116 protein-coding genes, 1 tRNA gene, 1 other RNA gene and 1 riboswitch (2 of these 119 cut by a window edge) are annotated in these 115,343 nt (G+C 40.5%); of the genes, 79 read left to right on the top strand and 39 right to left on the bottom strand.

All coding sequences use genetic code 11. The features are described from left to right. The 13 genes from EOD41_RS09885 to EOD41_RS09825 all read left to right on the top strand — a co-directional run. Positions 1-623 carry the final stretch of a nucleotide sugar dehydrogenase gene (locus tag EOD41_RS09885; RefSeq protein ID WP_127704651.1) on the top strand. The gene continues 712 nt to the left of window position 1, outside the view, so the window shows 623 of its 1,335 coding nt (coding positions 713-1,335); its start codon lies beyond the left edge, outside the window; its stop codon occupies positions 621-623. A gap of 85 nt (positions 624-708) precedes the next feature. Next, positions 709-3,159 (top strand): SLBB domain-containing protein, encoded by a 2,451-nt coding sequence (locus EOD41_RS09880; RefSeq protein ID WP_127704650.1) that lies wholly within the window; start codon positions 709-711, stop codon positions 3,157-3,159. Positions 3,160-3,197: 38 nt separating this feature from the next. Then, entirely contained in the window at positions 3,198-4,259 is a 1,062-nt protein-coding gene (locus tag EOD41_RS09875) for a GumC domain-containing protein (RefSeq protein ID WP_127704649.1), read from the top strand. A 45-nt stretch (positions 4,260-4,304) separates the two neighbouring features. Further along, complete coding sequence (locus EOD41_RS09870) at positions 4,305-5,819, top strand: oligosaccharide flippase family protein (protein WP_127704648.1); 1,515 nt, start codon at positions 4,305-4,307, stop codon at positions 5,817-5,819. A gap of 6 nt (positions 5,820-5,825) precedes the next feature. Further along, the gene (locus EOD41_RS09865; RefSeq protein ID WP_127704647.1) at positions 5,826-7,010 is read left to right on the top strand and encodes an oligosaccharide repeat unit polymerase; all 1,185 of its coding nucleotides are present in this window, start codon (positions 5,826-5,828) and stop codon (positions 7,008-7,010) included. Positions 7,011-7,069: 59 nt separating this feature from the next. Beyond that, positions 7,070-7,834, top strand: a complete 765-nt coding sequence (locus EOD41_RS09860) for a glycosyltransferase family 2 protein (protein WP_127704646.1) — start codon at positions 7,070-7,072, stop codon at positions 7,832-7,834. A 9-nt stretch (positions 7,835-7,843) separates the two neighbouring features. After that, complete coding sequence (locus EOD41_RS09855) at positions 7,844-8,728, top strand: glycosyltransferase family 2 protein (protein ID WP_205780520.1); 885 nt, start codon at positions 7,844-7,846, stop codon at positions 8,726-8,728. Beyond that, on the top strand, positions 8,725-9,567 hold the full coding sequence (locus tag EOD41_RS09850; RefSeq protein ID WP_127704645.1) for a glycosyltransferase family 9 protein: 843 nt from the start codon (positions 8,725-8,727) through the stop codon (positions 9,565-9,567). Before EOD41_RS09855 ends, EOD41_RS09850 begins: the two co-directional genes overlap by 4 nt. Before the next feature lie 93 nt (positions 9,568-9,660). Continuing rightward, positions 9,661-11,004 (top strand): glycosyl hydrolase family 28-related protein, encoded by a 1,344-nt coding sequence (locus EOD41_RS09845; protein WP_127704644.1) that lies wholly within the window; start codon positions 9,661-9,663, stop codon positions 11,002-11,004. 2 nt (positions 11,005-11,006) lie between these two features. Continuing rightward, the gene (locus EOD41_RS09840; protein WP_127704643.1) at positions 11,007-11,921 is read left to right on the top strand and encodes a glycosyltransferase; all 915 of its coding nucleotides are present in this window, start codon (positions 11,007-11,009) and stop codon (positions 11,919-11,921) included. Between the two features lie 100 nt (positions 11,922-12,021). Next, on the top strand, positions 12,022-13,371 hold the full coding sequence (locus EOD41_RS09835) for a sugar transferase (RefSeq protein ID WP_127704642.1): 1,350 nt from the start codon (positions 12,022-12,024) through the stop codon (positions 13,369-13,371). A 166-nt stretch (positions 13,372-13,537) separates the two neighbouring features. Further along, positions 13,538-14,941, top strand: a complete 1,404-nt coding sequence (locus tag EOD41_RS09830) for an undecaprenyl-phosphate glucose phosphotransferase (RefSeq protein WP_127704641.1) — start codon at positions 13,538-13,540, stop codon at positions 14,939-14,941. Between the two features lie 99 nt (positions 14,942-15,040). Further along, positions 15,041-15,122 (top strand) — tRNA-Leu (locus EOD41_RS09825). A gap of 88 nt (positions 15,123-15,210) precedes the next feature. Here EOD41_RS09825 and EOD41_RS09820 read toward each other — a convergent pair. Both EOD41_RS09820 and EOD41_RS09815 read right to left on the bottom strand, forming a co-directional pair. After that, positions 15,211-16,161, bottom strand: a complete 951-nt coding sequence (locus tag EOD41_RS09820; protein WP_127704640.1) for a hypothetical protein — start codon at positions 16,159-16,161, stop codon at positions 15,211-15,213. Between the two features lie 239 nt (positions 16,162-16,400). Beyond that, the gene (locus EOD41_RS09815) at positions 16,401-17,033 is read right to left on the bottom strand and encodes a hypothetical protein (RefSeq protein ID WP_127704639.1); all 633 of its coding nucleotides are present in this window, start codon (positions 17,031-17,033) and stop codon (positions 16,401-16,403) included. Between the two features lie 283 nt (positions 17,034-17,316). Between EOD41_RS09815 and EOD41_RS09810 the strand changes: the two genes are divergently transcribed. Beyond that, positions 17,317-18,021, top strand: a complete 705-nt coding sequence (locus tag EOD41_RS09810; RefSeq protein ID WP_127704638.1) for a RibD family protein — start codon at positions 17,317-17,319, stop codon at positions 18,019-18,021. Positions 18,022-18,036: 15 nt separating this feature from the next. On the opposite strand, the gene EOD41_RS09805 is transcribed toward EOD41_RS09810, so the two are convergent. After that, the gene (locus tag EOD41_RS09805; protein ID WP_127704637.1) at positions 18,037-19,482 is read right to left on the bottom strand and encodes a TlpA family protein disulfide reductase; all 1,446 of its coding nucleotides are present in this window, start codon (positions 19,480-19,482) and stop codon (positions 18,037-18,039) included. A 133-nt stretch (positions 19,483-19,615) separates the two neighbouring features. Here EOD41_RS09805 and EOD41_RS09800 point away from each other — a divergent pair, with 133 nt between their 5' ends. Continuing rightward, positions 19,616-19,921, top strand: a complete 306-nt coding sequence (locus EOD41_RS09800) for a hypothetical protein (RefSeq protein WP_127704636.1) — start codon at positions 19,616-19,618, stop codon at positions 19,919-19,921. A gap of 63 nt (positions 19,922-19,984) precedes the next feature. Next, positions 19,985-20,599, top strand: coding sequence for an alpha-ketoglutarate-dependent dioxygenase AlkB family protein (locus EOD41_RS09795; RefSeq protein ID WP_240663319.1), 615 nt, complete (start codon positions 19,985-19,987; stop codon positions 20,597-20,599). A gap of 12 nt (positions 20,600-20,611) precedes the next feature. On the opposite strand, the gene EOD41_RS09790 is transcribed toward EOD41_RS09795, so the two are convergent. Then, positions 20,612-22,216, bottom strand: coding sequence for a serine hydrolase domain-containing protein (locus tag EOD41_RS09790; protein ID WP_127704635.1), 1,605 nt, complete (start codon positions 22,214-22,216; stop codon positions 20,612-20,614). Between the two features lie 144 nt (positions 22,217-22,360). Between EOD41_RS09790 and EOD41_RS09785 the strand changes: the two genes are divergently transcribed. The 14 genes from EOD41_RS09785 (at position 22,361) to EOD41_RS09720 (ending at position 36,135) form a co-directional block, all read left to right on the top strand. Further along, positions 22,361-22,888 carry a hypothetical protein gene (locus tag EOD41_RS09785; RefSeq protein ID WP_127704634.1) on the top strand — a complete coding sequence of 176 codons (528 nt, stop codon included), beginning with the start codon at positions 22,361-22,363 and terminating at the stop codon, positions 22,886-22,888. An 87-nt stretch (positions 22,889-22,975) separates the two neighbouring features. Then, positions 22,976-24,349, top strand: coding sequence for a dicarboxylate/amino acid:cation symporter (locus tag EOD41_RS09780; RefSeq protein WP_127704633.1), 1,374 nt, complete (start codon positions 22,976-22,978; stop codon positions 24,347-24,349). A gap of 175 nt (positions 24,350-24,524) precedes the next feature. After that, positions 24,525-24,971, top strand: a complete 447-nt coding sequence (locus tag EOD41_RS09775; protein ID WP_240663317.1) for a hypothetical protein — start codon at positions 24,525-24,527, stop codon at positions 24,969-24,971. 49 nt (positions 24,972-25,020) lie between these two features. Beyond that, on the top strand, positions 25,021-25,329 hold the full coding sequence (rplU, locus tag EOD41_RS09770) for a 50S ribosomal protein L21 (RefSeq protein WP_127704631.1): 309 nt from the start codon (positions 25,021-25,023) through the stop codon (positions 25,327-25,329). A gap of 53 nt (positions 25,330-25,382) precedes the next feature. Next, positions 25,383-25,811, top strand: coding sequence for a 50S ribosomal protein L27 (gene rpmA / locus EOD41_RS09765; RefSeq protein ID WP_127704630.1), 429 nt, complete (start codon positions 25,383-25,385; stop codon positions 25,809-25,811). Positions 25,812-25,962: 151 nt separating this feature from the next. Next, positions 25,963-27,123, top strand: a complete 1,161-nt coding sequence (locus EOD41_RS09760; RefSeq protein WP_127704629.1) for a chromate transporter — start codon at positions 25,963-25,965, stop codon at positions 27,121-27,123. 155 nt (positions 27,124-27,278) lie between these two features. After that, a complete protein-coding gene (locus EOD41_RS09755) occupies positions 27,279-27,914 on the top strand; it encodes a peroxiredoxin (protein ID WP_127704628.1) in 636 nt (211 codons plus the stop codon). A 112-nt stretch (positions 27,915-28,026) separates the two neighbouring features. Next, positions 28,027-28,224: a cold-shock protein gene (locus tag EOD41_RS09750; protein ID WP_127704627.1), complete on the top strand. Its 198-nt coding sequence runs from the start codon at positions 28,027-28,029 to the stop codon at positions 28,222-28,224. Between the two features lie 96 nt (positions 28,225-28,320). Further along, the gene (locus tag EOD41_RS09745; RefSeq protein ID WP_127704626.1) at positions 28,321-29,577 is read left to right on the top strand and encodes an MFS transporter; all 1,257 of its coding nucleotides are present in this window, start codon (positions 28,321-28,323) and stop codon (positions 29,575-29,577) included. 49 nt (positions 29,578-29,626) lie between these two features. Next, complete coding sequence (gene hemF / locus EOD41_RS09740; RefSeq protein WP_127704625.1) at positions 29,627-30,541, top strand: oxygen-dependent coproporphyrinogen oxidase; 915 nt, start codon at positions 29,627-29,629, stop codon at positions 30,539-30,541. Next, positions 30,538-30,948 carry a hypothetical protein gene (locus EOD41_RS09735; protein WP_127704624.1) on the top strand — a complete coding sequence of 137 codons (411 nt, stop codon included), beginning with the start codon at positions 30,538-30,540 and terminating at the stop codon, positions 30,946-30,948. The genes hemF and EOD41_RS09735 overlap by 4 nt, the downstream gene beginning before the upstream one ends. Positions 30,949-31,101: 153 nt before the next feature. Next, positions 31,102-33,735 (top strand): DNA gyrase subunit A, encoded by a 2,634-nt coding sequence (gene gyrA / locus EOD41_RS09730; protein WP_127704623.1) that lies wholly within the window; start codon positions 31,102-31,104, stop codon positions 33,733-33,735. 8 nt (positions 33,736-33,743) lie between these two features. Then, positions 33,744-34,880, top strand: coding sequence for a tetratricopeptide repeat protein (locus EOD41_RS09725; protein ID WP_127704622.1), 1,137 nt, complete (start codon positions 33,744-33,746; stop codon positions 34,878-34,880). Next, positions 34,870-36,135, top strand: coding sequence for a tetratricopeptide repeat protein (locus tag EOD41_RS09720; RefSeq protein WP_127704621.1), 1,266 nt, complete (start codon positions 34,870-34,872; stop codon positions 36,133-36,135). The genes EOD41_RS09725 and EOD41_RS09720 overlap by 11 nt, the downstream gene beginning before the upstream one ends. 96 nt (positions 36,136-36,231) lie before the next feature. Here the strand turns inward: EOD41_RS09720 and EOD41_RS09715 are convergent, their stop codons facing one another. The 5 genes from EOD41_RS09715 to EOD41_RS09695 all read right to left on the bottom strand — a co-directional run bounded on the left by EOD41_RS09715 (position 36,232) and on the right by EOD41_RS09695 (position 38,313). Then, positions 36,232-36,795, bottom strand: a complete 564-nt coding sequence (locus tag EOD41_RS09715; protein WP_127704620.1) for a DUF4256 domain-containing protein — start codon at positions 36,793-36,795, stop codon at positions 36,232-36,234. A gap of 4 nt (positions 36,796-36,799) precedes the next feature. Further along, a complete protein-coding gene (locus tag EOD41_RS09710) occupies positions 36,800-37,186 on the bottom strand; it encodes a DoxX family protein (RefSeq protein ID WP_127704619.1) in 387 nt (128 codons plus the stop codon). Then, positions 37,183-37,650 carry an SRPBCC family protein gene (locus EOD41_RS09705; protein ID WP_127704618.1) on the bottom strand — a complete coding sequence of 156 codons (468 nt, stop codon included), beginning with the start codon at positions 37,648-37,650 and terminating at the stop codon, positions 37,183-37,185. The genes EOD41_RS09710 and EOD41_RS09705 overlap by 4 nt, the downstream gene beginning before the upstream one ends. 7 nt (positions 37,651-37,657) lie before the next feature. Next, positions 37,658-37,981 carry an ArsR/SmtB family transcription factor gene (locus EOD41_RS09700; protein ID WP_127704617.1) on the bottom strand — a complete coding sequence of 108 codons (324 nt, stop codon included), beginning with the start codon at positions 37,979-37,981 and terminating at the stop codon, positions 37,658-37,660. 128 nt (positions 37,982-38,109) lie between these two features. Beyond that, positions 38,110-38,313, bottom strand: a complete 204-nt coding sequence (locus EOD41_RS09695) for a hypothetical protein (RefSeq protein ID WP_127704616.1) — start codon at positions 38,311-38,313, stop codon at positions 38,110-38,112. Positions 38,314-38,495: 182 nt separating this feature from the next. Here EOD41_RS09695 and EOD41_RS09690 point away from each other — a divergent pair, with 182 nt between their 5' ends. From EOD41_RS09690 to EOD41_RS09680, 3 genes are read left to right on the top strand one after another with little or no spacing between them, the layout of a single operon-like run. Continuing rightward, the gene (locus EOD41_RS09690; RefSeq protein WP_127704615.1) at positions 38,496-38,984 is read left to right on the top strand and encodes a PaaI family thioesterase; all 489 of its coding nucleotides are present in this window, start codon (positions 38,496-38,498) and stop codon (positions 38,982-38,984) included. Next, positions 38,981-39,433: a GNAT family N-acetyltransferase gene (locus EOD41_RS09685; RefSeq protein ID WP_127704614.1), complete on the top strand. Its 453-nt coding sequence runs from the start codon at positions 38,981-38,983 to the stop codon at positions 39,431-39,433. The genes EOD41_RS09690 and EOD41_RS09685 overlap by 4 nt, the downstream gene beginning before the upstream one ends. A gap of 13 nt (positions 39,434-39,446) precedes the next feature. After that, positions 39,447-40,070, top strand: coding sequence for an AlbA family DNA-binding domain-containing protein (locus tag EOD41_RS09680; RefSeq protein WP_127704613.1), 624 nt, complete (start codon positions 39,447-39,449; stop codon positions 40,068-40,070). 52 nt (positions 40,071-40,122) lie between these two features. Here the strand turns inward: EOD41_RS09680 and EOD41_RS09675 are convergent, their stop codons facing one another. Further along, entirely contained in the window at positions 40,123-40,407 is a 285-nt protein-coding gene (locus tag EOD41_RS09675) for a hypothetical protein (RefSeq protein WP_127704612.1), read from the bottom strand. A 93-nt stretch (positions 40,408-40,500) separates the two neighbouring features. On the opposite strand from EOD41_RS09675, the gene lepA reads away from it, so the two are divergent. Then, positions 40,501-42,288 carry a translation elongation factor 4 gene (gene lepA / locus EOD41_RS09670; protein WP_127704611.1) on the top strand — a complete coding sequence of 596 codons (1,788 nt, stop codon included), beginning with the start codon at positions 40,501-40,503 and terminating at the stop codon, positions 42,286-42,288. Between the two features lie 124 nt (positions 42,289-42,412). Then, positions 42,413-43,291 carry a bifunctional 5,10-methylenetetrahydrofolate dehydrogenase/5,10-methenyltetrahydrofolate cyclohydrolase gene (locus tag EOD41_RS09665; RefSeq protein ID WP_127704610.1) on the top strand — a complete coding sequence of 293 codons (879 nt, stop codon included), beginning with the start codon at positions 42,413-42,415 and terminating at the stop codon, positions 43,289-43,291. 101 nt (positions 43,292-43,392) lie between these two features. On the opposite strand, the gene EOD41_RS09660 is transcribed toward EOD41_RS09665, so the two are convergent. Together EOD41_RS09660 and EOD41_RS09655 are read right to left on the bottom strand one after the other, a co-directional pair. Then, a complete protein-coding gene (locus EOD41_RS09660) occupies positions 43,393-43,740 on the bottom strand; it encodes a Rieske (2Fe-2S) protein (RefSeq protein ID WP_127704609.1) in 348 nt (115 codons plus the stop codon). 1 nt (position 43,741) lies between these two features. Further along, positions 43,742-44,506, bottom strand: coding sequence for a hypothetical protein (locus tag EOD41_RS09655; protein WP_127704608.1), 765 nt, complete (start codon positions 44,504-44,506; stop codon positions 43,742-43,744). Positions 44,507-44,608: 102 nt separating this feature from the next. On the opposite strand from EOD41_RS09655, the gene EOD41_RS09650 reads away from it, so the two are divergent. Continuing rightward, the gene (locus EOD41_RS09650) at positions 44,609-45,232 is read left to right on the top strand and encodes a 7-carboxy-7-deazaguanine synthase QueE (protein WP_127704607.1); all 624 of its coding nucleotides are present in this window, start codon (positions 44,609-44,611) and stop codon (positions 45,230-45,232) included. A 37-nt stretch (positions 45,233-45,269) separates the two neighbouring features. Next, positions 45,270-47,171: an OmpA family protein gene (locus tag EOD41_RS09645; protein ID WP_240663315.1), complete on the top strand. Its 1,902-nt coding sequence runs from the start codon at positions 45,270-45,272 to the stop codon at positions 47,169-47,171. A gap of 94 nt (positions 47,172-47,265) precedes the next feature. Here EOD41_RS09645 and recQ read toward each other — a convergent pair whose 3' ends face one another. Next, positions 47,266-49,458 (bottom strand): DNA helicase RecQ, encoded by a 2,193-nt coding sequence (recQ, locus tag EOD41_RS09640; protein ID WP_127704826.1) that lies wholly within the window; start codon positions 49,456-49,458, stop codon positions 47,266-47,268. A gap of 230 nt (positions 49,459-49,688) precedes the next feature. On the opposite strand from recQ, the gene EOD41_RS09635 reads away from it, so the two are divergent. The 3 genes from EOD41_RS09635 (at position 49,689) to EOD41_RS09625 (ending at position 53,171) form a co-directional block, all read left to right on the top strand. After that, positions 49,689-50,774: a mannose-1-phosphate guanylyltransferase gene (locus EOD41_RS09635; RefSeq protein WP_127704606.1), complete on the top strand. Its 1,086-nt coding sequence runs from the start codon at positions 49,689-49,691 to the stop codon at positions 50,772-50,774. A 141-nt stretch (positions 50,775-50,915) separates the two neighbouring features. Next, positions 50,916-51,986 (top strand): NHL repeat-containing protein, encoded by a 1,071-nt coding sequence (locus EOD41_RS09630; RefSeq protein ID WP_127704605.1) that lies wholly within the window; start codon positions 50,916-50,918, stop codon positions 51,984-51,986. A 108-nt stretch (positions 51,987-52,094) separates the two neighbouring features. Next, positions 52,095-53,171, top strand: coding sequence for an NHL repeat-containing protein (locus EOD41_RS09625; protein WP_127704604.1), 1,077 nt, complete (start codon positions 52,095-52,097; stop codon positions 53,169-53,171). A 40-nt stretch (positions 53,172-53,211) separates the two neighbouring features. Here the strand turns inward: EOD41_RS09625 and rlmB are convergent, their stop codons facing one another. Next, on the bottom strand, positions 53,212-53,988 hold the full coding sequence (gene rlmB / locus EOD41_RS09620) for a 23S rRNA (guanosine(2251)-2'-O)-methyltransferase RlmB (protein ID WP_127704603.1): 777 nt from the start codon (positions 53,986-53,988) through the stop codon (positions 53,212-53,214). A 283-nt stretch (positions 53,989-54,271) separates the two neighbouring features. On the opposite strand from rlmB, the gene dnaB reads away from it, so the two are divergent. Continuing rightward, positions 54,272-55,831: a replicative DNA helicase gene (dnaB, locus tag EOD41_RS09615; RefSeq protein ID WP_127704602.1), complete on the top strand. Its 1,560-nt coding sequence runs from the start codon at positions 54,272-54,274 to the stop codon at positions 55,829-55,831. 152 nt (positions 55,832-55,983) lie between these two features. On the opposite strand, the gene EOD41_RS09610 is transcribed toward dnaB, so the two are convergent. Beyond that, a complete protein-coding gene (locus tag EOD41_RS09610; protein ID WP_127704601.1) occupies positions 55,984-56,328 on the bottom strand; it encodes a tetratricopeptide repeat protein in 345 nt (114 codons plus the stop codon). Positions 56,329-56,373: 45 nt separating this feature from the next. Here EOD41_RS09610 and EOD41_RS09605 point away from each other — a divergent pair, with 45 nt between their 5' ends. The 3 genes from EOD41_RS09605 to EOD41_RS09595 are packed head-to-tail and all read left to right on the top strand — an operon-like array spanning position 56,374 to position 58,732. Then, a complete protein-coding gene (locus EOD41_RS09605; protein WP_127704600.1) occupies positions 56,374-57,108 on the top strand; it encodes an electron transfer flavoprotein subunit beta/FixA family protein in 735 nt (244 codons plus the stop codon). 21 nt (positions 57,109-57,129) lie between these two features. Continuing rightward, complete coding sequence (locus EOD41_RS09600; RefSeq protein WP_127704599.1) at positions 57,130-58,107, top strand: electron transfer flavoprotein subunit alpha/FixB family protein; 978 nt, start codon at positions 57,130-57,132, stop codon at positions 58,105-58,107. Positions 58,108-58,132: 25 nt separating this feature from the next. Further along, positions 58,133-58,732 (top strand): bifunctional nuclease family protein, encoded by a 600-nt coding sequence (locus EOD41_RS09595; protein ID WP_127704598.1) that lies wholly within the window; start codon positions 58,133-58,135, stop codon positions 58,730-58,732. Between the two features lie 62 nt (positions 58,733-58,794). On the opposite strand, the gene EOD41_RS09590 is transcribed toward EOD41_RS09595, so the two are convergent. From EOD41_RS09590 to EOD41_RS09580, 3 genes are read right to left on the bottom strand one after another with little or no spacing between them, the layout of a single operon-like run. Continuing rightward, on the bottom strand, positions 58,795-59,370 hold the full coding sequence (locus tag EOD41_RS09590) for a DUF6580 family putative transport protein (RefSeq protein WP_127704597.1): 576 nt from the start codon (positions 59,368-59,370) through the stop codon (positions 58,795-58,797). 52 nt (positions 59,371-59,422) lie between these two features. Beyond that, positions 59,423-60,469, bottom strand: a complete 1,047-nt coding sequence (locus EOD41_RS09585) for a YncE family protein (RefSeq protein ID WP_127704596.1) — start codon at positions 60,467-60,469, stop codon at positions 59,423-59,425. A 9-nt stretch (positions 60,470-60,478) separates the two neighbouring features. After that, positions 60,479-62,428 carry a TonB-dependent receptor gene (locus EOD41_RS09580; RefSeq protein ID WP_164849912.1) on the bottom strand — a complete coding sequence of 650 codons (1,950 nt, stop codon included), beginning with the start codon at positions 62,426-62,428 and terminating at the stop codon, positions 60,479-60,481. A 148-nt stretch (positions 62,429-62,576) separates the two neighbouring features. After that, positions 62,577-62,771, bottom strand: a riboswitch (cobalamin riboswitch). A 128-nt stretch (positions 62,772-62,899) separates the two neighbouring features. Between EOD41_RS09580 and EOD41_RS09575 the strand changes: the two genes are divergently transcribed. Further along, positions 62,900-63,664, top strand: a complete 765-nt coding sequence (locus EOD41_RS09575; RefSeq protein ID WP_164849911.1) for an SRPBCC family protein — start codon at positions 62,900-62,902, stop codon at positions 63,662-63,664. Positions 63,665-63,714: 50 nt separating this feature from the next. Here the strand turns inward: EOD41_RS09575 and EOD41_RS09570 are convergent, their stop codons facing one another. The 5 genes from EOD41_RS09570 to thrS form a co-directional block, all read right to left on the bottom strand. After that, positions 63,715-64,383 carry a LuxR C-terminal-related transcriptional regulator gene (locus EOD41_RS09570; RefSeq protein ID WP_127704593.1) on the bottom strand — a complete coding sequence of 223 codons (669 nt, stop codon included), beginning with the start codon at positions 64,381-64,383 and terminating at the stop codon, positions 63,715-63,717. 123 nt (positions 64,384-64,506) lie between these two features. Then, the gene (gene rplT, locus EOD41_RS09565) at positions 64,507-64,851 is read right to left on the bottom strand and encodes a 50S ribosomal protein L20 (protein WP_127704592.1); all 345 of its coding nucleotides are present in this window, start codon (positions 64,849-64,851) and stop codon (positions 64,507-64,509) included. Positions 64,852-64,925: 74 nt separating this feature from the next. After that, positions 64,926-65,126 (bottom strand): 50S ribosomal protein L35, encoded by a 201-nt coding sequence (rpmI, locus tag EOD41_RS09560; RefSeq protein WP_127704591.1) that lies wholly within the window; start codon positions 65,124-65,126, stop codon positions 64,926-64,928. Positions 65,127-65,261: 135 nt separating this feature from the next. Further along, positions 65,262-65,831 (bottom strand): translation initiation factor IF-3, encoded by a 570-nt coding sequence (gene infC / locus EOD41_RS09555; RefSeq protein WP_127704590.1) that lies wholly within the window; start codon positions 65,829-65,831, stop codon positions 65,262-65,264. A gap of 1 nt (position 65,832) precedes the next feature. Next, positions 65,833-67,758, bottom strand: a complete 1,926-nt coding sequence (gene thrS, locus EOD41_RS09550) for a threonine--tRNA ligase (RefSeq protein ID WP_127704589.1) — start codon at positions 67,756-67,758, stop codon at positions 65,833-65,835. Between the two features lie 201 nt (positions 67,759-67,959). On the opposite strand from thrS, the gene EOD41_RS09545 reads away from it, so the two are divergent. Beyond that, on the top strand, positions 67,960-68,439 hold the full coding sequence (locus EOD41_RS09545) for a hypothetical protein (protein WP_127704588.1): 480 nt from the start codon (positions 67,960-67,962) through the stop codon (positions 68,437-68,439). Between the two features lie 4 nt (positions 68,440-68,443). Here EOD41_RS09545 and EOD41_RS09540 read toward each other — a convergent pair whose 3' ends face one another. From EOD41_RS09540 to EOD41_RS09530, 3 genes are read right to left on the bottom strand one after another with little or no spacing between them, the layout of a single operon-like run. Then, positions 68,444-69,172 (bottom strand): (Fe-S)-binding protein, encoded by a 729-nt coding sequence (locus EOD41_RS09540; RefSeq protein ID WP_127704587.1) that lies wholly within the window; start codon positions 69,170-69,172, stop codon positions 68,444-68,446. Between the two features lie 11 nt (positions 69,173-69,183). After that, positions 69,184-70,503, bottom strand: a complete 1,320-nt coding sequence (locus EOD41_RS09535) for an MFS transporter (protein ID WP_127704586.1) — start codon at positions 70,501-70,503, stop codon at positions 69,184-69,186. 20 nt (positions 70,504-70,523) lie between these two features. Beyond that, positions 70,524-70,844, bottom strand: a complete 321-nt coding sequence (locus EOD41_RS09530; RefSeq protein ID WP_127704585.1) for a YbjQ family protein — start codon at positions 70,842-70,844, stop codon at positions 70,524-70,526. A gap of 93 nt (positions 70,845-70,937) precedes the next feature. Here EOD41_RS09530 and EOD41_RS09525 point away from each other — a divergent pair, with 93 nt between their 5' ends. The 4 genes from EOD41_RS09525 to EOD41_RS09510 are packed head-to-tail and all read left to right on the top strand — an operon-like array spanning position 70,938 to position 73,124. Then, on the top strand, positions 70,938-71,465 hold the full coding sequence (locus tag EOD41_RS09525; RefSeq protein ID WP_127704584.1) for a hypothetical protein: 528 nt from the start codon (positions 70,938-70,940) through the stop codon (positions 71,463-71,465). A 45-nt stretch (positions 71,466-71,510) separates the two neighbouring features. Then, positions 71,511-72,008, top strand: coding sequence for an RNA polymerase sigma factor (locus EOD41_RS09520; protein WP_127704583.1), 498 nt, complete (start codon positions 71,511-71,513; stop codon positions 72,006-72,008). After that, on the top strand, positions 71,995-72,594 hold the full coding sequence (locus EOD41_RS09515) for a hypothetical protein (RefSeq protein ID WP_127704582.1): 600 nt from the start codon (positions 71,995-71,997) through the stop codon (positions 72,592-72,594). The genes EOD41_RS09520 and EOD41_RS09515 overlap by 14 nt, the downstream gene beginning before the upstream one ends. Beyond that, the gene (locus tag EOD41_RS09510; RefSeq protein ID WP_127704581.1) at positions 72,594-73,124 is read left to right on the top strand and encodes a GNAT family N-acetyltransferase; all 531 of its coding nucleotides are present in this window, start codon (positions 72,594-72,596) and stop codon (positions 73,122-73,124) included. The genes EOD41_RS09515 and EOD41_RS09510 overlap by 1 nt, the downstream gene beginning before the upstream one ends. On the opposite strand, the gene dinB is transcribed toward EOD41_RS09510, so the two are convergent. Continuing rightward, positions 73,125-74,309 carry a DNA polymerase IV gene (dinB, locus tag EOD41_RS09505; protein WP_127704580.1) on the bottom strand — a complete coding sequence of 395 codons (1,185 nt, stop codon included), beginning with the start codon at positions 74,307-74,309 and terminating at the stop codon, positions 73,125-73,127. Between the two features lie 68 nt (positions 74,310-74,377). Here dinB and EOD41_RS09500 point away from each other — a divergent pair, with 68 nt between their 5' ends. The 5 genes from EOD41_RS09500 (at position 74,378) to EOD41_RS09480 (ending at position 77,611) form a co-directional block, all read left to right on the top strand. After that, positions 74,378-74,965, top strand: coding sequence for a 2'-5' RNA ligase family protein (locus tag EOD41_RS09500; RefSeq protein WP_127704579.1), 588 nt, complete (start codon positions 74,378-74,380; stop codon positions 74,963-74,965). 78 nt (positions 74,966-75,043) lie between these two features. Further along, an RNA gene (gene ffs, locus EOD41_RS09495) (signal recognition particle sRNA small type) lies at positions 75,044-75,143 on the top strand. 75 nt (positions 75,144-75,218) lie between these two features. Further along, positions 75,219-75,878, top strand: a complete 660-nt coding sequence (gene fsa / locus EOD41_RS09490; RefSeq protein WP_127704578.1) for a fructose-6-phosphate aldolase — start codon at positions 75,219-75,221, stop codon at positions 75,876-75,878. 188 nt (positions 75,879-76,066) lie between these two features. Continuing rightward, a complete protein-coding gene (locus EOD41_RS09485) occupies positions 76,067-77,026 on the top strand; it encodes a YpdA family putative bacillithiol disulfide reductase (protein ID WP_127704577.1) in 960 nt (319 codons plus the stop codon). 6 nt (positions 77,027-77,032) lie between these two features. After that, on the top strand, positions 77,033-77,611 hold the full coding sequence (locus EOD41_RS09480) for a hypothetical protein (protein ID WP_127704576.1): 579 nt from the start codon (positions 77,033-77,035) through the stop codon (positions 77,609-77,611). Here the strand turns inward: EOD41_RS09480 and EOD41_RS09475 are convergent. The 3 genes from EOD41_RS09475 to EOD41_RS09465 are packed head-to-tail and all read right to left on the bottom strand — an operon-like array spanning position 77,580 to position 78,874. Then, positions 77,580-78,161, bottom strand: a complete 582-nt coding sequence (locus EOD41_RS09475) for a DinB family protein (RefSeq protein ID WP_127704575.1) — start codon at positions 78,159-78,161, stop codon at positions 77,580-77,582. The two genes, EOD41_RS09480 and EOD41_RS09475, sit on opposite strands and share 32 nt — an antisense overlap. A 54-nt stretch (positions 78,162-78,215) precedes the next feature. After that, positions 78,216-78,551, bottom strand: coding sequence for a Crp/Fnr family transcriptional regulator (locus tag EOD41_RS09470; RefSeq protein ID WP_127704574.1), 336 nt, complete (start codon positions 78,549-78,551; stop codon positions 78,216-78,218). Further along, positions 78,545-78,874, bottom strand: coding sequence for a hypothetical protein (locus EOD41_RS09465; RefSeq protein WP_127704573.1), 330 nt, complete (start codon positions 78,872-78,874; stop codon positions 78,545-78,547). The genes EOD41_RS09470 and EOD41_RS09465 overlap by 7 nt, the downstream gene beginning before the upstream one ends. A gap of 305 nt (positions 78,875-79,179) precedes the next feature. Between EOD41_RS09465 and EOD41_RS09460 the strand changes: the two genes are divergently transcribed. From EOD41_RS09460 to EOD41_RS09430, 7 genes are all read left to right on the top strand, one after another. Beyond that, a complete protein-coding gene (locus EOD41_RS09460; RefSeq protein WP_127704572.1) occupies positions 79,180-79,839 on the top strand; it encodes a GNAT family N-acetyltransferase in 660 nt (219 codons plus the stop codon). 23 nt (positions 79,840-79,862) lie between these two features. Further along, positions 79,863-81,059: an argininosuccinate synthase gene (gene argG, locus EOD41_RS09455; protein WP_205780519.1), complete on the top strand. Its 1,197-nt coding sequence runs from the start codon at positions 79,863-79,865 to the stop codon at positions 81,057-81,059. Positions 81,060-81,084: 25 nt separating this feature from the next. Then, positions 81,085-81,483, top strand: coding sequence for a cupin domain-containing protein (locus tag EOD41_RS09450; RefSeq protein WP_127704570.1), 399 nt, complete (start codon positions 81,085-81,087; stop codon positions 81,481-81,483). A gap of 37 nt (positions 81,484-81,520) precedes the next feature. Further along, positions 81,521-82,564 carry an N-acetyl-gamma-glutamyl-phosphate reductase gene (gene argC / locus EOD41_RS09445; protein ID WP_127704569.1) on the top strand — a complete coding sequence of 348 codons (1,044 nt, stop codon included), beginning with the start codon at positions 81,521-81,523 and terminating at the stop codon, positions 82,562-82,564. 112 nt (positions 82,565-82,676) lie between these two features. Then, a complete protein-coding gene (locus EOD41_RS09440) occupies positions 82,677-83,804 on the top strand; it encodes an aspartate aminotransferase family protein (protein WP_127704568.1) in 1,128 nt (375 codons plus the stop codon). 45 nt (positions 83,805-83,849) lie between these two features. Beyond that, positions 83,850-84,797, top strand: coding sequence for an N-acetylornithine carbamoyltransferase (locus EOD41_RS09435; protein ID WP_127704567.1), 948 nt, complete (start codon positions 83,850-83,852; stop codon positions 84,795-84,797). Between the two features lies 1 nt (position 84,798). Next, positions 84,799-85,407 carry an FMN-binding negative transcriptional regulator gene (locus EOD41_RS09430; RefSeq protein ID WP_127704566.1) on the top strand — a complete coding sequence of 203 codons (609 nt, stop codon included), beginning with the start codon at positions 84,799-84,801 and terminating at the stop codon, positions 85,405-85,407. Between the two features lie 31 nt (positions 85,408-85,438). On the opposite strand, the gene EOD41_RS09425 is transcribed toward EOD41_RS09430, so the two are convergent. Beyond that, positions 85,439-85,672 (bottom strand): hypothetical protein, encoded by a 234-nt coding sequence (locus tag EOD41_RS09425; RefSeq protein ID WP_127704565.1) that lies wholly within the window; start codon positions 85,670-85,672, stop codon positions 85,439-85,441. An 83-nt stretch (positions 85,673-85,755) separates the two neighbouring features. Next, positions 85,756-87,000: a cation:proton antiporter gene (locus EOD41_RS09420; protein WP_127704564.1), complete on the bottom strand. Its 1,245-nt coding sequence runs from the start codon at positions 86,998-87,000 to the stop codon at positions 85,756-85,758. Positions 87,001-87,313: 313 nt separating this feature from the next. Here EOD41_RS09420 and argB point away from each other — a divergent pair, with 313 nt between their 5' ends. Together argB and proC are read left to right on the top strand one after the other, a co-directional pair. Further along, positions 87,314-88,111, top strand: coding sequence for an acetylglutamate kinase (gene argB / locus EOD41_RS09415; RefSeq protein WP_127704563.1), 798 nt, complete (start codon positions 87,314-87,316; stop codon positions 88,109-88,111). Next, positions 88,108-88,923: a pyrroline-5-carboxylate reductase gene (proC, locus tag EOD41_RS09410; RefSeq protein ID WP_127704562.1), complete on the top strand. Its 816-nt coding sequence runs from the start codon at positions 88,108-88,110 to the stop codon at positions 88,921-88,923. Before argB ends, proC begins: the two co-directional genes overlap by 4 nt. 103 nt (positions 88,924-89,026) lie before the next feature. Here the strand turns inward: proC and gpmA are convergent, their stop codons facing one another. After that, a complete protein-coding gene (gpmA, locus tag EOD41_RS09405; protein WP_127704561.1) occupies positions 89,027-89,716 on the bottom strand; it encodes a 2,3-diphosphoglycerate-dependent phosphoglycerate mutase in 690 nt (229 codons plus the stop codon). Between the two features lie 121 nt (positions 89,717-89,837). On the opposite strand from gpmA, the gene EOD41_RS09400 reads away from it, so the two are divergent. Then, positions 89,838-90,419 carry an acetate uptake transporter gene (locus EOD41_RS09400; RefSeq protein WP_127704560.1) on the top strand — a complete coding sequence of 194 codons (582 nt, stop codon included), beginning with the start codon at positions 89,838-89,840 and terminating at the stop codon, positions 90,417-90,419. A 27-nt stretch (positions 90,420-90,446) separates the two neighbouring features. Then, positions 90,447-90,830: an SRPBCC domain-containing protein gene (locus EOD41_RS09395; RefSeq protein ID WP_127704559.1), complete on the top strand. Its 384-nt coding sequence runs from the start codon at positions 90,447-90,449 to the stop codon at positions 90,828-90,830. A gap of 72 nt (positions 90,831-90,902) precedes the next feature. Here EOD41_RS09395 and EOD41_RS09390 read toward each other — a convergent pair whose 3' ends face one another. The 4 genes from EOD41_RS09390 to EOD41_RS09375 form a co-directional block, all read right to left on the bottom strand. Further along, complete coding sequence (locus EOD41_RS09390) at positions 90,903-92,255, bottom strand: OmpA family protein (protein WP_127704558.1); 1,353 nt, start codon at positions 92,253-92,255, stop codon at positions 90,903-90,905. Positions 92,256-92,541: 286 nt separating this feature from the next. Beyond that, the gene (locus EOD41_RS09385) at positions 92,542-93,369 is read right to left on the bottom strand and encodes a maleylpyruvate isomerase N-terminal domain-containing protein (RefSeq protein ID WP_127704557.1); all 828 of its coding nucleotides are present in this window, start codon (positions 93,367-93,369) and stop codon (positions 92,542-92,544) included. A 7-nt stretch (positions 93,370-93,376) separates the two neighbouring features. Continuing rightward, on the bottom strand, positions 93,377-94,558 hold the full coding sequence (gene metZ, locus EOD41_RS09380; RefSeq protein WP_127704556.1) for an O-succinylhomoserine sulfhydrylase: 1,182 nt from the start codon (positions 94,556-94,558) through the stop codon (positions 93,377-93,379). A gap of 21 nt (positions 94,559-94,579) precedes the next feature. Continuing rightward, a complete protein-coding gene (locus EOD41_RS09375; RefSeq protein WP_127704555.1) occupies positions 94,580-95,008 on the bottom strand; it encodes an OsmC family protein in 429 nt (142 codons plus the stop codon). 146 nt (positions 95,009-95,154) lie between these two features. Here EOD41_RS09375 and EOD41_RS09370 point away from each other — a divergent pair, with 146 nt between their 5' ends. The 6 genes from EOD41_RS09370 (at position 95,155) to EOD41_RS09345 (ending at position 103,420) form a co-directional block, all read left to right on the top strand. Next, complete coding sequence (locus tag EOD41_RS09370) at positions 95,155-96,393, top strand: nucleoside recognition domain-containing protein (RefSeq protein WP_127704554.1); 1,239 nt, start codon at positions 95,155-95,157, stop codon at positions 96,391-96,393. A gap of 114 nt (positions 96,394-96,507) precedes the next feature. Then, entirely contained in the window at positions 96,508-100,695 is a 4,188-nt protein-coding gene (locus EOD41_RS09365) for a PKD domain-containing protein (RefSeq protein ID WP_127704553.1), read from the top strand. Between the two features lie 11 nt (positions 100,696-100,706). Beyond that, positions 100,707-101,726: a PorP/SprF family type IX secretion system membrane protein gene (locus EOD41_RS09360; protein ID WP_127704552.1), complete on the top strand. Its 1,020-nt coding sequence runs from the start codon at positions 100,707-100,709 to the stop codon at positions 101,724-101,726. 45 nt (positions 101,727-101,771) lie between these two features. Beyond that, complete coding sequence (locus EOD41_RS09355) at positions 101,772-102,164, top strand: hypothetical protein (protein ID WP_127704551.1); 393 nt, start codon at positions 101,772-101,774, stop codon at positions 102,162-102,164. Between the two features lie 20 nt (positions 102,165-102,184). Then, entirely contained in the window at positions 102,185-102,595 is a 411-nt protein-coding gene (locus tag EOD41_RS09350; RefSeq protein ID WP_127704550.1) for an OsmC family protein, read from the top strand. 279 nt (positions 102,596-102,874) lie between these two features. Next, positions 102,875-103,420 (top strand): hypothetical protein, encoded by a 546-nt coding sequence (locus EOD41_RS09345; protein WP_205780518.1) that lies wholly within the window; start codon positions 102,875-102,877, stop codon positions 103,418-103,420. Positions 103,421-103,474: 54 nt separating this feature from the next. Here EOD41_RS09345 and EOD41_RS09340 read toward each other — a convergent pair whose 3' ends face one another. Next, the gene (locus EOD41_RS09340; protein WP_127704549.1) at positions 103,475-106,288 is read right to left on the bottom strand and encodes a TolB family protein; all 2,814 of its coding nucleotides are present in this window, start codon (positions 106,286-106,288) and stop codon (positions 103,475-103,477) included. 119 nt (positions 106,289-106,407) lie between these two features. Between EOD41_RS09340 and hscA the strand changes: the two genes are divergently transcribed. Together hscA and EOD41_RS09330 are read left to right on the top strand one after the other, a co-directional pair. Then, positions 106,408-108,264, top strand: coding sequence for a Fe-S protein assembly chaperone HscA (gene hscA, locus EOD41_RS09335; protein WP_127704548.1), 1,857 nt, complete (start codon positions 106,408-106,410; stop codon positions 108,262-108,264). Positions 108,265-108,311: 47 nt separating this feature from the next. Continuing rightward, positions 108,312-108,950, top strand: a complete 639-nt coding sequence (locus tag EOD41_RS09330; RefSeq protein ID WP_127704547.1) for a hypothetical protein — start codon at positions 108,312-108,314, stop codon at positions 108,948-108,950. Here EOD41_RS09330 and EOD41_RS09325 read toward each other — a convergent pair. Beyond that, positions 108,943-109,503 carry a YqgE/AlgH family protein gene (locus EOD41_RS09325; protein WP_127704546.1) on the bottom strand — a complete coding sequence of 187 codons (561 nt, stop codon included), beginning with the start codon at positions 109,501-109,503 and terminating at the stop codon, positions 108,943-108,945. The genes EOD41_RS09330 and EOD41_RS09325 overlap by 8 nt on opposite strands. 105 nt (positions 109,504-109,608) lie before the next feature. On the opposite strand from EOD41_RS09325, the gene pdxH reads away from it, so the two are divergent. The 5 genes from pdxH to EOD41_RS09300 all read left to right on the top strand — a co-directional run. Then, positions 109,609-110,256, top strand: coding sequence for a pyridoxamine 5'-phosphate oxidase (pdxH, locus tag EOD41_RS09320; RefSeq protein ID WP_127704545.1), 648 nt, complete (start codon positions 109,609-109,611; stop codon positions 110,254-110,256). After that, a complete protein-coding gene (locus EOD41_RS09315; protein ID WP_127704544.1) occupies positions 110,253-110,750 on the top strand; it encodes an NADH-quinone oxidoreductase subunit C in 498 nt (165 codons plus the stop codon). The genes pdxH and EOD41_RS09315 overlap by 4 nt, the downstream gene beginning before the upstream one ends. A gap of 190 nt (positions 110,751-110,940) precedes the next feature. Continuing rightward, on the top strand, positions 110,941-112,065 hold the full coding sequence (locus EOD41_RS09310) for an NADH-quinone oxidoreductase subunit D (protein ID WP_240663343.1): 1,125 nt from the start codon (positions 110,941-110,943) through the stop codon (positions 112,063-112,065). A gap of 201 nt (positions 112,066-112,266) precedes the next feature. Beyond that, the gene (locus tag EOD41_RS09305) at positions 112,267-114,597 is read left to right on the top strand and encodes a DUF1553 domain-containing protein (RefSeq protein WP_127704542.1); all 2,331 of its coding nucleotides are present in this window, start codon (positions 112,267-112,269) and stop codon (positions 114,595-114,597) included. Between the two features lies 1 nt (position 114,598). After that, positions 114,599-115,343: the 5' portion of a DUF1501 domain-containing protein gene (locus EOD41_RS09300; protein WP_127704541.1), read on the top strand. 713 nt of this gene lie beyond the right edge of the window; 745 of the gene's 1,458 nt are visible here — the first part of the coding sequence; it begins with the start codon at positions 114,599-114,601; the stop codon falls past the right edge of the window.

Raw genomic sequence — 115,343 nt, 5'->3', positions numbered from 1 at the left:
TTGCCTTTGTTAACGAGCTTTCAAAAATATTTAACCTGTTGGGTATCGACAGCAATGATGTGCTTGAAGCCGCCGGTACAAAATGGAACTTTTTGAAGTTCAGGCCGGGACTGGTAGGAGGGCACTGTACGGGTGTCGACCCATATTATCTTGCACAAAAAGCACAGGAAGTAGGTTATCACCCCGAAATAATACTTGCAGGCCGCAGGCTTAACGATGGCATGGGTACCTACGTAGCCCTTGAGGTGATCAAGCTGATGGTGAAGAACGGTATTACGGTTAAAAATTCACAGATACTCGTGCTTGGTTTCACATTTAAAGAAAATTGTCCGGATGTGCGAAACACAAGGGTAATAGATATTGTTAAGGTACTTGACGAATTTGAAGCAGGTTACGAAATATTTGATCCTTGGGCCAATCCGGAAGAAGTAAATGCAGAATATGGTGTTAACACTATTAAATATCATGATCAGCTTACCGGAAAATATGACGCCATTATAGTTGCAGTTGCACATAACGAGTTTGCTTCCCTTGATTATAAAAACTTAAAAAAACACCCTGAGGCAGTGTTATATGACATAAAAGGTATGCTTGACAAAACAATTATTAACGGGCGTTTATAAATTGTTTTATATTAACTAAATAATTATTATTGCATCAAGCAATAAAACCAATTTTAAATTATACCAATACTTTACTAATCCGTTTATGATCTTTTTGAAAAAAGGCTTTGCCTTTGTTGTGGTGGTGGTGTGTTTGTTATGCGTAAAGCCGCTTTTAGCACAAAGTGTTCTTTCATCTCCCGAAAACATCAATGTAAGTGAATTATCAGATAACCAGATAAGGGCTGTTATGGCACAACAGCAGGCTGCAGGTGTATCAGACGCTCAGTTAATCCAAGGCTTGATAACTAAAGGTTTACCTGCCGATCAGGCTAAGATTTTACAAAGCAGGATGAATGAACTACGGAGTGGTGTAAGTGTAAACCGGAGAGATACCGGCACAGTACAAACTGCACGCAGACTGAATTACAAACCAGACACATTAAATAATCCTGCCGCAAATAATATTACTATTGGCCCGCAGATATTTGGTAAAGAGCTGTTTAGCAATCAGAGCATGTCTTTTGAGCCTAATCTTAAACTTGCAACACCTGTCAACTATATTTTAGGCCCTGACGATCAATTAAATATAAACATTTATGGTGCTTCGGTAGTAAACTGGAGTCTTAATGTATCACCTGAAGGTACAATCGCTATACCCGGTGTAGGCAATGTTTCTGTAGCCGGCCGTACAATAGAGCAGGCAACAAGCGCTATAAAAACCAAATTGATAGCCAATAATTATGCTATCGGCCGTGGCAGCAGCTTGAGTGTAACATTGGGGAATATCCGCAGTATAAAAGTTATTCTGGTTGGTGAAATTGTAAAGCCCGGCACCTACACGCTGCCTTCACTTGCTACTGTTTTTAATGCCTTGTACGCTTCAGGCGGACCTAACGACAATGGTTCATTCAGGCAAATTGAAATAATACGTAACAACAAGATTATACGCAAGCTTGATATTTATGATTTTTTATTAAAAGGGCAGCAAAATGATAACATAGCATTGCGTGATCAGGATATTATACGTGTTCCTACTTACCGTACCCACGTTGAAATTACAGGTGAGGTTAAGCGCCCTGCAATATTTGAAGTTTTGCCGGGTGAAACGCTGCAAACAGTTTTAAGTTTTGCAGGTGGCTTTACCGATCGTGCATATACGTCCCGCATTAAGGTGCTTCAGGTTAGCGATCAGCAACGCCGCATAACCGATGTTTTTGAAGGTGATTTTGACAATTATATCCCGCTTCGTGGTGATAAATATATAGTGCAGCGTATTTTGGAACGATATGAAAATCGTGTGACCATCTTAGGTGCAGTGTTCAGGCCAGGAGAATATGAGCTTGAAAAAGGTTTAACATTGTCACGTTTGATACAAAAGGCTGCGGGGCTTAAAGAGGATGCTTTTACCGGAAGAGGTAGTATTACACGGCTTAAGCCCGATAACACCAATGAATTGATATCATTTAACATTCAGGACATTGTGAGTAAGAAAGCACCGGATATCCTTTTACAACGAGAAGATACCGTGAAAATATCCTCATTATTTGACTTGCGTAACAAATATTTTGTCACTATAAAAGGTAAAGTGCGCAATGCCGGTGACTTTGCTTATGCTGATAGTATGAGCGTTACTGATCTTATAATAAAAGCTGGGGGATTTGAAGAAGGCGCCAGCTCCAAACGTGTTGAAATAGCCCGCAGGGTAAATAATGCCGATCCTAATTCAACAAGTAGTAATATTGCGCAAGTATTTACAGTAAATGTTGATCCGCAGCTTAAAGCTGATGTAGATCTTAAGTTACGTCCGTATGATATTGTGTCGGTATATAGCCTGCCGGGGTATGAAACACAAAAAACAATCAGGATAGAAGGGGAAGTGGTTTATCCCGGATATTACACCATTCAGCGTAAGGACGAAAAGATATCAGACCTTTTGAAAAGAGCAGGCGGACTTACCGCTTCAGCCGACGCAGAAGGCGCTTCACTTAAACGTACAAATCAATTGGGTGTTGATAAACAAAAAGTTGATTCAGCACAATTGAACAGAGAAAGGCTTGAACGTTTAAACCGGGTAAGTGGTGTTTACAGCGATACTACCAGTTACCTTGATGCACGGTCAAGAAATGAATTTGTTGGCATTGACCTGCAGAAAATACTTGAAAAACCAGGCTCAAAAACCGACTTATTACTTGAGGACGGCGATATTATACGCATACCAAAGCAACAGCAAGTAGTTCGTGTGAACGGCGAAGTACTTTACCCAAGCGCGGTTGTATACACCAAAGGCGACTCATTCCGCAATTATGTAATAAACTCGGGAGGATATTCACCGGATGCCGATTCACGCCATGCTTATATCGTATACCCGAATGGACAGGTTAAGGGAACAAAAAAATTCCTTTTCTTTAATGATCACCCAACAGTTAAGCCAGGCAGCGAGATATACGTTCCACGTAAGAGTAACGAGAAGAAAGTGACTGTGCAGGAGATAGCAGGCCTTTCAACATCATTTGCTTCACTCGCTTTGTTAATTATGTATATTATACGCAACTAATTAAATGCAGCACTTATTACCGGTATAGGTAAACTACAATGATACAAACTGATCAGGAAAATAAATCGTCTTCAAATGAGGTAACACTCGAAGACATGGTGGCGAAAGCCAAATCGTATTATAATTTTTTAAAACGAAATAGGCTAAAAATACTTTTGGTAGGTATTTTATGTGCAGCTATAGGTATTGGCGTAGCATTTATAAAAAAACCAAAGTACATAGCCCGAATTACTTTTGGCTTACACGATGAACCAACAATGGGTGGTGGATTATCAAGTCTGGCAAGTCAGCTTAACTTACTTGGAGGTTCAAATAAAGGAGTGTATTCAGGGTTTAACCTGTTGCCTTTTTTAACTTCTCGTTTAATGATTCAAAAAACGCTGCTCACTGAGGCTGAATTTCAAAATGGTAAAAAAGAACTGCTGATTAATTACTATTTGAAAAAAAACAAATATTACGAAAAATGGGACGATGAGCCATTGTTGCATAACCTGCGGTATACTGCTACCGGTAAAAACAGCCGGCTGCAGGATAGCGTAATTGGAGAACTTTATAAGACATTCAAAACAAAGAACCTGATGATAGACAGGTTGGATAAGAAATCAACGATAATATATATGCAGTTTATAGATACCGACGAACTGTTTGCCAAAAATTTTATAGAAGCATTGGCTGCTAATGCTACCGATTTTTATATCCGCTCGAAAACCAAAAAATCTGCAGACAATTTGCGAAGACTTCAAAACCAGGCTGATTCAATGCGAAGAGTACTTGATAACGCTCTTGCCGGCGCTGCATCCTCTACAGATGCTGTACCTAACGCTAACCCGCTAAGACAAACGCTGCGTGTTTCGGCTCAAAAAAGAATGGTTGATGTTGAAGCAAACAAAGCCGCCCTAATTGAAGTAAACAAGAGCCTGCAATTGGCCAAAATAACTTTAAACCAGGATACGCCGCTTATCGACTTTCTGGATATGCCAATACTTCCCCTTGAAGAAGTTAAACTTGGAAAAATTACAGGCGGCATATTAGGTTTTATTGCAGGCATTATGCTATCGGTTGCATATTTAACGGCCAGAAAGATATTTAGTATGATTTAGGGGCTGAACAGAAAAAAGTCCGGCTGATACACCTGCAAACTATACATGACAGACAAAGCATCGCAAAGGCGAGTCACTATTAATGCTGTAGCTGCTACACTGCATGTTATTGTAGTTGGTGTAAGTTATCTGTTTCTATATGTCTACCTTTTGAAGTCATTAGGTGCAGCGCAAATGGGTATATATACACTGGTGCTTGCAACTTCATCAATTGCCAGTCTGGCTAATTTAGGTATAACTTCAAGCCTTGTTAAACTTGTAGCCGATTTCAGGGCCAGGCACACGCCCGAAGAACTTAACAAGCTTATTTATACTGCATTAGTATCCATTATAATACTTTTTTCAATATTAACGCTTATTGCATATTTTTTTGGGTGGCTTATAATTGGTTATGTGGTCAATATTCATAATGATTACGCCCGTCTTGCTTTGCAAATATTGCCTTACTCGCTTATTTGCTTGTTTATAAATGAATTGGGTGGTGTTTTTATTTCAATACTTGAAGGATCACAAAAAAACTACATTCGTAATATTATATATATTGCTAATAACTTGTTTTTTTTATGTCTGGTGTTTTTGCTGGTGCCTAAATATAAACTTTTGGGGGTAGCTTATGCACAGGTAATACAATCGGCTTCAATTACTATTTGTGGCTTTTTTACTGGTAAATCATTACTTGACAAGTTTTCAATATTCAAATGGAACTGGAGTTTTAAGATATTCAAACAAATATTATCCTACGGATCGAAAATCCAGGCTGTATCGGTATTTCAAATGTTGTATGAACCCGCTACTAAAACATTGCTCACCAAGTTTGGCGGTTTGGCAGCTGTTGCTTATTATGATATGGCTACCAGGTTAATTAATCAGTTACGCGCGCTTATTACTAATGCAAACCAGGTTCTTATACCGGTTATTGCCAATGCAAGTATCCGCAATTTGGAAGAAGTAAGATTTTGGTATAAAAAAGCGCTATCAATAACATTAACGGCTAATATTTTACTTATTTCCGGCATTTTGGGTATGGGTTCAATAGTATCATATTACTGGATTGGACACCATGAAATGCAATTTGTTTTCCCCTTAACGGTGTTAGCCGTAGCTACGTTTGTTAATATCATGAGCGGCCCCGCTTTTTTCTGCTCAATGGGTGAGGGTAGAATGAATTTATTGCTTTGGGTAAATTTCATTATTGCCGTACTTAACATAATCGGCGGGATTATACTCGGGTATTTCTTTAAAAGCAAGGGGGTGATACTGGCATGGGGAATGTCATACGCAATAGGATCATTTGCCCTGATGGTAGTTTATCAGCGAAATATCAGGGTTAGGTTTAAACAGATATTTTCATTAAAAAACGACTCATGGTTTATTATTATAAGTATAATTTATTCGGCTGCAAGTGTGTTTGTGTTTAACAGCTTTAAAATAAATTACAACTTGAAAACCGTTCTGCTAACTTTTATTATCTATATAATAATATTTTCTCCGTGCATATTTTTAAATAAAACATTAAACGGCTTTTTAAAAAAACTAATTCAACGCGCTCCTCAGGCATAACAGGTTATGGGATTTTATTTTAGAAAATTTGTAAACCCTCATTCAATATTCGCTCTTTCATGGGCGTTATGCTTGTTATTATATTCATTGCGATGGGCGCTTATATTACCTGACTTAGAAGATAGCCTAATTATACTCATGATATCATTTATCCTGGTATTTGGGTTAACCGGTTTTATTATGGGTAAGGTAAAGTTTACTCCCAAAATAATCAAACCTGAAGACTCCAGCATCAATTTGCTGCTTATAATCAATTCTTTGCTTTGGCTGATAAATTTTGGTTACAGTGGTTTACCTTTTATTAAAGGTGTACGTGATGATGATTTCGGTGTTCCTTTTGTAATTGTATTAGCTACAGCATTCAATTCTTTTCTGAGCGTTTATTGCATGTACCTGTATCTGGTATCAAACAAGAAAAAATATCTGCTGTATATAGTGTACTGTCTTGCCATTTTCCTGCTTGAGTATTCAAGAGGATATGTTGTAATGTCGGTTACCAGTATGTTTTTCCTTTGGATAAACTTAAAAAATCCTCGCTTTAATTTTAGGGTTATTGCGCTTGTATTAAGTGGCGCTTTGCTGATAGCTTATCTTTTCGGTGTTATTGGTAATCTTCGAATTGATGCCGGCATTGCTGAGTATGACACTACCGGAACTTTTGACAACAGCTATAGCAGTAAAAGTATTATGGTGCTGGGTGAAGCGTCAGATGATTTCCAGTCAAACAACATCCCCGGTGAGTTTTTTTGGGGATACCTGTATATGACTTCTCCTATTGGAAATCTGCAGCATAATTTGTTTTCAGAACCGCCCGGTTTTTTAGAAAATATCGGTCCGATGCTTATTCATGAAGTTTTGTTTGATTCGTTTTCTAAACGTGTTGATGCCTTAATGGGTACTTATCGTAAAGCGCCTGAACTTATTGTTGCCGCGCTTACCGTTTGTACTGCGCTTGCAGGCCCTTATATATATGCAGGCTGGGGAGGCATGATAGTGTACCTGATAATTATATGGCTATTTGCCATTATATATACATTCGTAATGTCAAAACAGCCATTAGGAGTTATTGGTGTCTCTATATTAAGTACAATATTTTTCTTTTTAATATTTGATAATATGTTTACTATAACCGCCTTAGGATTACAATTATTTTTTCCATTATTAGGCAGCTTTAAACTGAAAATAAAATAATATTTTAATATATTTATTAACCAATAAATAAACTACTACTAACTGTTTTGCTAATTTGAATGAAAAAGAGGTTTACTAATAATTATGCTATTCCCGGCAATATGCCGCTTATAACTGTTATTATAGTAGTATATAATGCTGCAAACAGCCTCGAAGAAACAATTTTGAGCGTTATAAATCAAACATATGCAAATACCGAACTCTGTATTATCGACGGTGGGTCAACAGATGGCACTTTAGATATTATAAAAAAATATGATAGCAGAATAACTTATTGGGTAAGTGAAGCTGACAAGGGTATTTATGATGCCATGAACAAGGGTATTACCGTAGCCAAAGGTGATTGGATTTATTTTTTAGGCTCAGGAGATATTTTACTTAATGTATTGCATAAAATAGCCGGTTTAATGACAGATGAAAGATGTATATATTATGGAAATGTTTACAGAAACGACCTGAAAAAAGTTTTTAATGGCCGTTATTCTGCCTATAAGCTTGCTGTAACCAATATATGTCATCAGGCAATATTTTATCCGCTAAATGTATTGCGTAAACATAATTACAACATTTATTACAAAAGCTTAGCAGATCATGATTTGAATATGAGATGCTTCGGAGATAAAACTTTACGTTTTAAATATTTACCGGAACTGATAAGTATTTATGAGGGAAATGGTTTCTCAGAGGAAAACCAACTTGTTGATCCGTTTTTGAATGATAAGCTGAAAATAATTCAATCAAATTTCTCATTTCTTGTTTATATATATGCCTACCTACGCACACGTACAGCAAGGCTTATTAAGCCCGGTTACCTTAAAAAATAGAGGCATTAAATGGAAAAACTATGTGTACTTATCAGGGTGTATGACAGAATTGAAGATCTACGTTATGCTGTAAATATTATAAGAGACACATGGAAAAATTATGAAAATTACCTTTTAGTTGTTTCAAACGGCAAACAAAAAGGCTTTGTTGTAGATGACAATACCAGGAGAAAAATTGATAACCTGGTTGAACTTGAAGAAAATGCCGGGCATTTGTTAGGTAATTCACAATTATTACTAAGCGGTATTCCGCTTATTCCTGAAGATTGCAAATATACCGTGTTACTTGAGGCCGATACCTGGATGCATGGTGATTATTTAATAAGAAAATATATCAACAGGCTTACTAATGAGAATAAAGTTTGGGCAAGCGCACGCTGGTTTGACAAACTTTATTCGGTAGCAACAGATTTTGTAATAGTACAAACATCTTTTATAAAACAGCATATCCAAATGCTGGATTTTACGGTATATCCTGAATACTACATTGCTCAATATCTTATAGACCATAACCACGGTTATTTGTTTATAACGGAAAATATGCCGGTACACGTACCGGGATATATAAAAAAGTGGTATCCTTTAACCGGAGATGAGGGCCGGTTTAATGTGTTTTTTAAAAGCAGGATGGTAACACATCATATTGAAGACCTTGAAGGTGGGATGGAAAAAAAGAAACGGCTTTTTAATATGGTGGCAGGCAATAAATATTTTAAAAACTACAAAAGTGTAAGCTTTTTTTGTGAACTAAGTTTCCGTTTAGCTTTAGCATGTTCATACCTGCTGCCGCGGCGCAACTGGTTTGCTAAGTACCGCCGTATAAATGAAGGCGACCTGTTATATCAGAAAAAGCAGGCCGAAAACATTGCACGCAAAAAAAACATGGCTATATGAGTGCCGTTTATTTGCCCATACGTTCATTTGGTGATTTTATAATTACTGCTTCGGTTTTAAAACAGCATGCGTTTGAAAAGGTGCCGGTAATTATACCTCAGTATTTAAAAAACATTTATAATGCCATACATGCCGATGATTATTTTGATATAACAGGCGAAATAAGCTTTACTGATCAGCCTGCATTTTTTGAAATGTATAAAGTGCGTGATATGGCTAATCTCCGTCGCCTTATACGTGATCTTATGACAACAATAAGGTCGCTTTCAAAGGCTAATACTTACCTGCTTGATTATAGCAGTAACCGTATGCTGTACACAGGAGCAAAATTAAGGTGGCCGTCTAAGTCAGAAAATATTTATCAAGCCAAGCATGAATTGTTGTTACAATATTTCGATTTAAAAAGCTACCGGCCGGTTGCTGAGTTTACACCACTTAATTCAGGACAGAAAAGGATACTAATATTGCCCGATAGCCGTATCCCTTCAAAAAGGATAAATGAAAAATTAATTGAACTTATAATAAACGAATTTAGTAACCATAAGGTTCATCAGGCCTTGTTTACTAAAAACGCACTGCCCGAAAATGTGCTTGCCTATAACAGCTTTGAGCAATTGCTTCAATTAATAGCCGATCATGATTTAGTTATAAGTGCCGAAAGCCTTCCTTATCATTTAGCTAATTTTTGTAATAAACCTCATTTTGTAGTTTATAATAATTCAAGGCATTTTAAAAGTACGTTTATGACGCCTTTTATGCAGCAAAACAGTTTTTATGCTTTTTTTGAACAAAACAATTATAAAACTGTATTAAATAAGCTGAACGAGATATTGTTTTAATACTTAAATTGCATTCGTTAACCAATTAAATTGCTTCGCTTAATTGTACATCTTTAAGCGTACTGGTGGCAGCCACACACCGGTATCATAAATATGAAACGCATATTATATATTACAATCGTATTGTCTGCACTCGTTCTGAGCGTGCAGGGATTTGCTTCAATACAATCTGCAAAAAAGGTAAGTGTGAGAGATTTTGGCGCAAAAGGGGATGGTATAACCGATGATTCTGAAGCCTTTTTGCGGGCAATTAAAGCCGCTGACTTTGTTGTGGTACCTAAAGGAAAATATTTGCTTAAAAAAAAGCTGTCATTCACTAAACTTTCCAATAAAACCATATCTGCTTATGGTGCAACTATTATTAATAATAATACTGAATTAGGCACATTATATTTTGGTAGCAGCATTAACATAACCATTGAAGGCGGCACCTGGACAAGAAAAACGATGCCAGATCATATCAGTAATCTGCCGAGTGAGCATACGTTCAGCTTTGTAAGAGTGCGTAACCTTACGGTTAAAAAGGTACACATCAATGGTTCTGCGCAAATGGGTATTAACATGGTGCTGGTTGATAATGCCACCGTATATGGTAATTTAATTGAAAACTGCTATCGCGATGGCATATATGCTCATTATAGTGTAAATCTAACTTACGAAAGCAATACGCTTAATAATATCAAAGATGATGCAATGTCAATTCACGACTATGGCATTGATGCTCAGAAACAGGAAATGTTTTCAGCAGGGTACAGGCAGTCGGGCAAAAGCCGTATCATAAACAATGTAACCAATAATACTTATGAAGGTTTTGCATCAATAGGTTGTGATGGATTGCTTATCAGCGGAAATAAGATTAATAATACTGTTAACGCAGGTATATCAATATTTAACACGCCAAAACTATTTAAAGGTAGCAACGCTCGTGCTAAAAACATTACTATTACCAACAACTATTTATCATACACTGGTGGCACCCAACGTATTATGGGGGAAGAATACAAGAATCAAGGGCAACTTACAGGCGGACGCAGCGCTATTTTTGTAGGCGTACAGGACGAGCAGGCGCTTATAAATAATCCTGATCCAAAATCAAGGATTACTGATGTTACCATTACTAATAATACGGTGGTTAACAGCTATGTAAACGGTGCTTATATAGGTCAGGTAGACAACCTGGAATTTAAAAACAATACGTTTACTGATTGCAATATAGCCATGAGTAATTTTTCGGGACGAATAGTTGAAATAAGGCTTTGTAATAATGTAGATATAGATGACAACAGTGTGATTGACGACCGCAGCAAACCGCGCCATAACGCTGGCTATGAGCTTAAAAACGTAAATGGCCGTATGGGTAAATGGATAATAAAAGGCCATATCGATCAGGCGGATAAATACATCATTGGTAGTTCTCCGGTAAGTATATCACAGTAAGTATGCAAACCCCAACTATTTCGTTATTAATTCCTACCTGTAATGCCGGTAAACGATGGGCCGAGGTTATAGATGCTATCAACAAACAATCTGTACAGCAAATACGAAAAATTATAATTGATTCAGCATCTACTGATGATACCCCCGCACTTGCAGCCGAAAATGGTTTCGAGGTAATCAATATATCGAGGAAAGAATTTAACCATGGCGCCACACGCCAGTTACTGGCTGATCTGGCTAAAACTGATATAATTATATTTTTAACCCAGGACGCTATACCTGCCGACGAACTTGCATTTAAAAATATTATTGAAGTATTTAACGATGCAAATACAGGTATGGCTTACGGACGACAGTTGCCCCATCAAAACGCCGGTCACCTCGAAACCCATGCACGATTGTTTAATTACCCTGCAGCGCCTGCTGTGCGCAGTTTAAGCGAAAGGGAGGAATTGGGATTTAAAGCTTGCTTTTGTTCAAATTCATTTGCAGCTTACCGCTACAACGCACTGCAGCATGTAGGTGGTTTTCCCTCAGCATCAATTATGGGTGAAGATACTTTGGTAGCCGCAAAAATGCTGCTTGCAGGTTACAAAGTGGCTTATGCAGCCAATGCATGTGTACATCACTCACACAGTTACACCTTTGCCGAAGAGTATCGCCGTTATTTTGATACACGTGTTTTTCACGAACAAAACAAATGGCTGATAGAAAATTTTGGAAAACCTACCGGTGAGGGTTTAAGATTCGTAAAGTCAGAAATAAAATATGTCCTGAATAATGCACCATTAACTTTATTCAGGTCAATTGGGTCGTTATTCGCCAAATGGGTTGGATATAAAGTGGGAAAATATTATACTATTTTACCCAAAAAAGTTTTAAAATACATGTCTATGCATGTTGGTTACTGGAAATAAGGGGTTAGGCAGGATTTTTGTTACAATTTGCGTATGATATTATTGCTATTTGTAATAAAAAAATTACCTTTATGAAACCAATTATAGAGAACCGCCAATTATGACTATACGCTACTCACGGTATCTTCCTGTATTCGTATTTTTAAGCGATCTGCTGTTGTTAAACGCGGCTCTTTATTATTCCAATTTTTTAAAATTCCAAACATTCAGGCCAGTAAATGCTTCGGCTGATTTTGTATTAATTGTAAATATTGCCTGGGTAATTGTTTCGCTTTTAACCAGAAATTTTATTGTTAAAAGGCCTTTGCAACTGCGTGACAACATTAACAAGTTCCTGCTTACACTTATTTATCATTTATTGGCCGTTTTTGGTATTATATATTTTTTAAAGATATATGATATACCGCGTTCCCAGGTAATGATAAGTTACAGTGTTTTCTTTGTACTGATGCTTATTCAGCGGGCGTTGTTATTTGTTTTTCTTGATCAGATACGGCTTAAAGGATATAATCACAGGCGTATTGTATTGGTAGGGGATGGTGCTATAGCAACTCGACTTGTTAACTCGTTTTCGCAACATCCAGAGTACGGGTATGATATGATTGATTATATAAGTGACACGCAGATCAATAATCTTTCTCAGCAAAATTTTTATGATAAACTGCTTAGTAAGCAGCCCCACGAAATTTTTATTTGTTATAAACACATTAAAGAAGAAAAGCTAACCTCTTTGATACGTTTTGCGGATGAGCATAACATAAAAGTTAAAGTTGTATCTGACCTTGTACTGAACAGTAATTATGCCGAACTGATAAACTATCACAGCATACCGGTACTGCAAATTACTTCTGCCCCGGGTATCAGCCTTAAAATGCGTGTGCTTAAACGCAGTTTTGATATCGCGTTTTCAGTATTTACCATGACATTAGGGGCTCCTGTATTTTTTTCTTTAATGATAGTAACTAGGGTTACCTCAAAAGGGCCGGTGTTTTTCAGGCAGGAACGAGTAGGACGCAATGGTAAGCCCTTTGCTATGTATAAATTTCGCAGTATGCATGTAAACGCCGAAAGTAATGGGCCTCAGCTATCAAGCGCTTCTGATCCACGCATTACCCGCTGGGGGCGTATTATCAGGAAGACACGTTTAGATGAGTTGCCGCAATTTTGGAATGTGCTTAAAGGTGATATGTCAATTGTAGGCCCACGCCCAGAAAGGCAATATTTTATTGATAAGATATGTGAAAAAACGCCTAACTATCATAAGCTAATGCACTTAAAACCGGGCCTTACATCAATGGGGCAGGTGCATTTTGGCTACGCCGAAGATGTTGATCAAATGTGCCGCAGGATGCGTTATGACCTTATTTATCTGCAAAATGTTAACTTGAATGCAGACTTGGGAATAATTATCAAAACTGTAAAAGTAATGCTGCAGCGTAAGGGTAAATAAATTCCGGTTAAAACACTAAATATTTTTTTATAAATTAGCATAGCAGTTTAATTTTATTAATTTTGCTATGGAATTGAGGCGCATTTTGCAAAATTGAGATTGTTTTATTGTCAATTTCATAAATGCATTAATACGTCCCAGCCGTTATAAGCTACATACTTTTTTCATGGTTCACAGGTACTCTACATTTATAAAGGCTGTCAATCTTACTATTGATTACATAATTTTAAACGTGAGCATGGTGATTGCTTATCTTATTGAAGATAAGTCGTATATATCATGGATCAGCAATAAAAACTATCTGCCTGTAGTTCTGGTATTCAATCTTATCTGGCTGCTTTCAGCAAATGTTACCGGTTTGTATGAGCATGTGTTGAATAAAGATTCTATACGTACCTACCGCGGACTTATCAAAACATATTTGCTGTTTGTTAGCTTTATATGCTTTACTATAATAATTCTAATTGGTACCAAAGCTTATTTTATAACCCGTGAATACCTGTTCTATTCACTTGCTTTATTTGGGTTTTTACTTGGTTTCTGGAAACTTATATTCCTTAGCATTCGCCGTAACGACCGTTCAATGCTGCTTGATTCACGTAGCGCTATCATCATCGGCGGCGGGCGAATTGGTAAAGACCTTCAAAGTTATTTCAAACATAACCCGAGCCGTGGATATAATGTTATAGGCTTTTTTGATGATAACCCGGCAAATATCGGCAACCAGGATATGTACCTTGGCAGCACTAATGACTGTATAGAATATGTGCTCAATAACCGGGTTGACGAAATTTTTTGCACGTTACCCAGCAGCGAAGGTGAAAAAATTGAACGGCTGATGCTTGATGCCGATAAAAATCTTATCCGCTTTAAATTTATTCCTGATTATTACGATTATGGTATAAAACCAACGCTTATACAAAGCTTTGGCCATATACCCGTAATATCTATCCGCCCCGAGCCGCTTGAAAATATCCTGAACAGGGCTATAAAACGCGCGTTTGATATAGGGTTCTCATTATTCATAATATTGTTTGTTTTTAGCTGGCTGTTTCCTATCCTGGCCATTATTATAAAAATACAATCTCCGGGGCCTGTATTTTTTGTTCAGGCGCGTTCGGGCCGTGATAACAAATCATTCAACTGCTACAAGTTTCGCAGCATGAAAGTGAACAAGGAATCAGACAAGAAACAAGCTACCCGTGACGATGACCGTGTGACAAAAATTGGTAAGTTTATGCGTAAAACCAGTCTCGACGAATTGCCACAGTTTTTCAATGTACTAATCGGCAACATGTCGGTGGTGGGCCCGCGCCCGCACATGCTTAGCCATACAGAGCAGTATTCGCTGCTTATTGATAAGTTTATGGTGCGCCACTTTTTAAAGCCGGGAATTACAGGCTGGGCGCAGGTAAGAGGCTTACGCGGCGAAACTAAAACTACTGAAGATATGCAGGCAAGGGTAGAGGCAGACGTGTGGTATTTGGAAAACTGGTCGTTCCTATTGGATATGAAAATTATCTTCCTTACACTGTGGAATTCGGTAAGAGGGGATAAGAATGCATTTTAAATTACATAGCCTTAAGCACTTATAATTTTAAGTAAAAAATACTTTTAAAATATTGTAAAGAACATTATCTTTGCAGCCTCTTAAATCCTAAGAAAAAACGCGGAAGTGGCGTAATTGGTAGCCGCACCAGACTTAGGATCTGGCGCCGCGAGGCGTGGGGGTTCGAGTCCCTTCTTCCGCACAGACGGGAATAGTTAGAACACTATTCCCGTTTTTATTTTAATACTTTTTTAACTGATTTTTAAAGACCCACTCGTTATAATAATTATTCATTTCCTGTTTAAAAGGATCTTTTCACCCAGCTTATTCAATTTTAATTCATCAATGATTTTTAAAAAATCTCGTGAATCTAATATGTGATTTAAACGTCTTTTTAAGCCAAGTATACAGCTATCCAAATCAAATTTATTCAAACCATCAATCTTAACAAGTTCCATTAGTCCATTAGCGAACAAAATATAGAGTATTTGAAATCGTTCTTTCTCCTCACTTTCAAAAAAATGATTATAGTCTAAAACAACATAGCTGTACTCGTACCAATCTTCAAGCGCAAATTCAGATCTTGCATCGTCAATAGTATCTGAAAGACTAAAATATATTTCGCTATAACCGGGGGATAGTGGCTTAATCAATTTTAACTCACTTGTTAAAATTTCTGAAAATATGTTGAGGTAAGGACGCAATTCTAAATTCCTCTTTTTGTCATATATCCTAACCTCTTTTATTTCTTTTATTAAAGGTTTTCTGTTCTCTTTTCTTCTATTTAGTAAACCAACCATTCTCTTCAAATGGATTTGTTTATCTATATCTTTCCCATTGTTGATCAAAGCACTTAACTCCAGTGTTGTTTTAGGTATTAGCACTTCCAAATTAGACAGGTCTGATTTTAATGATTGTGAATTAAAATCAGACGTTTTAACCTCAATTTCATCGATGAAATTTATAGCGTTTAAAACAGCAAAAAAAGCTGCTCTAAAGTTTTCTAAACTAAAATCAGCATAATATTGGAATTGACAGGGAACCGAGATATCAGCGTATTTTTTATACAAAAACCGACGTTTGTATTTTTGACTCTTTTTAGGATTTTCAATAAACGTTATAAAAATCGCATCAAACGTATGCCCGTGATTTATTTCTATCAAATTTAAATTTAAAAACCTCTCTAACGCTATAATACTTTGAGACCTGTTTTTTTTATCGAAATCGATTTGAATTCTCATGCCAAATAATCAAACACAATGATACCTTTTATTTAGGATTGCTTTTTAGGTTTCTATAATTGATCTGATTGTCGATAAAATACTTTGCAAATGTTCTAATATAACCCCATGTTCCGCACATTCTTTGCAAAGCCATAAAGGGCGGCCAAAGATTTTTTTAAGAGCTGTCCAAAAAAGGACGGCTCTTTAAATTTCGAACATGCGCTCACAATTGAGAGCAGGCCCTTTTTAGTCGCAGGTTAATTATCGTTTTTTATTAAACGATCCAGCCAACTGTCACGTGCCCGTACAACTCCTAAATATTTATGATATCTTAATCCTGATGTAGTTTCATTGGCGTTTTGTTCAGCCAGTTTCGCAAAATGTGAGGCCTGAGCATCATTGTTTTTATGTGAGGCGATGATAGACAAAATTGAATAACCTTTATATTTTTCAACAGGAAAGAAAGTTAGGTCAATTCGTTTTTCTATCAATTGTTCAGCAGCATCGTATAAGTCTATCTTTTGGATTTTTACAACTAATTCAGCAAAATATAGATAGGCTTGGGTTTGTACCTGTGGATAGGTAGCTTCAAAGTCAACGGCTTGCTTATAAAAATCTATCGCTTTGTTGTATTCCTTTCGAAGTCGATAAATATCACCGAATGTTTTTAACGCGCTTGCACGGTTAAACTTATCATCTGGATAATCAATAAAAAGTTTATTTAGTAAAGTTTCAGCCACATCGAATAAATTAAGATTACCCGTATCAACAAGTTCTATAGCTTGTATTTTTAAGTACTGGGCTCTTCCATCTTTTCTTGCACGATTGAGTTTTTGAAAGAAAAAATCTTCTATATCTTTCGACCAACTTTTTTGTCTGTACCAATCCATGATATAAATCTATAAACTTTCAGAATAAATCATTTCTAAAATCAAGAAAAGCTTTAGTGCTATCTGTCTGATTTATTATTTCATAAGTTATCAACAAAATATCTTCAAGGTGTTCTAACATCTGCCCGTGTTCCGCACAGAAAAGCCGTTAACTGATCAGTTAACGGCTTTTTCCATTCTAAAGCCCTTTCATAAATGCTTAACTAATTGGCATCTTTTGGATTGTAACAAACAAGGGCAATGATATTTTGTAATTAACCAATAAAGTTAATCGAATTGACCTATGGCTAATGAACGCCCTTACATCATCTGTTTAATGCAAACGTCTGTTGATGGGAAAATATTAAGTGAAAAATGGGGAGACAAGCCCGCTATAAAAAAGCTGGCCGGCAAGTTTGAAGAAATACATGAAAACATTGGGATTGGTGCCTGGATAGTGGGACGAACAACTATGGAAAAGGATTTTACTGATTTTGCCAAGCCTGTGTTTAAAAAGGGCCATCATGAAATAAACCGTGAGGATTTTGTTGCAAAACAAAGCGCTGATTCATTTGCCATTGCAATTGACGGCGGGGCTAAATTGGGTTGGAAAGAACCCACCATGCAAGGCGACCACGTGATAACCATACTTACTGAAGCTGTACCTGATGCTTATCTTGCCCATCTTCAGGATATTGGCGTTTCTTATATTTTCGCCGGAGCTGAAGAAGTTAACTTAAATACGGCTTTGAAAAAGCTCCGTTCGCTTTTTGGTATAGAAACTCTGATGCTTGAAGGGGGAGCACATATCAACGGTAGTTTTTTAAATGAGGGATTGATCGATGAGCTTCATCAGCTGATTTTGCCTATTGCGGATGGTACCATAGAAACATCCACCTTATTTGAAATTGACCCCAAGGTAAAAAAAGAGGGCGCAACGTTGCTTAAACTTGAGCGTGTGAAACAAATAGAAGATGATGTGCTGTGGTTAACTTATAAGTTTAAGTAAATTTATTGGCAATAGTTATTTTGACATTTCAGTTGTCAAAAGTTTTTCAATATCTGCACCGCCCGGGCCGGGTGCATTATTGCTAACAATATTGCCGTTTTTATCTATTACAATATACTTTGGTATAGGGCTGGCTACGTATGCTTGAGCCATGCGACCGCCGGCGTCATAAAGCTGCAGCCATTCAGGTTTATCGGTTTTAAGGGCTTTTTGCCATTCGCGTTCGCCATCATAAACAGCCAGACTCATAAATGCAATACGATCGTCGTTTTTATATTTGTTGTAAAGCGCCCGGTAATTAGGTATCTCAGCGCGGCATGGTGCACACCAGCTTGCCCACAAATCGATGTAAACAACTTTTCCTTTAAAGTCGGCAAGAGAATACGTTTTGCCATTACTTGCAGGCAATGAAAACGCAGGCGCCGGTTTACCTATCTGCATCTGCATAAGCTGTTGCTCTTTTTCTAAAATATGTTTATCAATCTGATCTTTTTGAGCCGCGTTGTGCATTGCGATATAACGCGGCATCATATCCTTTCGGGTATTGTTCAGTTCCTCAATAGTGTGCGACCTGCCAATCATGCCAACTATTGAGTTAAAAAGATACAGGTCCTTTACCTTTCCTGAATACAAAGCTTGAGTTTTATTCATGAAATAATCAGGCTGCTTAACCATGTTGGAGTCTTTCAAGCCATCAAGTTTTTTAGAGTAGGCAAAATAAATCGGCATTACCCAGCTTCTGTAGTCTTCAGATATAAGATATTCATCATTTGACACACTTTTTGCAAATGCAGCCGGAGTATTTTCGCTTACAACTTTTGCCATCTGCTCATAGGTGTATTTGTTCATTTCCAGGTGCTGAAGCAACATGTAAAAGTTCTTACTCTGGATATCAAGTGATATCATCCTTTTAAAAGTATTCCAGTATTTATCCTGTGTATCCGGCTTGCTGAAAACTACCTGATATACCGAATCTTCAAGCGCCTTTGATTTACGCGTATATAGCAGCAGCGAATCGAGCTTTAATTCATACCATGGTGTACGGTCGTTACGGGCAACCAGTATCGAATCTATTTTTTGCCGGTACTGGTTTGCAGCAGCACCCTTGCCTGTTATATGTCTTGTTTTTAGCAGCGTTAAATAATCCGTACCATCGCCGGTAATTGTCAGGCTATACCCAGGGGCAACATAAATACTATTAATTTGAAGCTGATTTTGCTGCAAGCTGGTGCGTTGTGGTTTTTTTATATTGAATGTTTTAAGATAAAACTCGCCGGAATTATTAAGCTTAATGGTATCAATGGTCATTTTGCCATTGTCGTCCTCAAAAAATATCTTGAGTTGCTTTTCGGTAGTGTTAGTTATTTTGCCTTGAATAATAAGGGGCTGTAGTGCATTTTTTTGTGCAGTAGCTGTTCCGGCAAACAACACCGATAACAAAGTGATTAAAGTTGTTTTCATAGGTTAGTGTGTCCTAATATCAGAAAAAATGTCAGAATATTTGCAAGCTGGTTATTTTATTCATTTTATCATTTACTTGTGTATGAATAACCTGTTTTTATTTTTGTGCACATATAATCCGTGTTTTTAAACTATGTTCTACTTACTTATTGCTGCAGCCGTTGTGCTGTTTCTGCTTCATGTAATGTTTTTACTGATGTCTTTCCGCGGCGGCGCGCTTGTTCAACCCCGTTATTTTTATTCGCATCTTACTTTGTGGCTAACCGGTGCTTGTGTGTTTTTTCTTGCCTTTTTATACAGCGGCAAGAGTGAATCAAGGTTTCTTGATTACTTTGATAGTCCCTCAAAACTTGCTGCTATCCTAATTTCCACAATGACGTTATCACTTGTAGCACATTTGATAGTACGTTATTTGGTGGTTCCTGCTCTTAGAAAATAAGGATAATCTTTCATTATTTAACAACAAAAATTGCTAATTAATTTAGCAAATCATTATCTTTGAATGATGATAGAACAACTGGCATTATTTGGAGAGGCAGGGCAGAGCAGGGGATTGCCGGAAGAATTTCTTGAATATAAACCGTGTTTTGTAGATCAGGAAACAAGCGATTATTTACTGGAATACTTCATACGGAATACGCCATGGAAGCAAACCAAACAAAAGCTTTGGGATAAAGAGTATCTTACACCAAGGTTAACGGCCTGGTATGGAGATTTAGGCACAGACTACTCTAATCCCGGGCTTGTATCAAACCCTTTGCCATGGACACCTGAGTTGCTAATGCTTAAAGCTTTGGTTGAACCGCCGGCAGGCGTTAAATTTAATAGTGTACTATTGAATTATTACCGTGATGGCAACGATTCGGTTGCCTGGCACAGCGATCGTGAAAGTGTACTTGGAAAAAATCCGGTAATTGCCTCGGTAAGTTTTGGGCAGGTGCGGAGCTTTGACATCAGGAATAAATCAAATCACAAAGAACATTATTCTGTACGGCTTGAGCATGGATCATATTTGTTGATGAAAGCAGGCTTACAGGAGCACTGGGATCACCGTATCGCTAAATCAACTAAACCAATGAAAGCACGTGTTAACTTAACATTTCGTGTAGTGATATGATTTAGAACTGATTTACTTTCCAAACACTGCCGGAAGGATGAAGTTTTCAATCATCGTATCTGCTTGTTTGTGGGCGTAACCAGTGCCATAGGCAGTCGCTGTGATTACCACAACAAGGTCATTAAATACAAATATTTTATTGCCGCCATTCCCCGAACAATAGTAAGCCTCATAATCTTTATTATTTGCACGGTAAGTTTTGTTCCAGAAGAGGTATCCATAATATTCGCTCTTTCTGCCGGTAATAGGTAATTGATGGGAAAGGCTTTCACTAACCCAACCTTCAGGTAGTATCTGTGTACCGTTCCAGCTGCCTTTATTAGCATAAAGCTGACCAAACTTGGCAAAGTCAAGCGCGTTCATACGGATACCGCCCGCAGTGCTGGGCACATGCTGTGGCGTGTACACCCATTGGTATTTGGTAATGTTCAAAGGCTTGAAAAGTTTTTTATCGGCATACTTATCTAATCCATCAGGAACAACCTTGTCGAGCGTGCTGCCCAACAGCATTACACCGGAGGTAAAATAATGCCACTGACCTTTGTAGTTGATTGTATCCATCGGCAAATCAAGCGTAAACTTTGCCCAGTCATCAGTTGGGTACATGTTTTCTTCATTACCCGGTGAAGTTGCGTCATCATCATCACCATTAAAGCGCGAGCTCATGGTAAGCAGTTCTTTTAACGTTACTTTGTTTTTGGCTGCCGAATAATTGTTGTATGCTTTAAGGTCATAAAATTCACCAAGTGTTTGCATAACAGATTTGACATAGCCATCGCGTAAGGCGACACCTGTTAATGCAGATGCAAATGTTTTTCCTACCGAACGTACATCGTGCAGGCTATCGCGTGTTGCGCCGTTGAAGTATTCTTCAAATAATATCTTGCCGTTTTTAAGCGCCACTACACTCGTTATATGCCTGAAAACATTCGCTTCTATATAAGCGCGTAGTTTCTTAATTGTATCGATATTAAACTTTTCCTTAGATACTGCCAGATCGTTATAAGGTTTAACCGGAGATAGCTTTGTGTTGGCAAGATTTATTTCAGGTTTGCGCTTTACCAGCAATTCCAGTGTGCCTTCTGCTATGATGTTTCCGGTGATCAGTTTTGGCGTTTTAACATACGGCCGAAATTCAATCCTAAGCGTGTGCGGTCCATCGGTAAGTGCACTATCACCGCCATTGTAAATAAAGCGGTTCCAGGCCGACTGGCTCCACCAGGCGCCTTCATGCTGATTATCAATAAGCGGTTTTGTCCATACTGTATCTTTTTGCTGCTGAATAGGGCGGGGCGCTCCGGGGATTAATTCGGTATGGTAAATCAGCTTATCATCAACAAAAAAGTTAAACTGATAATTGCCCACCTTTGAAAGTGAATCCTTATCGAGATGTGGCGCCAATTCACTTAAATACGCTGTTAGCGGTTTAGCTAAGGATACTTTGATAAAAAGGTTACTTTTATTAGTGAGATCCATTTTGTGCAAGCCCGCTACCGGTTTTTCGGTCAGTTTAACCTCATCAGTATAAAATAAAATACTACCTGTTTTATTTTGAGCCTGCACAATAGTAAATGCCAAAATCAACACAAGTAATAAGGTGAGTTTTCGATATGTCATTTCATTTATAAGATGTTGATTTTACTACAGTTGTTACAACTTTATAATGAGTTTAATATATAGGGATTATTTAACAAAAACTTAATATATTTATATGTAGCGTAATTTCCGGTTAAATCGTAACTGATAAATAAAACATTAACCATGACCAAACTTAACTACCCCTTACTGTTGGTATTATCAGCAGCACTTTTTATTTCAGCATGTAAAAAGGATAAAAAGAAAGAGCCGGCAATTGATGAAAAAAATCTGACTACATGTCCTGCCGGTGCAAATTGCGAATACTTGTTTACAGAATATGCCGATGTAAGCAATAATGGAGCATTAAAAGCAGGCGGCTATCGTTTGTTTTGGAATACAGCGGAAAGACCCGGTATAAAAAACCAGATATTTATAAAGGCACCGGTAAATAAACAATCATTTGAATTATCGGCAAATGATATTCAGCAAGGCAAAGTGCTCACTATAACATCATGTTCTGTTTGCAATACAATTCCGTTTAAACCGGTTGGTGGCTGGGTAAAAGGTAAAAACACTACACCAAATGTTGCGGCCGACAAAGCAAAATGGCTTGTGGAAGCAACAATTTACCAGGAGGCTGAAAATGATGCGTCAATAAAAGATACCATTACTTTGAAACAGTACTTTAATGCAAACTTTGTGATCAATTAAAGATTTGCAAATAATTATAACCCGCCATATCTACATGGTGGGTTTTTTATTGCCTATATTTTTACCTTTGCTGTTTAACTGACTTATATGCAGAGAAGCAAACTTACGCTCTACATTTTTATAGCCTTGTTATTGGGTGTAATTACCGGATATCTTTACAATACGTTTGTGATAAACGATATTAATATCAAGATCACTTCTGCAGATGCAACAATCAAAACCATTGACGCCCGTATTGCTGCCGCTACAGATACCACAACTGCAGAATTCAAGCAATTAAAAGTACATCGTACCGAACAGGTTAGTATCCGCAAAGAAAATGATACGCTTCGGGATGATAAGCTGGTCGGCTTTAATGTGCTAAGTGATATCTTCCTGAGACTGATAAAGATGATTGTGGCGCCGCTGGTATTTACTACACTGGTGGTAGGAGTGGCCAAGGTAGGGGATATTAAGTCGGTTGGACGAATAGGCGGTAAAACACTGTTGTGGTTTTTAAGCGCAACATTAGTATCACTGCTTTTGGGTATGCTGCTGGTAAACTTTTTTGAGCCTGGTAAGGCTATGCATTTACCACTGCCCGATAGCCACATCAGTACAGGCGTACAAAAAACAGCGCTTTCTTTACGCGACTTTATTGGCCACGTTTTCCCGAAAAGCTTTGTTGAAGCCATGGCCAACAATGAGATACTGCAGATAGTGGTATTCTCCTTGTTTTTTGGTGTAGGCACAGCCGCCATAGGCGAAAAGGGCGAAGTTGTTATAAAAGCAATGGACGCCATTGCCCATGTAATATTAAAAATAACCGGCTACGTAATGAAGCTGGCGCCACTGGCTGTATTTGGAGCAATAACCGCAGTTATTGCCAAACAGGGTTTGGGTATTCTGTCAACTTATGCCATATTCATCAGTGAGTTTTATTTTTCTCTGATATTGTTGTGGCTGGTTATCATTTTAGCTGGATGGGCTGTGCTTAAAAACAGGGTTTTCACTCTTGTTGGAAGAATAAAAGATGCCATGCTTGTAGCCTTTAGTACATCAACAAGCGAGGCTGCTTACCCGCGTGTACTGATGGAATTGGAGCGTTTTGGCTGTAATAATAAAATTGTAAGCTTTGTGCTGCCATTAGGTTATTCATTTAACCTGGATGGCTCGATGATGTATATGACGTTTGCCTCTTTGTTCCTGGCACAATCATATAACATTCCGCTTTCGTTTCAGCAGCAGTTGACTATGCTGCTGGTGCTTATGCTTACCAGTAAGGGAATAGCCGGTGTGCCGCGTGCGTCGCTGGTGGTTATAGCCGGTACTGTTTCCATGTTTAATATCCCCGAAGCTGGTTTGGCGTTGCTGATAGGTATTGATCCGCTGCTGGATATGGGCCGCTCGGCTACTAACGTTTTAGGCAATGCCATGGCTACCGCGGTAGTGAGTAAGTGGGAGGGGGAGATAGAAAATTAACCCGGTGTTCCATCATAAAAATGTAAGTAAAGCGTTCAGCGCCGGATTTGAACTTCAATTTTCATAACTTCGCCCGAATTGTGAAATCATAACTATGAGTCTCCGTAACAAAAAGATATTCTTTATTTTAAGCATCGTTGTACCCTTTATTATTTACTGTACATATTATTACGGTATGATGGTAAAGAACGCGCCGTACAAGTTTACTGAGTTTAAGTCGATAGAATTTGAATATGGTACCGGCGACAGTCTGCTCAACAAATTTAATTCAGCCACAAAGCAATACCAGTATGTAAACAGCCGTGATTCAGTTATTAAAACACAACTATATATTTCGCGTGACGAATTATTGTATTTGCATCGTAAGGCCGCTGAACTTGGCTTTTGGGACTTTCCTGCAAATGAAATAAATAATAAAGACGGCAAGGCAACGCCGGGTATTACCCGATATAAAATACAGTTTAATTACTTGCGTAAAACCAAAACTGTATTATTTGATGAAAACTTTGCAGGTGACCCGAAACTGGTTGACGCTAACAACCGCCTGATAAAAGAAATAGAGCGTGTATTAAATGATGCAGAGGTAAGAACTAAAAAACAACAAGAGTTGCTAAATAAATAATTAACACCTATATTTGCACCTCAAAAAATTAAAAACTAACAAAATAACAATGTACGCAATAGTAAGTATAGCAGGACAGCAATTTAAAGTTGCAAAAGACCAGCAGATCTTTGTACACCGCTTACAGGGAGATGAAGGCGCTAGTATTGAATTTGACAACGTATTGTTAGCAGAGAACGAAGGTAACTTCAAATTAGGTACTGATTTGAAAGGCGCAAAAGTTTCAGCTAAAATCGTGTCTCATGTAAAAGGTGATAAAGTAATCGTTTTCAAAAAGAAAAGAAGAAAAGGTTACAAAAAGAAAAATGGTCACCGCCAACAATTCACTAAAATAGAGATCACAGGCATTACCCTGTAAGTTTAAGGTTTAACAAAAAAGAAGTTTTATCTTCTATTTAAAAGATATAAGAAATGGCACACAAAAAAGGGGCCGGTAGCTCGAAAAACGGTCGCGAATCACACAGCAAGCGTTTAGGTATTAAAATTTTTGGTGGTCAGCCAGCTATTGCCGGTAACATCATCGTTCGTCAGCGTGGTACACAGCACAACCCTGGCCAAAACGTTGGTTTGGGTAAAGATCACACTTTGTTCGCTTTAACTGATGGTACTGTAGTTTTCAAAAAGAAAGCCGATAACCGCTCGTATGTTTCGGTATTGCCTTTTGAGGCTGCTCCGGTAGCTGAAGATGCAGCACCTGCTCCAAAAGCAAAAGCAGCAACTAAAGCTGTTGAAACTGCAGCGCCTGTAGCCGAAGAGGCTCCTGCTGCTGAGGAAGCTCCAAAAGCACCTAAAGCTAAAAAAGCTGAAACTGAAGTTACTGAAGAAGTAACTGCTGAGTAATCAGTAATTTAATATAACAAAAAAGCCACGCTGATACAGCGTGGCTTTTTTGTTATAATTTAAATATATAAAAAGTAAAAGTTGTACAATTAGTTAAATTGATACAATTAAAGCTAATATTCCATGCGTATTGTTGCATTTTAATTCTTTTATGCAACCACGATATTCATTAACGCATATTACATTATATTTTTTAAAACTGGGAACCTGGGGCTTTGGCGGACCTGTTGCACTTGTGAATTACATGCACCGCGATTTGGTTGAAAATAAAGCCTGGATAACAGACGAAGAATACAAAGAAGGCTTGGCGCTTGCACAGTTAGCACCAGGGCCTTTAGCCGCACAGTTAGGCATCTACATCGGGTACATTCATTATGGTTTAATAGGAGCTACACTTACAGGACTGGCTTTTATCTTACCTTCTTTTGTAATGGTAATATTATTAGGAATGGCTTACCAACAATATGGCGGTTTACCCTGGATGCAGGCTATATTTTACGGTGTAGGGGCTTCTGTGGTTGGTATTATTACAATTAGTGCCTACAAACTAACTATCAAAAGCATCAGTAAGTTTGAATTTCCTGCTATGCGGTCAAAGTGGCTGTTATGGACGTTTTATATATTATCAATAGTAGTTACTGTTGTAACCCAGCGCGAAGAGATATGGTTATTTATAAGTTGCGGTGTAATATACATGCTGCTTAAAGCACCGCCCGCCTGGTTAAAAAAGCCGGCATCGGCGCCAGTTGTGTTATTAATTAGCACAGGGTTTTGGAAATATGATACGAACGTATTACCCAAAATAGCCGTATTTTTTGCTAAAGCAGGAGCATTTGTATTTGGGAGCGGGTTGGCTATAGTGCCATTTTTACATAGTGGTGTGGTGAAGGAGTATGGTTGGCTTACTGAAAATCAATTTATTGATGCTGTGGCAGTAGCTATGATAACGCCTGGACCAGTGGTTATAACAGTTGCTTTTATTGGATATCTAATAGCCGGATTTCCGGGTGCGTGCGTTGCTGCATTAGCAACTTTTTTACCATGTTACATTTTTACAGTTGCACTTGCGCCATCATTTAAAAAAATTGCTAAAAATAACACTGTTAAAGCTTTTGTGGAAGGTATTACTGCATCAGTAATAGGTGCGTTGGTAGGTGCCGTAATAGTAATAGGAGTAAATTCAATTAAAGATATTCCTGCTGCATTAATAGCTATCGCTACAGCATTGATACTTATATATTCAAAAAAAGTACAAGAACCATACTTAATTGGTTTTGCAGCTTTAATCGGTTTGATCATAAAATTCATATAGATAAATCACTGATGTTACAATATTGTGTATTGTCACATAATCATCACTATTTAAATCTCTACTAAAATTATCGTCTTTTTAATATTGATTTTTCGTTCAATGGTTTTACCTTAGCCTTAACAACTTAGTATAAACACATTTAAAACAATACTGCCATGAGTTTACGATTAGGCGATAAAGCGCCAAACTTCAAAGCCCAAACATCAGAAGGGGAAATAGATTTTTACGAATTTTTAGGCGATAGCTGGGGCGTACTATTCTCGCACCCTGCAGATTACACTCCTGTTTGCACTACCGAACTTGGTCGTACAGCGTCACTTAAGGATGAGTTTGAAAAACGCAACGTGAAGGTTGTTGCCCTAAGCGTTGACAATGTTGAATCACATAAAGGGTGGATAAACGACATTAACGAAACTCAAAATGTTGAAGTGAACTTCCCGATAATTGCTGATGAAAACCGTGAAATAGCCGAAGCTTATGACATGATACACCCAAATGCATCGCTTACCGCAACAGTACGCTCACTATTTATCATAGCGCCTGATAAAACCATTAAACTGATCATTACTTATCCTGCTTCAACCGGCCGTAATTTCCAGGAAATACTGCGGGTTATTGATTCGCTGCAATTAACCGCTAATTACAGCGTGGCTACACCAGCCGACTGGAAAGAAGGAGAGGATGTAGTAGTAGTGCCTGCCATTAAAACAGAAGACATTCCGGCGAAGTTTCCGAAAGGATATACCGAAGTAAAACCATACTTACGCCTTACCCCGCAGCCAAATAAATAAATTTTGTTTGGAATATTATTTTTTTATATTTGAGATATGTTCCGGCCTGATTATCAATTGTTTTATAATTCAGTTTGGCATTAATTAATTTACACACTATATACCCAATTATATGAAGACTGGAAAAGTAAAATGGTTTAACACACAAAAAGGATACGGTTTTATTATAACAGAAGACGGTAAAGACCTTTTTGTACACTTTAAAGATGTTCAGGGCGGCGTTAACGCTATAAAAGATAATGACACTGTAGAATACGACATTGAGGATGGAAAAAAAGGCCCTCAGGCCGTTAAAGTGAAAAAAGTATAATACGCTTTAAGGTGTAGTAAACCCCTGTAAATTATTACAGGGGTTTTTTTATGGAAAAATTATATGTTTACAACCTGAATATCCTGATTATAAACTATGAGTGAAATATCTGCGACGAAACAATCGCGTAATGTGGTGATGCTGGTGTTGGTAGCCTCTCTTGGCTATTTTGTTGATCTGTATGATCTGATTATTTTTTCTATAGTACGTATTAAAAGCCTGCAGGATATAGGTGTCCCGGAAGCCGGAATTCGTGAAGCAGGTGTGTATATTATAAACATGCAAATGGCCGGCCTGCTGCTGGGCGGTATATTATGGGGTATTATTGGCGATAAATATGGACGCATAAAAGTATTATTCGGCTCGATACTAATGTATTCACTTGCCAATATTGCTAATGCGTATGTACATGACGTAAACACTTATGCTATTATACGCTTTATTGCCGGTATTGGCCTGGCAGGGGAATTAGGCGCAGGTATAACGCTTGTAACAGAAACGCTCAGTCAGAAAAACCGGGGCTACGGTACTACCATTGTTGCTGTAATAGGCTTGTTCGGTGCCGTAGTAGCTGCGTTGGTGGGTAAAGAAAACTGGCAGCATGCATATCTTACAGGCGGAGGTATGGGTTTTGTGTTGTTACTTTTACGGGTTGGTACCTTTGAATCAGGGATGTATAAAAACATTGAGGAAAGCAAAGTTGCAAAGGGCAACTTTTTTATGTTGTTTACTAACTGGAACCGCTTTGTTAAATATCTGTGCTGCATTTTAATTGGCGCGCCTTTATGGTATGTAGTTGGCATACTGGTAACGCAGGCGCCGGAGTTTGGTAAAGAACTTGGCGCAACTGAACTTTTAAGCGCCGGTACAGGTGTAATGTACACTTACATTGGTATTTCAATAGGGGATATTTTAGCAGGAGTATTATCGCAACTCACTAAATCAAGAAAGCTTACTATGCTGGTTTTTCAGTTGTTATCTATTGTAAGCGTAATAGCTTACTTAAGTTCAAAAGGTATCACGCCTGAAAGATTTGTATGGCTAAGCTTTTTTATGGGACTTTCTGTTGGCTATTGGGCCACATTTGTTACTATTGGTGCCGAGCAGTTCGGAACTAACATCAGATCAACTGTGGCTACAACGGTACCTAACTTTGTTAGGGGGGCGCTTATACCGATAAATTTCGCGTTCGACGCTTTTGTGAAAAGATATGGCATGGTTACCAGTGGGTATATTATGATGTTTATCCTCACAGCTATTTCATTGCTTGCATTAAGCCGTTTAAAAGAAAGCTTCAGCAAAGATCTTAATTATGTTGAAGATGAGGATGCACAGATGCAACCTCAAGTTTAATATCTCTTAATTCGCGCTAATTGCTTAATTTTTGTGAAATTAGCACGCAATGATCTCAAAAGAACAAGTAGCGGCCGACTACCGTGAAATACAGAATGAAATTTGCCTGGCCCTTGAAGTGATTGATGGCAAAAGCAAATTTGAAGAAGAGTTATGGGAACGTGAAGGCGGTGGCGGTGGTATTACCCGTATTATTCGTGACGGGAATATTTTAGAGAAGGGTGGGGTTAATTTTTCTGCTGTTCATGGCGTTTTACCTGATAGCGTAAAAAAAGCTTTAAAGGTTGAGCAGGATGAGTTTTTTGCGACAGGTGTTTCTATTGTAATACATCCAAACCACCCGTGGGTGCCCATCATTCACATGAACATAAGGTATTTTGAAATGCCTGCAAGCGATCTTGATCATCAGCCTTTACGTTGGTTTGGCGGCGGTATCGACCTTACCCCACATTATGTGATTGATGAAGACGCCCAATTTTTCCATTCTACATTAAAAGCCGTTTGCAATACATATAACGCTGATTTTTACCCTCGCTTTAAACTTTGGGCCGACGATTATTTCTATATAAAACACCGGCAGGAAACACGCGGCATTGGCGGCATATTTTATGACAGACTTACGGCAACGGGAGACATAAGCTGGGAAACAGTATTTGAGTTCTCTAAAGCGATAGGACGTACATTTGCGCCGGTTTATACCGAGTTGGTGAATCGCAACCGTGATAAGGCCTTCGGTGATGAAGAACAACAATGGCAATACCAGCGGCGCAGTCGTTATACCGAGTTTAACCTGGTGTATGATGCGGGTACTAAATTCGGTTTGGAAACCAATGGACGTATCGAATCGATATTAATGAGTTTGCCACCAACGGCTAAATGGCTGTATAATTTTAAGCCTGAACCGGGCAGTGAAGAAGAGCGCACACTATCGTTATTAAAAAAAGGAATCAACTGGGCGGTATGAGAAAGTTATCAGTTTATAGTTTGCAGTTGACAGTGATTGCTGTTGTGATTGCGTTTTGCTCTTTTAAAAACGATACTTTAAAAGGCGTTTGGCAATATTGCGGAGGAATTTACAACGGAAAAAAGGCAGAAGCCTCCACTACTTATACACTTCAACGCAAATATAAAAAAGACAGCTACGAGGCATTTATGCTTGAGCCGGATGAAAAGCCGTTTAAGTATGAAGCCGGTAACTATCGCTTAAGTGCAGATACTTGTTTTGAAACACAAACATTTTCGGCACAGGGGTCAAAAACCAAAGACATAACCATAGCTTATACCTATAGTATTGTTAATGACACGCTTACTTTCAGCGGCGTTTTACCAAACGGCACAACGGTACAGGAATACTGGAAAAAAGTAAACTAATTGTTTGAAAAATCACCTGCTAACGGGTTTTTTCACAACGCTGTTTTTACTAACATCTGTACCAAAAACCATATAATTTCTTAACTTCGCAGGTCGCTTAAAAGTGAGATTTGAAGCGGCGTATACGAGAAGAGTTCTACATTAAAAACAAAAATGGCTGACGATATAGAAAACGACCACCCACAAAACGAAGACCGTATAATTTCGATAAATATTGATGAACAGATGCGTTCGGCATACATTGACTATTCAATGTCTGTTATCGTATCAAGGGCTTTACCTGATGTGCGCGATGGCTTAAAACCGGTACACAGGCGTGTACTTTATGGCATGCTCGATCTTGGTCTTGCCAGCAACAAACCATATAAAAAGTCGGCCCGTATAGTGGGCGAGGTGCTGGGTAAATATCACCCGCACGGCGATACTTCTGTTTATGACGCCATGGTGCGTATGGCGCAAGAGTGGAGCTTGCGTTATCCATTTGTTGAGGGTCAGGGCAATTATGGTTCTATAGACGGCGACCAACCGGCGGCCATGCGTTATACCGAAGCAAGGCTGCAAAAAATTGCTGAAGAAATGCTGGCCGATATCAATAAAGACACTATTGATTATCAGCTGAACTTTGACGATTCGCTTGAAGAGCCAACCGTTCTTCCTTCAAAAATACCGAACCTGCTGGTTAACGGTGCCTCGGGTATCGCAGTAGGTATGGCAACAAATATGCCGCCGCATAACCTGTCGGAAATTGTTAACGCGACAATTGCCCTGATAGATAACCGTAGCATAGAAGTGCCTGAACTGATGCAATATATTAAGGGGCCAGATTTCCCTACAGGTGGTATAATTTACGGCTATGAAGGCGCAAAGCAAGCCTTTGAAACCGGACGCGGCCGTATAGTAATACGTGCACGTGCCGAAATTGAAACTTATAATAACGATCGTGAGCGGATCATTGTTTCTGAAATACCTTACCAGGTAAACAAGTCGATAATGATTGAACGTACCGCTGAGCTTGTTAATGAGAAAAAGCTGGAAGGTATATCAGCAATTCGCGATGAATCTAACCGTGAAGGTATCCGTGTTGTATATGAAATTAAACGCGACGCAAATGCTGCTATTGTATTAAATAACCTGTATAAATATACTTCGCTTCAAACTTCGTTCAGCGTAAATAATATCGCGCTGGTACAAGGCAGGCCAATGCTGCTCAATTTGAAGGATATGATCCATCATTTTGTAGAGCACAGGCATGAAGTGGTTATCCGCCGTACTAAGTACGAACTGGCCGAGGCTGAAAAACGTGCCCACATACTTGAAGGCTTACTTATAGCGCTTGACCATCTTGACGAAGTAATTAAGCTTATTCGTGGTTCAGCTACGCCGGATGAAGCGCGTGAAGGCTTAATGCAACAGTTCGGCCTTAGTGATATACAGGCACGTGCGATATTGGATATGACGCTTCGCCGTTTAACCGGACTGGAGCGTGATAAGATCAAGGATGAATATGCCGCATTAATGCAGCAAATAGAATACTTAAAATCTGTTTTAGCCGATGAAGGCCTGCGTATGCAGATCATTAAAGATGAACTGCTTGAGGTAAAAGAAAAATACGGCGACGAGCGTAAAACCGAAATGGTACACTCATCTGCCGAAATGCAGACAGAGGATTTTATTGAGGATGAGGATGTTGTAATAACTATTTCTCATGAAGGTTATATCAAGCGCACGCCTTTAACTGAATACCGCACACAAAGTCGTGGGGGCAAAGGCGCTATAGGAAGTAACAGCCGCGATGAAGATTTTATTGAGCACCTGCTGATTGCTTCTAATCATAACTACATGTTGTTCTTCACTGAAGCAGGACGTTGTTTCTGGCTGAGGGTGTTTGAGATACCTGAAGGTACACGTACCTCAAAAGGCCGTGCTATCCAAAACATTATCAATATTCCGAAAGAAGAAAAGATCAAGGCTTATATCAAGCTTACAAGTCTTAAAGATCAGGAATATCTTGAGAACAATTACATCATTATGTGTACCCGCAAAGGTACCATCAAAAAAACATCGCTTGAGGCGTATTCGCGTCCGCGTGCAAATGGTATCAATGCAATAAATATCAACGAAGGCGACTCGCTGCTTGAGGCTACACTTACAAGTGGCGGTAGTGAGATTGTGATGGCGTTGAAATCGGGCCGTGCAATCCGCTTCAATGAGGCTACCGTTCGTCCGATGGGTCGTACAGCCACCGGGGTACGTGGTATTACGCTTGATAGTGATAATGACGAAGTTGTAGGTATGATCAGTGTTAACGGCCCTGAAACTACAGTACTTGTAGTATCAGAAAAAGGTTATGGTAAACGTACCGATATTGAAGACTACCGTGTAACGAACCGTGGCGGAAAAGGTGTAAAAACACTTAGCATTACCGAGAAAACGGGCAATTTGGTGGCTATAAAAGACGTTACTGATAAAGATGACCTGATGATCATAAACCGTTCGGGCGTTATTATCCGTATTGCCATGAGCCAGTTACGTGTAATGGGACGCGCTACGCAAGGAGTGAGGCTAATAACCCTTAAAGGTAATGATGAGATTGCATCGGTAGCCAAAGTGGAACATGATCCGGAAGAGGAAACAGAAGTAATTGATGCTGTAGCTGAAGCTACTACATCAGAAGAAGCTGAAATTACACCTGAAGCTTCTGCCGATGAACCGGAAATTGGAGAAGAACCGGAAACCGACGAGCCTGAAGCAGATGATGAAGGCGACGCCGAAGATGAGAACGAATAAATAATTGAATGAAGTACCGCAAGGTCATATTATCAATTTTTATACTACTGTTTGCCGCGAACTTTGCTTTCGGACAATCGGAAGCGCTAAAAGTAGTGGCAAACAGCCTTGGTTTTTATAAAAACACCAAGGATGTAAACTATCTGGCAAGGGCTAAAAAGTCTGTAGACAGTCTGATTGTAAGCCGGCGTGATTCAAATAACATTGAAAAGCTGGTTTATAAAGGCCTGGTATACGCTACCATTTTACAGGAAGACACGCTCAACAAGCTGAATCAGCCGGCTGATTTCTTTACACAAACAGCTCAGTTTGTGGATACAAAACTCTCAATGCATCGAAAAATAAGGCAATACCCTGATGAACTAAAGTTTATAAGACAATGTCTTGCCAATGCCTGCATACGCGAAGGATTCAAGTACATGGATAAGTCAGACTTTATAAACGCCGAGCGCTACTTTAGCAAGGCTCGAGTTTATATTCCTGAGTACAAAACACTTAACGTTTATCTTGCTTATTCAAATAATAAACTTGGCAATCTGCAAACAGCGGCAAAATTTTATAATAATCTTATAAATTCTGATAATATAACCGCTGAGCACATTCAGGCTGCGGCAAACATTAACATGGCGGTAGGAGACACTGCTATGGCGCTTGAGATTATACAAAAAGGAAAAAAGTTGTTACCTGGTGATAAGTTTCTTATGCTTGATGAAGCCAACATTTATAACAACAAAAGAGACTATAAAGCGTTACTACCACTATTACCAGCTCTACTAAACGAATATAAAACCAACGCGGAAGTTGTATTGGTTGCGGCTAATTGTTATGACAGGCTGGGTATGTATGACAAAGCTGAAGAGATGTATTTGCAGGCAATTGATTTAAATAGCGCTGCTTTTGATCCGGTTTTTAATCTTGCATTATTATATTATAAGAAGAGCGTTATAGATAAAGATAGTGACGGTGTTTTAAAGAACCTGTATTACGCAACGCGCTGGTTTGAAAAGGCAAACGAGATTTTACCGGCAGACGTAAAAAGTTTACAACTTTTGCAACAGATATATACACAAACAGGCAATACACGCCAGTTAAACAAGATAAATAGTAAATTAAAACAGTTAACTGAAATAACTTATGAAAATTAAATTTTTTATGGCCGGCTTGCTGGCTTTAACGTCAGTAACGGCTTTTGCCCAAAAGGGTGAATTAAATAAGGCTACAGATGAGTATGAAAAATACGAAGGCCTTAAATCAGCAGGGGGGGCGCTTGCAGCATCAAGCTTGACTAATGCAAAAACCGCAATTGATAAAGCCGCTGCCAATGAAAAAACGGCAAATTTGCCTCAAACTTATGCTGTTAAAGCACTGGTTTACTCAAATTTGGCTTTGAATGATTCTGTAGCCACAACCTCATCACCATTATTCACAGCAGCAGAAGACGCCTATAAAAAGGCAAAAGAACTTGATACAAAAGGCGAAAACAAAGCACGGATTGAAAATGCCGGCAAATATTTAGCACAATATCAATTAAATAAAGGTGTAAAAGAATACCAGGCCGGTAAATATGATGTTGCTTACTCAGCGTTTGATTATTATCGCAATATTTTACCAGAAGATACCAACGCTATTTATTACACCGGTTTGTCGGCAGCTAATGCAAGTCAAAAAGATCCGAAGTATTTTCCGCTGGCAATAAACAATTATACAAAATTGCTTACTACGCCATATTCCAAAAATGATGATATATATTTCGAACTGTCAACGCTGCATTTAATGAATAAGGATACAGCCGCAGCTTTTAAAGTATTATCTGAAGGTGTTGCTAAGTATCCTGCAAAATCAAATCTGCGTTCACGCGAGATAGAGCTTAACCTCGTAATGGGTAAAGAAACCGAAGCTATTTCGAAAATTGAGTCCGCTATTGCAAACGAGCCTAATAATAAAACACTTTATTACTATGCTGGTATTACTTATGCAAAAACAGCAGAAGCTTTAGAAAAAGATGCTAAAAAGAGCAAGGTTGCTGCTAAAAAAGCTGAACTGAACACCAAAAAGCTTGATTACTATAACAAAGCTGCTGCTATGTATAAAAAAGCATTAGAAATTGATCCTAATTATAAAGAAGTAACTTTCAACTTAGGATCAGTTATGCTGATGCCGGCTATCGATTTATATAACGAAGCACGCAATTTACCGCTAAGCAAGCAGAAAGAATACACAGCAAGCCTTACAAAAGCACGTGCTATGGGTGATGCAGCTTTACCATACCTGCAAAAAGCTGTTGACGCTGATCCAAAATCTGGTGATGCATTGTTAAATTTGAAAAGCTATTACCTGTTAAAAGATGATATGGCAAACGCCAATAAAGTACAAAAGCAAATTGATGCTTTAGGAAAATAATAATAGGGGCCGTAAAAAACGGCCCTTTTAAATATATCAGCTACTTAACATAATGTTAATTATAGGAAAATTTGATTTTCCGTTTATAAGATATATCTACACTTTTAACAAGCCACGGAAACCTCTGGCAGCATAATAAGATTCGGCGCCATTATGATATGTAAAAACTGTATCATACCGGCGGTCGCAAAATATAGCGCCACCTAGTTTTCTGATAGCATCCGAAGTTTTTACCCAACTGGATGTTTTTGTGTCGAATTTTCCAATGCTTTGCAACTCCCGATATTGTTCTTCAGTTAACATTTCGATGCCCATCGCCGCCGCCATGTCTATAGCGCTATCAGCCGGTTTATATTCTTTTCTTGAGTTTAAAGCGTCACGATCATAACATAAACTACGCCGGCCTTTAGGGCTTTCTGTCGAGCAGTCAACAAAATGGTATTCACCAGTTTGCTGGTCATATTTTATTACATCGGGTTCACCGCCGGTTAATTCCATTTCATCAAGCGTCCATAGCTTATCAGTGTTCACTTCAAGTTTTGCCTGTACATCCAACCATTCTATATCATTATGGCGCTGCATATTTTTTTCGAAACGGTTTTTTAATATGGCAAGCAGCTCTTCGCGCCGTTCTGCCGGTAATTCCTTTTTATTGTGCATATTTTTAAACTAAATATTTGGTGATTGTCTTTCTGTTAGCCGGCCTAAAATACCATGATATTACTGTAAGCATAAGCAACAATACCGGTCCAAAAATATCTTTGGCACCGTCATGGCAAAACAAATGTGAAAATATTGCTCCAGACATTGTAAAGAAAAAACCGGCGTATGCCCATTCTTTCAATATGGGAAATTTAGGAATAAGCACTGCAATAACTCCTAAAATTTTCCAAACGCCAATTAATGTCAGAAAATACAAAGGATAACCAAGATGTGTCATCATAGCTACTTCCTGCTTTTGTTTAATTAATTGCACACTTCCGGTTGATAGCATGCCTAATGAAAGCCACAAAGTAGCGATCCAATAAACGACCTTTTTTCTTCTATTCATGAAATAGTACTGAATATTTTTTGTATTCGGTTATGCGCCATGTTAATGCCTTGTGTAAAAGGTAGTTTTAGCACCTGGTCGCGTTGCTCAACCGACTCATATATTACATGCATGCTTAGTTTGCTGGTGCCGGCTGTAAGCGCTTCAAATTCATAAACTTCAAGCTGAACACCAAATTGCATATTCTCCATTTCAAAAGTTCGAATGATCTTCTGATTTGAAATAAATTCATGAATTACCCCGGTTGCAGTGAAGGCCACATCCCCTTTCGGATTGCTGGTTTCGAACGAGTAGCTACCATGCTTTCTGCTTTCAAGCTTAAGCACCTTTGTGCCCATCCACTGCTCAATAAATTCAGCTTCTTCATAAGCCTTAAATAATAGTTCCAATGGCAAATCAAAGTGGCGGGTTATTACCAGGTCCTGCTTACCATCTTCGGCGTGTACTTGAGTTTTTTGTTTCATACTTATGTTATTTTTTGGGTTTATAGGCTTTCATAACTGCTTCCAGTTTATTGAATCTCTCGTCCCACATTTGCCTGAACGGTTCAATAAAGTCGGCAACTTCCTTCATTTTTTTTGCATTTATATGATAGTGAACTTCACGGCCGCTTTGTTCCTGATGTAGTAACTCGCATTCGGTAAGTATTTGTAAATGCTTTGATATTGTTGGCCTGGCGGTATCAAAGTTTGAAGCTATTGCACCGGCTGTAAGTGATTGTGAAGCAACAAGCAATAATATAGCCCTTCTTGTAGGGTCGGCTATAGCCTGAAAAACATCTCTTCGTAAATTCATTTATGTAGCTATTTGACTACAAATATATATGTAGCTATTTAACTACGCAAATTTATTTTAAAGCTCTTTGTGCTATAAAAACAAAAAACCCGGCAAAGGCCGGGTCATAAATCTGTGTCAGATAATTATTATTTAACTGAATCAGCTTTTGTAGTATCGGTTGTTGTTGCTGCAGTATCAGTTGTTGTACCTGACGTTGCAGTATCAGTAACGGCTGCTGAATCGGTTGCTGCGGTATCTGAACCGCCGGTTTGGCTTTGTGAACTACAGCCGGTTGCAATGGCGCCTAATAACGTGACAGCCAAAGCAAAACTTAACATTTTCTTTTTCATACATATCAGATTTAAGTGACTATTCATTTTGTTCAATGTGTACTGCAACAACGCTGCCAAAACTTTATTGTTTGAAAAAAACATTAATAAAATGCTATAACCCCAAACATTTTATCTAGATATATATCTATACAGCAAGTTTTTTATAAACCTTACTTGTAATCAAAGTATATTTAGCTGTTATGACTGTACGTGAAAGTACTTTAAAGTGGTTAATGCGCTTCTATCCTCCCCTGTTCTTGCAGCGTATCTGGGTAGTTAGGTTTCATCCAAAATTTAAAGGTGTTGATATAAAAATCAACAAAAGCATTTTTAATCAAAACTATAATAAATCAATATTCGGCGGCAGTATTTTTTCGGCAGCCGATCCGTTTTATCCGGTATTGTTTCATCAAATTTTTTCTGCTAAGGGATATGATCCTATAGTGTGGCTTAAATCGTGTAATATACAGTATCTAAAACCCGCACGAACAGCGCTTTATTGTACCATGCTTGTCACCGATGATATAGTGGCGCAGGCCGAACAGGAACTGCAGTTAAATGGCAAGTTTGTAATTACCTTACCTGCAGAAATGGTTGATAAAAACGGGATGCACTGCGTGTCATTAATGTGTGAAGTTTATGTGCGTGATAAGAATTTTAATGATAAAAATGCTAACTTGACACCATGAGTACGGTGATGAACGACACTGCATTTTTAGCTAAAGGCTATACCATTTCAACAGATAAAAGCCTTCTTGATTTTGACGTAATATATAATTACTTGAGTACCGAATCGTACTGGGCTAAAGGTATGCCGGCCGATAAACTAAAAACGGCCATTGAAAACTCTATATGCTTTGGCATATATCAGCATAACAAACTGGCTGGCTTTGCCCGTGTGGTAACCGATAAGGCTACATTTGCATACCTTTGCGACGTTTTTATACTTGATGCGCACCGCAGGCAGGGTTTATCAAAATGGCTTGTGCAAACAATTATTGGCCATCCCGAATTGCAGGGCTTGCGCAGATGGGCGTTGGCCACTGCCGACGCGCATGGCTTATACAGACAGTTTGGTTTTACTGAATTAACCAATCCCGAACGCTGGATGGGAATTTATCAACCATATACAATTTAAAACGTGACATACCATGAATATAAAGAGATTGATATATGAAGGTGAAGGTGTATCACTTGATTTCAAAAAAACTATTACGCGTTGTGAAAAGATAGCCAAAACCATGGTTTCATTCGCCAATAATAAGGGCGGTAAACTTTTGGTGGGCGTTGCTGATAATGGTGCTATACTTGGCGTAAAATCAGAAGAAGAAGAAAAATATATGCTTACCCGGGCCGCTCATTTTTATTGCCGCCCTGCCTTAGAACCGGCTTTTGAAGAAGTGTATATTGACGATAAAGTTGTTTTAGTAGCAGACATTGCACCAAGTGACGAAAAGCCGCATTATGCCCTTGGCGAAGATGGAAAATGGTGGGCGTACATCCGTGTAAAAGATAAAAGCGTTTTAGCCAGTAAAATTGTACTGGATGTGCTTAAACAATCCGGTAATGATACAGGTGTGATGATCGAATACTCCTCAAAAGAAAAAGCACTGCTTGAGTATCTTGAAAAAATGCAGCGGATAACGGTAAAACAGTTTTGCGAATTGCTGAACATCGGTCGCCGGCGTGCTCAACGTATACTTGTAAACCTTGTACTTTCGGGTGTAATATTAGTACATACTACTGAAAAGGAAGAGTTTTATACTGCAGCATAAAATCATGTAGATTAAATAAAAAGCCCTTAACTGGGCTTTTTATTTACTAAATTTATCTCATTGCTTCTTGTTCGCGTAAAGCCTGAATGTTATTATTGTTGCTGTATTCGTTAGTTTGCGAGGCAAAGTCATCAAGTATTGCCGCAATAGTATCCAGATTATCTGCAACGCGCTGATGCATATCAGGCAGGTCTTTTTCAAGCCTTTTATCGCCCAGATCAATGTTATCAGTTTCAATTTTTGCAAGCTTTTGTATGATGGCCTGCTGACTGTTTTTCAGGTCTTCAAGCTCATGAACAATCTTTTCCATAAGCCCGAACTTTTTTAATGTATCCATAAGTATCGGTTTAAATTGTTTGTAAGGCAATAATTTTGCCAAATTGAATACCTATACCAATTGTCGCCTTAAAAACGTATTTTTGCGCCTCTGATGGAGCATATTCGTAATTTTTGCATTATAGCGCATATCGACCATGGTAAGAGTACACTTGCCGATCGTTTGCTTGAATACACCAATACTATAACTCAGCGCGAAAGCCAGGCCCAATTGCTTGACGATATGGATCTTGAGCGTGAACGCGGTATCACCATAAAAAGCCATGCCATACAAATGGATTATGAGCTTGATGGTAAAAAGTATGTGCTCAACCTGATTGATACTCCCGGACACGTGGATTTTTCGTACGAGGTGTCACGCTCTATAGCGGCCTGCGAAGGTGCGTTGCTTATTGTCGACGCTGCACAGGGCATACAGGCGCAAACCATTTCAAACCTGTACCTGGCGCTGGAAAATGACCTGGAAATTATCCCTATCCTGAATAAAATGGACCTTCCGGGCGCTATGCCTGAGGAAGTAAAAGACCAGATAGTTGACCTTATTGGCTGCAAACGTGAGGAGATTATTCCGGCATCGGGTAAAACCGGAATGGGTGTGCACGATATTTTGCGCGCTATTGTTGAGCGCGTCCCTGCGCCTGTTGGCGATCCGGAAGCACCGTTGCAGGCACTGATATTTGACTCGGTATTCAACTCATTTCGTGGTATCATCGCTTACTTTAAAGTGGTTAACGGCGAGATACGCAAAGGCGACAAAGTAAAATTTGTGGCTACCGAAAAGCAATACCTTGCTGATGAAGTAGGAACACTTAAACTTCGTCCGCTTGAAAAGCAAGTGATAAAAACCGGCGACGTAGGCTACATCATTTCCGGAATTAAAGAAGCTAAAGAGGTTAAAGTTGGTGACACCATTACCAAGGTTGACCGCCCTTGCGCCGAAGGAATACAAGGTTTTGAAGAGGTAAAACCAATGGTATTCGCTGGTATTTACCCGGTTGACACCGAGGATTATGAAGAGTTGCGCGAATCAATGGCGAAACTTCAGCTGAATGATGCTTCCCTGGTTTTTGAACCCGAATCGTCGGCGGCATTGGGTTTTGGTTTCCGTTGCGGTTTCCTGGGCATGCTGCACATGGAAATCATCCAGGAACGCCTTGAACGCGAATTTAATATGACGGTGATCACCACCGTACCAAACGTATCGTACATCGCCCATAGCACTCGCGGTGAAGAGATTATTGTAAATAATCCATCTGACCTGCCTGATCCAAGCAAAATAGACCACGTTGAGGAACCATTTATCAAGGCAACAATTATTACGAAGAGTGATTTTGTTGGTTCGGTAATGTCGCTGTGTATTCAAAAGCGTGGTATGATAGTGAACCAGTCGTACCTCACTTCCGATCGGGTAGAACTTGTGTTCGAGATGCCGATGGGTGAAATCGTATTCGACTTTTATGATAAACTGAAAACTATTTCTAAAGGTTACGCATCGTTTGATTATCATCAAATTGGTTACCGTACCAGTGATTTAGTAAAACTGGATATCCGTTTGAACGGCGAACCGGTAGACGCGTTGTCATCGCTGATACACCGCAGCAACTCGTACGATTTTGGAAAAAAAATATGCGAAAAGCTTAAAGAACTTTTACCACGCCAGCAATTTGAAATAGTTATACAGGCTTCTATCGGTGCCAAAATTATTGCACGTGAAACGGTGAAAGCCATGCGTAAAGACGTTACTGCCAAATGTTACGGCGGCGACATCTCTCGTAAACGTAAACTATTGGAAAAACAAAAAGCAGGTAAAAAACGGATGCGTCAGGTGGGCAACGTAGAGATACCGCAAAGCGCGTTTATGGCGGTTTTGAAACTGGACTAAATTTTTCATAAAGATTCAAGAATCAGGAGTCAAGAATTAAGAGAAGCTTCTGATTCAACTTATTAATTAATAAAATGAGCCAAGGACTTCTTAATTCCTGACTCTTAATTCTTGATTCTCAATAATGCAGTTACTCGACGGAAAATACGTATCAGAAAAACTTAAGGTAGAAATAGCTGAACAGGCTGCCGAAATTTTAGCGAACACCGGGCGCAAGCCGCACCTTGTTGCTGTTTTGGTTGGACACGATGGCGGCAGCGAAACCTACGTAGCCAGCAAGATGAAGAATTGCGAAAAGGTTGGTTTTAAATCGACCTTGGTACGTTATGAAGACGATGTAACCGAAGAAGAACTGTTGGCCAAAGTTGCTGAACTTAACGCTGATGAAGACATTGATGGCATCATCGTTCAACTTCCACTGCCAAAACATATCGACCCTGAAAAAGTAACCGAACGTATTGACCACCGCAAGGACGTTGACGGTTTTCACCCGGTAAACTTGGGCCGAATGCAGCGTAACCTGCCTTCGTTTATCCCGGCTACCCCATACGGTATTACTCTGATGCTCAAAGAATACGGAGTTGAAACTGCCGGCAAGCATTGCGTAGTGGTTGGTCGCAGTAACATTGTCGGCTCGCCAATGAGTATATTGATGGCGCGTAATACCTACCCCGGCAACTGCACTGTAACCATTTGCCATAGCCGCACACCAGATATTAAAAAATTTACTTTAGATGCTGATATTCTAATCGTTGCTATAGGCAAAAAGAATTTCATCACCGCCGATATGGTTAAAGAAGGCACCGTGGTTATTGACGTGGGCATGAACCGCGAAACCTCTACCCTAACCAAATCAGGCTACAAACTTTATGGCGACGTTGATTTTGAAAACGTGGCACCAAAAGCCTCATGGATAACCCCGGTACCCGGTGGAGTTGGTTTAATGACTATTATTGGCCTGCTGAAAAACACGTTAGCTTCGGCTAAGGGTGAAGTTTATTGAGATTATTGTAATGTTGTTCTGTATTAGCACTTTGTCATGCTGAGGTACGAAGCATCTATTGGCTAACATATCCTTCACTATGTTCAGAATGACAAGGTAGACTACTCCTCAAACGTAAACATCGCTTTCAGCTTTTCCCAAAACGAGCCTATACCAACATATACCTCATTTCTTTTAAGTTTAACAGGATAAGTCTCCACATAATCATTTTGGCCTGGGCTGCCGCGACCCGTTGTGAGTTGGTACGAGTAACGATGCACCGGGCACACCAGTTTACCATCCTTACACCAACCGCCGCTAAGATCTTCTCCAGCATGAGGACAGCGTGAACCCATCGCAAACACCTCCCCTTCGTATCCTACCAAACAAATTTGTTTACCGGCAATTTTTTCTTTCCTGATAAACGGCTGACCTGTGAAATTTAAATCAGGTACTTTATACCATTGCATATCAAAAATCTACCTGCAGGTTCATAATCGCCGGATTTTTTATGATCTCATCCATATCGGTAATTAGCGTTACGCTTTTCCTGTCGGCAGAAAGTACTGCTTTTGAGTTATTTACTTTTTTAACAGGCTTTGCAAAATTGAGTACCACTTTATAAGGCATATCAATCAGCATAGCTTTAGCCATTATAAGTGTTGATTGTGTTTTCTTCAGGAAAGCGTTGAATTTCACCTTATCAACTATCCGGCGGAAACGCGTTGGTGTTATTTCGTATGTATAGTAATCCTGTCCTGCCATAAGGCTTTGCGAATCGATATCACCTTTCTTAGTGGGATTTTTAGCAATGGCGCTAAGCTGGCTATTCATGGATATCTTGGAGATGTTTTTTAAATAATATTCAAGGTCGGCAGCATTTTTAGCCACATGGCTTACGTTTACCTTCATCAGGCTTTTACGCAGGTCCATTTTAACCGACAGGTCGCTGGTTTTAGCCAGTTGTACATCTTCAGCAGACATGTTTCGTTGAATACTATCAGGTATGGCGCTGTAAAAGTTAAGAGAAGTATCTTTTGTAATCGAAAATTCGGGTGTAGCCTGAACTGAATCCGTCATCAGATTTTTTAAAACAGACACAGCCCGGCTCATATCAAATCCGTAAACTACCCTGCATGATCCATCAGCACGGAAAGTATAGCGCTCTTCAATATCAACACATGAGCTTAAGCCCAGCAGCATGAGAACGATAATAACAGGTACAAATCTTCTCATAAAGGTAAATTTAACGTAATAATAATCAATCGTATTGGTAATAAGAACTTTCATTCTCAATAAGGCATAAAATGAATGTTTATATTTGCAAATTATTAATATATGGCGCACATCATTCCAGACGACGGCTCGCAACTTCCATTAATGGAAGAGTTTTACACCATTCAAGGCGAAGGATACAACACCGGTAAAGCCGCGTATTTTATCCGTTTGGGTGGCTGTGATGTTGGCTGCCATTGGTGCGATGTAAAAGAAAGCTGGGATGCCGAATTACATGCGCTTACACATGCTGATGTTATTGTAACAAATGCGGCAATACATCCTGCCAAAACAGTGGTGATTACAGGTGGCGAACCTTTGATATATAATTTAGAATACCTTACCACAAAGCTGCATGAACAAGGTATCAAAACTTTTATTGAAACTTCTGGCGCTTATCCTCTTTCAGGTAATTGGGACTGGATATGCTTGTCACCTAAAAAATTTAAAGCGCCAACTTTAAGTGTCGCTCAAAAAGCTGATGAATTAAAGGTGATTGTTTTTAATAAATCAGATTTTGAATTTGCCGAACAAAATGCGTTACTTGTAGGGCCCGATTGCAAACTATTTTTACAGCCCGAATGGTCAAAGGCAAAGGAAATGACGCCGCTTATTGTTGATTATGTGATGAATAATCCCAAATGGGAAATCTCCCTGCAGACACATAAGTTTTTGAATATTCCTTAAATGATTGTACCTTACCTTATTATATTATCCCTAAGTTATGCGCCCTGCTCTTATTTTTTGTTTGCTGGCGATGATTTGCCTGTCGGCATACAGCCAGGACGGATCATATACCAGCAAAAATAAGCAGGCTGTAAAGCACTATACTGCTGCCGGGCAGCAACTCAATAAGCGACAATATGATGAAGCTATTATAGAACTTCAACAGGCCATTAAAGAAGACCCTGATTTTATTGAAGCGCACATTCAACTTGGAGATATTTTCAGGCTAAAGCGTGATTTTAAACCGTCTGCCGAAAGCTATCATAAAGCTATTTCCATTAACGCTGTATTTAACCGGGGCGTTTATTTGAAACTTGGAGAAATTGAGATCAGCCTTGCGCAATACCATGAGGCTAAGCAGCACCTGGAAAAATATTTAACATATGCAAATCTCAATCAGCAGAGCAACGCTTATGCACAAAAGCTGCTTGCCGATTGCCTGTTCAGTATTGAGGCGCTTAAACATCCCGTTGCCTTTAAACCACAAAACATTGGGCCTGAGATTAACTCCGCAGATGACGAATATATGCCGGTAGCTACTGCCGACGAAAGCACATTGATATTTACCAGGCAGATCAGCAACAATGAGGATTTTTATAAAAGCAGCAAGAAGGATGGTAAATGGCAAAAAGCTACGTATCTGAGCACACGTATCAATACGCCTAACTATAACGAAGGCGCACAATCCATATCGCAAGATGGCAAATACCTTTTTTTCACAGGATGTAACCGCCCCGATGGCCGTGGCAAATGTGATATATACATCGCGCAAAAACGTGGAGATGACTGGGGCAAACCGGTTGGCATAAATCCACCCGTTAATACAGGGGCCTGGGAATCACAACCATCAATAAGCGCTGATGGACGTACATTATATTTTGTGAGCAATAAAGCAGGTGGTTTAGGTGGTTATGATATCTGGAAAACTACATTAACAGATAACGGTTGGACAGAGCCGGAAAACCTTGGACCGAGTATCAATACACCATTTGATGAGCAATCACCTTTTATTCATCCTGATGATAACACGTTATATTTCTGCTCGAACGGCTGGCCGGGCATGGGGAATAAAGATTTATTTGTAAGCCGTTTAGGCAAAGACGGTAAATGGCAAAAGCCCGAAAATCTGGGCTACCCTATCAATTCGAGCGGTGATGAAAACGGGTTGACGCTGACTGCTAATGGAAATTACGCTTTTTTTTCGTCAAATAACCTGCAGGGGCTGGGTGGCTTTGATATTTATACATTCGAGCTTCCGAAAAATATCCGGCCATTGCCGGTTACTTACGTAAAAGGACATGTTAACGACGCGCTGACCAATAGTCCGCTGGAAGCTAATATTGAAATTATCGATCTGGAAAAAAATCGCATTGTTTACCAGGATTACAGTTCTGAAGATGACGGAGAATTTCTGGTTACGCTTACATCGGGTAAAAACTATGGCTTGAATATTTCTAAGGGCGGATATTTGTTCTATTCAGAAAATTTCTCTCTTATAGGCAGGGAACCAAAATCGCCATTCAACATACAGGTATCTCTTTCTCCTATTGGTGTTGGCAAAAAAGTAGTATTGAAAAATATTTTTTTCGATACAAATAAGTTTGATCTTAAGCCTGAATCAAAGGCCGAACTGCAGAAACTGGCGCAGTTTTTAAATGAAAATCCCACTATAAAAATTGAAATATCAGGCCATACAGATAATGTAGGGAACGATGAGCATAATCAAACCTTGTCTAAAAACCGGGCCAAAGCCGTTTATAATTACCTTGTAGCCGGCGGAACTGATGCTAAACGGTTGTTGTTTAAAGGTTATGGCAAAAGTCAGCCTATTGCTAATAACAATACAGAAGAAGGGCGCCAGCAAAACCGGCGTACTGAGTTCAAGATACTTGCCAAGTAAAACAACTTGGATTTTAAGGAACAGTATGAAATAAAAAAAGGTTAAAAATCAGTATTACTGATCTCTATCCTTAATCCTCAAATCATTTATATTCCTAATTTCCCAATTCGCTCATAAACTTTATGCGCATTAACTGTACTTCTTCATATGTGTAATCGTCACCACCAAGCTCGGCAATAGCATGGTCGATAGAGTCGTCTTCGGCGGTTTTGAAGTAGTCGAAAACCTCATCCTGTTTATCCTCGTCAATTACCTCGTCTATATAATAATCAAGGTTAAGCTTAGTACCCGAGTTAACTATTGATTCCACCTCACGAAGTATTTCCTCGTAAGTAAGTCCTTTTGAAGCAGCAATATCCTCAAGATTAAGGTGCCTGTCGATATTTTGAATAATATAAACCTTAAGCGCCGATTTATTGGCAGCGCTTTTTATCACCATATCAACCGGGCGGTCAATATCATTATCCTCAACATATTTTTTAATGAGTTCGATAAACGGTCCGCCAAATTTAAGTGCTTTACCTGCGCCAACACCTGATATCTGCTTCATTTCCTCCATACTGATGGGATAATGCGTACACATTTCCTCGAGCGATGGATCCTGGAATATTACAAACGGCGGAAGGCTTTTTTGCTTGGCAATCTTTTTGCGCAGGTCCTTCAGCATTTGAAGTAGTTCGGTATCAAGAGCGCCACCGCCTTGCTTAGGTCCTTCTTCGCCATCCTCATCATCGGCCGCTTCCATTTCGCGGTTCAATATAAAGCGTATGCTGTATGGGTTGTCAATAAAATCATTGCCCTTTTCTGTCAGACGAAGTAAACCGTACTGATCTATATCTTTTGACAGGAAGTTATCCAACAAAGCCTGACGCAATACCGAGTTCCAAAGGTTCTCGCCGTCCTCTTTACCTAAACCGAAGTATGGCAAAGTATCATGCTCATAATTACGTATCTGTGGGTTATCAGCACCTGTCAATACATCTATGATGTAGCGGTCGTCAAACTTCTCGTCAATATGTTTTATCAGGCTAAGCACTTTGTGCAGGTGCTCTTCAGCATCGAAGAAAGTTTTTGGCGCACAACAGTTATCGCACATGTTTCCGCAGCTACTTTCATCAAAGTTTTCGCCAAAGTAATGTAGTATCTGCTTACGGCGGCATACTGATGATTCGGCGTAATCTATCACCTCTTTGAGTATTTGCGTGCCTATCTCGCGTTCAGATACCGGCTTGTCCTTCATAAACTTCTGAAGTTTATCTATATCTTTTTGCGAATAAAAAGACACACATACGCCTTCACCGCCATCACGTCCGGCACGACCGGTCTCCTGGTAGTAGCCTTCCATGCTTTTAGGCACGTCGTGGTGAATTACATAGCGCACATCGGGTTTATCAATACCCATCCCGAAAGCTATGGTTGCCACAATAACTTCAACATCTTCCATCAGGAACTTGTCCTGCGTTTCGGCGCGTACTTTGGCATCAAGCCCGGCATGGTAAGGCAGGGCGCGGATACCATTTAGATTTAACACCTCTGCCACTTCTTCAACCTTTTTACGGCTTAAGCAATATATGATGCCCGATTTACCGGTATTTTGCTTTACAAACTTTACTATTTCTTTTATAACGCTGCGCTTTGCACGTACTTCGTAAAACAGGTTTGTACGGTTAAACGACGATTTGAACACCGTCGCGTTATTCATTTGCAGGTTCTTTTGTATATCGTGCTGCACTTTAGGTGTAGCAGTAGCGGTAAGTGCTATAATGGGAATGTTCTCACCAATGTTGCTTATTACCTGGCGTATCTTGCGGTATTCCGGGCGGAAATCATGTCCCCATTCAGATATACAGTGCGCTTCGTCAACAGCTACAAACGATACATGATTCAGACGCAGAAAGTCGATGTTTTCCTGCTTTGTAAGTGATTCTGGAGCGACATAAAGCAGCTTTGTTTTACCGCCCAGAACATCTTCTTTTACACGGGCTATTTCTGATTTTGTAAGAGAGGAATTTAGAAAGTGTGCAATGCTGTCTGATCCGCCGAAAGCCCTTAGCTGATCAACCTGATTTTTCATCAGCGCTATCAGCGGCGATATGACAATAGCGGTTCCTTCACTCATTAAAGCCGGCAACTGATAACACATTGATTTACCCCCGCCTGTGGGCATGATAACAAACGTATCATTACCGGCAAGGATATTGGTTATAATTGCCTCCTGGTCGCCCTTGAAATTATCAAATCCAAAAAAATTCTGTAGGTTATCAAAAAGCGACTTTTTAGTCTCGATCATTATAATTGATGTTGTATTTGTGCTTGTTTTATTAAAAGTTCAAAATAACAATATTTTTCAAAATAACGATAGGTTTACATTAAAATTTTATAGAAAAATGATTAATTAAATAAAAACATTTTAACGGTTTGTTACTTTTTATTCCGATTATAGCACAATATGCATTTGGGCTTATATTTTACAAATATTATGTACAAATTTGAGCCACTTAACATTTACGACCTTTCATGAACAGTAACTATTATGCCATTATTATGGCCGGCGGAATTGGCAGCCGTTTCTGGCCTATTAGCCGCACTTCGCATCCAAAACAGTTTATTGATATTTTAGGTACAGGAAAAACACTCATTCAAAATACTTATGAAAGGTTTTTAAAGGTTTGCCCAAAAGAAAATATATACGTTGTAACTAATGAAAACTATACACAACTGGTGAAAGAACAACTGCCCGACATGGCAGATAACCAGATACTTACCGAGCCGGTAATGCGTAATACCGCTCCTTGTGTTGCATATGGTTGTTTTAAGATAGAGAGCATAAACCCTGAAGCATCTATTGTTGTTGCGCCTTCTGATCATTTGATACTCGATGAAAATGCTTTTATTGCAGCAATAGAAAAATCATTACAAAAAGCTGCTGAACATAACTGCCTGATAACACTTGGCATCAAGCCTTCGCGCCCTGATACCGGTTATGGTTACATTCAATATACTGATCAAACCATAGGTGAGGATTTTCATAAGGTTAAGACTTTTACCGAAAAGCCTAACGTAGAACTTGCGCGTACCTTTCTGCAAAGCGGCGACTTCCTTTGGAACGCAGGCATATTTGTATGGTCAGCAAAAAATATTGTTGCGGCATTTAATAGTTATCTACCGGATATGCATGAAATATTTGCTGACGCACGCTCGGTTTATAACAGCGAGCATGAAAAGCCGCACATTCACAAAGCTTATCAGCAATGCATAAATATTTCTATAGATTACGGTATTATGGAAAAAGCTGATAACGTTTATGTACTTCCTTCGGAATTCGGTTGGAGCGATTTGGGTACCTGGGCTTCTATATACGACTTGTCGGAAAAGGATTATGTAGGTAACGCTGTTATACCTGCCGAGAAGGTTATTATGTATGATTCGTCAAACTGTATGGTAAATGTTCCGGGCGAAAAGCTGGTAATATTGCAGGGCTTACATGATTATATTGTGGTAGAATCAAACAACACTCTGCTTATTTGCCCACGCGATCAGGAGCAAAACGTAAAGCAAGTTGTAGCAGATGTTAAGCAAAAATTCGGTACCAAATATATTTAACACATTGAAAAAGAATGCAAAAGCCGGGCAGTGGCCCGGCTTTTTTGTTTCACAGGTTTACATAATAGTAAACATTAGTTTACGGCACTTTTAAAGGATTCGTATTATCCATCCCTTTGTAAGCAAAACACTCAACTACTTATGAAAACTAAAGCTTACAAACTGTTGCTATGCGGCACATTACTTGTTGCTGCATGTAAAAAAGATCCTCAGATTATTAAAGAGGACACTGCTGATGCTGCAAATGATAATATGAGAGTAACGGCCATTGACAGTAATTACTTACCATTGACTGTAGTAACCATTGCCGGTAAGGCTAACACCGAAGGCTATGCTGACGGATCTGGTAAACAAGCCCGTTTTAATGGCCCATGGGGTATTGACCTTATGGATGATGGTACCTTATATGTAGCCGAAGTATTTAACCACACCATACGTAAAATAACGCCGTCAGGAGTTGTATCAACGGTTAACATACCATCGCATCGTGATGGTACATCGCTTACAAACCCGCTTGCGGTTAGGGTTGCTCAAGACGGAACTATTAACATCGTTGCGACTGACTATACCGAACAGATACGATATAAAATATGGATAGTGAAACCAAACGGACAGTTACTTACACCAAATACGCACACAGAACAATACTATTATTATGATCTGGCTAAAGATCCTTATAGCGATGATTACTGGGTTTGCGGCGTAACAGGAGATTTTGATGATGTTAACGGCCCGCAGGCTGTAGTTGAAAAGTTTCAGATTAATACGGATGGTAGTATAGGCACCAATGGTATTAATATTCCATCAGAAAAATTAAACCCGTATGATCAGCAATCGCCGTTAGTTGTGAATATTTTTTGCGGATATAACGGTGTTAAATACTTGGTGGTACGAAACCAACACATTTACAAACTAACACCTTCAGGAAAATTGACATTGCTTTTTCCCAACGTTGTGTTCAATGGTGTTTACAGCGTGGTATCAACCAAAGACAGCCGTACTTTATACATAGCCGAGGGCAGCAAAATTAAAAGGTACTTTAACGGAAAGCTGCAATATTTGGTTGGCCCGCAAAAACCTTATGATGGGGGCGATGGCGTGGGTTCAAGTGCCGACGTTACAGCACATCACATGGTGTTGTCAAAGGATGAAAGCACATTGTATTTTACTGACTATCAACATAATACCATACGAAAATTGCTATTAAGATAATTACAATCAGCAGTAAATCACAATGTTGCACAATATGATACCCATTTGGTTAAGGTCCTTTTAAAGGATTTGCATAATCCATCATTTTGTAGGCAAAACTAATCTCTTATGAAAACGAAAGCTTACAAAATGTTGCTATGCGTCATGTTAATTATTGCCGCATGTAAAAAAGACTTCAAAAACAAAAAAAATGAATCCGACTTCACTGTAGATGATCAAATGAAAGTGACGGTTATTGACAGTAATTATTTACCCTTAACAGTAAAAACTATTGCAGGTAATCCCGCTGCTCCCGGATATGCGGATGGATCAGGGAATCAGGCCCGGTTTAATGGCCCCTGGGGGATTGACCTTATGGACGATGGTAGCTTATATGTTGCCGAATACTACAATCATAAAATACGCAAAATAACACCGCCTAATATTGTATCAACAGTAAACATCCCACAAAGCAGTGATGGCGTACCTTTAAGACACCCTATTATAGTAAAGGTGGCTAAAGACGGTACTATAAACATCATAGCATTAGAAGACGAAAATATTTTTAATTATAAAGTACTAATAGTTAAACCAAACGGTCAGGTTATCACTCCCAAACTTCATTCATCCGAACATTTTTACCAGGATCTGGCTAAGGACCCATATAATAATTTTTACTGGATGTGCGGCGTTGAAACGGATAGAGTACATACTAAGGGCGGACCAAAAGCAATTGTAGAAAAATTTTTATTAGACGCTAACGGTGTTATAGGTACAGATACATATACACCGCCAAAAGAGAGCCTTACCGGGCCAAGTGACAAAGAACATCCTACTGTGACTGATATTTTCTGCGGATACAACGGTGTTAAATACCTGGTTGTTGGGAACAAGCATATTTATAAATTAACACCATCCGGGCAGTTAACATTGCTTTTTCCTAATGTTCAATTTACCAGTATTCACAGTATTGTTGTTACCAAAGACAGCCGTACAATGTACATTGCTGATGGCGGAACTATAAAAAGCTATTTTAATGGCAAATTACAATACCTTGTAGGCCCGCATCTCCCTTATGATGGTGGCGATGGTGTTGGTACAAGTGCTGATGTGGCAGCAGAACATATGGCTCTATCAAAAGATGAAAGCACTATCTACTTTACAGATTACGCTAACGACACAGTAAGAAAGCTGCTATTAAGATGATCTGAAAAGTGTTGGTGATCAGAAATTGGCTAATTTCTGATCACCAATCACTGTTTACAACACCTCTTTGGCGTATAGCTTCGTATAATATAACACCTGCCGATACACTGACATTTAACGATTCAATCTCACCATACATAGGGATTTTAGCCAAATGATCAGCTATACGGATAATTTCTTTACGGATGCCGTCTTCTTCAGATCCCATAACAATTGCAGTTGGTGCGGTATAATCTGGTTTGTACAGGTAATCGTTGGTTTTCTCGGTACAGCAAACTAATTGCAGGCCGCTTTCCTGAATAAACCTAACTGTTTGCATAAAGTTATCGTGCCGGCAAACGGGTATCTTGTATAAAGCCCCAGCCGAAGTTTTTACAGCGTCGGGGTTTATTTGTGCCGAGCCTTTTGCAGGTACAACAATAGCATGCACGCCGGCACATTCGGCAGTACGTGCAATTGCACCCATGTTGCGTACGTCGGTAATACTGTCCAGTACTAAAATAAGCGGCACCTCTCCCCTTTCAAATATTTCGGGAATAATGTTCTCTATCTTTTGGTAAACTATCGGCGATATAAAAGCTACTACGCCCTGATGATTTTTTGGTGTTAAGCGGTTCAGCTTTTCTATTGGTACCTGCTGTGCAGTTATCTGGTATTCAGCCATTAGTGTTTTAAGCTCGCCCAGCAAACTACCGCCTAAACCACGCTGGATATATAACGACTCTATTTCTTTACCTGCCCGTATCGCTTCAATAACAGCACGAATGCCAAATATCATCTGATTACTTTCACGGTGCTGTTTTTGCTGAAATGACATGAACTGTATGTTTTTGTGACCGCCAAAAATAGTTATAAAAATTTCTTAATAAGTAACTTCTTATTAATTCTGTTCGCCAATGCAAAATTGAGGCAATCCACACAAAAATATTTTTTCAACAGGTATCCAAACGCATTGTATCAAAGCAATTTAGATGAATTTATCAACATGCCTGTGTGAATTAGACAATGCGGTAACATACGCGTTTTCGGGGTTTTAAATCAAGGCCGAAAAAAATCTTCACTTTAGGAAATCAGCTAATTTTTTGTATATTTTTGTGGGTATGATTTCTGAGAACGATAACCAATTTAAGCCGAATACAAACGACAGACGTAGCCGGTTCAACTCCCCTAATTCAAACACCATCATGGGTAAGCTGCCACCTCAGGCGGTTGACCTTGAAGAGGCTGTTTTGGGTGCGTTGATGCTGGAAAAAGACGCCCTGTCGTCGGTTATCGATATACTTAAGCCTGAAGTTTTTTACGTTGAGGCGCACCAAAAGATATTTCAATCCATCCGTTTATTATTCGAACGCACCTCCCCTGTTGATATCCTTACCGTTACTGCGCAATTACGCCAGCAAGGTGAACTGGAAATGATAGGCGGTGCTTATTATATCACGCAGCTTACTAATCGTGTAGCTTCGGCAGCAAATATTGAGTACCACGCACGGATCATTATTCAGAAATATATCCAACGTGAACTGATACGCATATCAACCGAGGTGATCAATGATGCATACCAGGATACTACAGACGTGCTCGACCTGCTTGATAAGGCTGAAAAAAATCTGTTCGATATAGCCCAAAATAACCTTCGCCGCGATTCGCGCAAGATGGACGACCTGATGCACGAAACGCTGAAGGAAATTGAGGCGCTTAAAGATAAAAAAGACGGTTTAACAGGTGTGGCTTCAGGCTTTACCGAGCTCGACCGTATGACCTCCGGCTGGCAAAAATCCGACTTGGTAATTATTGCTGCCCGCCCTGCGATGGGTAAAACAGCTTTCGTATTAAGCTGCGCGAGAAATGCCGCTGTCGATTTCAGTAAGCCGGTAGTGGTGTTCTCACTCGAGATGTCATCGGTACAGTTGGTTAATCGTCTGGTATCAGGCGAAGCGCAAATTGAGCAGGAAAAAATCCGTAAAGGTAATCTTGAACCATGGGAATGGGAACAGATACACAGCCGGGTTGGTAAACTGGAGCAGGCACCGCTAATTATTGACGATACGCCGGCCTTGAACATTTTTGAATTCAGGGCGAAATGCCGTCGTTTAAAATCACAACACGATATTCAACTTATCATCATCGACTACCTGCAGCTAATGCATGGCAAAGCCGATAACAAAGGCGGCGGTAACCGTGAGCAGGAAATTGGTAGTATCTCCCGAGCGTTAAAATCTGTAGCTAAAGAGTTGAACGTACCGGTTATAGCGCTTTCACAGTTAAGCCGTGCTGTTGAAAACCGTCCTGGTGGTTCAAAACGCCCGATGCTTTCCGACTTGCGTGAATCCGGCTCTATCGAGCAGGATGCCGATATGGTATTGTTCCTGTACCGTCCTGAATATTATGGTTTGGATGTGGATGAAGACAATAATCCTACACAGGGCGTGGGCGAGGTAATTATAGCCAAGCACCGTAACGGCGAAACCGGTCGTGTAAGGTTGAAATTCGTTGGTAAGTACGTGAAATTTGAGGACCTTGAAACCAGTAACGATTTTGGTATTGGGAATAATGCCTTTGCAGGTTTGGCGCCATCAGCGGGCTTTGATAACCCTAATCCAAGCAACTTCATAATACGCCCATCAAGAATGGATGAAATGGATGATGAATCGCCGTTTTAATAGATTGTGAGTAACAATGGTGCTTAACAAACTGAATGTCATTTCGACCGTAGGGAGAAATCTTCAGCGACATTTAGGTGCTGTTCTTTAGCGCTTTTAGAGGACTTATACTCATACCTCGTCGAAATGACATATAGCCTTTACAACATAACTCAATAATCATCATCCTCATCACCATATAACCCCGTTGCTGAGTTATATGCCGCCTGCAGTTCTGAGAAAGCATGCATATCCCTTTTCTCACGGGTTATGCGCATGCCGGTTTCATAAATTTTGATTGCTTCTTCCTTACGGTTTAGCGCCTCGTATAATTTTCCTAAATGATAGTAAGTGCCGGTATAGTCGGGATGGTTATTTACCAGGTCTTCATAATAGGTAAGTGCTTTTTCTGTATCATTCAGCTTTAAATACTCTGTGGCCAGCGCATATTTTAAAAATTCGTCGTTAGGTTCGTTTTGTATAAATTCCAATAGCTTTTCTAATCTGCTTCCCTGCATTTTGTGCTGTGTGTTTTTTAACTAATTTTGTAAAAACCTATTTCTATGAAAATCCTGGTATGTATAAGCAATGTTCCGGATACCACAACAAAAATAACTTTTACGGATAACAACACGCAATTTAATGCCAATGGTGTTCAGTTTATCGTTAATCCTTACGATGAAATTGCACTTGCCCGCGCTATTGAACTAACCGAAGGAAACGGAAGCGTAACAGTTATCAATGTAGGTGTAGCTAGTACCGAGCCTACTATACGTAAGGCATTGGCAATTGGCGCTACCGACGCTGTCCGCGTAAACGTAAAACCCCACGATGCCTGGTTTGTAGCCTACCAAATTGCTCATTATGTAAAGCAGAATCCTTTTGATCTAATACTAACCGGTCGTGAATCTATTGATTATAATGGATCAAAAGTAGCGGCTATGCTTGGCGAATTGCTTGATATACCTTCAGTTTCTATCATTAAAAAACTGGATGTAAATGGGGATAGTGCCACAGTAGAGCGTGAAATTGAAGGCGGTAAAGAAGTACTGTCTATCCCCTTCCCTTTTGTAGCCGGCACTGCCGAGGGTGTGGCTGAACCAAAAATACCAAACATGCGTGGCATTATGTCGGCACGAACCAAGCCATTAACGGTGGTTGAACCCGTTGCAGTTGATGTAAATTCAAACATTATCAGCTATGAAACCCCTGCGGCGCGTGGCCAGGTTAAGCTTTTGCCTGCCGAGGATGCAGGCAAACTTATAGAGCTGCTGCATACCGAAGCACGCGTTATATAAACACAACATTATTTAAGATATATGCCTGTTTTAATATATGCTGAAAATGCCGATGGCAAATTCAAAAAATCAATTTTTGAGGCGGTTTCCTATGCTAAAGCTATCGCCGATCAAAATAATACTTCGCTTACTGCTATATCCATCGGAGACGTTGCCGTTGATGAACTTTCAGCTTTAGGTAAGTACGGCGCTGATAAAGTGCTTAACGTTAGCAACGATAGGTTAAAAACTTTTGTAAACCAGGCGTACGCCTCGGTAATTGCTGAAGCTGCAAAAAAAGAAGGTACTGATATCGTTGTATTGTCCAATTCGTTTTCCGGTCGCGGACTTGCGCCGCGTGTAGCAGTTAAGCTTAACGCCGGTATAATTGATGGCGCTGTATCACTGCCCGATCAAAGCGGCGGTAAATTTATCGTTAAAAAAACGGCTTTTTCAGGTAAGGCATTCGCATTTACTGAATTAACATCAGCCAATAAAGTAATATCGCTTACACCAAATACTTATAAAGTTGTTGAAACGGGTGGCACAGCTGCAATTGAAGACTTCGCTGCGGAAGTAAAGGAAGGCGATTTTAAAGTGATGCTTAAAGAGATTGTCCGCTCAACAGATAAAGTCTCATTACCTGATGCTGAGATTGTTGTATCAGGCGGTCGTGGTTTAAAAGGCCCTGAAAACTGGGGTATGATTGAAGAGCTTGCTGATCTGTTAGGTGCGGCAACCGCATGCTCAAAACCCGTTTCTGATGCCGGATGGCGTCCGCATAGCGAACACGTAGGGCAAACAGGCATAGCTGTCAGTCCAAATTTGTATATTGCGATAGGTATTTCGGGGGCTATACAACACCTTGCGGGTATAAGCGCATCAAAAGTTATTGTAGTCATCAACAAAGATCCCGAGGCGCCGTTTTATAAGGTAGCCGACTACGGAATTGTAGGTGACGCCTTTGAGGTGGTACCAAAATTGATAGAAGCAATTAAACAACATAAAGCCATAGCGTAAATTTGATTGGGTAATGGGTAACAACATGAAAAAAATAAAGCTGGATATTGTAGGGCTATCCTATAGTCAGACACAATCCGGCGCGTATGCCTTGGTTTTAGGTGAAATAAGCGGTCGACGAAGATTACCGATTATCATTGGCAGCTTTGAAGCGCAGGCTATAGCCATTGAGATTGAGAAAATGACGCCGAGCCGTCCGCTCACGCATGATCTATTTAAAAGCTTTGCTCAGGCTTATAACATTACGGTGCAGGAAGTAATTATTTACAACCTTGTCGACGGTATTTTTTATTCGAAACTAATTTGCAGCGATGGCAAGCGTACCATGGAAATTGATGCTCGCACGTCAGACGCGATAGCGGTTTCAGTGCGGTTCGACTGCCCTATTTATACTTATGAATTTATCCTGTCAACCGCAGGTATCGTTATTGAAGGTAACGATTTTGTTTACCTGGAAAATATAAGTGAAACACCTGAGGAAAAAGGCACTATATCGGCCACAGGCAGTTATGCCACTTTGAGTGATGACGAACTACGTACCCGTTTACAGGAAGCCCTTGCAGAAGAAGCTTATGAGAAAGCGGCTAAAATTCGTGATGAGCTTACCAAGAGAAGAGCATCATAAAAAACGGAGTAAGAAGAACAAAAAAAGCGGCAAAAGCCGCTTTTTTTGTGAATGTATGTTTTTTATAATGCTAATTCATGTCGTGTGCGAAGAGACGAAAATCTTGCTTTAGCATACTCGAAGCTTCCGAAAAGTATCAGGCCGAATAATGCATCGCCTAAAAGCATATTGCGCTGGAAAGGTATAGCGGCAATAAGTGACTGGCCGTAACCCGTAAGTGTATGCGGGTAAAGTGAGCCACCATATAACCATGGAAAATCTGTTAATAACCAAAACACTACAACCGACAGCAATGAAGCTGCAGCTACATTTACCACGTTTGGTTTTTTGATACGGCTGCCAATAAATACCATTATCGCAAAACTTAGGTAAACCCAGAATGTAGATGAATAATCAACAATATTTCTTGACACATACCACTGGTTGATTACGATATCGCTTATCAGTAAGCTAAGCAGCGGTACTAAATAAGCTTTCCATTTATCGGTAAAATAAGCGCCTCCGAATAACGCAACAGCGCCTACAGGAGTGAAATTGCTTAATACCGGCACCTGATAAGTTAAAAATCGCATAGCCACTGCCCCAAGTATCATTAATACAAGCACTGTATTACGGGTATTGTTATTTTGTGTCGACATAGTATTTATTAATTAAGCGAAATTAATGATTATCCTGCAATATAGAAAATGCCTACTTGTTTATGAACAATATGCTGCCCGGGTTAATGCCGGTTTTAAATGCGTCTTGTTTTTTACCGTCCTTATTAAATATATAGCAATCACCGTCAACATCATAAGTTAAAGCATCGGTAATATAAACATCTCCTGATGCTTCGTTTACAGCAACAGCGTAAGGGGCTGTAAGCTCTGTATTGTCACTTATAAAGTTCTCGTTTACAATAGCTTCAGTTTTAGTATCATAAACCTTTACTTTACCGTCATAACCAACAAAATAACCTTTGTTTCCGCTGATGGTTAACGCACCACCCTCGAAGTCGGTTTTTGATATCACATGATCGTCGCTGCTGTCAATAATGGTAAGGCTTGAAGCACTTACACCCCACTTACCGTAAGCAGTAACATAAACCTGGTTATCACTGTCAACGGCAATACCAAACGGGTTGTCTCCAACAGTTACTGCTTTAACAGCCAAATTGCTAAGGTTTATAACAGATACAGTGTTCTCGTCGCCCGGGATACCTCCTGAGTTAGCTACATAAAGCTTGTTGTTTGCTATGCCGATTTGATCGGGGTTGCGGCCTACGTTTATCAGAGTACCCACGCTTAATGAAGCAGTATCCAAAACCGCTACATGACCATCATAGCATACCACATAAGCTTTACCGTTATTAAACGCGAAACTACGCGGACCGCGGGTAACACCACCGTCTTTTAGTTCAATCTTTTTTATAGATGCGCCGGTTCTGTCAATTACCTCAACGGTACCAGACCTGTCTACCGCGATGTATATTTTTGAACCATATTGTTTAATTTCATTACCGGTATCACCCAATACACGACCGTTTTTAGTTGAAAAGATATCTGCTGTGGTTGCTTTTGAGGTATAACCATAAAAAGTTAGTGAAGCATTTGGCGTACCAAAACCACCTTCATTTAAAACGTATACGCCCGGTTCAGGAGCTGTGGGTTTCGGATCGTCTTTATCCTTACTGCACGATGCAAGTAAAACGGTTAAAGCTAACCCTAAAAGCAAATACTTTGTGTTGATCTGTTTCATGTTGATATATTAAATAGTTATTTGAAAAGTTAACCTGTAAAACCGGCCGGGCATGTAATAGCTGCTCACCACCTCGTAATTTTTATTGAAAATGTTGTTACACTCAGCTGCTATAAATGCAGGCATTTTGGCAAGATTAAAGTTATAACGCCCCGATAAATCGCTTATGCTATATCCCGACAGGTAATACAAAGGTTCATTATTACGGTTGCTATAGCGTGAAGACGATAGCATATAATTATAGTACAGTGCCCAGTTCTTGTATTCGCCCCCGGCGTTAAATGAAGCTACATGTACAGGTGTATATGGTATCTGGTCGTGGTAAGTACTTTGCGAAGGATTGGTAACATCTAAAGCTTTCTGGTAAGTATAGTTTGCTGATGCACTGATCCTGAAGTAATTATTTATCGTACTTAACGATTTTAAACTTACATCCACTCCTTTTATCTCAACGTTACCTATGTTAGTGACAGTAGTTTTACTTGGGTCGATGTTGGGAAGAAAGATGATCTTATCATCTACCCTGTTATAATACGCATCGGCACTAAGCTTCACGTAATCAATTGCTGATCCGTTAAATGCCATATTATATATTGCACCTGCGTTGTATTGCTTTACCTTTTCAGGCTTGATGTTACGCAACGATACAGCGTAATAGTATTGCTCAGAAAAGTTCGGGTTGCGGAAAATGTCTTTATAAAAGGCTCGCAAAACAAAATTGTCATTGTTAAACGGGCTAAACGTTACAATCACAGTCGGCGTTAATTTATGAGCAGAAGCCACCGCTTGTCCGGTTGTTGTATTGTCGTTTATATAAGTATCCAGCAGATTGCCCTTGAACAGCCATTTACCTGTATTAAATGTGGTAGCAAGCGCATTTAATAGTGTCAAACGGGTTGGAAACGCGTAATTGCTAATGTCGGAATTTAGTGAAGTTATAGCCACATCAGCCGAATAGCCTACTTTCCATTTACCGGTTAAATCCCAGGCTGCTGCAGCCGACTGATAAAACTCACGCTGGCGGTAGCTGTTATTTAATCCCCCTGCCTGCGGGTAGTCAGGATCGGTATAATGTACATAATTCTGAGACGCTTTGCTGTTTATCAGTAAGCTGAAAGCATTTTTTGCATATTGATAACCGGCTTGTAAAAAGTAATCTTCATTATATAGCCGCTGCTGCGAGAATTGATTGTAAGCTATTGTACCGGGTAAACCTCTTTCTGAATTATAATAGTTAAATCGGATGCTTAGCTTGTTACTCTCCGACTTTGTCCAGAATAATCCGCCGTCAACCTGATGTGTACTTACGTCGCCGTTTCTGCGAATTGCCAGCGTGTCTGATGCATCCTTTTCATATTTGTATTTATACCGCCCGTTGGCTTCCTGCACATAACCGTTAACTATAAACGACCATTGGTTACTCAATCTTTGCTGCCATTGCAGGTAAGGGTTTATCAGGCCAAAACTCCCCCCTTTTACACCTACAATTATTTTAAACGGCTTGTCGGTATTCAACTTGGGTTGAATTGTTTTAATTGAAAGTACACTACCTGCTGAATACGAGCGTGCAGGTATGCATAAGTCTGCCGGTTGCGGAATAAACAGCGAGACCTCACTTACATTAAACAGATTTAACTTACTAAGATCTATCTGGCCGTTCTGTGCATCGTTAAGCTGAACATTATCATACAAAACAATAGTATGATTAGCCCCCAAACCACGTACAGATACTGTTTTTAAGCCGCCTATTCCGCCATAATCTCGCACGTTAACGCCGGCAAAGTTGCGAATAGCATCGGCCACGTTAAAAGCGTTGTATTGCAAAAATTGTGATGCTGAAATCACCTGTGCAGGTGTAGCAACCTGTAGCTGCGGCGCGGTGGTTGAATTGATGTTTACTTCGTTAAGACGCTTAACCGTATCGGTTTGCCCATAAACGTTAACTGACAGCAACAGCATAGGTATACCTTTAAGAAGGCGACGTAATGATAAACAATACTGTAGTACAGTTTTTCGCATTTTAAAAGCTGTAGCTATCGCGGATGAAATGGAAATACTGCTGTATAAGAAGAGTATGCCATTCATGCTTCAATCCCCGAAAGCGTGAATAATAATGTAGCTTATGGCAGGTCTTCTGACTTACTCCTTCCCTTTCGCCGGCCTTCCCGTTGTTAAACAGTGGCTGCAGATGGCGTGGTTATTATGAGCTTACAGCTGCGGGACAGTTACGGATTTTCACCGTATTCCCTTTTAATCCGGCCACGCTAAACATGTGGCCAAAACCAAAAGCATTGCAAATGTACTGCAAAAGTATGAATAAGCATAAGGCTTAATAAACTTTACTGTATTTGCATGTTTTTTAATTTAAACAAAACTTATATGTTTTATAAGCTGTTTATCTGTCACATACCTATTAAACAAATAGTATATATGACAAACACAGCAATACAGCTGATAAACCGTAACCATACGGCATCAGCAGCAAATAACACCAATGAAGCCGTTAACCTGAATATGGTTGAACGCTATATTTCAATAGCAGGCGGTTTAAGACTTGGCATTTCGGCCTTTAGAAATCTCTTTAAAAGTCCTTTTTCAAGTATTTTAAAACTTGGAGCAAGCGGATATTTGTTAAATCGTGGCTTTACAGGTCACTGCGAATTATACACCCGTTTAGGCAAAACCAGTACCGATGACGCGGTGAACGTAAATATCCGCTCCTCGTTCCTTATTGACAAACCACGCCAGGAAGTATATGACTTTTGGCGTAAACTGGATAACCTGCCATTGTTTATGAAGCACTTAGAAACAGTACAGGTAATTGACAGCAAACGCTCACATTGGGTACTTAAACTACCTGCTAATGTAGCTAAAGTTAGCTGGGATGCCGAAATAGTGAAAGATGAACCGGGTTATATGATCGGTTGGAGTTCATTACCGGGTTCAACAATTGATAATGCCGGCAAGGTACGTTTCCGCGACGGAGAAAACGGCGGTACTTTGGTTGATGTGGTGATCACTTACCAGCCGCCTGCAGGTGGTTTTGGGGCAAGCGTTGCACATGTGATTAATCCATTGTTCCGTAATATGGTGCTTGAAGATGTACAAAATTTTAAGCAATACATGGATTTGGGTAATGAAACTAAAACGTTAGGCAGTACTGCCAGCAATGATATCAATGTGCCGGTATCATAAACTAATTTAATAAAAATAAGAAAGGGATACAGGAAACACTGTGTCCCTTTTTATATTAAATCAAAAGCTAATGCGTACTCAGTGAACGCAAATGCTGTGTTGATTCCCAATTTCTGTTTAATGTTGCGGCGGTGGGTTTGAACTGTTTCCGATGAGATAAAAAGTGATTCGGCTATTTCAATTGATGTTTTTCCTTTAGCAACCAGGCTTAACACTTGTTTTTCTCGTTTACTTAAGCTGGAAAAGGCCTTCGAGTTCCTTCGTAAAAAATTATTTTCTTCCAACAAACGCTCTGCCTTAGCTTCAATATGTTTCATTTCGCTTATTGGGAAAGCAATGGTTATTGTTAATAAAGGTTTTCCTTCTTCGTCACGCATAAACACCTTTACCGAACTCATGTGCCAGGTCCACTCGTTTTTACCGGCCAGCTTTACTTGCTGAAAAAATGATACGCTTTGATCAGTTACATCGCTTTCTAATAAGGCTTTAAGCTTGGGTACAAACACTTCAATGTCTTCAATATTGAAGTATCGGTTATAGTATTCAGTTCCTATTTGTTGCAGCTCTTCAAGGGTAACACCCAATAACTTCAAGCCATTGGATGACATGTACACAACAGGAAAATCACCCACAAGGTGAATGATCACCACGCCGGGCATAAGTTCGGCGTAAGGCGCAAAATCATTGATTTTATTAGTGATAGTTTCGGTCAGATTCATTAGGGGATTAAATCTGGCCGTTAATATCTGTAATAAAATTGAATGTTAATACAAATGTTAAATAAAAAAAACGCCTGATAATAATTATCAGGCGTTTTAGTTTCCTTTAGCGAAAATCGCTGCTTATTTTACTGCATCAACTATTGCTTTAAAAGCATCAGGATTGTTCATCGCTAAGTCGGCAAGAACTTTACGGTTCAAACCAATTTCTTTAGCGGCTAATTTACCCATTAGTTGAGAATATGAGATTCCATGCTGACGGGCACCTGCGTTAATACGCTGTATCCATAAAGCTCTGAACTCTCTTTTTTTGGTTTTACGGTCGCGGTAAGCATACTGTAAACCTTTTTCTACTGTGTTTTTTGCAATGGTATATACCTTACTGCGTGAGCCATAATAACCTTTGGCTAAGCCGAGGATCTTTTTCCTGCGTCTTCTTGAAGCTACTGCGTTTACTGAACGTGGCATTTCTTTGTGTTTTTGGTAGTGAGTGCTCTTTGTGAGTCTTTAATACTCTAATACCTGGTTAAAAAATTTGTTAATTACTTGCCGATGCAAAGCATACGCTTTACGTTACCCATGTCGGCATCAGATACTAAGCTGGTGTTACCCAGATTACGCTTACGTTTGGTTGACATCTTGGTTAAGATGTGGCTCATGTATGCGTTCTTTCTTGCAATTTTACCTGTTCCAGTAAGCTTAAAGCGCTTTTTGGCACTGGAATTGGTTTTCATTTTTGGCATAACTCTGTTTTATTTATTTAGTATAGGCGTTTTCGCAACGCTTTATTTTTATTTCGAAGGTCGAGTTTTCGATTTCGAATCTATTTATCTTAAAACAATCTGCACATCTGCATATCCACGCATCTGCACATCATATTATTTTTTAGCCGTTCCTTTAGGTGCCACGGTTAAAAACATCCGTTTACCTTCAAGTTTTGGTAATTGCTCTACTTTACCTACTTCTTCAAGCGCCTGTGCAAATTTTAACAGTAATATCTCTCCCTGCTCTTTATACACAATTGAACGACCTTTAAAGTGCACATAAGCTCTTACTTTTTCGTTCGATTCTAAGAACTTAATGGCATGCTTAAGCTTAAACTCAAAGTCATGGTCATCAGTATTAGGCCCAAACCTTATTTCTTTAATAACGGTTTGCTTTGAGTTGCTTTTAATTTCTTTAAGCTTTTTCTTCTGCTCGTAAACAAACTTGTTATAGTCAACAACCTTACAAACCGGCGGATTGGCGTTAGGGGAAATTTCAACCAGATCAAGCTCCTGTTCCTGGGCTATGGCAAGCGCATCTCTTAACGAGTAAACGCCTGTTTCAACATTGTCTCCTACCAAACGCACCTCGGGTGCTTTGATAAACTGGTTGATATTATGTTCGGCCTCTTTTTTCTTAAAAGGTGGCCTTGGTCCTCTGTTTACTGGTCTGTTTAATGCCAAGTTATACCGTTATTTCTTTAGTTATCTGTTGTTTAAACTCTTCAATGCTCATGCTTCCCAAATCACCCTGACCATGTTTACGAACTGAAACCACTCCTTCGGCAGATTCTTTTTCGCCCACTATCAGCATGTAAGGGATTTTTTTGACTTCAGCGTCACGTATCTTACGCCCAATCTTCTCGTCTCTGAAATCAATTAGCCCGCAAATATCGGAATCTTTTAACACATCGGAAAGTTTTTTTGCATATTCTTCATATTTTTCAGATATAGGAAGAATAATGTATTGCTCGGGCGACAGCCACAGCGGGAAATTGCCGCCGCAATGCTCAATTAATACAGCCACAAAACGTTCCATTGATCCAAACGGCGCACGGTGGATCATTACCGGGCGGTGTTTCTGATTATCACTACCGGTGTATTCCAGTTCAAAACGCTCAGGCAGGTTATAGTCAACCTGAATGGTACCTAATTGCCATTTACGGCCAAGGGCATCTTTTACCATAAAGTCGAGCTTAGGGCCGTAAAATGCCGCTTCTCCAAGCTCCACAACGGTGCGCAGGCCTTTTTCATCAGCTGCTTCTTTAATAGCCGATTCAGCAAGCGCCCAGTTTTCGTCGGTACCTATATATTTGGTTTTATTTTCAGGATCGCGTAACGATACCTGCGCGGTATAATCCTCAAATCCCAAAGCGCCAAACACATACAACACCAGGTCGATTACTTTTTTAAACTCTTCCTTTACCTGGTCAGGACGGCAGAACAAATGGGCATCATCCTGAGTAAAGCCACGCACACGGGTTAAGCCATGTAGCTCGCCGCTTTGCTCGTAACGGTACACGGTACCAAACTCGGCATAACGAACGGGAAGGTCTTTGTACGAGCGTGGTTTCGATTTGTATATCTCGCAGTGATGAGGGCAGTTCATTGGTTTCAGCAAAAACTCCTCGCCTTCCTGTGGCGTGTGTATAGGCTGGAATGAATCGGCGCCATATTTTTCATAGTGGCCCGATGTTACATACAAGTTTTTATGACCGATGTGCGGCGTAATCACCTGCTCGTAACCGGCTTTTGTTTGAGCTTTTTGCAGGAAGTTGGTTAAGCGCTCACGCAAGGCAGTACCCTTTGGCAACCATAATGGCAGCCCCATACCTACTTTTTCGGAGAAAGTAAACAGTTCCAGTTCTTTACCCAACTTGCGGTGATCGCGCTTTTTGGCTTCCTCAAGCATGTGCAGATACTCGGTAAGCTCGCTTTGCTTAGTGAAAGTTACACCGTAAATACGGGTAAGCTGCTTGCGGCTTTCGTCGCCGCGCCAGTAGGCGCCGGCAACGCTCATTAACTTAACCGCTTTAATAAAGCCGGTATTAGGTATGTGCGGACCACGACACAGGTCAGTAAATTCACCCTGGGTGTAAAAAGTTATCGAACCGTCAGGTAGGTCTTTAATCAGGTCAAGTTTGTACTCGTCGCCTTTTTCAGTAAAATATTCAACAGCGTCGGCTTTGCTAACAGGCTTGCGGATGTACTCCGATTTTTGCCTGGCCAGCTCCAGCATTTTATCTTCTATCTTTTTAAATTCTTCTGAAGAGAAATCACGGTCGCCAAAGTCGACATCGTAATAAAAACCGGTTTCAATAGCCGGCCCTATGCCGAACTTTGTACCGGGGTATAAAGCCTCAAGCGCTTCGGCCATTAAGTGAGCAGACGAGTGCCAGAAGGTTGATTTGCCATTGCCATCATTCCAAGTAAGCAGCTTTACGGTACTGTCTTCTTCAATAGGGCGGCTTGCGTCCCAAACCTGGCCGTTAACTTCGGCCGCTAATACGTTTCGTGCTAATCCTTCAGATATTGACTGCGCAATCTGCATGGAAGTGATCCCCTTGTCGTACTGACGAACGGAACCATCAGGAAGTGTAATACTAATCATCTACAACTATGATTCGGGAGCCTCACCCTAAATCCCTCTCCGTGAGAGAGGGACTTGAAGAAAGCACCCTGTTTATATAATAATGTTTTAAAAAAGGCAGCCTACCAATGCTGCCTGTAACGTGTAAGGCAAAAATAGGATTTATTTTGAAGGGTGAAAGTCAAAAAATCGATGTACTTTTAATATACATTAACTTTTGCTATGACGATAGTTTGCCGCATTTTACTTTTAATAGCACTGCTTTATTGCATCCCACTTAAGGCACAAAACATCATATTAAAGAAAATACCACGAGTAAAAACGAGCATTAAAATCATTAATCCATCCGGAAATGCAGATAGTATTAAGATTGTTATTACGCTTTTGAACGAATGTAAAGGCAGTCAGAAAGTATATTTATTAGAAAACGCGCTATCGGGAAGTATTAAAGATTCATTAAATAGCCCGTTTAAAGCATTGCTTAAATCACAAATATCAGCGACTTTATATACTGAGAAGCAATTAGATAGTGCAGGGAAGGCTAATATATTAAACAAAGGTGAGTCGCTTAGCCGGGAGTTTTATTTAACAAGACTATTCGTCTTTCTTAACGATAATCAAAAGATAACTTCCGGCAAGTATTCTGTGAAAATTTCATATTTCGGTAACACTTCAAACAAAGCCTTTTTTTATCCTAAATAGCACATTACACATTCCCCCACCCGTTAGCCAGTACATCAGCAATGTGATAAGTTTTTAAAGGCAAGTTGTGTTTATCGATATACCCCTGCAGGTGGAACAGACATGACGCGTCGGTTGAAATAATGTAGTCGGCACCGGCATCAATAGCGTTGTTAACTTTTTGCTCGGCCATGGCAGATGCTATAGCGTCAAACTTAACCGCAAAGCTGCCGCCAAATCCGCAGCACACGTCGTTTCCTTTCAGTTCAATCAGTTCAAGCCCTAACACTTTTGAAAGCAATTGCCTTGGTTCGTCTTTTATATGGCATTCCCTCAAGGCACTGCAACTATCGTGATAAACAGCCCGGCCGTCAAGTTCAGCGCCAAAGTAGTCGTATTGAAGAATGTTCACCAGGAACTCTGACAACTCGTAAATATTGCTTTGTATACTGCGACATTTATTGTGTACCATGGTGTTGGTAAATAAGTCGTTATAATAATTTTTCACCATGCCGGTGCATGATGCCGATGGCGTTACTATGATGCTGTCCTGATCGAAGTCGTTCAGAAATTTGCTTCCTACCGCTTTGGCGTCATCCCAAAAACCTGCATTAAACGCCGGCTGACCGCAGCAGGTTTGATTGGCATTATATGTCACCTGGCAGCCTGCCTTTTCAAGCAATTTTATGGTATTAAAAGCTGTATCAGGAAACAGCTGGTCGACAAAACAGGGAACAAATAACTCTATCTTCATCCTCACCAAAATTAAACGGCGCTAATTTGAGAAATTTTCCGGCTCTTTTTTTCGGCAGTTAGCAAAGAAAATAACAGCACCATGCCAATAAAGAAATAAACACATAGCGCCAAAGTTGAATTACGCATGCTCCCGGTAAGTTCTTCAATAAAGCCGAAACTGAACAGGCCGCCCACAATGGCCAGCTTTTCGGTAACGTCATAAAAGCTGAAAAATGATGCTGTGTCGGTTATGTTCTGCGGCAAGTATTTTGAGTATGTCGACCTTGAAAGAGATTGTATACCTCCCATTACCAGGCCTACCAAAACGGCCAGCAAGTAAAATTGCATAGCGGTTGTAATGAAATAAGCCGTGATACAAATAAGTACCCAAAAGATTACTACTGTTAACAGTATCCTTATGTTACCATATTTATCTGAAAGTCTTGACATTAAAATAGCCCCGCCAATGGCCACTAATTGAATTATTAATATAATTGTTATCAGTTCACTTTGCTCAAGTTTCAACTCTTTTGCGCCGAAACTGGTTGCTACCAGCATAACGGTTTGCACACCCATCGAGTAAAAAAAGAAAGCCGGCAGGTATCGCTTCAGCAAAGGCATTTGTTTTATTTTGTTCCATACCCTGCCCAATTCAATAAAGCCGCCTTTCATAACATTATATTGATGCTTTACCTCGTTAGGCTCCCCTTTTGGTAAAACGGTAAATGGTATTTGCGCGAAACCTATCCACCATATACCTACAAGTAAAAATGATAGCCGTGCAGGTAAAGTACTATCACTAATGCCAAACAATTCCGGCTTCAACACAAATGCAAAACAAATAAGCTGCAGCAGCACGCTGCCAATATATCCGTATGTGAAACCTTTGGCGCTCACCTTGTCCTGCATGTCAATAGTGGCAATTTGTGGCAGGTATGAATTATAAAAAACAAAGCTTCCGCAGTAACCAATGGCTGCTATAGCAAAGCATAGCACACCCATTTCAAGCCTTTCTTTAGTAAAGAAGAATAGCAGTGCGCAAGCCACCGAACCAAGCAGCGTAAAAAACTGCATAAACGACTTTTTATTCCCCTTATAATCGGCAATAGAAGTTAATATAGGCAGCATTAATGCAATTAAAAGGTAAGCCGCCGCCAGGGCATAGTCGGTAAGTGCGGTGTTGACAAACGTTAAACCAAAAAATTTCACCTTATCGCTGTTCCCGGTAGCAGTTATTGCATGATAATAAGCAGGGAAAATAGTAGTGGTTATAACCAGGTTATACGCTGAGTTGGCCCAATCAAACATGGCCCACGCACGGATGGTTTTCTTATTGTTTTGCGGCTGCATAAGTTAGAAACAAATACAAATTAAACCTTTTCTACTTTTACAGCGGTGCCATAAGCAAGCACTTCGGTAACGCCCTGCATTACTTCGTTGGCATCGTACCGCATGCTAAGTATAGCGTTGGCGCCTATCTGCTGCGCGTGCAATATTAAAAGTTCATACGCTTCCTGACGTGTTTGTTCGCAAAGTTCGGTGTAAATACTGTTTTTTCCGCCAAGTATAGTTTGTAATCCGCCTAAAAAGTTACCACCCATGCCGCGTGAACGCACGGTAATACCGCGTACAACGCCTAACTGATCGGTTACTTTATAGCCTTCTAAATTTGTACTGGTTGTTACTAGCATAATGTGATGTATTTGATTAAATGATGTATCAAACATAGCTTATAAAAAGCTGTCTTACCAATAACCATCTTACATTTATTACTTTTACATCACATGAGCATTACTACCTATGGTTTACAGCAAATAAAAAAGGAACTGCAGCACCTACCGAATGAACAACTGGCCGAACTGCTGCTGCGTGTGGCCCGTTATAAAAAGGAGAATAAGGAACTGCTTGCCTACTTGTTATTTAATGCGCACGATGAACAAGGATTTATTGAGCAGGTAAAGGCCGAAGTTGGTTTCAATTTCAGTCAGCTGCCTACGCAAAGTTATTTTGCTGCCAAAGGCTTGCGTAAAATTTTACGGCTTATTACCAAGTATGTGAAGTTTACCGCATCAAAACCGGCTGAAATAGAGTTACTGATAAGTTTTTGTCAGAATTACCTGCAGTATGCCGACAGGAAAACATCATACAAACCTCTTCGGGTTATTTTTATACGCCAGTTGGAAAAGATACGGACATCAATAGGCAAATTGCATGAAGACCTGCAATATGATTACAGTAGTAGCTACGAAGAATTGCTTGCCGATGCCGATAAAAAGTTACAATGGCTGAATATTAATGATCATGTGTTGTAACATAGTATTAACTTTGTTGTCTGAATATTAACAATTAACTGCAAAGTGGCCGGTAAAGAAGCAGCTTTTAAACAAATTTTCGAAGCCAATTCAAAAAAGATATTTCATCTGTGCTACGGCTATACAGGTGACGATGACGCTGCCCACGATTTGCTGCAGGAAACTTTTGTTAAGGTTTGGCAAAACCTTGATAAGTTTCGCAACCAGGCCATGATATCAACCTGGATTTACCGCATTGCTGTTAATACCTGCCTTACCTACCTGCGTTCGGAAAAACGCCAGGCTAAAGATGAACTAACACCACAAATAGCGGAAACGCAAAGAGAGGAGTTGTCTGAAAAGAACGAGCAGGTTGCGTTGCTTTATAAATGTATTTCAAAGCTGGAAGAATCAGAAAGAATAATTATAACCATGGTATTGGATGAAATACCATATCCTGAAATTGCGGAGATCTCGGGCATATCAGAAGGAAACTTGAGGGTGAAGATCCATCGTATTAAACAAAAACTGACAGAATTATATAACCAGTATGAAAGACTTTGATCATATAATGTCGGTTTGGCAAGAGCAGCCAAAACGCGATCAGCTTTCGGTTGACGAGGCGCTGAAGCAGGTGAAACGTGGCATGGGAAGCCTTAATAAAAGACTGTTTTTTAGCATAGTAAGTATGCTTGTAGCATTAGCAGCAGTGTTTTTAGTAATGATATTTTTAGTTTTCAACTCGTGGATAACATATCTTGGAATTGGTATTATGCTCACTACCATGCTGCTGTATGTTTGGGTAATGATAAAAGACTACAAGCTTATTAATAAAAGCGATATCACTAATAATCCAAGATTTTACTTACAAGAACTTAAGGAATACCAGCGTCGCAGGGCTAATTTGTACGGCTGGCTTTATTACTTGTATGTGCTGTTGTTAAGTTTAGGACTTTCGTTATACCTGTTTGAGGTGCTGCATCACCTTTCACCTGTTTTAAAGTTTACCGCTTATGCACTTACTATTGCATGGTTGTTGTTTTGTACCTTCTACCTGAAAGACCGCATCTTTAAAAACGAACAAGAGAAATTAAACCTGATGATTGACAGGCTTGTGCGTTTACAGGGCCAGTTTGAAGAGCATAAATAATGCAATCTATTACTATTAAACGTCTTACCGCTGCAGATACAGATTTTTTGCTGCCTTTTGCCAGGAGAATGTTTTTTGAGGCTTTTTCTCATAACAACTCCCGGCAGTCAATGCAGCAATATGCAGCTAAAGCGTTCACTGTTGAAAGATTTACGGAAGAACTGAAAAATTCGGACTCTGAATTTCACCTTGCTACGCTTAATGACCAGCCTGCCGGATATTTGAAACTAAATTTCAATGAGGCGCAAACTGAGTTTCGTGAATCACAAGCACTCGAAGTAGAACGCATTTATGTAGACGGTAATTTTCAGGGCAAAAATATAGGCGGTCAATTATTAATTTTTGCTGTTGAAACTGCACAACAACGTGGGCTTGATTATGTATGGCTTGGTGTTTGGGAAAATAATCAGGGTGCTATAAAGTTTTACCAGCGGCACGGTTTTTCTATTGTTAGCAGTCATCAATTTTTTCTTGGTGATGAAGAGCAAACAGATTTGATTATGAAACGATCTTTAAATACAGAAGCATGATCATGCCTTTAAAAAAGGATTAAAGTTGCGTGTGCCTATTTCCATACCTGCCGCCCGGCAAACCGTTTTGTCGCCAAACTTAAAATTAATATTGTCCATAGCCTGGTAAAGCTTAATACGTTCTTCATTATCTTCAAAAAGATTGATCTGGTAGCGTCCGGTTGCAAGGTCGCTTAAACGCACACCAATAAGTCTTATGGGCCGGTGCTTGTTCCACGCTTTAGTAAGCATGTTTTTAATGCCTGGGATTAGTATATGCTCGGCCGCGGTAAGCGGTATTTTTTGCTGAAGTGTATGCGTTTCAAAATTGGCGTATCTAACTTTAATAGCCAGGCACGATGCCAGTTTGTTCTCTTTTCTCAGCTTAAACGAAAGCTCTTCCGTCATGCTCACCAGTATGGTTTCCAACGTATGGCGGTCAGCTACATCATTATGGAATGTATGTTCGGAAGAGATGGACTTTCTGTCACTATGTGGAACTATTTCGCTATGATCTATACCTCTCGCCTTTTCCCAGATATACAATCCCGCTTTACCAAATACAGTTTGCAAAAAGCGAAGTTCGACACGCTGCAGGTCGCCTATTTTTTCAATGCCGTATTCATAAAGCTTTTTACAGGTGCTTTCGCCCAGCATAGGTATTTTGCTGATGGGCTGCGGGGCTAAAAATTCAATTTCCTTACCATGCGGAATTAATAATTGCCCGTTTGGCTTAGCTTTGTTGGTAGCCATTTTAGCTACAGTTTTGCCGGATGCCATGCCAAATGATATAGGCAATTGTGTTTCCCGCATAATCCTCTGCCGGAGGTCGCTTGCAATTTTATACGGATCGTGAAAGCGGTCCATTCCGGTAAGGTCAATATAAAATTCGTCAACAGAAGTTTTTTGATATAATGGGACCGAATTATGTATGATGTCGGTTACCTCGTGCGACGCTTCAGAATAACGGCCATGGCTGCCATGTATCACAATTGCATGCGGACAAAGTTTAAGCGCCTGGCGGGTTGGCATGGCCGAATGTACGCCATACTTGCGCGCCTCATAACTGCATGAGGCCACCACCCCCCTATCGGCCGAGCCACCAATAATAACGGGCTTACCAATAAGCGAAGGATTAAACTTCCGCTCTACTGAAACGAAGAACGAATCAAGGTCGATGTGTACTATCCAGCGTTTGGCATCCATAACACAAATATGAAAATTTATTTGATAATACTAAAATTATTAGCAATTTGCCGATAAATTAATCAGTTATGCATTACGCCGAATACATGCCAATTATCTCGCCTCCTGATGAAATTAACGATGAGATAAGATACTTTAAAACTGTTTGCACCGACAGGATTGGTGAATTTAAAAGCAGCGGTTCAAAAGCACATATAACAATCCCGTTTGAAGAGCGTCGGCAAAAGATTTTCACTGCCGAGCCGGCCATTGAGCGTATGGAAAAACGGTTGAATACAATGCCAACCATCACTCTTGAGATAAACGGCTTTGACATTTTTCCAAACCATGTAGCAGGCAATACCATTTATGCGACTATTGAAATGGATGATAAGACAAAAAACTGGTTTAAGCTTCTGCTTAAAGAAATGCATTTAAATAAACGCACTATCACACCTCATCTAACAATTGCCCGAGGTTTGTCAAACGATCAATTAAAAACATTATGGCCTTATTTTATGAAGCAAAAGTTTAATCATAGATTTGAGGTAAGCGAAATGATTATGCTTAAGCGAGAGATGTTCGCTCATGAGCCAACATGGAAAGTATTTAAACGGATACAGTTTTTAAATCGGTTTAATGTTTCTGCACCCAATATAAACTCTACTTTGTTCTGAATCAGTAGCTTATGCAATCGATTGCATAATTTGTTATTTTTATACAGGCTTAAATCAAACTTTTTCTATATTTGCGGCGGGTAAGTCTTTTACGACCAGCTCCTCTTGAACTCCCCCAGGGTGGGAACGCAGCAAGGGTAGAGGGTTGTAGCGGTGCGATAAAAGTAGCTTACCCATTTTTTATTTTTGGCCTCGCCGTATCTGCAGCCTGCAGGGGCATCTTGTACTAAATTCAAAAGTCAAAAAACATAACATGAAATTTTTTATTGACACAGCCAACCTTGCGCAAATAAAAGAAGCGCACGACCTTGGTGTATTAGATGGCGTTACAACCAACCCATCGTTAATGGCAAAAGAAGGCATTACCGGCCACGATAACATCATTAACCACTATAAAGCCATTTGCGAAATAACCGATGGCGATGTAAGCGCCGAAGTTATTGCGACAACATTCGACGAGATTGTTGCAGAAGGTGAAGCATTAGCTAAACTGCACGAGCGCATTGTGGTTAAAGTGCCTATGATTAAAGAAGGTGTTAAAGCCATAAAATACTTTACTTCAAAAGGTATCAAAACCAACTGTACGCTGGTATTCTCAGCAGGTCAGGCCTTACTGGCTGCTAAGGCAGGTGCAACCTACGTATCGCCTTTCATTGGCCGTTTAGATGACGTATCAACAGATGGTTTGCAGTTGATTGAAGACATCCGTTTAATATATGACAACTATGGCTACGAAACGCAGATACTTGCTGCTTCGGTTCGTCATCCAATGCATATAATTGAGTGCGCTAAAATAGGCTCGGATGTAATTACCGGTCCGCTGAGCGCGATTACCGCTCTATTAAAGCACCCGTTAACCGACAATGGGCTGGCGCAGTTCCTGGCCGACCATGCTAAAGCGGCGGGTAAATAATATTTAATGAATAAGCCACGCGTTATTGCGAGGTACGAAGCAATCTCTGAATCTTTGATGCGGATATGCATGTGTAGAGATTGCTTCGTACCTCGCGATGACGTTTTTATTATAATGATTTTTCAATCCATTGTAATAAACCATCTCACCCACCCACTTCCCCTGCCCTTTTTTATATCTTAGCAGCTATGCTGGATATCCTAATAATTGGCGGCGGCCCTATTGGTTTGGCTTGCGGACTTGAAGCGCAAAAGGCTGGGTTAAATTTTCTGATTATTGAAAAAGGCTGCCTGGTGAACTCGCTATACAACTACCCTTATACAATGACGTTTTTTTCCACCTCTGAAAGGCTGGAGATTGGCGGCATACCTTTCGTTACCATAAACAACAAACCCAACCGCGCCGAGGCTTTAGAATATTACCGCCGCGTAGCAATATCAAATGAATTGCCCATTAACCTGTTTGAAGAAGTAACCGAAATAGCACGTACCGGCGACTATCATACGGTTACCACTTGTAAAGCCACTTATCAGGCAAAATATGTAGTACTTTCTACAGGCTTTTATGATATCGCCGTAAATCTTGATATACCGGGTGAGGACCTGCCGAAAGTGAAGCATTACTATAAAGATCCGCATTACTATGCCAAACAAAAAGTGATTGTTGTGGGTGCAAGCAATTCAGCCATTGATGTAGCTCTGGAAACCTGGCGCAAAGGTGCCGAAGTTACTTTGGTGGTTCGTGGCGGTGAAGTAAGCAGCCGGGTAAAATACTGGGTAAGACCAGATATCATAAATCGCATTGAAGAAGGCAGTATCAAAGCGTATTTTAATTCGGAACTGGCGGCTGTACGCGAGTATGAAGCCGACATCCGTACACCCGAAGGCCTTGTTACCATCCCCAACGATTTTGTAATGGCTATGACAGGTTACAAGCCAAATTTTGATTTCCTGAAGAAAATAGGCATCAATTTATCTGAAGACAAATTTAAACCTGAGTACAACGCTGATACCATGGAAACCAATTTGCCTGGCGTGTACCTTGCCGGTGTAGTTTGCGGCGGGCTTGACACGCATTTATGGTTTATAGAGAACTCACGAGTGCATGCGGAAATGATAATTAAGGATGTCTTAAATAAGAATAATTAATTCGATATGAAAAAAATCTTATATACGATTTTCTTAATCACATTATCTGTGATAGTATTTGCACAGGAAAAAAGTTTTAAAATAAAATTTCCTGAAAACTGGATTGCTTTTCAAAGGCAGAATGTAGTTAAATCTGTAAACGAAAAATATGAGCTATCAGACAGTTTGAAAAAAGAATTAATGGCAAACAATAATGGTTCAGTTCAGCTTTACGGATATACAGCTCCAAATAGAAGTGGATTACTGTATCGTCCTAATACACAAGTGTTATTAAGGCAGAATAAAACGCAAAATATTAATCAATTCAAAATTTTGATTGAGCGAAGTTTAGAAGGTTTCAAAGGAAGTATCCACGATATTAAAATACTTACTCCTTTAGCAATAACAACCGTTGGTGGTAAACAAGCTGTAAGTGTTAAAATATCAGGCTATTTAGCTACAAAGGATAATCAAAAAGCTTACTTTAACTCAAGTATATATGCGATACCTGAAGGTGATGCATTTTATCAAATCACGATGAACGATACTGATGATTATAATTGCGAAGATCAATTTAAAGAGGTGCTTGCTTCAATTGAATTTTAGTGTTTAATATGTGTTCTATCTGTACAAAATGCCTTTGCTGATGCGCTATCAAAAACCGGAATACATCGCCAAGTTTCAATTTTATTAAACTACTGATGCTTGTGGGAATTTTTATGGTGTTGATATTATACCCATCGGCTATATCGAGCAGTTGCAGTAATCTTTGCTGATTATTAAGGTAAGTTTTCAAAACTTCACGCGCGTTTATATCTCCGGTTGGTATATGCCGACTTGCCGCCTTATACCTTTTACCTATGCTGCTATTTTTTGGCTGCATCATTTTCACAAAATAATCACCCAAAATGCCTGGCTTAAAGGTGCTACAGTTTTTATCGGCTACCGCCTGTTTCATCGCTTTTTGAATAGCAGGCAGGTAATAGGCATTATAGGTATTAAGATGCTCTATTACCTGCGCTATATTCCAGCCACCTGTAGCCGGTATAACAATTAGTTGACCTTCACTACAATCTTCAAGTTTTTGAACCTCCTTTATATTTAGCTGTACCTCCCTAGCAAGTTGTTGCAACAGTGTTTTCTTATCTGTTTTCATCAGGGCAAATCTGCAGCTTGTAACATTAAAAAATCTTGACCTGCGCCATCATTTTTACAACATCATCTTGTTCAACATCTTGCTCAGCGTTGCTGGATCAACACCGATGTATGAGGCAATATATTTGTCAGGTATCAAATTAAATAAGTGGGAACTGCGTTTAAAAAGCGTTTCCAGCTTTTCGGCGGCGCTGTACATGCTTAGCTCTTTTTGGCGTTCAAGCACACTTCGTAACGTATGGCTTAAAATCACCCTCAACCACTTTTCAAACTCCGGATAATGGTTGCACAAGTAATCAAAATCTTTATAATGCAGACGAAGCAAACGGCTTTCAGTAAGCGTTTCAAAGTTGGCATTCGCTGGCTTCTGTGTCAGAAAGCTATCTACCACGCCGGTGAATGATATTGGGTAACTAAAAATAACAGTGGCCTCGTGGTTTTTGTGTGTGTAAAACAGCGTTGTATGCCTTTTATAGCCAAATACAAATAATGTTCGGTATCTGCTTCCGCAGTAAGTAATTGCTTGCGCTTTGCGTTAATTGCATCCCATCGCGGCAGCATATCAGTATAAAAATTGGAAGTTAAACCCGGTATATTATCAAAGTATGCTTTTAGCACATCAAGCTCGTGCTGAAGCAGCGTATATTTTGTTAGTTTCAAATCAATGTAATGAAATGTGTTTTTAAAGCGTATTAATGCAGTTTTTACTTGCATAAATTAAAATTAATATACTTCTTTGCACAAAATTTAAAAACATAAAATAATAATCATTAAAATGAACCAGCAAAGCTTATATAAGCCAGCCACAAGAGCAATTTTCGCTCCTGTTGCCTATGCTTTGGTTTCAGTTATTTTTATGTGCCTGCCTACACGACGAAGGCTTTTTATTCCCCGGGTTTAATTTACTTTTTCTGCAAACCCATTGGGAGTTTAACACCGTTAAACTTCTTCAACAAAACATTATCTGATCAATTAGGCTAAGTGTAGCCAATTAGTTTTACGGTAATTTTTCTACGTTAATGACATTACAAGATTTTGATATAATTATTGCATCTGCCCAGCACGTTGACTATGCGCAGCAAATTTGTGATGAAATGGCGGAGTCGGCGAAAGCACGTGGCACCGGTATTGCTCAACGCTCGCCCGAGTATGTGGCCAATAAGATGCTTGAAGGTAAGGCGGTTATTGCTTTGCATAAAGACGGCACCTGGGCAGGCTTTTGCTATATAGAAACCTGGAGCCATGGGCAGTTTGTAGCAAACTCAGGTTTGATTGTTAGCCCCGAGTTCAGGAAAGTTGGCTTGGCAAAAGCCATCAAACAAAAAATATTCGAACTTTCGCGCAGCAAATATCCCGAAGCCAAATTGTTTGGTTTGACTACCGGTTTAGCAGTAATGAAGATAAATTCCGAACTGGGTTACGAACCGGTTACCTACTCAGAACTTACACAAGACGAAGAGTTTTGGAAGGGCTGCAAAAGCTGCGTAAACTACGATATACTGATGAGCAAAGGCCGTAAAAACTGCATGTGCACCGCTATGCTGTTTGATCCTGAAGAAAAGCAAAAGGAAAGTGAAGAGAGGATGAAAAAAATCACCCACAAGGCTACCCTTTTGGAGCGGATTGAAAATGCCCTGCGCGGTAAATCAAAAATTTTAACACTATTGGTTAAGGCTTAAGCCCTATTTGAATATACACAATTATGAAGAAAAAAGTTGTTTTGGCATACAGCGGCGGGTTAGATACCTCCTTCTGCTGCATTTATTTAACCCGCGACCTGGGGCTTGAAGTGCATTCGGTTATTGTTAATACCGGTGGTTTTAGCGACGAGGAGCTTAAAACCGTTGAAAAACGCGCTTTCGAAATGGGCGTAACCAGTCACCACGTGGTTGATGAGACCAAAAACTTTTACGATAGCTGTGTGCGTTACCTGATTTATGGTAATGTATTGAAAAACAATACCTACCCGCTTTCGGTAAGTGCCGAGCGTGTTAGCCAGGCAACCGCCATTGCCAACTACGCCAAAGAAATAGGTGCCGAATATGTTGCCCACGGCAGCACCGGCGCCGGTAATGATCAGGTGCGTTTCGATATGATATTCAACATACTTGTGCCTGATGTAAAGATACTTACCCCCATCCGCGACCTTAAATTAAGCCGCGAAGAAGAGATTGAATACCTGAAAAAGCACGGCGTTGAAATGAACTTCGAGAAAGCAAAGTATTCTATCAACAAAGGTATCTGGGGCACATCTGTTGGCGGTAAAGAAACGCTTACTTCAAACCTTGGCTTGCCTGAAGACGCATGGCCTACGCAGGTTACTTCAACCGAGGAGAAAAATCTTGAGCTTACTTTTGAAAAAGGAGAACTGGTAGCTATTGACGGTGAGCAATACGATCATCCAACAAAAGCTATTCAAGCATTGCAGGCAATTGCGCAACCTTATGGTATCGGCCGTGATATACATGTTGGCGATACTATTATCGGCATAAAAGGCCGTGTTGGTTTTGAAGCTGCCGCTCCTGTTGTTATTATAAAAGCACACCATACGCTTGAAAAACACGTGCTTACCAAATGGCAGCTTTCGTGGAAAGACCAGCTATCTTCGTTCTATGGCAACTGGCTGCACGAAGGGCAGTTTCACGACCCGATTATGCGTAATATTGAGGCTTTTTTGAGCGATACGCAAAAGAATGTAAGCGGTAAAGTATTCGTTCAATTAAATCCGTACAGGTTCCAGGTGGTGGGTATCGAGTCGGATCATGATCTGATGTCGAACAAATTTGGCAGCTATGGTGAAATGAACAACGCCTGGACCGGCGACGATGTAAAAGGTTTCTCGAAAATATTCGGTAACCAGGTGATGATATACCATAAGGTAAACCCCCAAACCCCCTAAAGGGGGCTTTAACAGGTATAGCGATATGTCATTGACAAACAATCACGCCAATTCAACTCACCCTTTAGGGGGCCGGGGGGCAGCGGTATTTTCAAAAAGCGATTGCTTAAGTCACTATACCTGGGGCGATGATTGCCATGGCTGGGTTTTTATTGACACCGATGCACTATCAGTAAAACAAGAATTGATGCCTCCTGATACAACTGAACAGTTGCATTACCATCAAAAAGCCACACAGATATTTTTTATATTAAAAGGCAGGGCTGTTTTTACAATTGATGGCACCGAATATCAACTGCGTGAGCAGCAAGGTATTGAAATAAAACCTTGGCAACAACATTACATCAGCAACAAAGGCGAAAACGATTTGGAGTTTATTTTATACTCTTATCCTAATACAAAGGGCGACAGGTTAAACCTTTAAGCCCCGCCCCCCTGAAGGGGGAACAAAAGTTTAAATGATGAGTGAAACTAATTCTATAAAAAATACAACTTCTACTTCCCCTTTAGGGGGCTGGGGGGCTGTGGTTAAGGCAGGCATCATAGGCGGAGCTGGTTACACCGGCGGTGAAATGCTGCGTATTTTGATAAACCACCCGAATGTGGAAATTACATTTGTGCATAGCAAAAGCAACGCGGGTAACTTTGTTTATGAAGTACATACAGACCTTTTTGGCGATACTGATTTAAAGTTTACTTCAGAGATTTCTACCGATATTGACGTATTGTTTTTGTGCGTAGGTCATGGCGATGCGAAGAAGTTCTTAGAAGTAAACGCTATACCTGATACCGTAAAGATTATCGACCTTAGCCAGGATTTCAGGCTAAAGAAAAATACCACTTTAGGTAGCAAAAGCTTTGTTTACGGCTTGCCTGAATTGAATAAAGCAGCCATTCAAAAAGCACAAAACATTGCCAACCCGGGATGTTTTGCTACTTGTTTACAGTTAGGCTTACTGCCTTTAGCATCGAAAGGATTATTAACTAATGAGGTAAATATAACTGCCACCACAGGTTCAACTGGTGCGGGACAAAGCCTGTCGGCCACTTCACACTTTACATGGCGAAATGATAACCTATCTGTCTATAAGGCATTTGACCATCAGCATTTAAATGAAATTGGTGAATCGCTTAACCAGTTGCAAAACGGTTTTACACGTGAGGCTATTAATTTTATTCCTTACCGTGGCGATTTTACGCGTGGCATCATTGCTTCAATTTATACTGACAGCAATTTATCTGAAGAAGAAGCTTTAGCATTGTACAGCAGTTATTATGAAGGTCATCCGTTCACGCATGTTACCACTCGTAATATCGATTTAAAGCAAGTGGTAAATACTAATAAGTGCTTTATTCAGATCAAAAATCACGGAAATAAATTATTAATTATCAGCATAATAGATAATTTACTTAAAGGTGCATCAGGACAAGCTGTTCAAAATATGAATTTGCTTTTTGGGTTGGATGAGCGCACGGGGCTACGTTTAAAAGCAACCGGATTTTAATTAGTAAAGAACCCGTCATGCTGAACTTGTTCAGCATTCCACATGATAAGTACGGCAGACTGTCCTGTGGTATCCCGAAACAAGTTCGGGATGACATAAAAATAATACAACCATGAACTTATTCGACGTATACCCTATCAACCCAATCAACATCATAAAAGGTGCTGGCAGCCTTGTTTATGACGACAAAGGCACCGAGTATCTCGACCTTTATGGCGGGCACGCGGTTATTTCTATCGGCCATACCAACCCGCATTATGTAAAGCGATTGGAAGACCAACTGCACCAGATAGGTTTCTATTCAAACTCTATAGAGATACCGTTACAGAAACAGTTGGCCGAAAAATTAGGCCAGGTATCTGGTAAAGAAGATTACCAGCTATTCCTTTGCAATTCGGGCGCAGAGGCTAACGAGAACGCGTTGAAACTGGCATCGTTTTACAATGGTAAAAAGAAAGTTATCGCTTTCAGGAAAGCATTTCACGGGCGTACGTCGCTGGCTGTAGCTGTTACTGATAACCCAAAGATTGTTGCTCCGGTTAATGAAACCGATAATGTGATATTCCTTCCATGGAACGATGAAGCGGCCTTAACACAAGCTTTTGCTGAAAATGAAATATCCTCTGTAATTATTGAAGGCATACAAGGCGTAGGCGGCATACAGGTTGCGCCTGAGAGTTTCCTGCAAAAAATACGCTCACTGTGTGATGCGCATAACGCGGTATTTATAGCCGATTCGGTGCAATGCGGTTACGGGCGTACTGGTAAGTTTTTCTCGCACGATTTTGCCGGTGTTGATGCTGATATATACACTATGGCCAAAGGCATGGGCAATGGTTTTCCAATTGGTGGCATCATTATTTCGCCCAAAATAAAGCCTGCTTATGGTATGTTGGGCACTACTTTTGGCGGTAATCATTTGGCTTGCGCTGCTGGTTTAGCGGTACTTGAAGTTATTGAACAGGAAAACCTTTTGCAAAACGCTGCCGAAATAGGTGGTTACCTGATAAACGAACTAAGAAAATTTGAAAAGGTTAAAGAGGTTCGCGGTCGTGGGTTAATGATAGGCATTGAATTGCCGGAAGAATTAAGCCACGTGCGTAAAGACCTGCTTTTCAAACACCATATATTTACCGGCGAAGCCAAACCAAATGTAGTAAGGCTGCTGCCAGCCTTAAACCTATCTAAAGCGCATGCCGACAGGTTTTTGGAGGCGTTTTCTGTAGTAATAAAAAACTAACGATCATTTCGAACGTCGAAATGACAATAAATGAAAAGGGGTTCTATGAAACTTTTTACTTCTGTACACGACGTATCTGACATTAACGAACTGGTTTGTGAGGCCTTGCGCCTCAAGCATGCGCCTTTTGAGCACCAGCATTTGGGTAAAAACAAAACTTTAGGTCTTGTTTTCCTGAACCCAAGCCTGCGTACGCGCATGAGCAGCCAAAAAGCTGCCATGAACCTTGGCATGAACGTTATGGTGCTTAATGTTGACAAAGAAGGCTGGGCGCTTGAACTGAAGGACGGCGTTATAATGAATGGTACTACCGTTGAGCATATCCGCGAAGCAGCTGCCGTAATGGGCCAGTATGTTGATATTATTGGCGTACGTTCGTTTCCGGGATTAAAAGACCGTGAGGAAGATTATAGTGAAGCCATCTTCAATAAATTTGTTGAGTTTTGCGGTGTGCCTGTTATAAGTCTGGAATCGGCTACACGCCACCCGTTACAAAGTTTAGCCGATTTGGTGACTATTGAAGAATTAAAAACCAAAAACCGCCCCAAAGTGGTGCTTACCTGGGCGCCGCATATAAAACCGTTGCCGCAAGCTGTACCAAATTCATTTTCCGAATGGATGTGTAAAGCCGATGTTGATTTTGTGATAACCCATCCTGAAGGTTACGCGCTGAATACCGATTTTACAGATGACGCTACCATCACCCATAATCAGGCTGAAGCGCTAAAAGATGCGGATTTCATCTATGTAAAAAACTGGTCGGCTTACGAGCCTTATGGGCAGATATTTAGTGGTAATGAAGACTGGATGCTTACCAACAAAAAACTTGAGCAAACTAACAATGCCAAAGTAATGCACTGTTTGCCTGTGCGTCGTAATTTAGAATTGTCTGATGAGATACTAGACGGACCGAATTCAGTTGTGATACATGAAGCAGGCAACCGCGAGTGGGCTGCACAGGCTGTGCTGAAAAAAATGCTGGAAGTTTTGTAACATGTACACGCCCAATCATTATAAAATAGCAGATGAGGCTGAAGCTATCAGCTTTATGCAACGATATAGCTTTGCTACTATTGTTACGGTTATTGATAAGGTACCTGAGGCAACACACCTGCCATTTTTAATTGAAAAGCGTGATGATAAGATTATCCTTTCATCACATTTAGCAAGGGCTAACTCAATGGCCCATACAATTGAACAAGGTACTGTACTGGTAATATTTGCCGAGCCGCATGCCTACATATCACCTTCGCATTACGAAAAAGAAACTGAGGTACCTACCTGGAACTACATAGCTATACATGCTTATGGCAAGGCAACCGTTTTGTCCTGCGATGATGATAAGTTAAAGTTACTTGAACATACCATTAACACTTACGAAGCCGGTTATCTACAACAGTGGAATAACTTGCCCGACAAGTTCCGCAACGGATTGATACAGGGTATCACCGCTTTCGAGATTGAGGTAACCGATCTACAGGGTAAGAAAAAGCTTAGCCAAAATAAAACCGACTTCGAAAAAGAAAATATTATCAATTCATTACAGCAAAGCCCCGTTACTACAGAGCGGGATATTGCAACATATATGAAGAGGGAAATGTAAGCCGGTTGTGGCCGGCTTACAAGGTTTAATTTCAATCGCTGCCTTCCACCTTGACAATCTTGTTATAGATACCCAGCAGTAAAAAAGGGGCAGCCCACTGCCCTACAAATAACGCAGTATGGTTTTTTCCAAAACATTTAAGGGTTAACGATACTCCCATTGATGCCAGCGACGCCCACAAAAATACATCAGAAGGCAGTTTAGATGTTTGTTCTTCAATAGCTTTAGCAACTTTGCCCTCGCTACGCGGATTTGAATTTTCCATAGATTGATTTATGTTTTTTTATATTCAACAACCGAGTAGCCTATTTATTGAAGACGCTTCTACATAAATCATTTCACAAAAAATTACTCACTTTTCTTATACAAGAAGTTTATTGCGCGGTTAAGGGTCAATCCCTGCACTACAACCGAAAATATCACAATAAAATAAGCTGCTGATAGGATAGTGTATTTATAGGGTGATGACGGCAGTGAGAGCGCCAACGCTATAGAAATACCGCCCCTTACTCCTGCCCAGGTTAATATATGAATGTTGCCGTAATTTACGTTTAATGATCGGCGTAAGAATGTCAGCGGTAGCATAATGCTTAACCAGCGAGCTACCAAAATTATTATAATGGCTATTCCTCCTGTAAACCAATAGCTATCCATATGCGGGTAATTAAGCATTTGCAGGCCTATCATCACAAATAATATGGTGTTCAGCATTTCGTCAACCAATTCCCAAAACTTTTCAAGCGCTTGGTGTGAACGTTCGGTACGAGTCATGTTTATGGAGCGGCTGCCGGCAAATAACCCTGCAGTAACTACCGATATAGGAATTGACAAATGCCAGTAGTAGGATACAACAGAATTTGTCATCACTAATGCAAATGAAACCAGTACTATAGTTTGAAAATCATCTACTGACTTCATAAGCCTGAACGCAATGTAACCGGTTACTGCGCCAAGTGCTATTCCACCAAAAACTTCCTGGAAAAACAGCACCAGCGCATCAGAAAAATGAATGTTCATTATACCTGCATCAGTAATCTCAAGCAAGGTAACAAACAACACCAGCCCTATCCCATCATTAAAAAGTGACTCTCCTGAAATAATGGTTTCCAGATTTTGCGGAAGCTTTGAATTTTTTATAATAGCTGCCACAGAAACCGGGTCGGTAGGTGACACCAACGCACCGAATAAAAAGCAATATATCAGCGGAATTTCCCTGCCTAAAAGCTGTGTTATCCAGTAGAATAATACACCAAATATGGCTGTTGACAGTATAACACCCAAGGTGCTCAGTATCAGTACCGGCCGCATTTCCTTTTTAAGTTTACGGGTATCAACATTAAAAGCTGTAGCAAATAGCAGGAAACCAAGCATAATGTTGAGTACTGTACGCGAAAAGTTAATGTCGGTTGCTAACTGTGTAAGGTGTTTGGCTACATCAGGATAAAAATCATTAGCAAAACTTATAGCTACTGAGCCGATGATAGCTACAGTGATTACCCCTATAGTTCCTGGTAACTTAATGAAGCGGGCATTGATGTAAGAATAGATTGCGCTTAATATAATAAGCAAAGATATGATGACAAATAAATTCATTCTAACAAATGGGTATCGGATAAATTATAACACAACGTTAATCACTGTAAAATGTTCGTTATTGTTGCCATGACGTATGCCGTTCTATATATGATTTCAATAATGAAAAAATTAAATAAATGGCCATTTTTCTTCAATTTTGGTGATTTTCGATAGATTAAGTCCAGTGTAAAATAGTTTTAAGATATTTAATGTCATTTTTTATGTGTTTTGATAAGAAATGGGTTCTTATTATTAGTTTTGTATCTTCAAACTAGTTATTATATATTTTTTGTGCCGATTTTAATTAAAAACAGTACAAGGCACGTGTGGAATGGAATCAATACATATAATTAAAATAGGTGGCAATGTCATCGATAATTCTGAAAACCTTTATCACTTTCTGCAAGATTTTACCGGCCTTGATGGATACAAGATATTGGTGCATGGAGGTGGTAAGGTTGCCACCCAACTTTCGGAACAGCTTGGCTTAGAAGCCAAATTGGTTGACGGCAGGCGGATTACTGACATAGAAACACTACGTGTGGTAACTATGGTTTACGGCGGCCTGATCAATAAAAACATAGTAGCGCAGCTACAGCGGTTTGGAACTAACGCTATCGGGTTAACAGGTGCCGACGGAGATTTTATCCGCACAAAAAAACGTCCGGTAAAAACTATCGACTATGGCTTTGTAGGAGATATCGACGAGCAGTCAATTAATCCGCAAAACATATCCCGGTTGCTTGAAGCAGGCTTTACCCCTGTTTTTTGCGCAATAACACACGATGGCGACGGCCAGCTTTTAAATACCAACGCTGATACCATTGCCTCAGCTCTTGCAGTATCGCTGGCGCGTTTATATGAGGTAACATTGGTGTACTGCTTTGAAAAGCGCGGCGTGCTGCACGATATCAATGATGAAGAATCGATTATCAGGGATATTGATCCGCACAAGTATGAAGAATTAAAGAAAGAGCAAATAATACATAGCGGGATGCTGCCAAAGCTTGATAATGCTTTTGCAGCTATTTCATGCGGTGTAAAAACAGTAATTATAGGCCGCTCAGATGAACTGGGGCGCGTTAAAAACAACGAACCATTTGGCACAAGGTTAACAGACCATATATGAACGCAAATCAAAACATCGCTATTTTAGGTAGCGGAAATATAGGATTATCATTAGCAAAAGGACTTGTAACAGCTAATATTTGTACACCCGGGCAGGTAATACTGACCAGACGCAATATTGAAGCGCTTGAAAAATATGAAGAGCAAGGCTATCAAACCACTACTGCAAACTTAAAAGCGGTAAAAAAGGCTGATATTGTTGTACTTGCTGTGCTGCCCCAACAGCTTAACAAATTGCTTGAAGAAATAAAGCCGGCTATAAAGTCAGAAAAACAATTGCTTATTTCTGTAATATCAGGCGTAAGCTGCGAGGATATACGCCGTCAGCTTGAAGTAAATGTACAGGTTGTTCGCGCTATGCCTAACACGGCCATTGCTATTGGCCAAAGCATGACCTGTATTGCTACTGATAACGGTACACCTAAAAACGTCAATCTTGTTAAATCGCTGTTTAATACTGTTGGAGTCACCATTCAGATCAACGAAGAACTGATGACCTCTGCCACCGCGCTTTGCGCATGTGGCATCGCTTTCTTTTTACGGTCGATACGCGCTGCTTCACAGGGTGGAACCGAGATTGGCTTCCATGCGCAGGATGCTTTACGTATGGCGGCCCAAACGGCCAAAGGCGCCGCCGATCTGTTATTGCAACTTTCATCACATCCTGAACAGGAAATTGATAAAGTGACTTCACCTAAAGGCTGTACCATTGCAGGCCTTAACGAAATGGAGCACCACGGTTTTAGCTCAGCCATGATTAAAGGAATTAAGTTCTCTGCTGAAAAAGCCGGGGAATTGTATCAGGAAGAATAATCAATTGATGTGCGGATATGCAGATGCGTGGGTGTGCAGATTTTAGTCTCTGCAATTTTTCTCATCTGCACATTTGCACATACTCTTATCTGCACATCTAAGCCTATTCCAAATAATAATGCCTGATGGTATTCAGCTCATCATCCAACTCATGTATCCAGGGTGTTGCTGTAGGTATTTCAAGATTAGTTACTTCCTCATCGCTTAAATTATCAATATACTTTAACAGCGCACGCAGGCTGTTACCATGGGCACATACAATAACTTTCCTGTTTTCCCTGATGGCTGGCACAATAGTTTCAACCCAAAACGGCATTACGCGTTGCATAGTTTCGCTTAGGTTTTCGGTTAGCGGTATTTCGCGCGAGGTAAGATTGCAGTAACGCAGATCTTTACCCGGGTAGCGGTCGTCATCAGGCTTGATGGCTGGTGGCAATTCGTTGGGATCCCGACGCCACTTATGCACCTGCTCAGCACCGTATTTTTGTATGGTTTCTTCCTTATTTAATCCTTGTAAAGCACCATAAAAACGCTCGTTCAACCGCCATGATTTGGTAACCGGTATCCATAAATGGTCAAGCTCTTCAAGAATATGGTGCAGGGTTTTTATAGATCGTTTTAAAACCGAGGTATAGCCAACGTCAAAGTTGTACCCATGTTTGGCAAGCAGCTTACCTGCATTTATAGCCTGCATGTGCCCTGTATGCGAGAGGTCAACGTCTGTCCATCCCGTAAACCTGTTCTCGTTATTCCATACGCTTTCGCCGTGGCGAATTAAAACCAGTTTCTGCATAATATAATGTTACAACGTTAAAGCACTGCTGCGGTTTTCAAAATTAATTTGCATAATATTTTCAAAAACACATACATTGCAGGTATATAAACCAATTTAAACTTTAAACTCTAAAACAATTATGAGCACTACTCCTGTATCATTGGTTGAGAGTACAGCCAACCCCGCTCCTCTTGGTCTTTGCGGCTTTGGCATGACTACCATACTGTTAAACATCCACAACGCCGGCTTTTACGAACTAAACTCGATGATTCTTGCTATGGGACTGTTTTACGGCGGACTGGCGCAGGTGATAGCCGGTATTATTGAAGCAAAAAAGAACAACACTTTTGGCCTTACAGCTTTTACCTCTTATGGATTTTTTTGGATCGCTTTTGCATTTATGGGCTTTTTGCCAAAATTAGGCCTGGCCGAAGCTTCCAGTAACGACGCGAAGGTAGCCTTCCTGGCTATGTGGGGCATTTTTACCTTATTCCTTTTCTTTGGTACATTTAAACTTAACCGTGCGTTGCAGGTAATTTTTGGTACGCTGACCCTGTTATTCTTCCTTTTGGTTTGGGGCGATGCTACCGGTAATGAAAGCATTATACATTTTGCAGGTTATGAAGGGATTGTTTGCGGTGCGTCAGCATTTTACTTAGGCATGGCCAATGTGCTTAATGAAGTTTACGGCCGTACGGTATTGCCAATTGGTGCACGCTAAGCAGCCGATTATTCGCATATTTGCTTTGTGAAAGATTATAAGAAATATTTTACTATTCCGGCAGAGCCAGAAGAAGTTTATGCCGCGATAACAAACCCTGTTACCATTGAACTGTGGACTGGCGAACACGCAGAAATGTCAACTGAACCGAACACAGAGTTTAGCATGTGGGATGGCAGCATTGCCGGGAAGAATATTGAATTTGAGCCCGGTAAAAAGGTTGTACAGCAATGGTACTTTGGCGAGCAGGAAGAGCCATCAATAGTAACAATAAAGCTTCATGCAGATAAGCATGGCACATCTGCAGAACTAAAGCATACAAACATACCTGATGATGCGTATGATGATATTGTTGAAGGCTGGGCTGATAGCTACTTTGGCGGGCTGGCTGATTTCTTTGCTGTTAACTAATAAATGAATTATACAATAAAAAGGCCGTTTCGTTGAAACGGCCTTTCTTGTATTATTGAATTTGCTTTACTATTAATATAAAGTGAACTCTACACGACGGTTTTGCTGACGCCCTGCAGCCGTTTTGTTAGTAGCAATTGGCTGGCTTTCACCGTAACCTGTTGCCTCAATACGTGATGGGTTAGCACCTTGGCTTACCAGGTAAGCTTTGATTGCCTCAGCACGGTCTTTTGACAATTTTAAGTTAGCTGCATCAGAACCTACGTTGTCGGTATGACCGGCAAGTTTCAGGCTGAAGTTTTTGTTCACTAACAGTTGCGCTACCCTGTCAAGACTTGGATTTGAAGTTGAACGGATAGTAGCTTTACCAAAGTCGAACTCAAGGTTTTTGATAGCGTCTCTTACCACGCGTTTATCTTCCTCGGTTACATAAACCTTAACTTCCGGTTTTGCAAGCGGACAGCCTGAACCGTCAACTTTAGTACCTGATGGTGTGTTAGGGCATTTATCGTTGATATCAAATACACCGTCACCATCACTGTCCTGAGTCAGTTTAGCAAGATTTGCGTTTGTAGTATTTAAATCATTACGTAATTGTTGATTTTCTGCTTTTTGCGCGTCAAGTTCTCCTTGCAGGTTTTGTGTAAGGTTCATATACTCGGTACGCATTGAGTTTACCGGATTGTAGGTAGCCATTTGTGGTTTTGAGCTTTTACCTAACGAAAACTCTAAACCTACGTGAGCGTATGAAAACCTGTCGTTGTTGTCGCCATAGTTATAACCGTCAAAACTGTTGGCGTTAACAAAGTTCACCTGGTAGCCCAAATCAAGATTAACTGAAGGGCCAAGGTTTATTTTAAAACCCGCTTCAACCGGAAGGAAGAATTCGTGTCTGTCTTTATCAGTCGTAGTTGCGCTGGTTCCATCAGCATAGTTTACGGTAGATTTGTAAGCCACAACACCACTACCTACACCAAGGTAAGGCTGGATGAAGCTCTTTTTATTACGCCAGTTAATGTTGGCCAAAGTAAAATGAGCTTTTAACGCTGCCGACCAATTTAAATCGGTGCTGAAAGAACTTGGCTGATTACCAGAGCCGGTTAATTGTGCCGCTCCGCCTTCAACCTTACCGCGAAGGAAATCGGCCTGTAAACCAAAAGATGGAAGAATTTGTTTTTTGATGTAAGCACCATAGCCTATTTGCTCATGCGGACTACGAAAATCCTGGTTGCCCATGCTACCAATAAATGTATAAGGGCTTAACAAACCGCCATGTATACCAATTGACCATGTGCGAAGATCGCCTGAAAAAGGTTGTGCATAATTTGATGATGACCCGGTTGTATCAGGGGTTTGGGCCATTAATTTACCGCCTACCATAATGCCGGTTACCAGCAGGGAAGCTTTTTTTAGATGTGATTTCATAATGTTGATGTTTAAATACACGGTTTGCTTAATAAATACAAACCTGTCGGCGTAAAGTCAACATCAATGCCATTTTGAAATCCTACCACTTTTTTAAGTAAATCAAAATTTCGATTTTGATGAAAAATTAATGAAATGGTAAAATTAATTCACTGTAAAGCAGTTATTAAGTGATTAAATTAACAAAATAATAAATAGCTGTTAAAACTTCTATCTCTCAATGTCAAACTGCACCTCAAACCATACATACTGTATTATAAAGAATATAATTTTAAAGTTTAAACGATCAGGCTATAACAGCTATACTGCCAAATAGCGGCTTAGCTAATTCCTGGTTGCCCTGAATATCGGATTGATTGAAGGCATATTGCGGAGTGATTGCTTTCGTGAAAAATTGCCAGGCAATATCAGGTGTTATTATAATAGTTGATATAGTGTTACCATTACTTTCTTTGCCCAATACCCAGCCATTATTAGTTTTAAGCAGATACCAGGTGCCGCCTTCTTTACCGCTTACTACAATGGTTATTTCATCACCTGGCTCAGCCTCAACATTCCTGTAATTATGCGGAAGCGCATACATAAAAGTATCTATGCATGGATAAAAAAGTTCAGGGGTAACTATGCCGGCTTTACCTACGGCTTGGCGAATTTGCTGCTGGTGATGCCATTTCTCGGTGTACTCGCGCGCGATATGAAACCAGTTTAACGATTGCTCCTCTCCTGCCCAGGCAACGCTGTACATAGCAGGTGCAAACGGGTCAAGCGAAGCCAGATAATTATAGTGTTGAGGACCGGTTTCTTCCAGCATCTGAATAAGTTGCTGCGGGCTCACCCGGTCCATCGCTTCAACCCAAACAGCGTTTAGATGATTGAGATAATTAGCCAAGTCACGGTAACTGTTAATGTTTTTCGGCGGTTTGCCGCTATACTGATGTGAAGCTGATATTGTTCTGATATTGGTATCAAGCAGATGTGCTGCAACATCCTTCACCGTCCACATTTTAGCTACGGTAGGCTTCTTCCAATCTTCAGGAGATAAGGATTGCAGGAGTTCAATAAGCATCCCGTCCAAAACCGGAAATAAATGCAGCGTTTGGATAGGGATGCTCATAACTATCTTACACAGCGCTTTTTTCTAAAGCCTGCTGAATGTCGGCAATAATATCGTCAACTTTTTCAAGGCCGGTTGATATACGGATTAGTCCGGGCGTAATGCCAACCGACAGGCGTTCATCTTCTGTAAGTTTCGAGTGCGTAGTGCTTGCAGGGTGTGCCGCTATAGTACGGGTATCACCAAGATTAGCAGTTACTGAAATCATTTCAAGCGCATTCAAAAACTTTGCCCCCGCTGCAGAACCGCCTTTTATTTCAAAACACAACACACCGCCACCGCTCGTCATTTGCTTTTTGGCAATTTCATACTGCGGATGGCTTGGCAGAAAAGGGTACTTTACCCACGAGACTGATGGATGGCTCTCAAGTGCCTCAGCAACTTTTAATGCGTTTTTTGAATGACGCTCCATACGCACGTCAAGCGTTTCCAGGCTTTTGCTTAAAACCCACGCATTGAACGGCGACATTGCCGGACCGGTATGACGGCAATACAAATAGATCTCTTTTATCAAATCGGCACGGCCAACAATAACACCACCAAGCACCCTGCCCTGCCCGTCTATCCATTTAGTAGCTGAGTGCACAACAATGTCAGCACCAAAATCAATTGGCCTTTGTACCACTGGTGTAGCAAAGCAGTTATCTACATTTAAAATAATGCCGTGTTTTTTGGTAAACTGTCCCACCCACTCTAAATCTATCAAACCGATTTGCGGATTGGTTGGCGTTTCAATGTACACCATTTTGGTGTTGGGCTGCACCGCCGCCTCCCAGGCGTCTTTATCTTCAGCGGGTACAAGCGTACATGTGATGCCATAGCGAGGCAGGTATTTAGTAACAATAGTAAACGTACTGCCGAATACCGAACTGCAGCAAATCATGTGATCACCTTGCTTTAATAGCGCAAAGAACGATGAAAAAATAGCGCTCATGCCGGTAGCAGTAGCAAAACCATCTTCGGCACCTTCTAAAGCACACATTTTATTTATAAACTCATCAACGTTCGGGTTGCTGAAACGGCTGTAAATGTTATCATCCACTTCATCAGCAAAAGCAGCACGCATGGTTTCGGCGCTTTCAAAGGTGAAGCTGCTGGTTAAATATAAAGGAGTTGAATGCTCATTTTGAGCGCTCTTTTTTGTTTGTATGCGTATAGCTTTCGATATCGGGTCTAATTCCTGAGACATGGGGGTATAATAAAAAATAGATCATTCAGCAGGGTGTACAAACACCTGCCATTGTATTTCGGCTCCGGCTTTTTCTAAAGTGGCCGCCACCGAGCAATATTTATTAATAGAGAGTTCAACAGCGCGCTGGGCTTTATCCTGATCGATATTACCATATAAATGGAACTCGATATTTACCTGCTGCCATAACGACGGCTCTTTACCTGCTTCGCGCTGACCATTTATCACCATTTTATAATCAACAACTTCCTGGCGCTGCTTTTTTAGTATGCTGATCACATCAATAGCCGAACAGCCGCCAATACCCATCAGCAGCATTTGCATGGGACGTACACCAAAATTTTGACCGCCGCTTTCGGGGCTGCTGTCCATTCGTACGGTGTGTCCGTTCTCGTCGTTCGCTTCAAAGCCAAAATCGCCATGAACGCGTGTTAATTCTATTTTCGGCATAGTAGTATTATAAAGCGGCTAATTTATATAAATTGATCGGCTTTGACGACTAAGTTTGTCGTGTTTTACATTTTGTGAGCTTACGCTGATATAACAATTTATGCATTGCTTCTCATAAAAATGCTATATTGACCCACTAATTAATTATGGCCCTTAACTATATCTGGATAGCATTTTTTGTAATTGCCTTTGTTGTCGGTCTTGTAAAGCTGATATTTTTTGGTGATACCGAGATATTTCAACATATGGTTGAAGGTATCTTTGATTCATCGGAGTCCTCGGTGATGAAGATAGCCCTTCCGCTAATAGGCAACATGGCCTTTTGGCTGGGTATACTTAACGTTGCTGAAAAAGCCGGGGCAATAAATTTTCTTTCAAGAATAGTAGGCCCTTTCTTTCAGCGTTTATTTCCGGAAGTACCCAAAAATCATCCTGCCACCGGCCAGATGCTGATGAATTTTTCGGCGAATATGCTTGGGCTTGATAATGCTGCTACTCCGCTTGGCTTAAAAGCCATGGGCAGCCTTCAGGAACTTAATAAAGATAGTGACACAGCCTCAAATGCTCAGATCATGTTTCTGGTGCTGCATACCTCAGGTTTACAAATACTACCTGTAACCATTATTGCTCAACGTGCTATTTTGGGTGCAGCCGATCCGGCGGATGTTTTAATTCCCTGCATAATTGCCACTTATGTAGCCACGGTTGCCGGCATGATTGCTGTAGCTATTAAACAACGCATTAATTTATTAAACCGGGTCGTTATAGGGTGGCTTGGTGGTGTTACCGTATTTATTGGTTTATTTATTTGGTATGTTACAACAGCACTAACAAAGGAGCAAATAACACTTGTATCAAAAGTATCCAGTAACTTTCTGTTATTTTTAATTCCTGTTGTGATAATACTTGGTGGTTTAAGAAAAAAAATACACGTTTTCGAAGCTTTTATTGAGGGTGCTAAAGGAGGCTTTGAAACTTCAGTAAAGATTATCCCCTATCTTGTAGCCATGTTGGTAGCTATCAGCGTTTTTCGCACATGTGGCGCGCTTGATTATATTAACGATGGTGTACGGTGGGTAGTCACGCAATTTAATGCTGACACCCGTTTTGTTGATGCCATGCCCGTGGCCTATATGAAACCGCTAAGCGGATCAGGCTCAAAAGCGATGATGATTGAAACCATGAAAACCTATGGCCCCGACAGTTTTGCCGGACGCCTGGGAAGCATTTTCAACGGCTCGGCCGATACCACATTTTATATTGTAGCTTTATATTTCGGCTCGGTAGGTATTAAAAAGTCGAGGTATGCTATACCTGCCGGTTTATTTGCCGATCTGGCTGGCGTAATAGCCGCTATTTTAGTATGCTATCTCTTCTTCGGATAAATTTTTACACAGCAGAAACATTTACACGTTATTTACCGTATTACTAATTAATTTCTCGCTGACCCCTATGATACTTTGCCACGAGTAAGCGGGTTAGTTATGTAGTTTAATTAGATGAATAAAATATCTACCCGGTATCTTCTTCTTGCATTTTTTGCCTTACTTGGTACAGTAAGCGCATTCGGGCAAACCACACTTACCATTCAAAATTTTGAAACTGGAACACCGTATGCGCGCGGGTCGTCAATAGCAGTCCCGTTTCATATTGATGATCAGGCTGGTAATATTAATCAGAATAACGTTTTCAATTTATATTTATTGGATGCAAGTAATAATGTTCTTAACGGCGGCAACCCAATTGGTACACAGGCAGGTTTTTATGCAACATTTGTTAACGGTACAATCCCGGCGGGTGTAGCTGCAGGCAGTGGATATAAGGTTCGCATTACAAGCACAAATCAACAAGGGCCGGCAGTAGCAGTTACATCTGCTCCGTTTGATATAGCTTCAAGCCTTACAATTAACCCCCAGGCACAATCAAACATTGCAATTAACTCTCAGGTTTGGGGAAGATGTACAGGCACAAGTGCGCAAAACTTTCAAATAACCAACCAATCAACCGGCGTTACAAACAGCACCATTACCGTAATAAATGAATTTAATCAAACCGTTAGTCCCCAAAATGCAACATTTAATGGCACGTACACTTTAGCAGTTCAAGAAACAAATTATACAGTTATAATAAAAGGTGTTAACAATGGTATAATATCAACCAAAGCTTACACCTTAATTAATAACCCTTTGAAATCGAACATTGGTGGGAACAGTAATGATTCCAGATGTTTGTTAGGATCAAGCGTAACTGTAAGTTATCATATTGATACTAAAGATCCCAGCAATCCGGTGTCATTGGTTTATAACTACCCTGGGTTGGTATATAATATTAGTTGGGGCGATAATAATTCTGCCCCTATACCCATGCCATACAATAAGTTGCGTGCTGCTAATGGAGATATCAGTCATAATTACACCACTCCATCATGTGGTACAACATCAGGGCCAAGGCGCAATGCTTTCCCTCTTATAATAACAGCGAGTACAACTGTTTGCAGTGCTGTTTCATTAGAAAGCAAGAACATTACAATTACTTCTCCTGCTGAAGACAGGCTTGATAATCCAACACCTACAGGCTGTACAGGTGAGGCTATTACATTTGTTAACGGATCATATCCCGGGCAAGATCCAAATTCTACTTCAAGTAGTTGTGTTAATGCATCAGCAAGGTATGAATGGTATGTAGATGGCGTTAAACAACCCGGAACTTTCAGGCTTACCGACAATTTTACATATACGTTTCCAACAGCGAAAAATTATATTGTAGAAGTAAGATTGATTAATCCACCATCATGTTACATTGCCGGACAGCCGCATACCATTACCATTAAGCCGAGGCCGCAGCCAAATTTTAATATACTACCGGGTAATGTTGTTTGTAGTACATCAGCTGTAACGTTACAAAACACCTCACTTAATACTGATAATCAAACAGTATGGGATTGGAGAATTTCACCGGCCGGAGGTTATGCTTATACAGGGGGTACAAACAATGCCAGTCAAAACCCTCAAATAATTTTTAATACACCAGGTGTTTATAATGTACGGCTATTTGCCAGCAACGGTTGTACAAGCGTACCTTCTACTCAGGTACGCACTATAACAGTAAACGCTCAACCAATTGCTGAATTACCTGCTGATGTTTCACTATGTGGTGGCACCGGAAGCAGGCAAATAGCTTATACAAGCGACCAGACAAGTCAATTCTACGTACGTTTGGAGGGAACAACCACCGCTGATGCAAATACCTATTTTTGGGAAGTTACGCCACCTACCGGAGGAAGTGTTAATTTTATTGATCCTCCGAGTACAAAATACCCTCGTATCGAACTAAGCGGCACCGGTGTATTTACAGTTAAAGTAACGCACCGTAACAATTGTGATCCGTCGGGAAATGTGACCGACACACATACAATTACTATACAAGACGCTCCCGAGGTTGTATATACTCCACCTACACAAATTTTTTGTCCGGGGCAGGTAGTGCCGTTAACTGTTGATCAGATAAATGGAACCTACCAGACATTTAGATGGGAAACTCCCGGCGGCGGCACTTTTAGTAATACCGATCAGCTTACAACCAGTTATACCCCTACTCAGGCAGAATCTAATGCCGGTAGTGCAGTAGTCAAATTTATTGTTACTACTGGTTTACCTGCTCCATGTAACGAGGTAATTGAAACCATAACTATTCAACTTAATAAGCCAAATCCAATAACCAGTACGCTAACTCAAACTGTATGTAGTAATAAGGCATTTACTTACAATATTACAGCTGCTTTACCAAACAGCACTTTTGAATGGAAAGTTGATACCGATCCAAGCCAAACCTCATCGTATGCTGTAATCAATAATATGAACGGCACCGGGGCAATTATAAATGGTACTATTCAAAATACAAATCCCAACGGCGCAGCCATAAAAGTTACATACATTATTACACCAACAAATGCAGGTTGTACCGGTGACGAAGCGCGGCTGGTAGTGACAGTATTACCATCAAACCCGCTAATTGATTTCAATGTAACCCCGAGTCAGGGATGCGGGCCAGTAACTGTTACCATTACTAACTTATCACCAGCTGAAAACGGAACTTATGAATGGGATTTTGGAGATGGCACAACTTTTACCGGACAAAATCCTCCGCCACATGAATATCAACCATCAAATGTTGGTAAAGAAGAAGAGCATATAATTAAACTTAAACTTGTTAGCACTTGCGACAATTTCCCGGAGGTAACCAAATCGGTTTTTGTAAGCCCTGCAACACCGCTTCCAATTTTTAAAGCAACAGCTAACGGTAGCTGTGGTACCGTAACCATCAGTTTGCAAAATCTATCGCCGGGAAATAATCAGACAACAAGATTTTTATTGCTTGATGCCAACAAACAAGTGATTGATCAAACCACAACCGGAGGGCCATTTATAGTTCAGCCGAACACTGATGGTACATCAAAAATTGTATATGTTCGTTTAGAGGTGGTTGATAAATGCGGTACTTCAGCTTCTACTCCTCCGGATGCTGATCAGGGTTTTACCATTTCACCAAGTACTTTGATTCAGTCTGTTCAAATCTTAAAAACATCGCCGAAAACAGCGTGTACCGGCGAACCACTGATTTTTAACAACCAATCAACAGGCGATTCATTTACCTACAAAATTTATAAAGATTCGGATCCTACTCCTTATATGGTAGTTAATAATGTACCTAAAGGCCAATACAATTTTTCCGGTTTTACACAAGAAGGTACATACCGCATTACTGTAACTGCAAGTACAACTGGTTGCCTACCGCAAAGTGAATCAGCGCCTGATCAAATAACTATTTTGCAAAGCCCTGATGGCGTCACTGCTTCTTATCAAACAATTGACTGTGATAACTCTAAGTACCAGTTTAACGCAAATGGTATTAACGTTGCTAATTATAATTACAGCTGGAATTTTGACGATGGCTCAGCGCCTGACCTAAGGCAAAATCCAGATCATATATTTACAAGCCCTGGTCCATATAACGTTACATTAACGGTATCTAATGGCGTTTGCAGTTCTAATATACCGGTACAACCTGTTTTGGTAAGGCCTGAGGTAATCGCTGATTTCAGTGTACTTCCAGGTACAGAAATATCGATACCTAATTACCATTTTTCTTTCAGGGATAATAGCCAGGGTAACCCCGTGGCATGGGATTGGGATTTTGGGAATGGCGCGCCGCATTCTACTATACAAAATCCTGAATACACATATCCATTAACAGACATAGGCTCACATCAGGTTACGTTAACCGTATATGGCGGACGACTACCCGACGGAACACTTACCTGCCCAACAACTAAAACAGTTACTGTAACCATATCGGGCACACCGGGCACCTTGTTTGTACCAAACGCATTTATACCAAGCAGCAGCAACGCCTCTATACAAACATTTATGGCTAAGGGTAGTGGCATAAAAAGCTGGCATATGCAAATATTCAACAAGTGGGGCCAACTTGTTTGGGAAACAAATAAACTCGGCAGCGACGGCGAACCTATTGAAGGTTGGGACGGAAATTACAAAGGTTCTCCCGCCCCTCAGGGTGCCTATGTATGGCAGGTTTCGGCAACATTTATTAACGGTACCGAATGGAAAGGTATGTCATACAATAATTCAGCGCCGAAACGCAGTGGTACAATTAATTTAATAAGATAGATACTCAGATAATGAAGCTTAAGGCAGGTATATTGTTTCTTTTAGTATTTTCTTTCTCGGCTGTTTTCAGTCAGGATCACCAGTACTCGCAGTTCTTTAATTCGCCGGTGTACCTAAACCCTGCACTTAATGGACAATTTGAAGGTAACCTGCGCATGAGCCTCATTTATCGCAACCAATATACCTCGTTGCCTGGTAACCTTGATTATCTTTCTGCTTCAATAGATTATAACGTACCACGTTTTGGCGGCGGTTTTGGTTTGTTGTTCACCCGTAGTAGTGAGGGTACCGCTTATCTTAAAAAGAACAGCATTTCAGGTGTTTATTCGTACAGCGTTGGTTCGCAGGATTACGTTTTGTCTTTCGGGTTACAGGCCGGGGCCACTAACCGTAGTATTGATTTCAGCAAACTGTTGTTTGGCGATCAGATCGATCCGTCAATCGGGGTTATTCCCAGGCAGCAAACCTCTGCCGATCCGTTTCCTTACAACAACAAGTTTTATTTTGATTCGGGTGTCGGGATAAACCTGGTAGTGAAGGATTTTATGATCGGCGCCTCAATGCAGCATTTGAACCGGCCAAACGAGTCATTTACCGGAACACCTTATAAAGTGCCTGTGCGTACCACTGCACACCTTAGCTATAGGCTTGACCTCGACTGGAACGATAACCTTTATGAGTACGAAAAATCATACGTTATACCATCGGTAGTGGTTTATAATCAGGGTAAAGCTTATTCATATAACGCTGGTTTGCAGTATAAAAGGCGCAGTGTGAATGCCGGATTATGGTATCGTGGCGGTGCCGACGGGCCTAACGCCATTGTTATCTCGTTTATATTCGACCTGTTCATAAACCGTGAGGGCGGCGAAAAATTAAGGCTTGGCGTAAGTCATGACGTGCCTGCCCAAAGGCTTAATTATGGCAATACCAGCGGTACTACTGAAGGCAGCATTGTGTATGAAACCCCGGGCTCGGGCGAAGGTAATGTGCGGTTTAACGGTGCCAGAAGGTGTTATGATTTTTACTAAAAATTATTTTACCTTTAACCGCCTATTCTAACCGATAGTTAAACAATGAGAAATGTAGAAACTAAAAAAAGAGCCAAGCGCACCGGTTGGATCATTTTTGCGTTTTTAATAATATTCGCGCTTATTATCATTCGTTTTGCCATGTCGGGCGCTGTTGGGGATAGTTTTTTCAGCGGAATGCCAAGTAAAAGCGATGCCTATGATATGGCACAGCAATTTGTAAGGCCTGCGCTTCGTGGTTCGGATGTTGAATTTTCAGATCAGGGCTTTCAGTTTGGAAAGCAATCTGATTCGGTTTATGTAATTAAATCATACGCAGAAACCGAAACCGGCGATGACGAAAAACAAAGGATCGACTTTACTGTAATTATGAAATATAAAGGCGGCCCTGCTTCATACAAAAGTAACTGGGAGTTACAATCCATGAATATCAATTAAACAGCCAGCCTTCCTGTTAAATGATCGCTAAAAAGGAACCTGTACTAACCGCTACTTCAACAACGTCAAGGGCGAAATATCAAACCCTTGTACACAGCCGCAACCATACAGTTATTGTAGATGAGCCGCATGATAAAGGCGGAGAAGATACCGGTATGGATCCGTTCGGTTTGCTTCTGGCCAGTTTGGGTAGTTGCACCGGCATAACGCTACGCATGTATATCGACCGTAAAATGTGGGTGGTTGATGAAATAATCGTCGACCTGGAACTTTTCAAAACCGACCTTGGTACCCTTATAGAAAGGAAGATAACGTTTAAAGGCGAACTGATACAGGAGCAATTAGAACGTTTGGTTGAGATAGCCAACCTGTGTCCTATTCATAAAATACTTTGCGGCGACATAGATATTAAAACAACCGCATTTATATAAAAAAAATCAGGCCGGAATTACTCCCGGCCTGAACCAATCACTCTAAAACAATCACCTCTAACCAAAAGAAGTATCTTTAGATCAACAGTACTCTATTACTATTGATACACCTTATCAACGGCAAATTTAAATAAATGGTGCAACTTATATTGTTTAAACAATAGCTATGACGTCTGCATGACATTTATCAAGTGACTTCATGTGCTTTTTTAATGAAAATTTTTAAAGCAATAATTAAACTCTGTTGTTAATCAAATACATCTGAAAAACAATAAGTACATGAAGATCCATCAAAATAACATATTAGGCGAACTTGGCAGCGCCATTGGCAAAGGTCTGCTGGCGGGGCTTGCAGGAACTGCGGCAATTACGTTATCGCAAATAATTGAAATGAAAATAACCAAACGTGAGCCGAGCGACGCTCCTGTTAAGGTTGTTGAGGATACTGTTGATGTTACACCGGTATCAGAAGAAGGAAAACAAAAAGTATCGCAGGAAATACATTGGATTTATGGTACCTCATGGGGCATAGCGCGCGGACTGATTGCACTCACAGGTTTGCGCGGTTTTCCGGCAGCTGCGGTTCACTTTGCCGCAGTTTGGGGTACTGCGTTGGTGATGCTGCCAAAACATGATGCTGCAAAACCAATTAATGAGGAAGAACCAAAAGCTATCGCTATAGATGTAATGCATCATGCGGTGTATGCTGCTGCGGCTGGCTTAGCTTACGATGCGCTTGATGCAGGCAGTCGTAACGAACGCAGGGTACGTAAACTGATAGGCTATCTTAAATTTAAGGGCCTGCTTAAAAAACTGAAATTTTAGATTTTTTCAATTATACAAGGCCATCCACGGCAAAATACTGCGGGTGGCTTTTTTTTAAAAATAACTGACAGGCAGTACAATTTCTATCTGGTTACGTCCGCCTTGCCCGAAGATGTTATCATCAAGCAAACGGCTGTACCTGACGCCAAAAGTCAGCGACTGCTGATTAAAGAACTTTGTATCAAAAAACAACGTTGCCCCTACGCTTCTGAAATCGGCCTTAAACTTATTGCCACGGAAAAAATCAGTGCCGTGGGTATATTCATAAAACAGGTTTCCCCTGATTCGCAAAAGGTAAATAGTGTTAGCCACTCCTGCATCAGGGTATGCAATAGGGAAATGATAGTTAGCGCCAACTTTGTTCATGCGATAAAGGTTTTCGGCGGTATAACCCCTTGAAAAAGCAAAGTTGTTTGAAAAAGCCACATCATCATTACTGCCATGTTGTTGGTGTGAGGCCGTAATGATGAGGTTATGGTTTGCGCTTAATCCCGGAAAGTAAAAAGTACCAGCGGCCATAAACTGGTTACCGGTAGCATTAAGCGCATGCTTGTTTATAAAGGTGAAGCTTTGCCCGAAATGCGGATAAATATGCTGACGAGCCTGCTGTATCCGTGTTGAAAAAGTAAAATAACTATTCAGATAAGTGAAACTGCGGTTGAATGCATTAAATCCGGCCGGGTAATCAGTTCGGCTAAAATATATATCGGTACCAATGTTTAATCCTGTAAGCTGCCTGCCCCTGCTAAAGTTAAGCGGAACCTGTAGGCCGCCGTGAAAATTCATTTCATTCCAATACAACTGGCCTCCCTGGTAAAACCGGCGGCGCTCATACACATAATCAGCGCCTGCCGAAATGTAAGGGAACAAGGCACCATAGGTAGCTTCAAACCCAACTTGCTTATACCCTTCATTACGATTATAATTAAAAAATAATTCAGACTGGAAAGTATTCAGCACGTTCTCCCCCACAAGCGAAAATTTATAATCAGGATCGCTAATCTCGGGTATCAAGCTGTGAAAATTAAACAGGTTATGCCACTTGCTGTAAGACTGGGTTTTATAGCTGCTATCCTTCACAGTTGCTAGTAGCCCTGAAGCTTTATTTTTATTAAGCGATGCAATATTAAAGTTCGACAGTTCACCAAATCCGGACACCTCATTCCAACTTATTTCGCTTTTATTTACTTGGCTGATTTGATAACCATAAGCGGTAAAGCCGGTGAAAGCTATCTTATTTGCAGATACAGTAGGTTGATAATTTCCAATACTGTTTTTTAATAAATCACCTTCAAGTTTGTAAAGCTTTTTATCGCTTATGTTAAGTGCATATAAAGCATCGTTTTTTTTGCTTGTTGCTGTAAAGTAAACAGTATCACCTTTCAGAGAAAGAAAGCCGATAGGGTTCTCGTTAAAGGGCAGCAAGTAAGTATGCTTTCCTGATGTGGCATTAACCAAAGCGATGCTCATTTTGCCTAAGCTATCCCTTACAGCGGTAATCACACTACCATCAGCATAAAACTTTGGATATGTATAAAACAGGTTGGCCTGGTTGTTAACTGCTGTCAACAGGCAGCCTTTTTCTGCATCCAAAATATGCAGGGCGCTTCTCACGGATGAACTTACATCAACGGCAACAATTTGCTTGCCGTCGCTACTGAATGATGGCGAAAAATACTTGCTTCTGTTGGTCAACGCTTTGTCTTCACCTGTCTTAACATTAACTATCCTGATCTCGCTGTAATTTCTTATACTCCAGCGTAAATCCGGGCGATAGGATGTATAAACGATTTTTCCATTATTGTAATCCAGATAATTATCGGTGGTTACTCCGCGAACGCTGATCTTTTTTTCTAAGCTCCCGGTACGCTTTACAAAAACCGGCAAATGCTTCCATTCAGTTCTTAAATAGATCAGCGTTGTGTCATCTGCCCAAACAGGAAATTCTTGGTTCGCAATAAAATGACTTTTGAGATTTATACCCGCTGGTGCAGCATCATCAAACTGATCTTTAAAGTGATAAAAAGCATTTGCTCTGAAAGTGCTGTAATCTTCACCGGTATGTTTTTTTACAGCTTTTTGCAACGGATAAAATAAACCGTTAAATGATGCTGCGCTGTGCACTATATCCCGCCATATATTGGCGCCGTATTTTTCACGACCGTAAGCCACAAGCATATACCCAAGCGGATAATGGTTAGGCACATAATCAACATACGAGCCGTTACGCAGCTTCATCCAGCTATAGTTCTTACCTGCAGCCCAAAGTGCACGGTAGTCTTTAAAAAAATAAGGAAGCCTCCCCCTGCCCTGTTTGCTCAGCAAAGTTTCGTTATAAACGGCGTCGCCCTCAAAAAACCAGTCGGGTACGCTTAACGCGTTACCAATAGTCTGACCTCCCTCCCCAAAAACAATACGCAGTATATGCGACAAGCCCACATTCATGTTATTATATTGCTGCACATGGCGGTACTCATGTATGCTTAACAGTTCAGCCCATGGTGCGCTGCCAAGTTCAAAGCTGTTTTGTTGAGGTGTGAGATAGAATTCGCTGCGAAATGGCGCCAACCCAACATAACCGTTGGCCTCGGTAGTTTGATTTTGAAGCACAATGCTTACTTGTTTTTGGCGCTTGCCTATAGTTGGTACTACCTTACTGTCGGCCTGATCAATTACTGACGCGATATGCCTGGCAAGGCTGTCCATGCCCATCGGAAAAATAACCCGAGCCGAAGGAGTTACTACCTGTCCCCATTTAACTGATGGTGGATTACCCCCAAACTGCTGAGCACTAACAGAAGAAAAAAACAGCAGCTGCAGTGGCAGTTTCAATAAGAATGTTTTAACAATGAATTTAAGCTTTGGCATTGGATGTATAAGCACCGCAAAATATTAATAAAATGTGCAACAGGTGCATTAATTCTTAACTCTTCGTCATAAATCCAAAATCGATTAATGCAATTATTAAATAAACTTAACTTTGCCGCATGGCTAAAGTTTCTATTAACCTGGCAACAGGTTCGCTGCAAAAAGAAGAGATCATAGTTGGTATCGACCTAGGTACTACCAATTCATTGGTAGCTTTTATCAATCCCGACAAAAATCCGCAGGTGATCAACGATGCAGGCAAAGGTGTGTTGGTGCCTTCGGTTGTGCACTTTGGCCAAACAGGCGAAGTTACAGTAGGTAACGACGCTAAGAATTACCTGATCACCGATCCGCAGAATACTATTTTTTCTGTAAAGCGTTTGCTTGGTCGCTCGTACCATGATATTGAAAATTATAAAGATTTTTTTTCATACAAGGTGATTGACGATAACACGGAAAGCCTTGTAAAAATTAACGTAGGCGATAAGTTTTATACACCTATAGATCTTTCGGCTCTTATATTGAAAGAACTGAAAGAGCGTGCCGAACACGCCCTTAAAACTCCTGTTAATCGGGCGGTAATCACTGTTCCGGCATATTTTAATGATTCGCAAAGGCAGGCAACGCGCGACGCAGGCAAACTTGCCGGGCTTGATGTATTGCGCATTGTAAACGAACCAACCGCCGCAAGCCTTGCCTACGGCATAGGTTTAAATCCTGAAGAAACAAAGACCATTGCGGTGTATGATTTGGGGGGCGGTACTTTCGATGTTTCGATACTGCAAATACAAAACGGCATTTTTGAAGTGCTGGCCACCAATGGTGATACCTTTTTAGGTGGTGATGACTTTGACCGCCTGATTGTTGACTACTGGATTGAAAAGAATAATCTTGATAAAGCTGAACTGGCTAATAACCGTGAACTTTCACAGCAATTACGTTTGAAAGCCGAAGAAGCTAAAAAAGCATTTGCCCATCAAAGTTTGGTTAACGACAAGATTGGCGACATATGGTGCACTCTTGATCGTAACACTTTCAATGAATTGATACTGCCTAAAGTACAGCAAACCATTACTTGCTGCCAAAACGCCTTACGAGATGCTAAACTAACCGTGGATCAGATTGACGAGGTGGTTATGGTTGGGGGATCGACACGTACGGCGCTGGTTAAAAAGATGGTATTTGAATTTTTTGGCCGTAAAGTGCATGATGAAGTAAACCCTGATGAAGTTGTTGCTTTAGGCGCTGCCATACAGGCCGATATTATGGCAGGCAATCGTAAGGATATTTTGTTGCTTGACGTTACGCCGCTGTCGCTTGGAATCGAAACGATGGGCGGATTAATGGATGTGATCATTCCGCGTAATGCTAAGGTGCCTACTAAGGCAGGCCGGCAATACACCACCTCAGTTGACGGGCAGGTGAACATGAAAATCGCTGTTTATCAGGGTGAACGTGACCTGGTTAAGGAGAACCGCAAGCTGGCCGAATTTAATCTTAAAGGTATTCCGGCAATGCCTGCGGGTTTTCCAAAAATAGATATCAACTTTCTGCTGAATGCCGATGGTATTTTAAAGGTTCAGGCTATTGAACTGCGTTCGGGCGTAAAACAGGAAATTGAAGTGAAACCAACTTATGGCATTACCGACGACCAGGTTGAGCAAATGCTGATGGATAGCATTACTCACGCGAAAGACGACGTTAGCCAGCGTATGGTGATTGAAGCACGCACCGAAGGCGAACAAATGATTTATACTGTTGAGCGCTTTTTGCAAAAGCATGGATCATCGGTAACACAAGAAGAAACCGCTGCTACCCACCAGTATGTAGAAGCCCTTAAAGCTGCTTTAGCTACAGATGATAAGGATTTAATTCACAAAAAGATAGACGAGTTGAATGAACTTACCCGCCCTTTCGCTGAAAGGCTGATGGATCAGGCGATAAGTCATGCCATGAAAGGTAAAAGTATTGAGTAAGTTTTGAGGATATTTGTAAATTAGAGCCGTCTAAATCTTATCTCAATATGAAACGCTTCTCAAAGTTTTTGTCCATTGTGGTTATTTGCACCAGTTTTGCATCTTTGGCCTTTGGGCAATTTGGTAACCAGCACTTTTCAAACCAAATGATGGATCGGCAGATGCGCATGGGACAGATGTACAATTACGGAGTTTATGAATCTGATTTCAATTTGAAGTACGAATACATTGTTATGCTGAAAGATAGCACTACAAAAGAGGTAAAATCAAAAATCTATACAGACACTACCTTGCATAAAAATTATGTTTTGATTATAAACAAGGACTTCAAAAAATCTGACCCTAATAGAGAAATCAAAATTTATGCCGATCAAACCCTCAGCATCTCAAGAGAAACACCAAGCCACGAAATAGTGACCGGAAGTGCAACAGACAGTTGTTGGTTATTTAAAGTTATAGAAGGTCCTATCAAAGCTTATTCTTTTTTACCTCCGAATGCATCCCGTTTTAGTGAATATTCAATTGTAGGTATCCAGAAAGATGCCGGGCCAATTCTACCTTTTAAACCAGAAAATTTGATAAAGATGATTGCTCCAGAGCCTAAGGCTATGGAAAAATTCAAATACAAAGAGTATTTAAAGGCATTGAAGACCTATAACAAGAACATCGCTAAAAAGATTAATTAAGCGACGGATTTTCCGGGAAATTAGCAATGTGCGCATAGCGGTTTCCCAGGCTTTTTACCACTTCACGCCATAGGTTTTGGTCGTTATTAAACAGCATATCGGCCTGAAAGCTGTTGGCTACAATCCAGGTATCTTCAACCAGTTCGTCATCAAGCTGCCCTTGCGTCCAGCCTGAGTAACCGGTAAAGAATTTAATTTCGTTGTCGTTCAACTGGTAGTTATTTATCAGTTCTTTGACTTCTTCAAAGTCGCCGCCCCAGTAAACGTTATCCCATATTTCAATACCGCCTGATATCTTTTCAGGACAACGGTGTATAAAATGCAGCGTGTTTTTTGCAACCGGCCCGCCCTCATATACAGGAAGTTCTGAATATGATACATCAGGTAAGATATCACCAAGAAGGTAATCGCTTTGATGGTTAAGTACAAATCCCATCGCTCCATCGACAGAATATTCAGTAAGTAATATCACTGAACGCTTGAAATTCGGGTCCATCATAAATGGCTCCGAAATTAATAAACGCCCTGCGGCTGCCGATATAGAGTTAAGCATATGTTTATCGTTTTTTAATATTTAACAAACCTTATAAAAATATGTTCTGACGTCTAAATTACAATACTAATATTTACGGATTAATTAATTTGTAAGTTTGCAGTAATGGATAAAGAGCAATTACAAAACCTTCGGCAGGAGTACAGTTCGGCCAGTTTGGCTGAAAATACTACGCAGGATAATCCGGTTAAACAATTTGAACTATGGTTTCATGAGGCGCTCGAAGCACGCATACATGAACCGAACGCCATGACGCTTGCCACGGCCACGCATGACGGTCGCCCTTCAGCACGTATTGTTCTATTAAAAGGTTTTGATAATGATGGCTTTACATTTTTTACTAATTACTTAAGCCGTAAGGGACGTGAATTGGGTAAAAATCCATTAGGCGCGCTGGTGTTTTTTTGGGGCGAATTGGAAAGACAAGTGCGTATTGAAGGTACCATTGAAAAGGTGAGCAAAGAAGTATCTGAAAAATATTTTCATTCACGACCCAAAGGCAGCCAGGTAGGTGCTGTAGCATCACCGCAAAGTCAGGAAATTGCCGGACGTGAAGCCCTTGAAAGTAAATGGGCCCAACTGGAAGCTGAGTACGAAGGCAAGGAAGTGCCTAAGCCATCGCATTGGGGCGGTTATATATTGAAGCCGCAGGTGGTTGAATTTTGGCAGGGACGTCCAAGCCGCCTGCACGACCGAATAGTTTATAAAAAGGTTGATAAAAAGAACTGGAAAAAAGTACGCTTAGCGCCATGACATTTACCGATATAAAACAGCTGCTCATCAACAAGTTTGGTGAAGAAGTAATAGTTGGCGAAGAACTTAACGGACTTCAGCCCGCGTTACATATCTTACCCGAACGCATTGTTGATGTTTGCCGTGAACTGCGCGATAATCCGCAAACCTATTTTGACTTTTTAAATTGTTTAAGCGGTGTAGATTATGGTTTGGATGCAGGTAGGTTTGGTGTAGTATATCATTTTACGTCAATGCCTTACCGGCTTCAGCTAACATTAAAGGTAAGCGTTGCTCATGACCGCTCGACTGAAGAGTTACCCGAGTTTCCAAGCGTATCATCAGTTTACCGCACTGCCGACTGGCACGAACGTGAAGCGTATGACCTGGTAGGCATTTTCTTCACCGGTCACCCTGACCTAAGACGTATTTTGCTACCGGACGACTGGGAAGGTTATCCCTTAAGGAAAGATTATAAAGCGGCTGAATATTATAAGGGAATAAAGGTTGATTAACCACGCGTCATTGCGAGGAGCAAAGCAATCTCTGAACTATGTATTCGGAATTGCATATGTAAAGATTGCATCGTTCCTTATAATGACGGTTAGATAGCATATCAAAGTAAAAGTGACTGTTCAAAATACAAAATACGAAGAAGCGCTACATCGCTATAACCAAAAGATTGCTCATGCGGCTACCGAGGATATGGTGCTGAACATGGGGCCGCAGCATCCTTCTACCCATGGTGTGTTGCGTTTGGAGTTGATAACCGACGGCGAAATAATAAAAGAGGTTATTCCGCATGCCGGGTATTTGCACCGCTGTTTTGAAAAACATGCTGAGTCGCTTACCTATCAGCAAACCATTCCTTTTACCGACAGGATGGATTACCTGTCGTCGATGAACAATAGCCATGTATGGGTAATGGGTGTTGAGCGGATGATGGGTATTGATAAGGAAATCCCCAAGCGTGTTGAATATATTCGTGTGCTGGTTTGTGAACTAAACCGTATCGCATCACACTTGATATCTATTGGTACTTATGGTATTGATATAGGCGCCTTCACTCCTTTCCTGTGGTGCTTCCGCGACAGGGAACATATCATGGGTATGCTGGAATGGGCATCAGGCTCACGGATGCTATATAATTACATCTGGATAGGTGGTTTATTTTACGATCTGCCGGTAGGTTTTGAAGAGCGCTGCCGTGAGTTTGTGGAGTATTTTAAACCGAAGATGACGGAACTTAATGAGCTGTTAACATCAAACCAGATATTTATATCGCGTACAGCTAATGTTGGCGTACTTCCGCTGGATGTAGCCATAAATTATGGCTGCTCGGGCCCGATGCTTCGTGGTTCGGGTATTAAATGGGATCTGCGCCGTATTGATGGTTATTCTGTTTATCCTGAACTTGACTTTGATATTCCATGCGGAACCGGAGCTGTAGGAACGGTTGGTGATTGCTGGGACCGCCACAAAGTACGCGTTGATGAAATAGGCGAATCGCTTAAAATAATTGAGCAATGCCTTGATCGTTTACAGAAAGAATTAAAGCGCACTCCTGATTTCGATCCTCGTGCTAAAATGCCGCGCAAGCTTACCCCAAAAGCGCAGGACTACTATATGCGGGGCGAAGGCTCGAAAGGTGAACTGGGTTTCTACTTTATTACCGATGGCAAATCGGAAGTACCTTTTCGTTGCAAAGCACGCGGGCCAAGCTTTAATAACCTATCTGTTGTATCTGAAATTTCTAAAGGCATCATGATAGCCGACTTAATTGCGATCATCGGCTCTATTGATTTTGTGCTGGGTGAATTAGACAGGTAACAACAAACTTACATTGTATATAGCCTACCTTAGCCCGATACTGGGTTATATTAACTTGTATATACAATTGTCGCTAAATAATTTCTTGCATAACAGAAAAATTTGTTAATTTGTTCATACAGCAATACAAAGTGTGTTGCTTCAACCAGTTACAAATTACAACCAATTAGTTTACGTTTTTTCCGAATTAATTGTGAATCTATGCAAAAGCGGCTGTATTATATTATAGGCTTATTCATAGCTATTGCTGCACTTATTTATTCGTGCAGTTGGTTAGAAGGCGATAAAAACGGTGAAGCTGAGATACCTGATGAGGTGAGCTATAACTTTGACGTTCGGCCAATTCTGTCGGACAGGTGTTTTGCATGCCATGGCCCCGACGCTAACAAACGGGAGGCCGGTCTTCGGCTTGATATTGCCGAAGAAGCTTATAAAGCACTAAAAGATAACCCACAAGCACATGCCTTGGTACCGGGTGATCCTAAATTATCTGAAGTTTATTTGCGCATCAGCACCAACGATTCTACCCAACTGATGCCTCCTCCGGCATCAAACCTGAAAAGGCTTTCTGACCATGAAATCGCTGTAATAGAAAAATGGATAAAGCAAGGGGCGAAATACGAAAAGCACTGGGCTTTTACTCCGCCTAAAAAAGCAAAGTTGCCGGAAATAGATAACACAGAGTGGCCACGTAACGAGATCGATTACTTTGTACTCAACTTGCAGGAGAAAAAAGGACTTGAACCGAACCCGGAGGCTGATAAGGAAAGGCTTTTAAAAAGAGTATCCCTTGATTTAACAGGCCTTCCACCCTCTTTAGAACTACAAAACAGCTTTTTGACAGATAACAGCGCTAACGCTTATGAAAAGGTTGTAGATAAACTGCTTGGCAGTAAGGCTTATGGCGAAAAGATGTCTCTCCATTGGCTGGACGTTGCGCGTTATGCTGATTCGCACGGTTACCAGGATGACAACTACCGCACACAATGGCCATGGCGCGATTGGGTAATTCATGCTTTTAATACTAACCTGTCGTACGATAAATTTATTACCTGGCAACTGGCAGGCGATTTGATGCCAAACGCCACGCGCGAACAGTTGCTTGCAACAGGGTTCAATCGTAACCATAAAATAACTGAAGAAGGCGGGGTAATTGATGAAGAATACCGTGTAGAATACGTAACCGACCGCACCAATACTTTTGGCAAGGCGCTGCTTGGCGTTACTATAGAATGCGCACATTGCCACGATCACAAGTACGATCCGTTTTCACAGAAAGAATATTACAGCCTTTTCTCTTTCTTTAATAATGTAAAAGAAGTGGGTATGGAGTCGGTAGTAGGCGGTCCTGAAACGTTCGCTAAAAAGCCCTTGATGCAGATAAGCAACGAAGAGGTGAAAAATGTGCTTACCTTCATCAACAAGCCTGATACTTCAAAACTCATTGTTTCTGTGATGGGCGATAACCCTGATTCGGTACGAAAAACCTACGTACTTAACCGCGGCGTTTATGATCAGCATGGCGAGCAGGTCACCGCAGGTACGCCTGCGTCTATAATGCCTTTTAATAAAAAGCTTCCTAAAAACAGGCTGGGCTTAAGCATGTGGCTGTTTGACAAGAATAATCCGTTAACAGCGCGTGTATTTGTAAACCAGCTTTGGCAGGAGATTTTCGGCAAAGGCATCGTAAAAACATCCGGTGATTTTGGCATGCAGGGTGAATTGCCAAGTAATCCGCAATTGCTCGACTGGCTGGCTGTTGATTTTCGTGAACATGGCTGGAATATAAAGCGGTTGGTTAAGCAAATTGTGACTTCGGCGACTTACAGACAATCGGCTGTAGTTACTAAAGAAAAACTGGCAAAAGACCCTGATAACGTCTATCTGGCTCGCGGGCCACGTTTCCGCATACAGGCTGAATTTGTTAGGGACATGGTGCTGGCCAGCAGCGGCTTACTGGTAAAAACTATTGGCGGGCCAAGCGTAAAACCATACCAGCCGCCGGGCTTGTGGGAAGCCGCAACTTCCGGGCGTGGATTACTTACTGATTACGTGCAGGACCATGGACCGAAACTATATCGAAGAGGCATGTACACGCTGATAAAACGTACAGTGCCACCACCCGGCATGGGTATTTTTGATGCCAGTAACCGCGATCAGTGTGAAGTGAAACGCTCAACCACCAATACTCCTCTTCAGGCATTAATCATGATGAATGATCCGGCTGTACTTGAGGCTTCGCGTGTATTGGCAGCTAAGGTATTGCAAGAGAAAACGCAAACCCGTGATAAACTTGTGAAAGCCTTCAGGATGGTGGTATGCCGTACGCCAAACGATAAGGAGTTAAAAGTACTTACAGATTATTATGCTGCCCAATTACAGGCTTTAAAGCGTAATGAAGCTAAATGCAAAGAGTTGCTTTCGGTTGGCGAATACCCTGTGCCGGAAAAACTAAATATAGCACAACTTGCGGCGATGATGCAGGCAGTTAACGTGATATATAATCTGGAAGAAACCATAACTAAAACCTGATATGGAAAAGGAAATCATTGAGCATGGCCTCACCTACAACAGGCGGCGTTTCTTATCAAGCCTGAGTTTAGGCATTGGCAGTATTGCTTTAGGCTCGCTGCTTATTCCCGATATTTTTAAAGGCAGCCAGTCGGACGACGTTGCCGATTTTATTCCCGGCCTACCCATGTTTGCACCGAAAGCGAAACGGGTGATTTATCTCTTTCAAAATGGTGCGCCATCGCAACTGGAATCATTTGACTACAAGCCAAAGCTTCGGGATATGTGGGGACAGGAACTGCCTGCTTCGGTAAGGCAAGGGCAAAAGCTCACCGGTATGACAGCGGGGCAGTCGTCATTTCCGCTGGTTGGCAGTTATTACGACTTTAAACAATACGGCGAATCTCGTGCCTGGATAAGCGACTTATTTCCTTATACGGCTAAGATTGTTGATGATCTGTGCATAGTTCGCTCGATGTACACAGAGGCCATAAATCACGACCCTGCCCTTACCTTTTTCCAAACTGGTGCCCAACAGGGTAATCGCCCGAGTATGGGTGCATGGGTAAGCTATGGTTTAGGCAGCGAAAACAAAAATCTGCCGGCTTTTACAGTACTGCTTTCAAAGGGTAAGGGTAACGGCCAGGGCGTGTATTCTAAGTTATGGACTAATGGCTTTCTCGATTCGATACATCAGGGGGTACAATTCAGTAAAGGTGAAGACCCTGTATTGTATCTGAGTGATCCTTCAGGCTTGAACCGTCACG

The organism is Mucilaginibacter limnophilus (assembly GCF_004005815.1).
In the GTDB taxonomy this organism is placed as follows: domain Bacteria; phylum Bacteroidota; class Bacteroidia; order Sphingobacteriales; family Sphingobacteriaceae; genus Mucilaginibacter; species Mucilaginibacter limnophilus.
Note: the sequence above shows the minus strand (reverse complement) of the source record. Positions and strands in the feature narration are given on the sequence as shown.

Coding starts and splice junctions, on each gene's coding strand:
- EOD41_RS09880 (WP_127704650.1), top strand. CDS start 709: ATGATCTTTTTGAAAAAAGGCTTTGCCTTTGTTGTGGTGGTGGTGTGT.
- EOD41_RS09875 (WP_127704649.1), top strand. CDS start 3,198: ATGATACAAACTGATCAGGAAAATAAATCGTCTTCAAATGAGGTAACA.
- EOD41_RS09870 (WP_127704648.1), top strand. CDS start 4,305: ATGACAGACAAAGCATCGCAAAGGCGAGTCACTATTAATGCTGTAGCT.
- EOD41_RS09865 (WP_127704647.1), top strand. CDS start 5,826: ATGGGATTTTATTTTAGAAAATTTGTAAACCCTCATTCAATATTCGCT.
- EOD41_RS09860 (WP_127704646.1), top strand. CDS start 7,070: ATGAAAAAGAGGTTTACTAATAATTATGCTATTCCCGGCAATATGCCG.
- EOD41_RS09855 (WP_205780520.1), top strand. CDS start 7,844: ATGGAAAAACTATGTGTACTTATCAGGGTGTATGACAGAATTGAAGAT.
- EOD41_RS09850 (WP_127704645.1), top strand. CDS start 8,725: ATGAGTGCCGTTTATTTGCCCATACGTTCATTTGGTGATTTTATAATT.
- EOD41_RS09845 (WP_127704644.1), top strand. CDS start 9,661: ATGAAACGCATATTATATATTACAATCGTATTGTCTGCACTCGTTCTG.
- EOD41_RS09840 (WP_127704643.1), top strand. CDS start 11,007: ATGCAAACCCCAACTATTTCGTTATTAATTCCTACCTGTAATGCCGGT.
- EOD41_RS09835 (WP_127704642.1), top strand. CDS start 12,022: ATGACTATACGCTACTCACGGTATCTTCCTGTATTCGTATTTTTAAGC.
- EOD41_RS09830 (WP_127704641.1), top strand. CDS start 13,538: ATGGTTCACAGGTACTCTACATTTATAAAGGCTGTCAATCTTACTATT.
- EOD41_RS09820 (WP_127704640.1), bottom strand. CDS start 16,161: ATGAGAATTCAAATCGATTTCGATAAAAAAAACAGGTCTCAAAGTATT.
- EOD41_RS09815 (WP_127704639.1), bottom strand. CDS start 17,033: ATGGATTGGTACAGACAAAAAAGTTGGTCGAAAGATATAGAAGATTTT.
- EOD41_RS09810 (WP_127704638.1), top strand. CDS start 17,317: ATGGCTAATGAACGCCCTTACATCATCTGTTTAATGCAAACGTCTGTT.
- EOD41_RS09805 (WP_127704637.1), bottom strand. CDS start 19,482: ATGAAAACAACTTTAATCACTTTGTTATCGGTGTTGTTTGCCGGAACA.
- EOD41_RS09800 (WP_127704636.1), top strand. CDS start 19,616: ATGTTCTACTTACTTATTGCTGCAGCCGTTGTGCTGTTTCTGCTTCAT.
- EOD41_RS09795 (WP_240663319.1), top strand. CDS start 19,985: ATGATGATAGAACAACTGGCATTATTTGGAGAGGCAGGGCAGAGCAGG.
- EOD41_RS09790 (WP_127704635.1), bottom strand. CDS start 22,216: ATGACATATCGAAAACTCACCTTATTACTTGTGTTGATTTTGGCATTT.
- EOD41_RS09785 (WP_127704634.1), top strand. CDS start 22,361: ATGACCAAACTTAACTACCCCTTACTGTTGGTATTATCAGCAGCACTT.
- EOD41_RS09780 (WP_127704633.1), top strand. CDS start 22,976: ATGCAGAGAAGCAAACTTACGCTCTACATTTTTATAGCCTTGTTATTG.
- EOD41_RS09775 (WP_240663317.1), top strand. CDS start 24,525: ATGATGGTAAAGAACGCGCCGTACAAGTTTACTGAGTTTAAGTCGATA.
- rplU (WP_127704631.1), top strand. CDS start 25,021: ATGTACGCAATAGTAAGTATAGCAGGACAGCAATTTAAAGTTGCAAAA.
- rpmA (WP_127704630.1), top strand. CDS start 25,383: ATGGCACACAAAAAAGGGGCCGGTAGCTCGAAAAACGGTCGCGAATCA.
- EOD41_RS09760 (WP_127704629.1), top strand. CDS start 25,963: ATGCAACCACGATATTCATTAACGCATATTACATTATATTTTTTAAAA.
- EOD41_RS09755 (WP_127704628.1), top strand. CDS start 27,279: ATGAGTTTACGATTAGGCGATAAAGCGCCAAACTTCAAAGCCCAAACA.
- EOD41_RS09750 (WP_127704627.1), top strand. CDS start 28,027: ATGAAGACTGGAAAAGTAAAATGGTTTAACACACAAAAAGGATACGGT.
- EOD41_RS09745 (WP_127704626.1), top strand. CDS start 28,321: ATGAGTGAAATATCTGCGACGAAACAATCGCGTAATGTGGTGATGCTG.
- hemF (WP_127704625.1), top strand. CDS start 29,627: ATGATCTCAAAAGAACAAGTAGCGGCCGACTACCGTGAAATACAGAAT.
- EOD41_RS09735 (WP_127704624.1), top strand. CDS start 30,538: ATGAGAAAGTTATCAGTTTATAGTTTGCAGTTGACAGTGATTGCTGTT.
- gyrA (WP_127704623.1), top strand. CDS start 31,102: ATGGCTGACGATATAGAAAACGACCACCCACAAAACGAAGACCGTATA.
- EOD41_RS09725 (WP_127704622.1), top strand. CDS start 33,744: ATGAAGTACCGCAAGGTCATATTATCAATTTTTATACTACTGTTTGCC.
- EOD41_RS09720 (WP_127704621.1), top strand. CDS start 34,870: ATGAAAATTAAATTTTTTATGGCCGGCTTGCTGGCTTTAACGTCAGTA.
- EOD41_RS09715 (WP_127704620.1), bottom strand. CDS start 36,795: ATGCACAATAAAAAGGAATTACCGGCAGAACGGCGCGAAGAGCTGCTT.
- EOD41_RS09710 (WP_127704619.1), bottom strand. CDS start 37,186: ATGAATAGAAGAAAAAAGGTCGTTTATTGGATCGCTACTTTGTGGCTT.
- EOD41_RS09705 (WP_127704618.1), bottom strand. CDS start 37,650: ATGAAACAAAAAACTCAAGTACACGCCGAAGATGGTAAGCAGGACCTG.
- EOD41_RS09700 (WP_127704617.1), bottom strand. CDS start 37,981: ATGAATTTACGAAGAGATGTTTTTCAGGCTATAGCCGACCCTACAAGA.
- EOD41_RS09695 (WP_127704616.1), bottom strand. CDS start 38,313: ATGAAAAAGAAAATGTTAAGTTTTGCTTTGGCTGTCACGTTATTAGGC.
- EOD41_RS09690 (WP_127704615.1), top strand. CDS start 38,496: ATGACTGTACGTGAAAGTACTTTAAAGTGGTTAATGCGCTTCTATCCT.
- EOD41_RS09685 (WP_127704614.1), top strand. CDS start 38,981: ATGAGTACGGTGATGAACGACACTGCATTTTTAGCTAAAGGCTATACC.
- EOD41_RS09680 (WP_127704613.1), top strand. CDS start 39,447: ATGAATATAAAGAGATTGATATATGAAGGTGAAGGTGTATCACTTGAT.
- EOD41_RS09675 (WP_127704612.1), bottom strand. CDS start 40,407: ATGGATACATTAAAAAAGTTCGGGCTTATGGAAAAGATTGTTCATGAG.
- lepA (WP_127704611.1), top strand. CDS start 40,501: ATGGAGCATATTCGTAATTTTTGCATTATAGCGCATATCGACCATGGT.
- EOD41_RS09665 (WP_127704610.1), top strand. CDS start 42,413: ATGCAGTTACTCGACGGAAAATACGTATCAGAAAAACTTAAGGTAGAA.
- EOD41_RS09660 (WP_127704609.1), bottom strand. CDS start 43,740: ATGCAATGGTATAAAGTACCTGATTTAAATTTCACAGGTCAGCCGTTT.
- EOD41_RS09655 (WP_127704608.1), bottom strand. CDS start 44,506: ATGAGAAGATTTGTACCTGTTATTATCGTTCTCATGCTGCTGGGCTTA.
- EOD41_RS09650 (WP_127704607.1), top strand. CDS start 44,609: ATGGCGCACATCATTCCAGACGACGGCTCGCAACTTCCATTAATGGAA.
- EOD41_RS09645 (WP_240663315.1), top strand. CDS start 45,270: ATGCGCCCTGCTCTTATTTTTTGTTTGCTGGCGATGATTTGCCTGTCG.
- EOD41_RS09635 (WP_127704606.1), top strand. CDS start 49,689: ATGAACAGTAACTATTATGCCATTATTATGGCCGGCGGAATTGGCAGC.
- EOD41_RS09630 (WP_127704605.1), top strand. CDS start 50,916: ATGAAAACTAAAGCTTACAAACTGTTGCTATGCGGCACATTACTTGTT.
- EOD41_RS09625 (WP_127704604.1), top strand. CDS start 52,095: ATGAAAACGAAAGCTTACAAAATGTTGCTATGCGTCATGTTAATTATT.
- rlmB (WP_127704603.1), bottom strand. CDS start 53,988: ATGTCATTTCAGCAAAAACAGCACCGTGAAAGTAATCAGATGATATTT.
- dnaB (WP_127704602.1), top strand. CDS start 54,272: ATGATTTCTGAGAACGATAACCAATTTAAGCCGAATACAAACGACAGA.
- EOD41_RS09610 (WP_127704601.1), bottom strand. CDS start 56,328: ATGCAGGGAAGCAGATTAGAAAAGCTATTGGAATTTATACAAAACGAA.
- EOD41_RS09605 (WP_127704600.1), top strand. CDS start 56,374: ATGAAAATCCTGGTATGTATAAGCAATGTTCCGGATACCACAACAAAA.
- EOD41_RS09600 (WP_127704599.1), top strand. CDS start 57,130: ATGCCTGTTTTAATATATGCTGAAAATGCCGATGGCAAATTCAAAAAA.
- EOD41_RS09595 (WP_127704598.1), top strand. CDS start 58,133: ATGAAAAAAATAAAGCTGGATATTGTAGGGCTATCCTATAGTCAGACA.
- EOD41_RS09590 (WP_127704597.1), bottom strand. CDS start 59,370: ATGTCGACACAAAATAACAATACCCGTAATACAGTGCTTGTATTAATG.
- EOD41_RS09585 (WP_127704596.1), bottom strand. CDS start 60,469: ATGAAACAGATCAACACAAAGTATTTGCTTTTAGGGTTAGCTTTAACC.
- EOD41_RS09580 (WP_164849912.1), bottom strand. CDS start 62,428: ATGCTGTTGCTGTCAGTTAACGTTTATGGGCAAACCGATACGGTTAAG.
- EOD41_RS09575 (WP_164849911.1), top strand. CDS start 62,900: ATGACAAACACAGCAATACAGCTGATAAACCGTAACCATACGGCATCA.
- EOD41_RS09570 (WP_127704593.1), bottom strand. CDS start 64,383: ATGAATCTGACCGAAACTATCACTAATAAAATCAATGATTTTGCGCCT.
- rplT (WP_127704592.1), bottom strand. CDS start 64,851: ATGCCACGTTCAGTAAACGCAGTAGCTTCAAGAAGACGCAGGAAAAAG.
- rpmI (WP_127704591.1), bottom strand. CDS start 65,126: ATGCCAAAAATGAAAACCAATTCCAGTGCCAAAAAGCGCTTTAAGCTT.
- thrS (WP_127704589.1), bottom strand. CDS start 67,758: ATGATTAGTATTACACTTCCTGATGGTTCCGTTCGTCAGTACGACAAG.
- EOD41_RS09545 (WP_127704588.1), top strand. CDS start 67,960: ATGACGATAGTTTGCCGCATTTTACTTTTAATAGCACTGCTTTATTGC.
- EOD41_RS09540 (WP_127704587.1), bottom strand. CDS start 69,172: ATGAAGATAGAGTTATTTGTTCCCTGTTTTGTCGACCAGCTGTTTCCT.
- EOD41_RS09535 (WP_127704586.1), bottom strand. CDS start 70,503: ATGCAGCCGCAAAACAATAAGAAAACCATCCGTGCGTGGGCCATGTTT.
- EOD41_RS09530 (WP_127704585.1), bottom strand. CDS start 70,844: ATGCTAGTAACAACCAGTACAAATTTAGAAGGCTATAAAGTAACCGAT.
- EOD41_RS09525 (WP_127704584.1), top strand. CDS start 70,938: ATGAGCATTACTACCTATGGTTTACAGCAAATAAAAAAGGAACTGCAG.
- EOD41_RS09515 (WP_127704582.1), top strand. CDS start 71,995: ATGAAAGACTTTGATCATATAATGTCGGTTTGGCAAGAGCAGCCAAAA.
- EOD41_RS09510 (WP_127704581.1), top strand. CDS start 72,594: ATGCAATCTATTACTATTAAACGTCTTACCGCTGCAGATACAGATTTT.
- dinB (WP_127704580.1), bottom strand. CDS start 74,309: ATGGATGCCAAACGCTGGATAGTACACATCGACCTTGATTCGTTCTTC.
- EOD41_RS09500 (WP_127704579.1), top strand. CDS start 74,378: ATGCATTACGCCGAATACATGCCAATTATCTCGCCTCCTGATGAAATT.
- fsa (WP_127704578.1), top strand. CDS start 75,219: ATGAAATTTTTTATTGACACAGCCAACCTTGCGCAAATAAAAGAAGCG.
- EOD41_RS09485 (WP_127704577.1), top strand. CDS start 76,067: ATGCTGGATATCCTAATAATTGGCGGCGGCCCTATTGGTTTGGCTTGC.
- EOD41_RS09480 (WP_127704576.1), top strand. CDS start 77,033: ATGAAAAAAATCTTATATACGATTTTCTTAATCACATTATCTGTGATA.
- EOD41_RS09475 (WP_127704575.1), bottom strand. CDS start 78,161: ATGAAAACAGATAAGAAAACACTGTTGCAACAACTTGCTAGGGAGGTA.
- EOD41_RS09465 (WP_127704573.1), bottom strand. CDS start 78,874: ATGCAAGTAAAAACTGCATTAATACGCTTTAAAAACACATTTCATTAC.
- EOD41_RS09460 (WP_127704572.1), top strand. CDS start 79,180: ATGACATTACAAGATTTTGATATAATTATTGCATCTGCCCAGCACGTT.
- argG (WP_205780519.1), top strand. CDS start 79,863: ATGAAGAAAAAAGTTGTTTTGGCATACAGCGGCGGGTTAGATACCTCC.
- EOD41_RS09450 (WP_127704570.1), top strand. CDS start 81,085: ATGTCATTGACAAACAATCACGCCAATTCAACTCACCCTTTAGGGGGC.
- argC (WP_127704569.1), top strand. CDS start 81,521: ATGAGTGAAACTAATTCTATAAAAAATACAACTTCTACTTCCCCTTTA.
- EOD41_RS09440 (WP_127704568.1), top strand. CDS start 82,677: ATGAACTTATTCGACGTATACCCTATCAACCCAATCAACATCATAAAA.
- EOD41_RS09435 (WP_127704567.1), top strand. CDS start 83,850: ATGAAACTTTTTACTTCTGTACACGACGTATCTGACATTAACGAACTG.
- EOD41_RS09430 (WP_127704566.1), top strand. CDS start 84,799: ATGTACACGCCCAATCATTATAAAATAGCAGATGAGGCTGAAGCTATC.
- EOD41_RS09425 (WP_127704565.1), bottom strand. CDS start 85,672: ATGGAAAATTCAAATCCGCGTAGCGAGGGCAAAGTTGCTAAAGCTATT.
- EOD41_RS09420 (WP_127704564.1), bottom strand. CDS start 87,000: ATGAATTTATTTGTCATCATATCTTTGCTTATTATATTAAGCGCAATC.
- argB (WP_127704563.1), top strand. CDS start 87,314: ATGGAATCAATACATATAATTAAAATAGGTGGCAATGTCATCGATAAT.
- proC (WP_127704562.1), top strand. CDS start 88,108: ATGAACGCAAATCAAAACATCGCTATTTTAGGTAGCGGAAATATAGGA.
- gpmA (WP_127704561.1), bottom strand. CDS start 89,716: ATGCAGAAACTGGTTTTAATTCGCCACGGCGAAAGCGTATGGAATAAC.
- EOD41_RS09400 (WP_127704560.1), top strand. CDS start 89,838: ATGAGCACTACTCCTGTATCATTGGTTGAGAGTACAGCCAACCCCGCT.
- EOD41_RS09390 (WP_127704558.1), bottom strand. CDS start 92,255: ATGAAATCACATCTAAAAAAAGCTTCCCTGCTGGTAACCGGCATTATG.
- EOD41_RS09385 (WP_127704557.1), bottom strand. CDS start 93,369: ATGAGCATCCCTATCCAAACGCTGCATTTATTTCCGGTTTTGGACGGG.
- metZ (WP_127704556.1), bottom strand. CDS start 94,558: ATGTCTCAGGAATTAGACCCGATATCGAAAGCTATACGCATACAAACA.
- EOD41_RS09375 (WP_127704555.1), bottom strand. CDS start 95,008: ATGCCGAAAATAGAATTAACACGCGTTCATGGCGATTTTGGCTTTGAA.
- EOD41_RS09370 (WP_127704554.1), top strand. CDS start 95,155: ATGGCCCTTAACTATATCTGGATAGCATTTTTTGTAATTGCCTTTGTT.
- EOD41_RS09365 (WP_127704553.1), top strand. CDS start 96,508: ATGAATAAAATATCTACCCGGTATCTTCTTCTTGCATTTTTTGCCTTA.
- EOD41_RS09360 (WP_127704552.1), top strand. CDS start 100,707: ATGAAGCTTAAGGCAGGTATATTGTTTCTTTTAGTATTTTCTTTCTCG.
- EOD41_RS09355 (WP_127704551.1), top strand. CDS start 101,772: ATGAGAAATGTAGAAACTAAAAAAAGAGCCAAGCGCACCGGTTGGATC.
- EOD41_RS09350 (WP_127704550.1), top strand. CDS start 102,185: ATGATCGCTAAAAAGGAACCTGTACTAACCGCTACTTCAACAACGTCA.
- EOD41_RS09345 (WP_205780518.1), top strand. CDS start 102,875: ATGAAGATCCATCAAAATAACATATTAGGCGAACTTGGCAGCGCCATT.
- EOD41_RS09340 (WP_127704549.1), bottom strand. CDS start 106,288: ATGCCAAAGCTTAAATTCATTGTTAAAACATTCTTATTGAAACTGCCA.
- hscA (WP_127704548.1), top strand. CDS start 106,408: ATGGCTAAAGTTTCTATTAACCTGGCAACAGGTTCGCTGCAAAAAGAA.
- EOD41_RS09330 (WP_127704547.1), top strand. CDS start 108,312: ATGAAACGCTTCTCAAAGTTTTTGTCCATTGTGGTTATTTGCACCAGT.
- EOD41_RS09325 (WP_127704546.1), bottom strand. CDS start 109,503: ATGCTTAACTCTATATCGGCAGCCGCAGGGCGTTTATTAATTTCGGAG.
- pdxH (WP_127704545.1), top strand. CDS start 109,609: ATGGATAAAGAGCAATTACAAAACCTTCGGCAGGAGTACAGTTCGGCC.
- EOD41_RS09315 (WP_127704544.1), top strand. CDS start 110,253: ATGACATTTACCGATATAAAACAGCTGCTCATCAACAAGTTTGGTGAA.
- EOD41_RS09310 (WP_240663343.1), top strand. CDS start 110,941: ATGGTGCTGAACATGGGGCCGCAGCATCCTTCTACCCATGGTGTGTTG.
- EOD41_RS09305 (WP_127704542.1), top strand. CDS start 112,267: ATGCAAAAGCGGCTGTATTATATTATAGGCTTATTCATAGCTATTGCT.